The organism is Nitrospirillum iridis (assembly GCF_014205765.1).
GTDB lineage: Bacteria > Pseudomonadota > Alphaproteobacteria > Azospirillales > Azospirillaceae > Nitrospirillum > Nitrospirillum iridis.
This window is the reverse complement of sequence record NZ_JACIIZ010000016.1, coordinates 57,672-170,526: the sequence shown is the minus strand read 5'-3', so window position 1 is coordinate 170,526 and position 112,855 is coordinate 57,672. Positions and strand designations below refer to the sequence as shown.

The 112,855-nt window shown below is 68.5% G+C and carries 108 protein-coding genes (2 of these 108 only partly in view); 40 read left to right on the top strand and 68 right to left on the bottom strand.

Going from position 1 to position 112,855, the window contains the following annotated elements:
- From FHS74_RS24440 to FHS74_RS24420, 5 genes are all read right to left on the bottom strand, one after another.
- On the bottom strand, positions 1-234 hold the 5' end (the start) of the coding sequence (locus tag FHS74_RS24440) for a tetratricopeptide repeat protein (protein ID WP_184806593.1). It extends 351 nt beyond the left edge of the window; only the first 234 of its 585 coding nucleotides appear in the window; it begins with the start codon at positions 232-234; its stop codon lies beyond the left edge, outside the window.
- 72 nt (positions 235-306) lie between these two features.
- A complete protein-coding gene (gene mfd, locus FHS74_RS24435; RefSeq protein WP_246463335.1) occupies positions 307-3,990 on the bottom strand; it encodes a transcription-repair coupling factor in 3,684 nt (1,227 codons plus the stop codon).
- Between the two features lie 31 nt (positions 3,991-4,021).
- Positions 4,022-4,300, bottom strand: coding sequence for a succinate dehydrogenase assembly factor 2 (locus tag FHS74_RS24430; RefSeq protein ID WP_184806591.1), 279 nt, complete (start codon positions 4,298-4,300; stop codon positions 4,022-4,024).
- A gap of 41 nt (positions 4,301-4,341) precedes the next feature.
- Positions 4,342-4,629 (bottom strand): type II toxin-antitoxin system RelE/ParE family toxin, encoded by a 288-nt coding sequence (locus FHS74_RS31355; RefSeq protein WP_184806589.1) that lies wholly within the window; start codon positions 4,627-4,629, stop codon positions 4,342-4,344.
- An 8-nt stretch (positions 4,630-4,637) separates the two neighbouring features.
- The gene (locus FHS74_RS24420) at positions 4,638-4,907 is read right to left on the bottom strand and encodes a CopG family ribbon-helix-helix protein (protein ID WP_184806587.1); all 270 of its coding nucleotides are present in this window, start codon (positions 4,905-4,907) and stop codon (positions 4,638-4,640) included.
- A 159-nt stretch (positions 4,908-5,066) separates the two neighbouring features.
- Here FHS74_RS24420 and recG point away from each other — a divergent pair, with 159 nt between their 5' ends.
- From recG to FHS74_RS24390, 6 genes are all read left to right on the top strand, one after another.
- Positions 5,067-7,148 (top strand): ATP-dependent DNA helicase RecG, encoded by a 2,082-nt coding sequence (gene recG, locus FHS74_RS24415; RefSeq protein WP_184806585.1) that lies wholly within the window; start codon positions 5,067-5,069, stop codon positions 7,146-7,148.
- Positions 7,149-7,245: 97 nt separating this feature from the next.
- Positions 7,246-7,554 (top strand): hypothetical protein, encoded by a 309-nt coding sequence (locus FHS74_RS24410; protein WP_184806583.1) that lies wholly within the window; start codon positions 7,246-7,248, stop codon positions 7,552-7,554.
- 212 nt (positions 7,555-7,766) lie between these two features.
- A complete protein-coding gene (locus FHS74_RS24405) occupies positions 7,767-8,846 on the top strand; it encodes a type III polyketide synthase (RefSeq protein ID WP_184806581.1) in 1,080 nt (359 codons plus the stop codon).
- A gap of 27 nt (positions 8,847-8,873) precedes the next feature.
- Positions 8,874-9,404: an isoprenylcysteine carboxyl methyltransferase family protein gene (locus FHS74_RS24400; RefSeq protein ID WP_184806580.1), complete on the top strand. Its 531-nt coding sequence runs from the start codon at positions 8,874-8,876 to the stop codon at positions 9,402-9,404.
- A gap of 162 nt (positions 9,405-9,566) precedes the next feature.
- Positions 9,567-10,259 (top strand): Crp/Fnr family transcriptional regulator, encoded by a 693-nt coding sequence (locus FHS74_RS24395; protein WP_343067025.1) that lies wholly within the window; start codon positions 9,567-9,569, stop codon positions 10,257-10,259.
- Positions 10,260-10,803: 544 nt separating this feature from the next.
- Complete coding sequence (locus FHS74_RS24390) at positions 10,804-17,493, top strand: hypothetical protein (protein WP_184806576.1); 6,690 nt, start codon at positions 10,804-10,806, stop codon at positions 17,491-17,493.
- 43 nt (positions 17,494-17,536) lie between these two features.
- On the opposite strand, the gene FHS74_RS24385 is transcribed toward FHS74_RS24390, so the two are convergent.
- The 13 genes from FHS74_RS24385 to ccoN form a co-directional block, all read right to left on the bottom strand.
- Positions 17,537-17,977, bottom strand: coding sequence for a PaaI family thioesterase (locus FHS74_RS24385; RefSeq protein WP_184806574.1), 441 nt, complete (start codon positions 17,975-17,977; stop codon positions 17,537-17,539).
- A gap of 38 nt (positions 17,978-18,015) precedes the next feature.
- On the bottom strand, positions 18,016-18,318 hold the full coding sequence (fliN, locus tag FHS74_RS24380; protein ID WP_246463334.1) for a flagellar motor switch protein FliN: 303 nt from the start codon (positions 18,316-18,318) through the stop codon (positions 18,016-18,018).
- A gap of 106 nt (positions 18,319-18,424) precedes the next feature.
- Positions 18,425-19,519, bottom strand: a complete 1,095-nt coding sequence (locus tag FHS74_RS24375; protein ID WP_184806572.1) for a GGDEF domain-containing protein — start codon at positions 19,517-19,519, stop codon at positions 18,425-18,427.
- Positions 19,520-19,900: 381 nt separating this feature from the next.
- Complete coding sequence (locus tag FHS74_RS24370) at positions 19,901-20,422, bottom strand: mismatch-specific DNA-glycosylase (protein WP_184806570.1); 522 nt, start codon at positions 20,420-20,422, stop codon at positions 19,901-19,903.
- Positions 20,423-20,478: 56 nt separating this feature from the next.
- Entirely contained in the window at positions 20,479-20,700 is a 222-nt protein-coding gene (locus FHS74_RS24365; protein ID WP_184806568.1) for a hypothetical protein, read from the bottom strand.
- Between the two features lie 26 nt (positions 20,701-20,726).
- Positions 20,727-20,891: a cbb3-type cytochrome oxidase assembly protein CcoS gene (gene ccoS / locus FHS74_RS24360; protein ID WP_184806566.1), complete on the bottom strand. Its 165-nt coding sequence runs from the start codon at positions 20,889-20,891 to the stop codon at positions 20,727-20,729.
- Positions 20,888-23,290 (bottom strand): heavy metal translocating P-type ATPase, encoded by a 2,403-nt coding sequence (locus FHS74_RS24355; RefSeq protein WP_184806564.1) that lies wholly within the window; start codon positions 23,288-23,290, stop codon positions 20,888-20,890. Before FHS74_RS24355 ends, ccoS begins: the two co-directional genes overlap by 4 nt.
- A 16-nt stretch (positions 23,291-23,306) precedes the next feature.
- Positions 23,307-23,813, bottom strand: a complete 507-nt coding sequence (locus FHS74_RS24350) for a FixH family protein (RefSeq protein ID WP_184806562.1) — start codon at positions 23,811-23,813, stop codon at positions 23,307-23,309.
- Between the two features lie 19 nt (positions 23,814-23,832).
- Positions 23,833-25,383, bottom strand: a complete 1,551-nt coding sequence (gene ccoG, locus FHS74_RS24345) for a cytochrome c oxidase accessory protein CcoG (protein WP_184806560.1) — start codon at positions 25,381-25,383, stop codon at positions 23,833-23,835.
- Between the two features lie 284 nt (positions 25,384-25,667).
- Positions 25,668-26,537: a cytochrome-c oxidase, cbb3-type subunit III gene (gene ccoP, locus FHS74_RS24340; RefSeq protein WP_184806558.1), complete on the bottom strand. Its 870-nt coding sequence runs from the start codon at positions 26,535-26,537 to the stop codon at positions 25,668-25,670.
- A gap of 12 nt (positions 26,538-26,549) precedes the next feature.
- Complete coding sequence (locus FHS74_RS31350; protein WP_184806556.1) at positions 26,550-26,741, bottom strand: cbb3-type cytochrome oxidase subunit 3; 192 nt, start codon at positions 26,739-26,741, stop codon at positions 26,550-26,552.
- A 7-nt stretch (positions 26,742-26,748) separates the two neighbouring features.
- A complete protein-coding gene (gene ccoO, locus FHS74_RS24330; protein ID WP_184806554.1) occupies positions 26,749-27,474 on the bottom strand; it encodes a cytochrome-c oxidase, cbb3-type subunit II in 726 nt (241 codons plus the stop codon).
- A gap of 15 nt (positions 27,475-27,489) precedes the next feature.
- Positions 27,490-28,971, bottom strand: a complete 1,482-nt coding sequence (gene ccoN, locus FHS74_RS24325) for a cytochrome-c oxidase, cbb3-type subunit I (RefSeq protein ID WP_184806552.1) — start codon at positions 28,969-28,971, stop codon at positions 27,490-27,492.
- Positions 28,972-29,327: 356 nt separating this feature from the next.
- On the opposite strand from ccoN, the gene FHS74_RS24320 reads away from it, so the two are divergent.
- The gene (locus FHS74_RS24320; RefSeq protein WP_184806550.1) at positions 29,328-30,152 is read left to right on the top strand and encodes a DUF2189 domain-containing protein; all 825 of its coding nucleotides are present in this window, start codon (positions 29,328-29,330) and stop codon (positions 30,150-30,152) included.
- Here FHS74_RS24320 and FHS74_RS24315 read toward each other — a convergent pair.
- From FHS74_RS24315 to FHS74_RS24305, 3 genes are all read right to left on the bottom strand, one after another.
- Positions 30,145-30,648: a hypothetical protein gene (locus FHS74_RS24315; protein WP_184806548.1), complete on the bottom strand. Its 504-nt coding sequence runs from the start codon at positions 30,646-30,648 to the stop codon at positions 30,145-30,147. The two genes, FHS74_RS24320 and FHS74_RS24315, sit on opposite strands and share 8 nt — an antisense overlap.
- Before the next feature lie 118 nt (positions 30,649-30,766).
- The gene (locus FHS74_RS24310; protein ID WP_211106523.1) at positions 30,767-31,288 is read right to left on the bottom strand and encodes a hypothetical protein; all 522 of its coding nucleotides are present in this window, start codon (positions 31,286-31,288) and stop codon (positions 30,767-30,769) included.
- A complete protein-coding gene (locus FHS74_RS24305; protein ID WP_184806544.1) occupies positions 31,272-31,829 on the bottom strand; it encodes a DUF5655 domain-containing protein in 558 nt (185 codons plus the stop codon). Before FHS74_RS24305 ends, FHS74_RS24310 begins: the two co-directional genes overlap by 17 nt.
- Before the next feature lie 103 nt (positions 31,830-31,932).
- On the opposite strand from FHS74_RS24305, the gene FHS74_RS24300 reads away from it, so the two are divergent.
- A complete protein-coding gene (locus tag FHS74_RS24300) occupies positions 31,933-32,652 on the top strand; it encodes a helix-turn-helix transcriptional regulator (protein ID WP_184806542.1) in 720 nt (239 codons plus the stop codon).
- Here FHS74_RS24300 and FHS74_RS24295 read toward each other — a convergent pair.
- Complete coding sequence (locus FHS74_RS24295; protein ID WP_184806540.1) at positions 32,649-33,878, bottom strand: FAD-dependent monooxygenase; 1,230 nt, start codon at positions 33,876-33,878, stop codon at positions 32,649-32,651. The two genes, FHS74_RS24300 and FHS74_RS24295, sit on opposite strands and share 4 nt — an antisense overlap.
- 246 nt (positions 33,879-34,124) lie before the next feature.
- Here FHS74_RS24295 and FHS74_RS24290 point away from each other — a divergent pair, with 246 nt between their 5' ends.
- Positions 34,125-34,589 (top strand): hypothetical protein, encoded by a 465-nt coding sequence (locus FHS74_RS24290; RefSeq protein WP_184806538.1) that lies wholly within the window; start codon positions 34,125-34,127, stop codon positions 34,587-34,589.
- Between the two features lie 15 nt (positions 34,590-34,604).
- On the opposite strand, the gene FHS74_RS24285 is transcribed toward FHS74_RS24290, so the two are convergent.
- From FHS74_RS24285 to FHS74_RS24270, 4 genes are all read right to left on the bottom strand, one after another.
- Positions 34,605-35,408, bottom strand: coding sequence for a class I SAM-dependent methyltransferase (locus tag FHS74_RS24285; protein ID WP_184806536.1), 804 nt, complete (start codon positions 35,406-35,408; stop codon positions 34,605-34,607).
- A complete protein-coding gene (locus tag FHS74_RS24280) occupies positions 35,405-36,400 on the bottom strand; it encodes an Ig-like domain-containing protein (protein ID WP_184806534.1) in 996 nt (331 codons plus the stop codon). The genes FHS74_RS24285 and FHS74_RS24280 overlap by 4 nt, the downstream gene beginning before the upstream one ends.
- 150 nt (positions 36,401-36,550) lie before the next feature.
- Entirely contained in the window at positions 36,551-37,261 is a 711-nt protein-coding gene (locus FHS74_RS24275) for a cytochrome b/b6 domain-containing protein (protein ID WP_184806532.1), read from the bottom strand.
- Positions 37,262-37,268: 7 nt separating this feature from the next.
- Complete coding sequence (locus FHS74_RS24270) at positions 37,269-37,772, bottom strand: c-type cytochrome (protein WP_184806530.1); 504 nt, start codon at positions 37,770-37,772, stop codon at positions 37,269-37,271.
- A 241-nt stretch (positions 37,773-38,013) separates the two neighbouring features.
- On the opposite strand from FHS74_RS24270, the gene FHS74_RS24265 reads away from it, so the two are divergent.
- A complete protein-coding gene (locus FHS74_RS24265; protein ID WP_184806528.1) occupies positions 38,014-38,598 on the top strand; it encodes an LOG family protein in 585 nt (194 codons plus the stop codon).
- Between the two features lie 215 nt (positions 38,599-38,813).
- Positions 38,814-40,037 carry an NADP-dependent isocitrate dehydrogenase gene (locus tag FHS74_RS24260; RefSeq protein ID WP_184806526.1) on the top strand — a complete coding sequence of 408 codons (1,224 nt, stop codon included), beginning with the start codon at positions 38,814-38,816 and terminating at the stop codon, positions 40,035-40,037.
- Positions 40,038-40,226: 189 nt separating this feature from the next.
- On the opposite strand, the gene FHS74_RS24255 is transcribed toward FHS74_RS24260, so the two are convergent.
- The 9 genes from FHS74_RS24255 to FHS74_RS24215 form a co-directional block, all read right to left on the bottom strand.
- On the bottom strand, positions 40,227-40,586 hold the full coding sequence (locus FHS74_RS24255; RefSeq protein WP_184806524.1) for a GcrA family cell cycle regulator: 360 nt from the start codon (positions 40,584-40,586) through the stop codon (positions 40,227-40,229).
- A gap of 409 nt (positions 40,587-40,995) precedes the next feature.
- On the bottom strand, positions 40,996-42,447 hold the full coding sequence (locus FHS74_RS24250; RefSeq protein WP_184806522.1) for an NADP-dependent isocitrate dehydrogenase: 1,452 nt from the start codon (positions 42,445-42,447) through the stop codon (positions 40,996-40,998).
- A 244-nt stretch (positions 42,448-42,691) separates the two neighbouring features.
- Positions 42,692-43,885, bottom strand: a complete 1,194-nt coding sequence (locus FHS74_RS24245; protein ID WP_184806521.1) for a vWA domain-containing protein — start codon at positions 43,883-43,885, stop codon at positions 42,692-42,694.
- A gap of 105 nt (positions 43,886-43,990) precedes the next feature.
- Positions 43,991-45,337 (bottom strand): carbohydrate porin, encoded by a 1,347-nt coding sequence (locus FHS74_RS24240; protein ID WP_184806518.1) that lies wholly within the window; start codon positions 45,335-45,337, stop codon positions 43,991-43,993.
- Positions 45,338-45,443: 106 nt separating this feature from the next.
- The gene (locus tag FHS74_RS24235) at positions 45,444-47,135 is read right to left on the bottom strand and encodes a methyl-accepting chemotaxis protein (protein ID WP_184806516.1); all 1,692 of its coding nucleotides are present in this window, start codon (positions 47,133-47,135) and stop codon (positions 45,444-45,446) included.
- Positions 47,136-47,317: 182 nt separating this feature from the next.
- A complete protein-coding gene (locus FHS74_RS24230; protein ID WP_184806514.1) occupies positions 47,318-47,896 on the bottom strand; it encodes a hypothetical protein in 579 nt (192 codons plus the stop codon).
- A 236-nt stretch (positions 47,897-48,132) separates the two neighbouring features.
- Positions 48,133-48,978: an AAA family ATPase gene (locus FHS74_RS24225; RefSeq protein WP_184806512.1), complete on the bottom strand. Its 846-nt coding sequence runs from the start codon at positions 48,976-48,978 to the stop codon at positions 48,133-48,135.
- 155 nt (positions 48,979-49,133) lie between these two features.
- Complete coding sequence (alaS, locus tag FHS74_RS24220; protein WP_184806510.1) at positions 49,134-51,821, bottom strand: alanine--tRNA ligase; 2,688 nt, start codon at positions 51,819-51,821, stop codon at positions 49,134-49,136.
- Between the two features lie 226 nt (positions 51,822-52,047).
- Positions 52,048-53,094, bottom strand: coding sequence for a hypothetical protein (locus FHS74_RS24215; protein ID WP_184806508.1), 1,047 nt, complete (start codon positions 53,092-53,094; stop codon positions 52,048-52,050).
- A gap of 196 nt (positions 53,095-53,290) precedes the next feature.
- Between FHS74_RS24215 and FHS74_RS24210 the strand changes: the two genes are divergently transcribed.
- On the top strand, positions 53,291-53,791 hold the full coding sequence (locus tag FHS74_RS24210; protein WP_184806506.1) for a DUF2867 domain-containing protein: 501 nt from the start codon (positions 53,291-53,293) through the stop codon (positions 53,789-53,791).
- A gap of 60 nt (positions 53,792-53,851) precedes the next feature.
- On the opposite strand, the gene FHS74_RS24205 is transcribed toward FHS74_RS24210, so the two are convergent.
- From FHS74_RS24205 to flgB, 9 genes are all read right to left on the bottom strand, one after another.
- The gene (locus FHS74_RS24205; protein ID WP_184806504.1) at positions 53,852-54,358 is read right to left on the bottom strand and encodes a DUF2380 domain-containing protein; all 507 of its coding nucleotides are present in this window, start codon (positions 54,356-54,358) and stop codon (positions 53,852-53,854) included.
- Between the two features lie 224 nt (positions 54,359-54,582).
- Complete coding sequence (gene recA / locus FHS74_RS24200; protein ID WP_211106522.1) at positions 54,583-55,626, bottom strand: recombinase RecA; 1,044 nt, start codon at positions 55,624-55,626, stop codon at positions 54,583-54,585.
- Positions 55,627-55,922: 296 nt separating this feature from the next.
- The gene (locus FHS74_RS24195; protein WP_184806500.1) at positions 55,923-58,193 is read right to left on the bottom strand and encodes a hybrid sensor histidine kinase/response regulator; all 2,271 of its coding nucleotides are present in this window, start codon (positions 58,191-58,193) and stop codon (positions 55,923-55,925) included.
- 349 nt (positions 58,194-58,542) lie between these two features.
- Positions 58,543-59,625 carry a flagellar biosynthesis protein FlhB gene (flhB, locus tag FHS74_RS24190; protein ID WP_184806497.1) on the bottom strand — a complete coding sequence of 361 codons (1,083 nt, stop codon included), beginning with the start codon at positions 59,623-59,625 and terminating at the stop codon, positions 58,543-58,545.
- Between the two features lie 18 nt (positions 59,626-59,643).
- The gene (gene fliR, locus FHS74_RS24185) at positions 59,644-60,405 is read right to left on the bottom strand and encodes a flagellar biosynthetic protein FliR (RefSeq protein ID WP_184806495.1); all 762 of its coding nucleotides are present in this window, start codon (positions 60,403-60,405) and stop codon (positions 59,644-59,646) included.
- On the bottom strand, positions 60,405-60,683 hold the full coding sequence (fliQ, locus tag FHS74_RS24180) for a flagellar biosynthesis protein FliQ (RefSeq protein WP_184806493.1): 279 nt from the start codon (positions 60,681-60,683) through the stop codon (positions 60,405-60,407). The genes fliR and fliQ overlap by 1 nt, the downstream gene beginning before the upstream one ends.
- Positions 60,684-60,843: 160 nt before the next feature.
- The gene (gene fliE / locus FHS74_RS24175) at positions 60,844-61,149 is read right to left on the bottom strand and encodes a flagellar hook-basal body complex protein FliE (protein WP_184806491.1); all 306 of its coding nucleotides are present in this window, start codon (positions 61,147-61,149) and stop codon (positions 60,844-60,846) included.
- Between the two features lie 35 nt (positions 61,150-61,184).
- On the bottom strand, positions 61,185-61,595 hold the full coding sequence (gene flgC, locus FHS74_RS24170) for a flagellar basal body rod protein FlgC (RefSeq protein ID WP_184806489.1): 411 nt from the start codon (positions 61,593-61,595) through the stop codon (positions 61,185-61,187).
- A 95-nt stretch (positions 61,596-61,690) separates the two neighbouring features.
- Positions 61,691-62,098 (bottom strand): flagellar basal body rod protein FlgB, encoded by a 408-nt coding sequence (flgB, locus tag FHS74_RS24165; protein WP_184806487.1) that lies wholly within the window; start codon positions 62,096-62,098, stop codon positions 61,691-61,693.
- A gap of 381 nt (positions 62,099-62,479) precedes the next feature.
- On the opposite strand from flgB, the gene FHS74_RS24160 reads away from it, so the two are divergent.
- From FHS74_RS24160 to FHS74_RS24140, 5 genes are all read left to right on the top strand, one after another.
- Complete coding sequence (locus FHS74_RS24160; protein WP_343067024.1) at positions 62,480-62,872, top strand: EscU/YscU/HrcU family type III secretion system export apparatus switch protein; 393 nt, start codon at positions 62,480-62,482, stop codon at positions 62,870-62,872.
- Entirely contained in the window at positions 62,869-63,204 is a 336-nt protein-coding gene (locus FHS74_RS24155) for a hypothetical protein (RefSeq protein ID WP_184806485.1), read from the top strand. Before FHS74_RS24160 ends, FHS74_RS24155 begins: the two co-directional genes overlap by 4 nt.
- Before the next feature lie 3 nt (positions 63,205-63,207).
- Positions 63,208-63,582 carry a FliO/MopB family protein gene (locus FHS74_RS24150; protein WP_246463333.1) on the top strand — a complete coding sequence of 125 codons (375 nt, stop codon included), beginning with the start codon at positions 63,208-63,210 and terminating at the stop codon, positions 63,580-63,582.
- Between the two features lie 11 nt (positions 63,583-63,593).
- Entirely contained in the window at positions 63,594-64,391 is a 798-nt protein-coding gene (gene fliP, locus FHS74_RS24145) for a flagellar type III secretion system pore protein FliP (protein WP_246463332.1), read from the top strand.
- Between the two features lie 110 nt (positions 64,392-64,501).
- Entirely contained in the window at positions 64,502-64,948 is a 447-nt protein-coding gene (locus FHS74_RS24140) for an STY0301 family protein (RefSeq protein ID WP_343067027.1), read from the top strand.
- Positions 64,949-64,979: 31 nt separating this feature from the next.
- Here FHS74_RS24140 and FHS74_RS24135 read toward each other — a convergent pair whose 3' ends face one another.
- The 12 genes from FHS74_RS24135 to FHS74_RS24080 form a co-directional block, all read right to left on the bottom strand.
- Positions 64,980-68,441: a hypothetical protein gene (locus FHS74_RS24135; protein WP_184806481.1), complete on the bottom strand. Its 3,462-nt coding sequence runs from the start codon at positions 68,439-68,441 to the stop codon at positions 64,980-64,982.
- Complete coding sequence (locus tag FHS74_RS24130; RefSeq protein ID WP_184806479.1) at positions 68,438-69,181, bottom strand: OmpA/MotB family protein; 744 nt, start codon at positions 69,179-69,181, stop codon at positions 68,438-68,440. Before FHS74_RS24130 ends, FHS74_RS24135 begins: the two co-directional genes overlap by 4 nt.
- The gene (locus FHS74_RS24125; protein ID WP_184806477.1) at positions 69,178-69,891 is read right to left on the bottom strand and encodes a flagellar motor protein MotB; all 714 of its coding nucleotides are present in this window, start codon (positions 69,889-69,891) and stop codon (positions 69,178-69,180) included. The genes FHS74_RS24130 and FHS74_RS24125 overlap by 4 nt, the downstream gene beginning before the upstream one ends.
- 19 nt (positions 69,892-69,910) lie before the next feature.
- Positions 69,911-70,567, bottom strand: coding sequence for a protein phosphatase CheZ (locus FHS74_RS24120; protein ID WP_184806475.1), 657 nt, complete (start codon positions 70,565-70,567; stop codon positions 69,911-69,913).
- A 93-nt stretch (positions 70,568-70,660) separates the two neighbouring features.
- Positions 70,661-71,428, bottom strand: coding sequence for a magnesium transporter MgtE N-terminal domain-containing protein (locus tag FHS74_RS31205; protein WP_184806473.1), 768 nt, complete (start codon positions 71,426-71,428; stop codon positions 70,661-70,663).
- A 116-nt stretch (positions 71,429-71,544) separates the two neighbouring features.
- Complete coding sequence (locus FHS74_RS24110; RefSeq protein ID WP_184806471.1) at positions 71,545-72,387, bottom strand: DUF6468 domain-containing protein; 843 nt, start codon at positions 72,385-72,387, stop codon at positions 71,545-71,547.
- Positions 72,384-73,463, bottom strand: a complete 1,080-nt coding sequence (gene fliM / locus FHS74_RS24105; protein ID WP_184806469.1) for a flagellar motor switch protein FliM — start codon at positions 73,461-73,463, stop codon at positions 72,384-72,386. Before fliM ends, FHS74_RS24110 begins: the two co-directional genes overlap by 4 nt.
- 198 nt (positions 73,464-73,661) lie before the next feature.
- Positions 73,662-74,243, bottom strand: a complete 582-nt coding sequence (locus FHS74_RS24100) for a flagellar basal body-associated FliL family protein (protein ID WP_343067023.1) — start codon at positions 74,241-74,243, stop codon at positions 73,662-73,664.
- A 198-nt stretch (positions 74,244-74,441) separates the two neighbouring features.
- Entirely contained in the window at positions 74,442-75,836 is a 1,395-nt protein-coding gene (locus FHS74_RS24095; RefSeq protein ID WP_184806467.1) for a flavin monoamine oxidase family protein, read from the bottom strand.
- 116 nt (positions 75,837-75,952) lie between these two features.
- Positions 75,953-77,566: a peptide chain release factor 3 gene (locus FHS74_RS24090; protein ID WP_184806465.1), complete on the bottom strand. Its 1,614-nt coding sequence runs from the start codon at positions 77,564-77,566 to the stop codon at positions 75,953-75,955.
- Between the two features lie 80 nt (positions 77,567-77,646).
- Positions 77,647-79,299 carry a DEAD/DEAH box helicase gene (locus tag FHS74_RS24085; RefSeq protein ID WP_246463331.1) on the bottom strand — a complete coding sequence of 551 codons (1,653 nt, stop codon included), beginning with the start codon at positions 79,297-79,299 and terminating at the stop codon, positions 77,647-77,649.
- A gap of 391 nt (positions 79,300-79,690) precedes the next feature.
- On the bottom strand, positions 79,691-80,842 hold the full coding sequence (locus tag FHS74_RS24080; protein ID WP_184806461.1) for a serine hydrolase domain-containing protein: 1,152 nt from the start codon (positions 80,840-80,842) through the stop codon (positions 79,691-79,693).
- A gap of 90 nt (positions 80,843-80,932) precedes the next feature.
- Here FHS74_RS24080 and FHS74_RS24075 point away from each other — a divergent pair, with 90 nt between their 5' ends.
- The 4 genes from FHS74_RS24075 to FHS74_RS24060 all read left to right on the top strand — a co-directional run bounded on the left by FHS74_RS24075 (position 80,933) and on the right by FHS74_RS24060 (position 84,028).
- Positions 80,933-81,442, top strand: a complete 510-nt coding sequence (locus tag FHS74_RS24075) for a MarR family transcriptional regulator (RefSeq protein WP_211106521.1) — start codon at positions 80,933-80,935, stop codon at positions 81,440-81,442.
- Positions 81,443-81,503: 61 nt separating this feature from the next.
- The gene (locus FHS74_RS24070; protein ID WP_184806459.1) at positions 81,504-82,685 is read left to right on the top strand and encodes a hypothetical protein; all 1,182 of its coding nucleotides are present in this window, start codon (positions 81,504-81,506) and stop codon (positions 82,683-82,685) included.
- Between the two features lie 153 nt (positions 82,686-82,838).
- Entirely contained in the window at positions 82,839-83,294 is a 456-nt protein-coding gene (locus tag FHS74_RS24065) for a CidA/LrgA family protein (protein WP_211106520.1), read from the top strand.
- Positions 83,294-84,028: an LrgB family protein gene (locus FHS74_RS24060; protein ID WP_246463330.1), complete on the top strand. Its 735-nt coding sequence runs from the start codon at positions 83,294-83,296 to the stop codon at positions 84,026-84,028. The genes FHS74_RS24065 and FHS74_RS24060 overlap by 1 nt, the downstream gene beginning before the upstream one ends.
- Before the next feature lie 5 nt (positions 84,029-84,033).
- Here FHS74_RS24060 and FHS74_RS24055 read toward each other — a convergent pair whose 3' ends face one another.
- Entirely contained in the window at positions 84,034-85,362 is a 1,329-nt protein-coding gene (locus FHS74_RS24055) for a methyltransferase (RefSeq protein WP_184806457.1), read from the bottom strand.
- Between the two features lie 468 nt (positions 85,363-85,830).
- Here FHS74_RS24055 and FHS74_RS24050 point away from each other — a divergent pair, with 468 nt between their 5' ends.
- From FHS74_RS24050 to FHS74_RS24040, 3 genes are all read left to right on the top strand, one after another.
- Positions 85,831-86,532: a transglycosylase SLT domain-containing protein gene (locus FHS74_RS24050; protein ID WP_184806455.1), complete on the top strand. Its 702-nt coding sequence runs from the start codon at positions 85,831-85,833 to the stop codon at positions 86,530-86,532.
- A 114-nt stretch (positions 86,533-86,646) separates the two neighbouring features.
- Positions 86,647-87,531 carry a 23S rRNA (adenine(2030)-N(6))-methyltransferase RlmJ gene (locus FHS74_RS24045; protein ID WP_184806446.1) on the top strand — a complete coding sequence of 295 codons (885 nt, stop codon included), beginning with the start codon at positions 86,647-86,649 and terminating at the stop codon, positions 87,529-87,531.
- A gap of 72 nt (positions 87,532-87,603) precedes the next feature.
- Complete coding sequence (locus tag FHS74_RS24040; protein ID WP_184806444.1) at positions 87,604-88,353, top strand: protein phosphatase CheZ; 750 nt, start codon at positions 87,604-87,606, stop codon at positions 88,351-88,353.
- Between the two features lie 172 nt (positions 88,354-88,525).
- On the opposite strand, the gene FHS74_RS24035 is transcribed toward FHS74_RS24040, so the two are convergent.
- Complete coding sequence (locus FHS74_RS24035) at positions 88,526-89,248, bottom strand: LuxR C-terminal-related transcriptional regulator (protein ID WP_343067021.1); 723 nt, start codon at positions 89,246-89,248, stop codon at positions 88,526-88,528.
- Positions 89,249-89,866: 618 nt separating this feature from the next.
- Between FHS74_RS24035 and FHS74_RS24030 the strand changes: the two genes are divergently transcribed.
- Complete coding sequence (locus tag FHS74_RS24030) at positions 89,867-90,529, top strand: LuxR C-terminal-related transcriptional regulator (RefSeq protein ID WP_184806440.1); 663 nt, start codon at positions 89,867-89,869, stop codon at positions 90,527-90,529.
- Between the two features lie 226 nt (positions 90,530-90,755).
- On the opposite strand, the gene FHS74_RS24025 is transcribed toward FHS74_RS24030, so the two are convergent.
- The 3 genes from FHS74_RS24025 to FHS74_RS24015 form a co-directional block, all read right to left on the bottom strand.
- On the bottom strand, positions 90,756-91,829 hold the full coding sequence (locus FHS74_RS24025) for an outer membrane beta-barrel protein (RefSeq protein ID WP_184806438.1): 1,074 nt from the start codon (positions 91,827-91,829) through the stop codon (positions 90,756-90,758).
- Positions 91,830-92,157: 328 nt separating this feature from the next.
- Positions 92,158-92,427, bottom strand: coding sequence for a hypothetical protein (locus FHS74_RS24020; protein ID WP_184806436.1), 270 nt, complete (start codon positions 92,425-92,427; stop codon positions 92,158-92,160).
- A 501-nt stretch (positions 92,428-92,928) separates the two neighbouring features.
- Positions 92,929-93,645 carry a hypothetical protein gene (locus FHS74_RS24015; RefSeq protein ID WP_184806434.1) on the bottom strand — a complete coding sequence of 239 codons (717 nt, stop codon included), beginning with the start codon at positions 93,643-93,645 and terminating at the stop codon, positions 92,929-92,931.
- Between the two features lie 268 nt (positions 93,646-93,913).
- Here FHS74_RS24015 and FHS74_RS24010 point away from each other — a divergent pair, with 268 nt between their 5' ends.
- A complete protein-coding gene (locus FHS74_RS24010) occupies positions 93,914-94,846 on the top strand; it encodes an ROK family protein (RefSeq protein WP_184806432.1) in 933 nt (310 codons plus the stop codon).
- A 7-nt stretch (positions 94,847-94,853) separates the two neighbouring features.
- Here the strand turns inward: FHS74_RS24010 and FHS74_RS24005 are convergent, their stop codons facing one another.
- Complete coding sequence (locus FHS74_RS24005) at positions 94,854-95,228, bottom strand: hypothetical protein (RefSeq protein ID WP_184806430.1); 375 nt, start codon at positions 95,226-95,228, stop codon at positions 94,854-94,856.
- 505 nt (positions 95,229-95,733) lie between these two features.
- Here FHS74_RS24005 and FHS74_RS24000 point away from each other — a divergent pair.
- Positions 95,734-96,894 (top strand): hypothetical protein, encoded by a 1,161-nt coding sequence (locus FHS74_RS24000; RefSeq protein WP_184806428.1) that lies wholly within the window; start codon positions 95,734-95,736, stop codon positions 96,892-96,894.
- Positions 96,895-97,008: 114 nt separating this feature from the next.
- Here FHS74_RS24000 and FHS74_RS23995 read toward each other — a convergent pair whose 3' ends face one another.
- The 4 genes from FHS74_RS23995 to FHS74_RS23980 form a co-directional block, all read right to left on the bottom strand.
- Complete coding sequence (locus FHS74_RS23995) at positions 97,009-97,203, bottom strand: hypothetical protein (RefSeq protein ID WP_184806426.1); 195 nt, start codon at positions 97,201-97,203, stop codon at positions 97,009-97,011.
- A 199-nt stretch (positions 97,204-97,402) separates the two neighbouring features.
- A complete protein-coding gene (locus FHS74_RS23990; protein ID WP_184806424.1) occupies positions 97,403-97,762 on the bottom strand; it encodes an ArsC family reductase in 360 nt (119 codons plus the stop codon).
- Positions 97,763-97,804: 42 nt separating this feature from the next.
- The gene (locus FHS74_RS23985) at positions 97,805-98,206 is read right to left on the bottom strand and encodes a nuclear transport factor 2 family protein (RefSeq protein ID WP_184806422.1); all 402 of its coding nucleotides are present in this window, start codon (positions 98,204-98,206) and stop codon (positions 97,805-97,807) included.
- A gap of 34 nt (positions 98,207-98,240) precedes the next feature.
- Positions 98,241-99,029, bottom strand: coding sequence for a LytTR family transcriptional regulator DNA-binding domain-containing protein (locus FHS74_RS23980; RefSeq protein WP_184806420.1), 789 nt, complete (start codon positions 99,027-99,029; stop codon positions 98,241-98,243).
- A gap of 227 nt (positions 99,030-99,256) precedes the next feature.
- Between FHS74_RS23980 and FHS74_RS23975 the strand changes: the two genes are divergently transcribed.
- From FHS74_RS23975 to FHS74_RS23930, 10 genes are all read left to right on the top strand, one after another.
- Positions 99,257-100,273, top strand: coding sequence for an alpha/beta hydrolase family protein (locus tag FHS74_RS23975; RefSeq protein ID WP_184806418.1), 1,017 nt, complete (start codon positions 99,257-99,259; stop codon positions 100,271-100,273).
- A gap of 155 nt (positions 100,274-100,428) precedes the next feature.
- Positions 100,429-101,883 (top strand): F0F1 ATP synthase subunit beta, encoded by a 1,455-nt coding sequence (atpD, locus tag FHS74_RS23970; RefSeq protein WP_184806415.1) that lies wholly within the window; start codon positions 100,429-100,431, stop codon positions 101,881-101,883.
- A complete protein-coding gene (locus FHS74_RS23965) occupies positions 101,880-102,302 on the top strand; it encodes a F0F1 ATP synthase subunit epsilon (protein ID WP_184806412.1) in 423 nt (140 codons plus the stop codon). The genes atpD and FHS74_RS23965 overlap by 4 nt, the downstream gene beginning before the upstream one ends.
- Positions 102,299-102,604, top strand: a complete 306-nt coding sequence (locus FHS74_RS23960; protein WP_184806409.1) for an AtpZ/AtpI family protein — start codon at positions 102,299-102,301, stop codon at positions 102,602-102,604. The genes FHS74_RS23965 and FHS74_RS23960 overlap by 4 nt, the downstream gene beginning before the upstream one ends.
- Positions 102,604-102,927, top strand: a complete 324-nt coding sequence (locus FHS74_RS23955) for an N-ATPase subunit AtpR (protein WP_184806406.1) — start codon at positions 102,604-102,606, stop codon at positions 102,925-102,927. The genes FHS74_RS23960 and FHS74_RS23955 overlap by 1 nt, the downstream gene beginning before the upstream one ends.
- Positions 102,924-103,622 carry a F0F1 ATP synthase subunit A gene (locus tag FHS74_RS23950; protein WP_184806403.1) on the top strand — a complete coding sequence of 233 codons (699 nt, stop codon included), beginning with the start codon at positions 102,924-102,926 and terminating at the stop codon, positions 103,620-103,622. The genes FHS74_RS23955 and FHS74_RS23950 overlap by 4 nt, the downstream gene beginning before the upstream one ends.
- Positions 103,619-103,864: a F0F1 ATP synthase subunit C gene (locus tag FHS74_RS23945; protein WP_184806400.1), complete on the top strand. Its 246-nt coding sequence runs from the start codon at positions 103,619-103,621 to the stop codon at positions 103,862-103,864. The genes FHS74_RS23950 and FHS74_RS23945 overlap by 4 nt, the downstream gene beginning before the upstream one ends.
- 4 nt (positions 103,865-103,868) lie before the next feature.
- Positions 103,869-104,609, top strand: coding sequence for a F0F1 ATP synthase subunit B (locus FHS74_RS23940; RefSeq protein ID WP_184806397.1), 741 nt, complete (start codon positions 103,869-103,871; stop codon positions 104,607-104,609).
- Complete coding sequence (locus FHS74_RS23935) at positions 104,593-106,212, top strand: F0F1 ATP synthase subunit alpha (protein WP_246463329.1); 1,620 nt, start codon at positions 104,593-104,595, stop codon at positions 106,210-106,212. The genes FHS74_RS23940 and FHS74_RS23935 overlap by 17 nt, the downstream gene beginning before the upstream one ends.
- Positions 106,209-107,090 (top strand): F0F1 ATP synthase subunit gamma, encoded by an 882-nt coding sequence (locus FHS74_RS23930; protein ID WP_184806394.1) that lies wholly within the window; start codon positions 106,209-106,211, stop codon positions 107,088-107,090. Before FHS74_RS23935 ends, FHS74_RS23930 begins: the two co-directional genes overlap by 4 nt.
- 23 nt (positions 107,091-107,113) lie before the next feature.
- Here the strand turns inward: FHS74_RS23930 and FHS74_RS23925 are convergent, their stop codons facing one another.
- Positions 107,114-110,251 (bottom strand): VIT domain-containing protein, encoded by a 3,138-nt coding sequence (locus FHS74_RS23925; protein ID WP_184806391.1) that lies wholly within the window; start codon positions 110,249-110,251, stop codon positions 107,114-107,116.
- Positions 110,252-110,466: 215 nt separating this feature from the next.
- Between FHS74_RS23925 and FHS74_RS23920 the strand changes: the two genes are divergently transcribed.
- The 3 genes from FHS74_RS23920 to FHS74_RS23910 all read left to right on the top strand — a co-directional run bounded on the left by FHS74_RS23920 (position 110,467) and on the right by FHS74_RS23910 (position 112,534).
- On the top strand, positions 110,467-110,817 hold the full coding sequence (locus FHS74_RS23920; RefSeq protein ID WP_184806388.1) for an ArsR/SmtB family transcription factor: 351 nt from the start codon (positions 110,467-110,469) through the stop codon (positions 110,815-110,817).
- Positions 110,814-111,260: an SRPBCC family protein gene (locus FHS74_RS23915; RefSeq protein WP_184806385.1), complete on the top strand. Its 447-nt coding sequence runs from the start codon at positions 110,814-110,816 to the stop codon at positions 111,258-111,260. The genes FHS74_RS23920 and FHS74_RS23915 overlap by 4 nt, the downstream gene beginning before the upstream one ends.
- Positions 111,261-111,340: 80 nt before the next feature.
- Complete coding sequence (locus FHS74_RS23910) at positions 111,341-112,534, top strand: hypothetical protein (protein ID WP_184806382.1); 1,194 nt, start codon at positions 111,341-111,343, stop codon at positions 112,532-112,534.
- Positions 112,535-112,591: 57 nt separating this feature from the next.
- On the opposite strand, the gene FHS74_RS23905 is transcribed toward FHS74_RS23910, so the two are convergent.
- A protein-coding gene (locus FHS74_RS23905) for a S10 family peptidase (RefSeq protein WP_184806379.1) crosses the window boundary here: on the bottom strand, positions 112,592-112,855 show its end. The gene runs 1,242 nt beyond the window's last position; 264 of the gene's 1,506 nt are visible here — the last part of the coding sequence; its start codon lies off the right edge, out of view — the gene reads right to left on this strand; its stop codon occupies positions 112,592-112,594.

Here is a 112,855-nt window from a genome sequence, read left to right as displayed (position 1 = left end):
GCGGAGGATGTGGACCGCTTCTTCCTGAAGGGGCAGCGCCTCCCCCGCTCTCCGCAGGTCACGCAACGCCTGCGCCAACCGCGTCAGGGCGTGGGCAAGGCCGCTCCCCTCGCCCTCCGCCCGCAACAGCGCAACCGCCCGGCAGAACGCATCCAGCGCCTCTTGAGGTCGCCCCGCGCGACGAGCGGCCTCTCCTTGTCCCAGGGCTTCTTGCGCTTCATCCATGGCGGTCATGAGCAGCCTCGCCGACCGGTAGTGGTCCAGGAGTTGGAGTTTAGTCCGTTTCCATTGCTCCAGCCAGCGCCCCTACCGCCGACTGCGCGGGGGGGTGGAGAATCCCGGCCGGCCCAGTTTGCTGGCCGGCAGCGGTGGTTTGTGGCCCCAGGCGGAGACGGGCTTGCCCTGGGGCTTGGGCGGCGGCGGGGGCGGCGGTGGCGGGGGCGGATCGGTCTTCACCGTTTCGCCGGCGGCCATCTTCGCCAGGTCGCCGATCAGCTTGCGCACCCCGTCCAGACGGGTCTCGGCGCTGTCCCAGGGGCGCAGCAGCACCAGCTTGTGGTCGGGGCGGATCTTGGCCGTGCCCGCCTGTTGCTGGATGAATCCCACCAGGGTGGCCGGGTTCTTGAACTCATTGTTGCGGAAGCCGATGACGGCACCCTTGGGCCCGGCGTCCAGGTTCTGCACCCCGGCGTCGCGGCACAGGCGTTTGATCTCCACCAGGCGCAGCAGGTTCTCCACCTCCCCCGGCAGGGTGCCGAAGCGGTCCACCAGTTCGGCGGCGAAGGCGTCGATCTCCGCCCGGTCCACCAGATCGGCCACGCGGCGGTAGAGCGACAGGCGGATGCCCAGATCGGCGACGTAGCTTTCGGGGATCAGGACGGGCATGCCCAGCTGGATCTGGGGCGTCCACTGCTCCTCCGCCGCCTGGGCCTCCGACAGCCCGCCCCGGGCGGCGGCCACAGCCTCTTCCAGCATCTGCTGGTACAGTTCCACGCCCACTTCGCGGATCTGGCCGGACTGCTCCTCGCCCAGCAGGTTGCCGGCACCCCGGATGTCCATGTCGTGGCTGGCCAGCTGGAAGCCGGCGCCCAGGCTGTCCAGGGTCTCGATGACGTGCAGGCGCTGCTGCGCGGTCTGCGACAGCACCGTCTTGGGCTGATAGGTCAGGTAGGCGTAGCCCCGCACCTTGGCCCGGCCCACGCGGCCACGCACCTGGTACAGCTGCGCCAGGCCGAACATGTCGGCGCGGTGGACGATCAGGGTGTTGGCGCTGGGGATGTCCAGGCCGCTTTCGATGATGTTGGTGGCCAGCAGCAGGTCATACTTGCCCTCGTCGAAGGCGGTCATGACCTCCTCCAGCTGGGCGGCCGGCATCTGGCCGTGGGCGGTGATCATCTTCACTTCCGGCACCAGTTCGGCCAGCCGCTCCTGCAGCTTGGGCAGATCCTCGATGCGCGGGCAGACGTAGAAGCTTTGCCCGCCCCGGTAATGCTCGCGCAGGATGGCCTCGCGGATCACCACCGGGTCGTAGGGCAGCACGAAGGTGCGCACGGCCAGGCGGTCCACCGGCGGGGTGGCGATCAGCGACAGCTCGCGCACGCCGCTGAGCGCCAGTTGCAGGGTGCGGGGGATGGGCGTGGCGGTCAGGGTCAGGACGTGCACATCGGTGCGCAGTTCCTTCAGCCGTTCCTTCTGCTTCACGCCGAAATGCTGTTCCTCGTCGACGATGACCAGGCCCAGGCGCTTGAACTGGATGCTCTTGGCCAGCAGGGCATGGGTGCCGACGACGATGTCGATGGTGCCGTCGGCCAGGCCGGCCTTGGTCTGATTGGCCTCCTTGGCCGTCACCAGGCGGGACAGCTGGCCCAGGCGCACCGGCAAGCCGGCGAAGCGCTTCTCAAAGGTGCGGCTGTGCTGGCGGGCCAGCAGGGTGGTGGGCACCACCACCGCCACCTGCAGGCCGCTCATCGCCGCGACGAAGGCCGCGCGCAACGCCACCTCCGTCTTGCCGAAGCCGACGTCGCCACAGACCAGGCGGTCCATGGGCTGGCCGGAATTCAAATCCTCCAGCACGTCCTCGATGGCGCGCTGCTGGTCGTCCGTCTCGGCATAGGGGAAGCGGGCCGCGAACTCGTCATACACGCCCTCCGGCACCTCCACCGGCGGGGCCTTGCGCAGGGCGCGCTCGGCGGCGATGCGCAGCAGGGCGTCGGCCATGTCCTTCAGGCGCTTCTTGACCCGGGCCTTGCGCGACTGCCAGCCGACGCCGCCCAGCTTGTCCAGCTGCGCGCCCGATTCCTCGGAGCCGAAGCGCGACAACACCTCGATGTTCTCGACCGGCACGTACAGCTTGTCGCCGCCGTCATAGATGATGCGCAGGCAATCGTGCGGCGCGCCGGTGACGGTCAGCGTCTCCAACCCGTCATAGCGGCCGATGCCGTGGTCGACGTGGACCACCAGATCGCCCGTCGCCAGGCTGGCGGCCTCGGCGATGAAGTTGGCGGCACGGCGCTTCTTCTGCGAGGGTCGCGCCAGCCGGTCGCCCAGGATGTCCTGCTCGGTGATGACGGCCAGGGTGTCGGTGACGAAGCCGTTGTCGATGCCCAGCACGACGACGGCGGTGGCCTTAGCCGCCAGCGCCCCCACCTCGGCCCAACTGTCGGCGGTGGGCGCCGGATCGATGCCGTGTTCCTTCAGCATCTTGGCCAGGCGGTCGCGGGCACCCTGGCTGTAGCCCGCCACAACCACGCGGCGGCCGTCAGCGCGCAGCTGGTCGATATGCTGGCCCAGGGCCGTGAAGACGTTCACGTCCGGGTTGGCGCGGGCGTCGGCGAAGTCGCGCCCCCGGCGGCCGGCGGCGTCCACCAGGTTGGGGTTGGCCCCACCCTCCCCGTCTTCCCTGGCCACCGCCGCGAAGGTCGACAGCTGGGCGACACAGCGCAGGGCCAGATGCCGGTCCCAAGCGTCGCCGTCCAGGAACATCGCGGATGTGGGCACCGGCTTGTAGATGGGCGTGCCCGACTTCTTCTCCACCTCCTGGAAGGTACGGCGGGCCTCATAGAAGTCCGCCACCTGGGACAGGCGGCTGTCGCGCGCCTCCTCCGCCTGCGCGTCCAGGCTGACCATGGCGGCGGGCACATAGTCGAACAGGGTGTCGAGGCCGGCATGGAACAGGGGCAGCCAATGTTCCATGCCCGGCATCTTGCGCCCGGCGCTGATGCCCTCATACAGCGGGTCGCTGTCGGTGACGGCGCCGAACAGCTCCCGGTACCGGGTGCGGAAGCGCTGGACGGAGGGTTCGTCCAGGAAAATCTCCGACATGGGCTTCAGGTCCACGCCTGAGCGCTTTTCCGTGGTCAGCTGGGTCATGGGGTCGAAGGCGCGCACGCCTTCCAGATCATCCCCGAACAGGTCCAGGCGCAGCGGCTCCGCCGTCGCCGGCGGGAACAGGTCGATGATGCCGCCGCGCACGGCGTATTCGCCCGGCTCGCGCACCGTCTGGGCGCGGGTGTAGCCGTTGTTGGCCAGGAAGCGCTGCAACTCATCGACGTTGAGACGGCCGCCAACCTTGGCCTGGAAGGTGGCGTTGCGGAAGGCCAGGCGCGGCGGCACCTTCTGCAAGGCAGCGTTCAGCGTGGTCAGGACGATGAAGGCGCCTTTTGGCCGGGCGCCCAGCAGGGTCGTCAGCGTCTCGATCCGCCGGGCGACGATGTCGCCGTTGGGCGAGACGCGGTCATAGGGCAGGCAGTCCCAGGCCGGAAAGGGCAGCAACGTGACGTCGGGCGCGAAGAAGGCCAGCGCCTCCTGCACCCGGGCCATGCGCGCGTCGTCCAGCGTCACATGCAGCAGGCCGGACGGCCCCGCCCGCCGCGCCAGATCGGCCAGCACGCGCGCGTCATGTCCCTCCGGCGCGCCCGCCACCAACAGGCGGCGCGGCGTGTCGGGGGCCAGGCTGGACAGGACGGCGGGCGGCAGCACGGTGTCGGACATGGGAGTAGCCAAGCGGTAAGCGGGTGGGCGATCAGGCGACGCGGTGGGCCTGCAGCAGGGCCATCAGCTCCGCATCCACATCATCGGGAAAGGGAGTGCGGCCCAGCAGCCAATCGAAGACGTCCGGATCGTTCAGATCCAGCAGATGCTCGTAGCGGTCCAGCTGTTCCGAGGAGAAGCCGGCCAGATGCTTTTCCGCGAAGGTGCCCATCAGCAGGTCCATCTCCTTCATCCCGCGATGCCAGCTGCGGAAGGTCAGGCGCTTGATGCGCACGGTCAGCGCATCTTCGGGAAGGGTGTCGGTGGGCATGATTGGAAGCCTTGATAATAGGAACGCGCGAGCGGCCGAACTTACTTGAAGGCATCCGGCCAAAGCTGCCGGCCATGAAGTACGCGCAGAATGTCGATCCTGTCACCCCGTATCCTGTAAGCGATCAGATAAGGAGTTCGGGTAACGACAAGCTCTCGCGTGCCGGGGCGCCGTCCCGGCCTTCCCATGTCCGGAAACCGGACCAGCCCCTTGGCCGCCATGACAACTTGCCGAAGCTGACTTTCCGCAGCCTGCGGATCATGCTGGGCGATATGGATTTGCAAGGACACCACGTCCCTCAAGGACGAGGGGGACCAATGAAGGCGCATACCAGACCTTATTTCGGCCTGGGCATGGGCAATTCGCCAGGTGTGCCCAGCGACTCAATCCACGCGGCAACCTCTTCATGGGGAATCAGCAAACCCGCGTCAGCCTCCCGCAGCCCCTGGTCAATGGCCGCCAGGTGCCCTTCCTGGACTGCGAGATAATCCCGGACGGCTTGTTCAATCACCCAGGACGGCGACCGGTCCAAAGCTTCCGCCAGCGCGGTCACCTGGTCGTTAAGCTCAGGCTCCAGCCTTATGCTGTCAGACATCATCTTGGTCATGTCGGCTCCGCCGCTTGGAATGGTCCCACCATACCCCAACAAGAACACATCGTAAACACGCCTCGCCGCGCAAGAGCCCCCACGACGGTAGCCGGTCGACAACCCGGCCCGATAACATATAGGCATATGCCTACGGTTTTGCGTCCTGGAGCCTGCCCTTTGCGTCCGCCCGTCCTCTATCCCCTGTTCGCGCCCATCACCAGCCTGCCGGGCCTGGGACCCCGCCTGGGCAAGCTGGCGGAGCGGCTGACCGGCCCGCACGTGGCGGATATCCTGTGGCACCTGCCCACGGGCGTGCTGGACCGCGCCAACGCGCCCAGCATCAATGAGGCGCCGGAGGGCCGCATCGTCACCCTGACGGTGCGGGTGGACGGGCACATGCCGCCGGTGCAGCGCCACCGCCCCTACCGTGTGCGCTGCACCGACCACACCGGCGAGATGGAGCTGGTGTTCTTCCACATCAAGGGCGACTGGCTGGAGAAGCGCCTGCCCCAGGGCAAGATGGTGGTGATCAGCGGCAAGGTCGAACGCTACAACGGCCTGCTGCAGATGCCCCACCCCGACCACTTCGCCCCGGTCGAGGAAGGCGTCCCGCCGCAGGAGGTGGAGGCGGTCTATCCCCTGACCGGCGGCCTGAATCCCAAGCCGCTGCGCACCGCCATCCATGCCGCGCTGGAGCGAACGCCGGACCTGGAGGAATGGCAGGACCCCGCCTGGCTGGAACGCCAGGGCTGGCCCGGCTGGAAGGCGGCGCTGGCGGCGGCGCACGATCCCAAGGGGGAGGAGGACGTCAACCCGCTGTCCCCCATTCGCCAGCGCCTGGCCTATGATGAGCTTCTGGCCAACCAGCTGGCCCTGGCCCTGGTGCGCTGGCACCAGCGGCGCCTGGCCGGCCGCGCCACGGTGGGCACGGGCGCCTTGCGCGCCCGCATCCAGCAGGCCCTGCCCTATCAGCTGACGGGCGCGCAGGTGGGCGCCCTGGCCGAGATCGACGCCGACATGGGCAAGCCGGAGCGCATGCTGCGCCTGTTGCAGGGCGACGTCGGCAGCGGCAAGACCATCGTGGCGCTGATGGCCATGGCCACGGCGGTGGAAGCGGGGGCCCAGGCGGCCCTGATGGCGCCCACGGAAATCCTGGCCCGCCAGCATGCCGAAAGCCTGGCCGATCTGGCCGACGCCGCCGGCATCCGCCTAGCGCTGCTGACCGGTCGCGACAAGGGCAAGGCACGCCAGCAGGTGCTGGACCGCCTGGTGACGGGGGAGATCGACATCCTGATCGGGACCCACGCCCTGTTCCAGGAGGACGTCGGCTTCCGCGACCTGGCGCTGGCCATCATCGATGAGCAGCACAAGTTCGGGGTGCACCAGCGCCTGGCCCTGGCGGCCAAGGGGCGCGGCGTCGACACGCTGGTCATGACCGCCACCCCCATCCCCCGTACCCTGACCCTGACCGCCTACGGCGACATGGACGTCAGCCGCCTGATGGAAAAGCCGCCAGGGCGCAAGCCGGTGGTGACCCGCGCCGCCCCCGCCGACCGCATCGAGGAGGTGGTGGCGCGGGTGGCCGCCGCCATCCAGACCGGCCAGCGGGTCTATTGGGTCTGCCCCCTGGTGGACGAGTCGGAAACGGTGGATCTCGCCAACGCCACCCTGCGCCACGCCACCCTGATGGAGCGGCTGGGCGACAGCGTGGGCCTGGTCCACGGCAAGATGAAGGGCACGGAGAAGGACGCCGTCATGGCCCGCTTCGCCGCCGGCGAGCTGTCCGTCCTGGTCGCCACCACCGTCATCGAGGTGGGGGTGAACGTGCCGGAGGCCACCATCATGGTGGTGGAGCATGCCGAGCGCTTCGGCCTGGCCCAACTGCACCAGTTGCGCGGCCGGGTGGGGCGCGGCGACCGCCCCTCCGCCTGCCTGTTGCTCTACGCCGCGCCGCTGGGTGAGACGGCCCGCGCCCGCCTGGACGTGATGACGGCGACGGAGGACGGCTTCGTCATCGCCGAGAAGGACCTGGAATTGCGCGGCGCCGGCGAGGTGCTGGGCACGCGCCAGTCGGGCCTGCCGGAGTTCCGCATGGCCGACATCACCGTGCACGCCGACCTGCTGGCCACCGCCCGCGACGACGCCAGCCTGATGGTGGCCCGCGACCCCGACCTGGAAACCCCGCGCGGCCAGGCGCTGCGCGTGCTGCTCTATCTCTTCCAGCGGGACGAGGCGGTGCGGACGCTGCGCTCAGGCTGAGTTTATTCGCGCGGGCTATTCCCTCCGCATAGTGGCGGACCGGCCGGGCCATCATATCTCGCATGAGGTTCCATCCCTCCGCATCCGAGGTCGCCCCATGGCCGCGAAAGTCAGCCTGCGTACCCTGACCGTGTTCAAGCACGCGATGATCGGCTTCGGCCTGGGCCTGGTGCCCGCCGTCATCAGCGTCATGCCGCCCGCCCATGTCACCAGCCGGGGCGCCCTGATCGGCACCATCATCGGCGGGGCCCTGGGCGGGGCGCTGGCCCTGGGCATGATCGGCGCCTACCGCGCCCGCGCCATCCCGGCGGATCAGCCCAGCCCCATCGGCCCTGTCCGCCTGACGCTGGGTTGCGCGCCGCTGGTGGGCATCATCATCGGCCTGGGTGTCCTGGCCGTCCTTTAGGGCGACGCCGACGAAGCGGCCTAGGCATTTATTCCAACACCTGGCAGCGCGGCCCACCCACCAAGGTAGCGGATGTGCCCCCCGGGGACACGGGCATAGGATGATGGCCAGGGACTGATAGCCGGCCGACGACATCGCCCTCTGTCCCCGCCGACGCGACATACGGGCGCGATCGGGCGGCCGCGCTCTTCCGGGGGTTAGAAACACCATCCATGGCCCGTGACCCGCATGCGTCCCCATCACCCACCGCCCGGCTTCTCTCCCTGGCCACGGCCCTGCCGCCCTATCGGCTGACGCAGGACCAGGCGCTGGCCGGCGCCCGCCAGGTTTTCGCCCACCGTCTGCGCGATTTCGACCGGATGGCGCCGGTCTTCACCCATGCCGGCATCGAGGGCCGCGCCTCCTGCGTACCGCTGGAATGGTACCTGGAACCGCACGGCTGGGCGGAGCGCAACGCATTGTACCTGGAGCACGCGGTGGACGTGCTGGCCCGCGCCGCCACCCAGGCGTTGGAACGGGCGGGCCTCAAGCCCACCGACGTGGACGCCATCGTCGCCGTCTCCTCCACCGGCATCGCCACGCCCAGCCTGGACGCGCTGGTCATGCAGCGCCTGGGTATGCGCCCGGATGTTGAGCGCATGCCGCTGTTCGGACTGGGATGCGCCGGCGGCGTCCTGGGCCTGGCGCGGGCCGCCACGTGGGCCACCGCGCGGCCCGGGGCCAACGTGCTGTTGCTGGTGGTGGAACTGTGCGCCCTCAGCTTCCGCCGGGGCGACCTGTCCAAGGCCAACATCATCGCCGCCGCCCTGTTCGGTGATGGCGGGGCGGCCGCCGTCCTGCGCGCCGATCCGGCCGGCCAGGATGACGGCCCGGCCTTCCTGGCGTCGGCGGAGCATCGCTGGCCCGACAGCCTGGGCATCATGGGCTGGCAGGTGGAGGATGACGGCCTGGGCGTCATCTTCGCCCAGAGCATCCCCACCCTGGTGCGCGAGAAGCTGCCGGCGGTGGTGGGCGGTTTCCTGGACCGGCAGCGCCTGACCCTGTCGGATCTCGCCGGCGTCATTTGCCATCCCGGCGGCACCAAGGTGCTGGAAGCCCTGGCCGAGGTGCTGGCCCCCGCCACGGATGGCCTGGAGGACGCCCGCCTAGTGCTGCGCGACCATGGCAACATGTCGGCCGTCACCGTCCTGTTCGTGCTGGAGCGCCGTCTGCGCCAGCACGCCCGGGGTCTGCATCTTTTGTCCTCCCTCGGGCCCGGCTTCGTCGGCGCCCTGGGCCTGATGCGGCTATAGGGAAAGGGACGAGGGAAAGGAACGGAAATGGATCTCAGCCTTCCGATGGGGCCGCCGCAGGGCGTCGTGGCGCTGCTGGCCATCCAGCGGCTGGCGGAGTTGCGGGTGGCCAACCGCAACACCCGGCGCTTGCTGGACCAGGGCGGACAAGAGGTGGGGCGGGCCCACTATCCCCTGTTCATCGTGCTGCACAGCGCCTGGCTGGCGGCGCTGTTCCTGCTGATCCCCGCCGACGCGCCCATCGTCTGGCCGCTGGTGGCCCTGCTGATCCCGCTGCAACTGATGCGCTATTGGGTCATCCGCACCCTGGGTCCCTACTGGACCACCCGGATCATCACCCTGCCGCGGGCGCCGCTGGTCCAGGGGGGGCCGTTCCGCTTTCTGCGCCATCCCAATTATTGCGTGGTGGTGGCGGAAATCGCGGCGGTGCCGCTGGCCTTCGGCGCGTGGCGGCTGGCGCTGGTCTTTTCACTGGCGAACGCCCTGCTGCTGGCCCACCGCATCCGGGTGGAGGAATCGGCCCTGGCGTCCCGGCGGGGGGTCGTTCCTCAGACATAGGGCAGCTCCACCAAAAGGCGGGGGGCCGTTTACGGCGGGCGCGCGGGCCGTTATTGTCCGCCCAGCCCCTGTTAAATCGGCCTTTTGGCACAATGTTAGGGGCCCGGCGCGCACGCCATGACAGGTGCCGCGCCGCGACGACCCTATCCGGAGCCTACCCCCGTGATCGAAGCCGCGTCCCTCGACAGTATCGACCTGCTGGCCCCCCTGACGGCGGACCAGCGCGCCAATTTGGCCAAGCAATGCAGCTGGCGCCATTTCCACCCCCAGGAGCAGGTGATCGACCGCGCGTCGGACAGCCGCGACGTCTGTTTCATCGTCGAGGGCCGGGTGCGGGTGGTGAACTACTCCCTTTCCGGCCGCGAGGTCACCTTCGACGACGTCGAGGCCGGCGGTTATCTGGGCGAACTGTCGGCGATCGATGGCGAGGCGCGGTCGGCCAGCATCGTGGCGCTGACGGAGGTGATGGTCGCCTTCATGTCGCCCCGCCTGTTCCAGCAGGTGGTGACCCAGAACCCCGACATCGCCTGGGGCGTGATGACACGCCTGGCCAGCATCGTCCGTTCCGCCACCGGAAGGATCATGGATCTGTCGACGCTGGGCGCCAACAACCGGGTCCACGCCGAGCTGCTGCGCCTGGCCAAGCCCACGTTGAAGACGGACAACACCGCCGCCATCTCCCCCATCCCCATCCATAGCGACATCGCCGCCCGGGTCAGCACCACCCGTGAGACCGTCGCCCGGGTGCTGGGCGACCTGTCCCGCGACAAGCTGGTCATCCGCCAGGACAACTCCCTCCTCGTCCGCGATTTCGCCCGTTTGGAGGAAATGGTGGAGGAAGTGCGGGGCGACTGACCTTTAGGGTTAACCACGAGGTCAGTTTTTTCGAGTGTGACACGCTTGCCACGGTTTTTTAACTTTTCACCAATCCGCGACCGGGCTATATAAGAGGGGCTTGACCGTGACGGATTTGACACTCTCAAGCCTTCAACCTCCTTATGAGGCTCCCTTCATCTTCGCCGGCTGTCCCTCGACAGCCGGCGTTTTTTTTGGCGCGCCGGCTTCGCCCCGCATCGGGCCGTAAACGGGTGCTTTCCCCACCCTTTGCACCTCTTGCGCGCCCGGAAATCCTCCCTTGCATTCCCAGGTGCGCAGTACCACGAAAACGGCTAATCTCGCCTTGAGTATGCAATCGACGGATTGGCATTGCGGCATCCGTTCATGGCGATCCCAAAGGGACGTCCGGATGTTGTTTGTCTGGATGCCTTGCCCGCGCACCCAATAGGGGGACGCAAGGCGGGGATGATTTCATCGCCACGGGGGCAGTGGCGACACCCAGAAGGGGTGTTTTTTTGCGCCGAGAACGAAGCATCTCAAAGAGATGCGGTCGGAGGTGAGTATGGTTTCGCGGATTGGTCTTCTGACCCCGTCGCAGATCGCGTCGATTTCGACGGCGAACATCCAGCGGCTGAGCACGCAGGATGTCGCGGCCCTTACGACCGCCCAGATCAAGTCACTGACGACCACCCAGGTGGCGGCCTTCCAGCTCAGCCAGATGGTGTTCAGCGCGACTCAGCTGCAGGTGTTCAGCGACAGCGACATCGCGGCCTTGGGCACCGACGACTTCAAGAGCCTGAAGTCGACGCAGATCTCGCTGCTGTCCTCCAGCCAGATCCAGGCGCTGACCACAGACCAGCTGGCGGCCCTGGGCACCGCCGATATCCAGGAATTCACCAAGGCGCAGATCGGGGCCCTGACCACCGACCAGCTGGCGACGTTGTCCACCGCCGACATCCGGGCGCTGACCACGGCGCAGGTGAGCGGCCTGTCGACAGCACAGATCGCGGGCCTGGCTTCCGACAACCTGTCGGCATTGAGCAGCGCCCAGGTGGCCAGCCTGTCGACCGTGCAGGTCAAGGCGCTGACCACCGACCAGCTGAACGCGCTGACCACCACCGACATCCGCGAGTTCACCAACGCCCAGGTGGCCAGCCTGACGACGGCCCAGGTCAGCGGCCTGGCGACGGGCGCCGTATCGGCGCTGGGCACGGCCCAGGTGGCCGCCTTGACGACGGCCCAGGTCCGCAGCTTGAGTTCGGACCAGTTGGGCGCCCTGACCACGGCGGACGCGCGCGCCCTGTCGGCGACCCAGCTGGCGGCGTTGACGACCACCCAGGTCTCAAGCCTCAACAGCGACGTCCTGTCGGCGCTGAGCGGCACCCAGGTGGCGAACCTGTCGGCGGCCCAGGTCAAGTCCCTGGGCTCCGACCAGTTGAACGCCCTGTCGACAGCCGACATTCGCGAATTCACCACCAGCCAGATCGGCGCGCTGCGCACCGACCAGTTGTCCGCCCTCAGCACCGGCAACCTGGCGGCGCTGACCACCGCCCAGTTGGCCAGCCTCGGCACCGGCCAGGTGTCCACGCTGACCACCGACCAGGTCGCGGGCCTGGGCACAGCCCAGGTGGCCAGCCTGTCCGTCACCCAGGTCAAGGCCCTGGACACCGACCAGTTGGCGGCCCTGTCGACGGCGACGGTGCAGCGCCTGACCACCGCCCAGGTCGCCGCACTCACCACCGCGCAGGTCGCGGGGCTCACGTCCGACAACCTGTCGGCGCTGGGCAGCGCGCAGGTGACCAAGCTGTCCACCGCGCAGGTCCGGGCGCTGTCCACCGACCAGTTGAACGCGCTGACCACCGCCGACATCCGCGAATTCGCCGCCGGCCAGCTCACCGCCCTGTCCACGTCCCAGCTGTCCACGCTGGACACCGGAAACCTGTCGGCCCTGACGACCGCCCAGCTGACGGGCCTTACCAGCACGCAGCTGTCCTCGCTCACCACCGACCAGGTGTCCAACCTGACGACGGCCCAGGTCGCCAGCCTGTCCACCATCCAGATCAAAGGCTTCAGTTCCGACCAGTTCAACGCCCTGGGCGCGTCCGCCATCCAGCGCCTGTCGACGGCGCAAGTATCCCAGCTGACCACCGCGCAGATCGCGGGCATGGGCACGGACAAGCTGTCGGCCCTGAACAGCGCGCAGGTGGCCAGCCTGTCGGCGGCCCAGGTCAAGGCGCTGACCACCGATCAGTTGAACGCGCTGACCACGGCCGACATCCGCGAATTCACCGCCACCCAGGTGAGCAACCTCACCACGGCCCAGCTGGCGACGCTGGGCACGGGCAATCTGGCGGCCTTGAACACCGCCCAGCTATCGGCCCTCACCACCACCCAGGTGCGGGCACTCACCTCCGATCAGCTGGACGCCCTGCCAACCGCCAGCGTGCGGGTGCTGAACAGCGCCCAGGTCACCGCGCTGACCACCGCCCAGGTCTCCACCCTCGGCAGCGACGCCCTGTCCGCGCTCAGCAGCGCCCAGGTCACCAAGCTGACGAACGCGCAGGTCCAGGCGCTCACCACCACCCAGCTGAACGCCCTGGCCACAGCGGATCTGCGCGAATTCGCCGCCAGCCAGATCGCAGTGCTGGGCACCAATCAGGTGGCCGGCCTGGAAACCGCCACCCTGTCAGCGCTCAGCACCAATCAGGTGGCCAGCCTGACCACCACCCAGGTGCGGGCGCTCACCTCCGACCAGTTGGGCGCCCTGCCGACAGCGGACGCCCAGGCGCTGACCGCCGCCCAGGTGGCGGCCTTGAGCACCAATCAGGTGGCCAGCCTGAACACCGGCGCCCTGTCCGCCCTGAGCGCCACCCAGGTGGCCAATCTGTCCGCCACCCAGGTCAAGGCCCTGACCACCGATCAGGTGACGGCGCTGACCACCGCCGACGTGCGTGAGTTCAGCGCAGCCCAGGTCGGCGCGCTGACCACGGACCAGCTGACGGCACTGGCCACCAACCAGGTGACGGCGCTGACCGTGTCCCAGCTGACCGGCCTGAGCACCAGCCAGGTGTCCACGCTGACCACGGCGCAAATCTTCTCGCTGACCACCGCCCAGGCGGCCAGCCTGTCCGCCGCCCAGGTCAAGGTATTGACCTCCGACCAGCTGAACGTCCTGCCGACCGCCACCGTGCGGGCGCTGACCACCGCCCAGGTCGCCAGCCTGACCACCGCCCAGGTCGCCACGCTCAGCAGCGACGCCCTGTCGGCACTCAACAGCGCCCAGGTGACCTCGCTGGCGAACGCCCAGGTCCAGGCGCTCACCACCACCCAGCTGAACGCCCTGGCCACGGCGGACCTGCGCGAATTCGCCGCCAGCCAAGTCGCGGCGCTCACCACCGCGCAGGTGTCCAGCCTGGAAACCGCCACCCTGTCAGCGCTCAGCACCAATCAGGTGGCCAGCCTGACCACCGTCCAGGTGCGGGCGCTCACCTCCGACCAGTTGGGCGCCCTGCCCACGGCGGACGCCCAGGCGCTGACCGCCGCCCAGGTGGCGGCCTTGACCACCAACCAGGTGGCCAGCCTGAACACCGGCGCCTTGTCGGCCCTGAGTGGCACCCAGGTGGCCAACCTCTCCGCCGCCCAGGTCAAGGCGCTGACCACCGATCAGCTGAACGCGCTGACGACGTCCGACATCCGTGAATTCACCGCCACCCAGGTGGCCAGTCTGGCGACGGACCAGATCGCGACGCTGGGCAGCGACCAGTTGTCGGCCCTGAGCAGCGCACAGGTGGCCAGCCTGGCCAGCAGCCAAATCCAGGCGCTGACCACCGCCCAGCTGAACGCGCTGACAACATCCGACATCCGCGAATTCACCGCCGGCCAGGTGGCCAACCTGACATCGGGCCAGCTGAACGCCCTGGACAGCAACCATTTGACGGCGCTGAGCACCACGCAGCTGGGTGGTCTGACCAGCGGCCAGGTGGGCGCGCTCAGCACCGACCAGGTCTCCACCCTGACCACCGCCCAGGTGGTCAGCCTGACGGCGGCGCAGATCAAGGCGCTCAGCACCAGCCAGCTGGACGCCCTGGCGACCGGCACCGTGCAGCGCCTGACGGCGACGCAGGTGTCCAGCCTGACGACCGACCAGATCACCGGCCTGAGTTCCAGCGCCCTGTCGGCCCTGACCACCACCCAGGTCGCCAGCCTGACCACCGCCCAGGTCCGTACCCTCGGCACCGACCAGTTGAACGCCCTGTCGACCGAGGACGCACGCGCCCTGACCGCCACCCAGTTGGCGGCGCTCTCCACCAGCCAGGTCGCCCAGCTCAGTTCCACCTTCCTGACCGCGCTGAGCACCGCCCAGGTGACCAGCCTGTCGGCGGCACAGATCAAGGCGCTCAGTTCCGCGCAGCTGGGCACGCTGTCAACGGCGGACGCCCGGGCCCTGACCACGGCCCAGGTGGCGGCGCTGACCACCGACCAGATCTCCGTCCTGGGCACCAATGCCCTGTCGGCGTTGAGCGCCACCCAGGTGGCCACCCTGACCAGCACCCAGGTGCGCGCGCTGACCACCCAGCAGTTGAACACCCTGACCACGGCGGACGTGACGGAATTCACCGCCACCCAAGTGGCCAGCCTGACGACGGACCAGCTGTCGACCCTGGGGACGGACCAGCTGACAGCGCTGAGCACCAGTCAGGTGTCAGGCCTGACCACCGCCCAGGTGTCGACGCTGGGAACCAGCCAGGTCGCCACCCTGACGACCAGCCAGGTGACCAGCCTGACGGCCACCCAGGTCAAGGCCCTGACCACCGACCAGCTGGGTTCGCTGTCAAGCGACACGGTGCAGCGCCTGACCGCCGCCCAAGTCGCAGCACTGACCACCAGCCAGATTTCCGGCCTGGGCACCACCCTGCTGTCCAACCTGACCACCGCCCAGGTGACCAGCCTGACCACGACGCAGTTGCGCGCCCTGGACACCAATCAGCTGAACACCCTGTCGACAACCGACGCCCGCGCCCTGACCGCCGCCCAGCTGTCCGGGCTGACGACCGACCAGGTGAGAGGCCTGGACACCGATTTCCTGACGGCGCTGACCACGGCGCAGGTGGCCGGCCTGTCGGCGGCGCAGGTCAAGGTGCTGGGCACCGGCCAGCTGAACGCCCTGTCCACCGCCGATGCCCGCGCCCTGACCACGGCCCAGGTCGCGGCCCTGACCACCACCCAGCTGTCCGGCCTGAACACGGACAACCTGTCGGCCCTGAGCGCCACGCAGGTGGCCAGCCTGACCACCAACCAGGTCCAGGCGCTGGCCTCCAGCCAGCTGAACGCCCTGACCACGGCGGACGTGACGGAATTCACCGCCACCCAGGTGGCCAGCCTCACGACCGACCAGCTGACCAGCCTGGACACGACCCACCTGGCGGCGCTGAGCACCAATCAGGTCGCGGGCCTGACCACCGCCCAGGTGTCGACCTTGGGGACCAGCCAGGTGGCCACCCTGACGACCACCCAGGTGACCAGCCTGACGGCCACCCAGGTCAAGGCCCTGACCACCGACCAATTGGATGCGCTGTCGAGCGACACGGTGCAGCGCCTGACCGCCACCCAAGTCGCGGCACTGACCACCAGCCAGATTTCCGGCCTGGGCACCACCCTGCTGTCCAACCTGACCACCGCCCAGGTGGCCAGCCTGACCACGACGCAGTTGCGCGTCCTGGACACCGATCAGCTGAACACCCTGTCGACCACCGACGCCCGCGCCCTGACCGCCGCCCAGCTGTCCGGGCTGACGACCGACCAGGTGAGCGGCCTGGACACCGATTTCCTGACGGCGCTGACCACGGCGCAGGTGGCCAGCCTGTCCGCGGCACAGGTCCAGGTGCTGGGCACCAACCAGCTGAACGCCCTGTCCACCGCCGACGCCCAAGCCCTGACCACGGCCCAGGTCGCGGCCTTGACCACCACCCAGCTGTCGGGCCTGAGCACGGACAACCTGTCGGCCCTGAGCGCCACGCAGGTGGCGGCGTTGACCACCACCCAGGTCCAGGCGCTGGCGTCCACCCAGCTCAACGCCCTGAGCACGACGGATGTGACACAGTTCACCGCCACCCAGGTGGCCAGCCTCACGACCGACCAGCTGACCAGCCTGGACACGACCCACCTGGCGGCACTGACCACCAATCAGGTCGCGGGTCTGACCACCACCCAGGTGGTCGTCCTGGGAACCAACCAGGTGGGCGCCCTGACGACAAGCCAGGTGGCCGGGCTGTCAGCGGCGCAGGTCAAGGCCCTGACCACCGACCAGCTGAACGCCCTGTCCACGGCCGACGCCCGCGCCCTGACGGCGACGCAACTGCAATCGCTGGTCACGTCACAGTTGACGGGCCTCAGCACCACGGTCCTGACGGCGCTGAGCAACACACAGCTGGGCAACTTGTCGGCGACGCAAATCCAGTCCCTCGGCACGGATCAGCTGAACGCGCTCAGCACGTCACAGACGCGCGGCCTCTCAGCCAGCCAGGTGGCGGCGCTGACCACGGCGCAAATATCCGGGCTGAGTTCCGACAACCTGTCGGCGTTGAGTGGCCCGCAGGTCGCCAGCCTGACCACGGCCCAGATCCGCGCCATCGGCACCAGCCAGTTGAACGCGCTGACCACCGCCGACGTGCGCGAGTTCACCGCCACCCAGGTGGGCGTGCTGACCACCGACCAGATTTCAGCCCTGAGCACCATCGATGTTTCGGCCCTGACGGCGGCCCAGTTGACGGTGTTCAGCACCGCCCAAGTCCAAGCGCTGCTCACCAATCAGGTGGCGGCGCTGACCACATCCCAGGTCGCGGGCCTGTCGGTCACCCAGGTCAAGGCCCTGACCACCGATCAGCTGGACGCGCTGGCGACCGACACCATGCGCGACCTGACGCCGGCGCAGGTGGCATCGCTGTCCAGCGCCCAGATCGCGGGCCTCAGCACCGACAACTTGTCGGCGTTGAGCGGCACCCAGGTGGCGCTGCTGTCCAGCGTGCAGATCGGGGCGCTGACCACACAGCAGATCAGCGCGTTGACCACCGCCGATATCGGCGAATTCAGCGTCAGCCAGATCCCGATGTTCACCACCAACCAGATCCCTGGCCTGAGCACGGACCAGATCGAGGCAATGACCTCGGACCAAGCCAACGCGTTCACCGGCGACCAGCTGGGTGTGTTCACCTCGGATCAGACGAATGCCTGGGTGGCCGCCAAGTCGTCATGACGACCGTCCAGGGAAGCCCGCGCCGAAGCCTGGGCTGGTGGTGTCATCCGCCGGCCAGGTTCCATAGGGCCGTGCCCGCGACCAGGGGGCGGTCGCCGTCCTGGACCCGCACCTCGGTCACCAGTTGCGACCAGTTGCGGCGGATAAGCCGGGCCTCGCCCTGAACCAGGGTACCGCGCGAACAGCTGCCGAGGTGGTTCAGCGCCAAGTTCAACAGAACCGCGTCCCCCTCCGGCACGCCTTCATCGCCGACGGCGCGCAGGCAGACGAACTCGGCGAAGGCCGCGAGAACGGAGGTGTGGATCTGGCCGTTGCCCGCCAGATGGCGCTCGTCCGCGACAAAGGCGCGGACCCAGCCGCCCTCACCGCCACCCCGGGTGGGGCGGCCCTCCCAAAAGGGGCCGATATGGGCGATGAAGCCGGGCGTCACCGGGCAGAGCGCCCAGCCCTCCGCGCCCGTGTCCGTGTTGCTGTCCGCCATCATGCGCCTGGCATCTGATTCCGTGCTGGGGTTAAATTCGGCTAGCCGTTCACCCGGGTGAACTCGCGGAAGGTGACGGCGATCTTGTCCTCGACGATCGTCACCTCGCCCCGGCCCACGGTGCGGCCGGAAACGATGATGTCGGATAGGTCGTCGATCTTGCGGTCCAGTTCCACGATGGCGCCGCGGCCCAGCTTCAGCAGGTCACGCACGCGGATGGTGGACGTGCCGAGCACCACGGAAACCTCCACCACCGTGTCGTAAATCGCCGACAACTCGGTGGTGGTGGACGTGGTCGAGCCGCCACCGCCGAACATCGCGTCGATATCGTCCTGGTTGCTCATGCTCTCGGCCCTGTAGTCGCCAATCCCGCCCATGGGACGCCAAGTGACGTTACCATGACCCGGCCTTGGAGCGGGAGGCGATTCAGGTACCGGCGGGCGCGGTCCCTCAGGCGGACCGGACAGCCGCCCTTGCCATGGGAACCGGGGCCGCGCCCATCCGACATTCCGCCTCGTCGCCCAGCACGAAGGACTCGACGCGGTCGCGCCCCGCCGCCTTGGCGCGATAGAGCGCCTGGTCGGCGGCATTGACCAAGGTGTTCCAGCCGACGCCGTCCACCCATTCGGCGCATCCAATGCTGATGGTGCAGCCTATGGGACCCAACGGCCCCCCGACCGCCGATTCCGCCACCGCCTGGCGGATACGCTCCGCCACCGCCAGGGCGGTCGCCGCATCTGCGTCGGGCAACAGGATGGCGAATTCCTCACCACCGATCCTGCCGACGATATCGGAGGCGCGGATTGTTGCCGCGAGGGTGCCCGCCACCTGGACGATCAGCCGGTCGCCCACCCCGTGCCCCCACCGGTCGTTGACAGCCTTGAAATGGTCGATATCGACCAGCAGCACGGCCAAGGCGCCCCCCTGGTACTGCGCGCGGGCGACCAGGCGTTCCCCCTTCTCCCACAGCACCCGGCGGTTGGCGATCCCCGTCAACGGATCGCTTTCCGCCAAACGGGTCAGCCGGGCCTGCAACCGGCGTCCAACCATCCACAGATAGCCGATAGTCAGGGTGAAGGTGATGCATACCCGAAGCAACAGGCCGGCGTTCGTGGTGGGATCGCGCAGATCGCCCACCACCATGGGGCTCGACGGCAGGATGCGCAGGACCTCCCAGCCGACCCGCGTCAGCAGGACCGCCCCCCAGGCCAGGTAAAATCCCGCCGAGGGCCATGCGGCGATACGCAGCTCCGGTTCGGAATGCCGAACCAGCAGCCAAGCGCACCCCCCGGCCAGCAGGGCGCGGAGGGAGCAGCCGAGCACGACGTTGATCGGCATATGGAGGCCAAAGCCGGCGAACGTGCCGATCTTGGCACAGGACAGGACGGCGGCGGGAAGCAGAAGCCAGAGTGCCGGGCGCGGGGCATTCAGAAAACGATGGACCCCGACGAAGGCGATCATCGTGCCCCAGTCCAACATCAGGTTGCCGACGAGGCTGTAGAAGGGCGACGGCCGCGCGGGATACGGCGAAATCAACGTCGCCATGCCAAAGGCGTAGAGGAGGTTGGACGCGGCCCATAACCATATCGCCGGAGCCGGTCGCAATGACCGGCCGACCAAGGCCAGGCAAAGTCCCGCGACCAGGTGAACCAATATGTTGACGATAAAAAGTGTCAGCGTATTCATGACGGCCACACGGCTGGCGACGGCGGCGGAATACGGACAATACCCGGCCTCTGATCCCCCCGGGAAGATCAATGCCGATCACCAGCCGAACATGGCCACCTGGACATGGTGGGCCATGCTACCACAAGACGTATTAACTGGACGTTACGGGCGGCACACCGTTCGGAAACGCAGCGTTGCAAGTTTTGAAGACTTATAGCCGGGTCATCTGGCCGTCACCGCTCCCCACGAACGCGGGCGTCAACGGGTCGTCGCCCGACGCGCCGCCACGAAGGCCGCCGCTTCCCGCCAGGGTTCCAGGGTGAAAAAGCGCCGCGCCTGGCCGGAGGGCGACGGCAACACGAACAGGGCGGCGCCCTCGAAATCCCGGACCTGCCGGCCATAGACCGGGCTGCCGGCCAGCCCGAAATGCCCGGCCAGGAAGACGGCCGCGGCATTCTTGCTGGTGAAGGCGATACCACCCGGGCGGCACCGGCGCATCTTGTCAACAAAGCCCGCCACGTCATACGCGGCCGGGTCGAGGTCGACATCGTTGCCGAATTCCGTCTTGTTCAGGTCCGTCAGGCCCAAGCCCAACGATGGCAAGGTGGCGAAATCCTGTGGATGCAGCCGCGTCGGCGTCAGCCCGGCGGCATGCAGGCTGGGCCAGAAGGCGTTGCCGGGCTTCGCATAATAGGCGCCGGCCCGCATGGAGGCACGGCTGGGCGCCGTGCCGCAGAAGACGAGGTCAAGGCCGGGGGGCAGAACGTCGGGAAGGATCATGGGGGCAAGAATCATGGGGGCGGAGGATAATTCGCCGCCCCCGCCCTATCCAGCCCTTACTCCGCCGCCGGCACCTCATCAGCCAGGGAATCCCCGTGCCCGCCAACCGTGCGGGCGATGGTGAAAAAATTGATCAGCACGCCGAAGGCCACGAACAAAAGGCCGTCGATATATCCTGGCAGGTTGGTCGACCCGGCGGCGAAGAACAGGCCCAGCACGGCCACGACGATGCCGGCGCCATGCACCAGGATGGCCGGCAGGGTATTGGACACGCTCATTATAGTCACTCCATCAGGATCAAGGGTCACAGAGGCCGCCGGGGCAGCGGATCATCGTCCTCGTACAGGATGCGGGTGGCGGATCCTTCGAGGTCTTCGAACTGGCCGTCGCGCACCGCCCAGAGGAAGGCGCCGAGGCCCAGGCCGCCCAGCAGCAGGGCGGCGGGAATGAGGAAAAGCAGGCTGTTCATCGCGGGCCTCCATCGTTCGATTTTCCACCGCCGAGGCGGAGCGCATTGGCCATGACCACCAACGACGACCCCGACATGGCCGCCGCCGCCACGAAGGGCGTGGCGAAGCCGGCCATGGCCACCGGCACGGCGCACAGATTGTACAGCAGGGTGAAGCCCAGGTTCTGACGCACCAGGGTGCGCGCCCGCCGGGCCACGGCCAGCGTCTCCGCCACCGCCCCCAGGCCATCCCCCTGGAAGACCACGTCGGCCGCGGTCTGGGTCACGTCCACGGCGCTGGCGGGGCTGAGCGAAACGTCGGCGGCGGCCAGCGCCGCGGCGTCATTCAGCCCGTCCCCCACCATCAGCACGCGCCGGCCCCGCGCCCGCAGCGCCGCCAGGTGGGCGCACTTGTCGGCCGGCCGGGCGTCGGCCCGCACGGTGTCGATGCCAACCTCCGCCGCCAGGGCCTGGGCGGTGACGGCCCTATCGCCCGACAGCAGTTCCACCCGATAGCCCCGGGCCTTGAGGGCGGCCACCACGGCGGCGGCGTCCCGGCGGGGACGGTCCGCGAACAGGAAGCGGCGCGGCGGCTGGCCGCAACGGGTCAACCACAACTCCGGCCCGGCCTCGCCACCGGCCTCATCGGACACGCCGCAGAAGGTGCGGGAGCCCAGGCGCACGAAGCCCTGAGGGCCCAGCCACCGCAGGCCACCGCCCGGCACCTCCACCACGCCCTCGGCAACCAGGCCGGGACCGGCGGCGCGCGCCAGCGCCCGCGACAGCGGATGGCGCGAGGCGCGGGCCAGGCTGGCGGCCAGTTCCAACTCCGCCACCGGCAAGGTGGCATCATGCAGCAGGTCCGGCCGCCCTAGGGTCAGCGTGCCGGTCTTGTCGAACACCACGGTGTCGACCGGCGCCAGCCGTTCCAGTGCCGTGGCGGATTTCAACAGGATGCCCTGGCGCATCAGCCGGCCGCTGGCCGTCACCTGCACCGCCGGCACGGCCAGCGCCAGGGCGCAGGGGCAGGTGATGATCAGGACGGACACCGCGATCAGCAGCGCCTGGTACCAGGGGGCTGCCCCCAAGAACACCCAGGCCAGAAAGGTGACCAGCGCCGTCAGGTGCACGACCGGCGTGTAGGCGCGGGCGATGCGGTCCGCCAGCAGGACGTGACGGGCCCGCCCCTGTTCCGCCGCCTCCAGCAGGCGCACCATCTCCGCCAGCAGCGTGCCCTCGCCGCTGGCCGTGGCCGTCAGGCGCAAAGGCGCGGTGCGGTTGATCATGCCGGCGAAGACTTGGGCGCCCGGCGCCACGGCCACGGGCAGCGTCTCGCCCGTCACCAGGCTGGAATCCAGGTCGGACACGCCGTCCGCCACGGTGCCGTCCACGCCGATGCGTTCCCCCGCCGCGACCAGCACGGTGGCGCCCAGGGGCACGCGGGCGGGCGGCAGCACGAGGGCGCGGCCGTCCTCCCCCAGCACCGTGACCGGCGCCTGGTTCAACGCCAGCAGGTGGGCGGCGGCCGAGCGCGCCCGGCCCCGGGCACGGCTGTCCAGGTAACGGCCCACCAGCAGGAAGAACAGCAGCATGACCGCGCCGTCGAAATAGGCGTGCTCGCCATGGTTCACGGTCATCACCAGGCTCATGCCGGTGGCCAGCAGCACGCCCACGGAAATGGGCACGTCCATATTGGTGCGCCCGGCCCTCAGGGCCGCCAGCGCGGAGCGGAAAAAGGGCTGTCCGGCGATCGCCACCGTGGGCAGGGCGATCAGGGCCGATACCCAATGCAGCATCGTGCGGGTGGCATCGCCCATGGCGCCGGCCCCCGACCAGACGGACACCGACAGCAGCATGACATTGGCGGCGGCGAAACCCGCCAGCGCCATGCGGCGCAGCAGCATACGCTCGTGCGCCGCCGCCGGGTCGGCCCCAGCCGCCGTGCCGCCAGCGCCGAAGGGCGCCACGCGATAACCCAGGCGCGTCACCAGCCGGGCATAGTCCACCGCCTGGGCGGGCGTGCCCGTCCAACGCAGGGTCAGGCTGCGGGTGGTCAGGTTGGCGCGGGCGGCCTGCACCTCCGGATGGTTGCGGGTCAGCGCCGCCTCGATCAGCCACAGGCAGGCGCCGCAATGCAGTCCGTCGACACTGAGACGCAACAGGCAGCTGCCGTCCGGCGCCACCGTCACGGCCTCCGGCAGGCCCAGCAGCGGGTCGGCGCCGTCGCCGGCATCGGTCGCCGCCGCCGGTGCCGCCGCGTCGGCCGGGCGACGGTCATAGTAGGCGTCCAATCCCAGATCATGGATCAGGGTGTAGGCTCCAGCGCAGCCCTGGCAGCAGAAGGCGCCCCGCTCCGTCGCCGCCCCGATCAAGGGCTGGCCGCAATGCCGGCAGGGCGTGTTGGGGAAGTCCAGGGGCATGGCCGCCGTTCCCGCCCTACTTCACGAACAGGCGGCGGGTCAGGTGGTACCAATCGGCCCCCGTCTCCGCCTTCAGCTTCAGGTCCCATTGCCCATGCTTGGGCAGGGTGACCGTGGCGGTGTAGCGCCCGTTGCCCACCGGGGTGAAGAGCAGCGGCACGTCCGGCATGACGTCGATGGGGCGCACCAGGCGGCCCGTCAGGGTCATGCCGTCCAGAGGCGCGCCATCGCGATCGGCGACGCGCACCGTCAGCACGCTGTCGTGGCCGGCCACCGGCTCGATATCGGCGTCGAAGGCCCAGCCCAGGGCGTCCTGTTGGGCCTGGGCTTGCAGCACCTTGTTGTACTCGATGCCGCGCTCATAGGGCTTGGCGGTGACGATGCCGGTCCAGCTGTGCAGGGCGAAGTAGATCAGGATGCCGTTCACCACGATCACCACGGCCATGCCGCCCACGAAGATCCAGGGGATCAGGGAGCGCTTGACCTTGGGGCGGGCACGGCCGGGCAATTCGATGACGGTCATGACGGTCCTCTTTTTCAAATCAGGGCTTGGCGCCGGGGCCCATGAACACGCCCTCGTAGAAGGTGGTGTGGGCGGGGGCCGCCCCCTCCTCCGTCAGGCTGAACACCAGGGGGATGGAGGCCTTGGGACCACCGTCCCGCACCAGGGCCGTCCGCGGCAGGCTGATGAAGACGCGGAAGGTCGCCACGGCGTCGCCATGCACCGGCAGGGCAACGCCATCCGTGCCATGGGCCTCGCCCACATCCTGCACCGCCAGGGTGGCGCCGGGCTGGCCCAGGATGGCCAGATCATAGGCCCCCTCGCCCCGCCGCTTGTTGATCACCTTGACCGTGTAGCCGTTGCGCACGCTGCCGTCCGACAGGGTGACGAATAGCGGCGCCCGGTCGCGCAGCACACTGATCGCCATGGTGGAACGCGTCTCCAGCGCCGTCAACATGACCCCGGCGACGGCCACCAGCACCAGGGCGTAGATCACGACGCGGGGGCGCAGCAGGCGGTAGCGGTGATCCGATCCGGTGGACTTGGCCTCCTGGTTGGCCAGGGTGTCGAAGCGGATGAGGTTGGGGGGACGCCCCACCTTGGCCATGATGTCGTTGCAGCTGTCGATGCACAGGCCGCAGCCAATGCATTCCAGCTGCTGGCCGTCGCGGATGTCGATGCCGGTGGGACAGACGGCGATGCACTGGCCGCAGTCGATGCAGTCGCCCCGGCCTTCCCAGCTGGTGCCGGCCTTGTGCGGGCCCCGCCGCTCGCCCCGCCAAGCCTCATAGGTGACGACCAAGGAGTGGACGTCCAGCATGGCGCTCTGGAAACGCGGCCACGGGCACATATAGGTGCAGACCTGCTCACGCGCCCAGCCGGCCAGGATGTAGGTGGTGGCGGTGAACAGACCGACGAAGAAGTACTCGCGCGTGGTGGCGTGGCCGGTCACCAGCGCCTTGAACGCCGTGGGCGCATCGTCGAAGTACAGGACCCAGGCGCCGCCGGTGGCCAGCGCGATCGCCAGCCAGGCGGCATGCTTGGCCGTCTTGCGCAGCACCTTCTCCTGGGTCAACGGCTGCCGATCCAGGCGGATGCGGGCGCCGCGGTCACCCTCGATCCAGCGCTCCACCGCCATGAAGAGGTCGGTCCACACCGTCTGCGGGCAGGCGTAACCGCACCAAACGCGGCCAGCCAGCGAGGTCACCAGGAAAAGCCCCACCGCGCCCAGCACCAGCAGCCCGGTGATGTAGTAGACCTCCTGCGGCCAGATCTCGATGCCGAGGAAGTAGGCGCGCGGCGCCGCCAGATCGATCAGCACCGCCTGGTTGGGCGCCCCGGGTCCGCGGTCCCAGCGTAGCCAAGGCACGGTGTAGTAGACGGCCAGGCACAGGGCCAGCACGACCCACTTGATGGTGCGGAAGGGCCCGGAGATCGCCTTCGGATAGACCTTGAAGTGCTCCGCATATAGCCCGCCCTGCTGGCTGTCGCGGCTGGTCTTGATCGATTGCGGCCGGCCGTCGCGAACGGCGGCCTTACGATCTTCGGCCGGACGTTCCAGCACGCCGCCGTCCTGGGGATTGGTATCCATGGGGACCATCCTAAAAACGCTACGCGGATCAGCCCTAATGGTTGGGCCACCAACGCGGATATGGACGGACCCTATGCCCCGTCCGACCCCACCGCCTTGCGCTAGATCAAGTGTCCGCAGGGGCCCAACACCCCGCGACAGCAAGTCACGGGCGTGAAAACAACCGCTTGCCAATGGGCGAAATCCTGGATCGAGACAAAAGAAAACCCCCGCCGGATGAGGCCTCGGCGGGGGTTCCTTCGTGCAAGACCTGGATGGGTCCTTGGGCGAACAGGGGGAAGGTCCTATTTACCCCCACCCAGGCTGTGCACGTAGGCAGCCAGCAGTTTCACCGTGGCCGGATCCAGGCGCTCGCTCCACGCCGGCATGCTGCCACGCCGGGCGTACGTGATGGTCTGGACAACCGTGGCCTTGTCCCCGCCATAGAGCCAGATGGCGTCGTTCAGGCGGGGGGCGCCCACGTCGGGATTGCCCTCGCCCTTCTCGCCATGGCAGGCGGCGCAGTTGTCGGCGAAGATCGCCGTGCCACGCCCGGCGGCGGCCTTGTCCGTGCCGGTGCCCGACAGGCTCAGCACGTATTCCGCCACGTCGTTGATCTGCTCCTTGGTCAGCAGGCCATCGGCGCCGAAGCGCGGCATGTCCGACACGCGGGAGTTCTCATTGGCGTTGCGGACGCCGTAGGTGACGGTTTGCAGGATCTGCTCCGGCGTGCCGCCCCACAGCCAGTCGTCGTCGGCCAGGTTGGGGAAGCCCTTGCCCCCGGCCCCACCGGCGCCATGGCACGCGGCGCAGTTCTCGGCGAAGGCGATATGGCCGGCGGCCTGCACATAGCTGCGCAGTTCCGGATCCTTTTCGACGTCGCCGATGGGCGTGGCCAACAGCTTGGCCTTGACGGGGGCCAGCGTCTGCTCCCGCGCGTCCAGGGCCGACTTCACCGTGTCGCGCTGGGTCCAGCCCAGCACGCCCTTGGTGTGGGAATGCAGGGACGGCCAGGCGGGGTAGAGGACGGTGTAGCCCAGGGCGAAGGCGATGCAGGCATAGAAGGTGTACAGCCACCATTTGGGCAGCGGCGTGTTCAGTTCCTTGATGCCATCCCACTCATGGCCGGTGGTCTCCCGGCCCGTGTGGGCGTCTTTCTCGATGTTAGTCGACATGATGGGGAGACCTCAGCCTTTCTTCTTCGGCGCGTGCCTTGCCCCGAGGGGCAAGGGTTCCGCGTCATCCAACAGCGGGATCCGGGCGCAGGCGTCCAGGCGGCGCCGACGGGAGGGCCAGTAGGCCCAAATCGCGATTCCGCTGAACAAGGCCACGAACCACAACAGCCATACCTGGGAGATCAGGGCGTGGAGTTCTTGCATGGCCGCCTCACTGATGCAGGTCTTCGGGCTGCAGCTTGCTGAACTCGACCAGCGTGCCCAGCATCTGCAGGTAGGCCACCAGGGCGTCCATCTCCGTCAGTTCCGCACTTTCGGTGTTGAACTTGCTCACCACCGCCTTCGGATACCGCTTCAGCAGGCCGCTGGTATCGGCATCCGGGTTGGCCTGGGCCTTCAGGTCGGCCGCAGCGTTGGCGATCATGTCGTCGGTGTAGGGGACGCCGACGGTGCGCAGGGTCTTCAGGTGATCCTGGATGTTGGGCACCGACAGCGGCCGGCTGGCCAGGAAGGCGTAGGTCGGCATGATCGATTCCGGCACCACGGCGCGGGGGTCCTTCAGATGGGCCACCTGCCAGTCGTTGGAATACTTGCCGCCGACGCGGGCCAAATCCGGACCGATGCGCTTGGACCCCCACTGGAAGGGATGGTCGTACATGCTTTCGGCCGCCAGGCTGTAGGGGCCATACCGCTCCACCTCATCCCGGAAGGTGCGGATCTGCTGGCTATGGCAGACGTAGCAGCCCTCGCGGATGTAGATGTTGCGGCCCATCTGCTCCAGCGGGGTGTAGGGGCGGACGCCGCCCACCCGCTCAATGGTGGTTTCGATGGAGAACAGCGGCACGATCTGCACCAGGCCGCCGATGGACACGGTGATCAAGGTCAAGAGCGCCAGGATGACGACGTTCTTTTCGACGATGGCGTGAGAGAATTTCATCTGTCGTCCCTCCGCTCACTCGGCCGCGACCAGGCCCGCGGGCCGGTCTTCCGCCAGGGGCTGGCCACTCTTGACCGTGCGGATCAGGTTGTAGGCCATGATGATGGCGCCGGTCAGGAACAGGATGCCGCCCGTGCCGCGAATGATGTAGTAGGGGTGCATGGCGGCCACCGTCTCGACGAACGAGTACTGCAGGAAGCCCATGTCGTCGTAGGCGCGCCACATCAGGCCCTGCATGATGCCCGACACCCACATCGAGGTGATGTAGAGGACGATGCCCAGGGTGGCGGTCCAGAAGTGCCACTCGACCAGCGCCTGGCTCCACAGCCCCTTACGCTTCCACAGCACCGGCACCAGGTAGTAGACGGCGCCGAAGGTGACGAAGGCGACCCAGCCCAAGGCACCGGAGTGCACGTGGCCGATGGTCCAGTCGGTGTAGTGGCTGAGCGCGTTCACCGGCTTGATCGACATGACCGGGCCTTCGAAGGTGCTCATGCCGTAGAAGGCGACGGCGGTGACGGTGAAGCGCAGCGACGGGTCGGTGCGCAGTTTGTCCCAGGCGCCCGACAGGGTCATGATGCCGTTGATCATGCCGCCCCACGAGGGCATCCACAGCATGATGGAGAACACCATACCCAGGGTCTGCGTCCAGTCCGGCAGCGCCGTGTAGTGCAGGTGATGGGGGCCGGCCCAGATGTAGAGGAAGATCAGCGCCCAGAAGTGGATGATGGACAGCCGGTAGGAATAGACCGGCCGGCCCGCCGCCTTGGGGATGAAGTAGTACATCATGCCCAGGAAGCCCGCGGTCAGGAAGAAGCCCACCGCGTTGTGGCCGTACCACCACTGGATCATCGCGTCCTGCACGCCGGCGAAGGCGCCGTAGCTCTTCGTGCCGGTGAAGCTGACAGGCACCGCCAGGTTGTTGACGATGTGCAGCATGGCGATGGTGATGATGAAGGCCAGGTAGAACCAGTTGGCCACGTAGATGTGGGGCTCACGCCGCTTGATCAGCGTGCCGGCGAACACCAGCAGGTACGCGACCCAGACGATGGTCAGCCACAGATCCACATACCATTCCGGCTCGGCGTATTCCTTGCCCTGGGTGATGCCCATCAGATAGCCGGTGCCGGCCATGACGATGAACAGCTGATACCCCCAGAAGATGAACCACGCCGGCAGCGCGCCACCGAACAGCGGGGCGCGGCAGGTGCGCTGGACCACGAAGAAGGAGGTGCCCAGCAGCGCGTTGCCGCCGAAAGCGAAGATGGCCGCGGACGTATGCAGCGGCCGCACGCGGCCGAAGCTGGTCCATTCCAAACCGAAGTTCAGCGCGGGAAACGCCAGCTGAAAGGCAATCAGGACGCCAACCGTGAAGGCGGCGATGCCCCAGAACATGGTCGCGATGGTGAACGCGCGGACCACATCCTCCACATAGGCTTCCCGGCTGGCGGGTCGGGCCGCCGTGATGGGCACCCCCCCGGAAACCGCTACACTCATGACACCCCCCGAATATGGGCTCAAGCGGCTCTCGGCCCGGGTGCGACCCCGGACCTAAAGGCTCTCAAGACAACGATTGCGGGCATCGGTGATGCCTGGGTTCCCCCCCGGGGGCCTCCCCGGCAGCTTTCCCAGGCGTTATCCGTCGGGCGACGGCGCCGATGCTCCTACAGTGTTGGCACTGTGATAGCGGGCACACCCAACCGCATTGACCTGCGTCAAGCCGCCATCCATCCGCTTGGCGTATGGTTGGGTGAGTGACGGAAAGCGGAGGGCCCGGCGACAAGGGCGCTTGATAACCGCTTCACACGGTGGTTGGCTTGCAACCTGTGGCGGCTTTGGGCGGAAGGACGACCATGACGGCGACGACGGAAGAATCCCTGGTTCCGGTTTTCAGCACCCCCTCTCCCGCCGTGCGGCGGGTCCCGGTCGACCGGCCGTGGCTATGGCTGCAACGGGGGGCGGCCGATCTGGCGGCCACGCCGTCCATCAGCCTGGGCTACGGCCTCGCGCTGGCGGGGGTGGGCTTCCTGGCCACGGCCCTGGCGCTCCTGAACGGCTGGCTGGCGTTGCTGCTGCCGCTCACCGGCGGCTTCATGCTGCTGGCGCCCCTGCTGGCCGTGACCTTCTACGAATCATCCCGCCGCCAGGAACAGGGGCTACCGCCCGACGCCCATGCCTGCCTGGTCGCCTGGCGGGGCAACCTGCCCTCCATCGCCGCCTTTGGAATCGTGCTGCTGCTGGTGCACCTGTTCTGGGTTCGGCTGGCAACCCTGCTTTACGCCCTGCTGCTGGGCGGGGCGCACGCCGGTCCGGAGGGGGTGGCCGCCGTCCTGCTGACGCCGGCGGCCCTGCCCTTCCTGGTGGTGGGCACGGTGCTGGGGGCGGCGTTGGCGCTGGCCACATTCACCATCAGCGTGGTCACCTTGCCCATGCTGCTGGACCGCGACGTCGGTGTCTTCATGGCCGTCGCCACCAGCGTGACGGCGGTGCGCGCCAGCCCGGGTGCCATGCTGTTGTGGGCGGGGCTGATCTCCGGCGCCGTGGCGGTGGGCATGGCCACGCTGTTCGTCGGCCTGATCCCGCTGCTGCCCCTGATCGGGCACGCCAGCTGGCACGCCTATCGCGACGTGGTGCGCCTGCCCGCCGCGACGGGCGCGGCCGGCGGCGCCCTCAGCTGAACTGCAGCATGGACGGCGCCTTGTCGATGATCTCTTCCAGGATCATCTCCGCCGTCTCCAGCTCGCCGCGGATCGATTCGTTCAGGCGGTTGGCGTATTCCGGCTTGCGCAGCTTCTCACTGGCGTCATAGAGGCTGCGCAGCTCGGTCACGAAGATTTCGCGGGCGCCCAGCGGCAGCACCGTCTTGGCCGACAGCACGAAGAAAAAGCGCATGCTGGCCCGCACCAGCAGGCTCAGCATCAGGGTGTCCAGCTGGGCGTAGCGTTCGCGCATATCATCGACGTTACCCTCCATGCTGCGCAGGCGGCCCTCCACCAGGATGCACAGGGCGCGGAACTCCCCGACCTTATTGCGGAAGGCGTTGTAGGCCTCGAAGCTGTCGCGCGCGGCCGCAGCCTCCGCTTGCTTGGCGAGCTGGGTCGATTCCCGCGACTGGCGCTCGAGCGCCTCCAGCAGGCCCACCACTTCCTTGCGGGTGTAAACGCGTCTGACCACGGGTTGCCATCCTGCTGAAGGACTGTTCAGGCCCTGTATACCGGCGCCCCCGCCCCGAACATAGCCCCTACAGGCGGGCACCCGGCATGCACGAAAAAGAATGCGGGCGCAGCCCCCATTACGGGCGGCGTGACAAGGTTCCCTCGGCAAAGACCGCGAAGGTCGGCCGCGGGCCCGGCGGGGCGATCTCAAATCGAACCGACAAGTGGGCGGCGTCCGCCTCCGTATAGGTCAGCCGGAAACCCGGCGCCTCTGGCACCGGGTCATTGACGAACTGGACGCGCCGGCCCGGTGTCAACTCTGACACATGATAGTGGATCACATGTCCCGCCGAATCGAAGAAATCGGCGCGCAGGCGTCCGTCCTCAACATAGACGGTCATCATCATGTCCAGGTCGCCGCCATCGGGCATATGCGTCCTGTCCCGGCGCACCAGGATGGCACCGTTCAGATCCGGCCCGATGTCAGAGGTGCCACCCCGGTTAGGGGCGGTGACCGGCCCCCGCTCCGCATCCCAGTGCCCGGTCAAGAAGGACAGCGACGCCAGGGCTTCCACCGCGCACGCCCTGTCGGCCATGACGGTCAGCGCCAACGCCAGCAGGGCCGCGCCAATCCGTTGCCGGTCAAACCGCCTCATCATACGCCTCCCGTAGCCAGCCCAGCACCTCGGCATCCAGATCGGCCGGCGTGGACAGCTTCACCCGGTGGGTGAACATGGCGTTGAAGCTGCCCGAGGCTTCCAGCCGCCCGGCCGGCGCCTGCGTCTTCAAGATCAGGCCCAGATCGACGCGGGTGCGCGTCGTGGGTTGAATCAGGGCGAACTGCTTGCGTCGGCGCAGGCTGACATTGGCTTTCTTCGGCGCGACCTCGACATCGGCCCCAAAACGGGCGGCGGCGGCCACCAAGGCGTCATAGAGGGGACGCAGTTCCAGCTTGCCCTCGAACAGGTGCGCCACCGGGTCGTCAGCCGAGCGGGGCACGGCGGCGGTGAGCGCGCACTTGGCCACATGATTGGCGTAGCCATGGCCGAACCCATGGTCCGCCTTCAGCCACGCCACCATTTCCCCGTGCTTGACCAAACCGCGCGCCCGGATGCGCTCCACCCAGACGGCGACAGGCTGGCCCGACGCCGCCTCGATGTTTCGTTCCAATGTCGCGACCGCGTCTTCCACCGACGCCATGGCTGCGCCCTCCCGGTTGTCTTTGGTCCACACCCCCGGATGTTTCCGGGGGCCACCGCTATCGTGCATTCTAGGATCAGGCTGTTGACAGCATGGTGGCAAGATGGCGCGTCGGGCGGAGAGGGTGTTGATGCTGCTGGACCTGCTGCGGGGCCGCCCGGTGGTGACCGCCGCCATACTGGCCGAGGCGCTGGAGGTTTCCACCCGCACCGTCTATCGCGATATCGAGGCGCTGCTGGCCGCCGGCGTTCCCATTCGGGGGGAGGCCGGCGTGGGCTTCAGCCTGGGCCAGGGCTATTTCCTGCCGCCCCTCACACTGACGGAGGATGAAGCGGAGATCCTGGCGTTCGGCGCCCGCGTGTTGAGCATCTGGAGCGACGGCGCCCTGGCGGCACAAGCGGAGATGGCGCTCACCAAGATCCGCGCGGTGTTGCCCAAGGCCGCCCGCGACAGCGCCCAGCGCGAGATCCTATGGGCACCGCCCTGGGTGACCCGCCAGCCGCCGGCCATCGACCTGCTGCAACTGAAGCGGGCCGCGCAGCAGCGCCGCTACCTGCGCATCACCTATGAGACCCTGAACGGCACGATGAGCGACCGAACGGTGAGGCCCCTGTCGCTCAGCTTCTTCGGACCCGTCTGGTTGCTGATCGCCTGGTGTGAGGACAAGGCGGACTTCCGCTGTTTCCGCCTGGATCGGCTGCGGCGATCGGCGGTGCTGGACGACACCTTCCGGGATGAGCCCGGCAAGCGCCTGGCGGACTTCCGCCGCGCCAAGGGTGAAGCCGTGGCACGGGAGATCGCTGGCGGCGTCGAACACGGCTAGCGCATGGCCCCCAGCCGCACCGGCCGTTCCCGCCGTGAGACCGGCAGTTGCGACAGCCCCAGGGCGATGCGTCGCTGCAGGGCGCGGTTGCCGATCACCCAGGGCAGGAGGTGGCGGCGCAGCAGTCGCCCCCACCAGCCGTCCGCCATCAGCCCCACGCGCGAGATCAGGTCCGTGCCGCGCAACACCCGGCGCGCCACCGGCAGCCGGTCCTGGGCATAGCGATCCAGGACATCGTCGCTCCCGCCCCGGCGCAGCACCTCGGTCAGCCGTGCCCCCAGGTTCAAGGCGTCCTGGATGCCGGTGTTCATGCCCTGGCCGCCGGCCGGGCTGTGGATATGGGCGGCGTCGCCCGCCAGGAAGACCCGGCCATGGCGCAACCGTTCCACCATGCGGTGGTGGATGGTGAAGCGGGTCAGCCACGTCGCCTCCCCCAGCACCAGGGGCAGGCCGGTGACGGTGCGGGCCAGGGCGGCGAAGTCGACCAGGTCGATGTCGGCATCGGCCGCCGGCACGTCACCCTTGGGGATCACCACCAGGCGGCACAGGCCCGGCCGGTCCGGATCGCGCAGGGGGAAAAAGGCCATGGCCCCCGCCTCCGTGCTGAAGAAGCGCACGGAGTCGCGGCCCAACTCCCAGTCCAGGACCACGTCAGCCAGCAGGAAGGTGCCGGGGTAGGAGCCGCCGGCGAAGGTCGCGCCCACCTGATGGCGCACGGCGCTATGGGCGCCGTCGCAGCCGACGACATAGGCCGCACGCACCGTCTCATGGGTGCCGTCCGGGTGACGGATGGCACAGCGCACACCGTCCCGGTCCTGCGCCAGGCCGGTCAGTTCCTGCCGCCAGCCCACGGTCACGCCCTGGGCCGCCGCCTGTTCCGCCAGCAGTCGCTCCGTTTCCCCCTGCGGCAGCACCAGGACGAAGTTATAGGGGCTGGGCAGCGCGCCCAGATCCACCGCGATAGGCGGCCGGGCATCCAGATGGAAGCGGACGGTGCGCACCGGTTGGCCCGTTGCCACCATGCGGGCCGGCAGGCCGGCACCGAACACGTCCGACAGGGCCTCAAGCGTGCCGGCATGCACGCCCAGCGCCTTGGATTTGCGCGAGCGGCCCGCCGCCTTGTCGATCACCCGGACGGCGACGCCGACGCGCCCCAGCATGGCCGCCAGCACCAGGCCCGTGGGACCCGCGCCCACCACCAGCACCTCCGCATCCGTCCCGCCCATCTTCAGCACCTCCCAAATCGGCCACCAGGACCGTCTCAGTTACTTCTTGTTAGTCCTTCTGCCGATATGCTCCCGTCCAGCGCGCCAGACGACGCGCCTTGGCGATAGGGCGCGCGCCATCCCATTTGGGGGATTGGTGTGGACGGCCGGTGGCACCAGAGGTTAAGCATGACGGCGATTGGTTTGGCTGTTGAACTGCAAGGTGGTTCATCCCGCCGCCAGACCGCGTGGGTTGAGAGGGCGTTCATGGAACAGGCGATCGTCACAGTCCAGAACCTTGCGGGCTTGGCGCAAAGCACCCAGGCGGGAATGCCGCTGGGCAAGGACGCCCTGCTGTTCGGCGAGGATGGCACGGTCCAGCTGAACCGTCAGCGCTCCCCCTCCCGGCACCATTTCTATCTGGACGGCCTGATGTTCCACGTGTCCATCACGCCGCAGGAGGACAGCACCCTGTTCCAGATCTGGGCCGAGGTGGGGTTCATGCCTTACACCATCGAAGCGCCGGAAAAACGCGCCAAGCTGCAGGCCATCCTGCGGGCGACATCCAACCTGCGCGCCGCCCGCTTCATCGTCGATGAGCAGCAGAAGGTCCTGGTGCTGGGCCAGCAGGAGGTGCCGGGCCACGTCAACCTGACCGACCTGATGTATGAGACGGTGCAGTTCATCCAGGAGGCGCGACCCTATCTGCGCGTCTTCGGCAGCTATTTGTAAGCCACCAAAAGCAGATCAGAAATAAAGGAAATCCGGGAACGATGGCCCCGCCGGTCCGGACTTCTCGCACAGGACGAACATATCGTCGCCTCGCAGGTCCCGCGAATAGCCCCGCTCATCCAATAGACGGTCGATTTCCGGCCTGTCGCCGGACCAGAACACCTCCGTCCATAACCGATTGACCGTGAAGCCACCATGCTCCACGAGTTGGCGCAGCAACTTGGGGCTGTATTCCAGGTTGTGGCGATCGTTGGACAGGTCCTTGCGGTAAAAATAAAACCACGTCGGCACGTCGTGCGTCAGAATCCGGAAGATGTGCTCCGTGCTGCAAACGTTGGGCGTGGTGATCAGAAACTTGCCGCCGGGCTTCAGGATGCGATTGACCTCGCGGATGCAAAAATACGGGTCGGCCGCGAAGTGTTCCAGCACTTCGGCCAGCACCACCAGATCATAACTTTCATCGGCCACCGGCAAACGGGTGCGCTCCGCATCCAGGTCGAAAGTACGATACGCATACTCCTCGCCATCAAAGGGATAGCGGCGATGGTCGACGAGCGGCACATCCCCTTTGGTCTCGTAGACCACACCGTCGGCATCGGCATAGCCAAGCATCTGGCGCATGGCCACGGGAAACAGGCCGTAAGTCCCGATCTCCAGCCCACGGGCACCAGGGCCGCCGGCGGGCGGCAGCGCCCGCAGGGTTGCCAGGAAACGCTTGCGGTGATCACGGACATACTGTTTCAGGAATTCGGGCGCAAGCTCACCGTAGGTCGTCATGTAGGCGTCAAACACGTCGCCGGTCAATTCGGGCTGTGTCATGGCTGAGCTTTCGCTGGGCTGGCTCCACCCGTCGTGGGCAGGATGAAGATCTGGCCGGGATAGATCAGGTTGGCATCGCGGATCTGGTCCTGGTTGGCCTCGAAGATGGTGGTGTACTGGATTCCTTCGCCGTAGAGGTGGCGGGCCAGGGTCCACAGATTGTTGCCCGGCACCACCACCACGGCGCGGCTGTCACTGTCGGCGATGGGCTGGCGTTCGAAGGTCACCTCGGCGCGGGCCGCCACCTTGCCGTCCGTGCCCACCTGATCGACACGCAGGGTGTAGCGGCCGGGATCGAGCAGGCGTTCCGGGGTGATGGACCAGCGGCCCGCCAGGTCGGCGGTGGCGCGGCCCACCAGGGTGTTGTCCACGTACAGCTGCACCTCCGCCTTCGGCGGCGCGTCGCCGCCCACGGTGACGGCGCCGGCGCGGTTGTAGTCCACCGTGTCGATGGCGACCGTCAGCGACTTGTCGCCCTTGCCCGGCGCCTGCAGCACGCGGCTGCCGCCCCGGCGGGGGGTGACGACGGCCAGGGCGGCGCCCGTCTCGTTCTGCTTGCGGCCGGCGACATCGCGCTTGGCGTCGGGCACCACCAGGGTCACCGCCTCATCCGCCGCGACTTCCGTACCGTCGGCCATCTTCATCTTCAAGGACAGGGTGCGGGAGCCCGCCGTCAACGGCTGGGTCGGGGTCAGCACCCATTCGCCATGCTTGTCCGCCGTGACCGTGCCCAGCACCGTGTCGCCATCGGCGACGGTGACGACGGCGCCCGGCATGGCGCGGCCGGCGATGACCACAGTGCCGTCGGGGCTGACGCGCACGACATCAAAGGTGGGAACGGCGCTGGGGCCGGTGGGGGCCTCGGCTGTTGCCGGGGCCGACTTCTGCGCGGGGTTCGCGGCGCGCTCGGCCTGCATATGGGACAAGCCCCAGACCAGCAGCGCCAAAGCGCCCACGCCGACGACGGCGGCAATGACCTTGTTTTGCGTCACAGTCGGTTCCTTTTGCCATTCTCCCGGCGGCAGGCCCCCGGCCACCGGTTTTTTGAGCCCCCCGATCGACACCAGGTGCCGCCCGAAACTGGGTACCGGCCCGGAATAGCCCGGTGGCGCCCACGCGATCAAGCACCGATCGTCCCGGTTTCAGGCGAAGGCGACCAATCCGGCCACCAATGCCATCGCCAGCGCCGCCGCCAGCGCCGCCCGCCGCAGCGGCACCCAGCCGTGGGCGCGACCCCTCGGCGCCGGAGCCTCCCCCGGCAGGGAGGTAAGGCGTTTCCAGCCGGTGACCATGGGGCGCACCAGGTTCTCACGCTTGACCAGCAGATAGAGCAGCACCGCCCCGATGTGGACCGCCACCAGCACCTGGATCAGGCTGAAATTGGCGTGGTGCAGGCGGCGCGCCAATTTGGACAAGAAGCCGCTGACCCGGTGGGCCAGCGGTCCCTCCTCCATCCCGTCATCGTCGACGGCGAACAGGCCGGTGGCCACCTGGGCCAACAGCACCGCCAGCAGGGCGACCACGGCCCAGCCGCCCAACGCGTTGTGCCCCCGCTCCGGCGGCAGCGGGCCGGGCATGGCCATGTGCCGCAGATGGCGCAGCACCACCGCCGGCCCCTTGAGGAAGCGGGCGAAGCGCGCCTGGTCGCTGCCCGCCACGCCCCAGAACAGGCGGAACAGCAGCAGCGCCAGGGCGGCGTAGCCCAGCTTGAAGTGCAGGGCCAGATCATCGTGGGTAGCCGTCCACCACAGGCCAGCGAGATCGGCCACCAGCAGCCAGTGGAACAGCCGGATGGGCAGGTCCCAGACGGGAACACGGTTCCCGGGAATCCTGCCCTTTTCCGTGGACGCCATACCCGGCTTACTTCTTCTGGCGGTAGGTCTCGTGGCACTGCTTGCAGGTGCCGCCCACGGCCTGCACCGCCTGGCCGATGGCGGCCTTGTCGGCACCGACCGGCAGGTCCAGGATCTTGTCCAGCGCCTGGGCCATGTCGGTGAAGCCCTGGCGGAACTTGGCCTGTTCCTGCCAGATGACGGGCAACGCCTCGCTCTCGCCCACGCCGACGGCGGTGCCCTCGGTGAACTGGTCGGGCAGCCCCTTGGTCACGGCGGCCATGGCGGCGGCGGCGGCGGCCACGTCCTGGGACGTGCCCTTGTCATCCTTCAGGTAGCCCTGGAAGATCTTCATGCCACCGCCCAGCTTCTTCATGTCCTGCTGGCGGGCCTTGACGATTTCCGTGGGGTCCAGCGCCGCGGACGCGGTGGCGCTGCCCAGCAGGGCCATGGCTAAACCGAAGACGGCGGTGGCCTGTGCCAAGCGGGCTTTGCTGTGGGTATGCGGGACATCACGAAAAGCATGCGGCATTCTTCTCTCCTGCCTTGATTGCAACCACTTATTCTATGGCCTTGCCCGCCATCCATCCGGAGCGCCTACTGCCATCCTGCGCCCTGCACGGCCGGCTGGACGGGCTTGCGGTCGGCCCCCAGGGATGGTGTAACGGGCCGTCACCTGTCCGGCAAGTCCCGCTGGCCATTTCCGGGGGGCGGTTTCCGGACGGCGGCATCCCGGGTCCGCGGCGGCGGCCCGTTCCAAAAGGATGAAAGGAATGTCCAAGGTGCGTAGCGTCTGTGTCTATTGCGGGTCTTCGGGCCAGGTGTCCGCGGAATACAAGAAGGCCGCCCACGATCTGGGCACCCTGATCGGCCAGGCCGGCCTGCGGCTGGTCTATGGCGGCGGCCGGGTGGGCCTGATGGGCATCACCGCCGACGCCACGCTGGCGGCGGGCGGCGAAGTGGTGGGCATCATCCCCGACCACATCCAGTCGCGTGAGGTCGACCATGGCGGCCTGACCGAGTTGCACGTCGTCGACAGCATGCACACCCGCAAGCGCATGATGGTAGAGCGTTCCGACGCCTTCGTCATCCTGCCCGGCGGCCTGGGCACGCTGGACGAGGCGTTCGAGATCATCACCTGGCGCCAGCTGCAGCTGCATGACAAGCCAGTGGTGATCGCCAACATCTGTGGCTATTGGAACCCGCTGCGCGACCTGCTGACCCACATCCGCGCCACCGGCTTCGGCCGGGGCGAGATCGAAAGCTATTACACCTTCGTCGACACGGTGGACGCCATCATGCCCGCCCTGCGGCGGGCGCCCGATTCCGTGCGGCAGACCCAGGTGCAACAGCTGTGACCATGCGCGGCACAGGACGCGGGGGGCACCGTTGCGGGGACCGCACGGCCGCCGCCGTCCCGCTTGCTTGATCGCGGCGCCTGAATGGGCTCTTATACCGGCCGTCCGATAAAACCGGTCGTTTCTTACCCTGGAAGCGGCCTTGGCATATCGAGGCGCACGGGATCGCGCGCCGGTTGGTCATAAAAATTACCTATACGCAGAAGGCATTGAGAATGCAGAAGATCAAGGTTGCCAATCCCGTCGTCGAGCTTGATGGCGATGAGATGACCCGCATCATTTGGCAGTTCATCAAAGACAAGCTGATCCTGCCCTACCTGGATATCGACCTGAAGTACTTCGATCTGGGCATCGAACATCGCGACGCCACCAACGACCAGGTGACCGTGGACGCGGCCGAGGCCATCAAGAAGTACGGCGTGGGCGTGAAGTGCGCCACCATCACCCCGGACGAGGCCCGCGTGGCCGAATTCAGCCTGAAGAAGATGTGGAAGTCGCCCAACGGCACCATCCGCAACATCCTGGGCGGCACCGTCTTCCGTGAGCCCATCATCTGCACCAACGTGCCGCGCCTGGTGCCGGGCTGGACCAAGCCCATCGTCATCGGCCGCCATGCCTTCGGCGACCAGTACCGCGCCACCGATTTCAAGGTGCCCGGCGCCGGCAAGCTGACCATGACCTTCACGCCGGACGACGGCGGCGAGGCGGTCAGCTACGACGTGTTCCACTTCCCCGAGGCCGGCGTGGCCATGGGCATGTACAACCTGGACGAATCGATCGCCGGCTTCGCCCGCGCCTGCTTCAACTACGGCCTGCAGCGCGGCTATCCGGTGTACCTGTCGACGAAGAACACCATCCTCAAGGCCTATGACGGCCGCTTCAAGGACATCTTCCAGGAAATCTTCGACGCCGAGTTCGCCGAGCGCTTCAAGGCCAAGGGCATCGTCTACGAGCACCGCCTGATCGACGACATGGTCGCCTCCGCCCTGAAGTGGGATGGCGCCTTCGTCTGGGCCTGCAAGAACTACGACGGCGACGTGCAGTCCGACACCGTGGCGCAGGGCTTCGGCTCGCTGGGCCTGATGACCTCCGTGCTGCTGACCCCCGACGGCAAGACCGTCGAGGCCGAAGCCGCCCATGGCACGGTGACCCGCCACTACCGGGAACACCAGAAGGGCCGCCCCACCTCCACCAACCCCATCGCCTCCATCTTCGCCTGGACGCAAGGGCTGTCCTACCGCGGCCAGTTCGACGGCACGCCGGAGGTCACCAACTTCGCCAAGACGCTGGAGAAGGTGTGCGTGGAAACGGTCGAGTCCGGCTTCATGACCAAGGACCTGGCCATCCTGATCGGCCCGGACCAGCCCTGGCTGACCACCCAGGACTTCCTGGCCAAGCTGGACGAGAACCTGCGCACCGCCATGGGCTACGCCGCCTGAGGCTACGCGTCAGTTCGAAAAAGGAACGCCGGGCGGAACACCTCCGCCCGGCGTTTTTGTAACGACGTCCGCTTGCCGGCGGAGCCGTTGGGCCAAACGCAGTGCCTTTTGGACCAACACCGCACATACGAAAGCCCCCGCCGTCACCAGCGGGGGCTTTCTCAATTTCAAGCGTCGTGAAAGGCGGCCTCAGGCCATGACCAGCTTGCGCTCGTCATCCCGCTTCTTGGCGGGCTGGTAGGCCATCTGGGCGTGCTCACGGCAATAAGGCATGCCGGGCAGCGAGGGGCAGCCGCAGAAATGGAAGTCGGCGTGCTTGGGGTCGCCCACCGGCCATTTGCACATGCGCTCGTTCAGCGACAGGATGGTGGCGCCACGGGTGGGCTTCTTCTTGATCGGCGACGGCCGGCCCGACAGGCCCAGCCGGTGCGCCTTGCCGATCACCGCGTTGCGGGTCACATTGCCCAGCAGCTCGGCGATCTCGCTGGCGCTCATGCCCTGGCCCCAAAGCTGGCGCAGGCGATCAATCCGCTCGTCAGTCCAACTCATTGACGCTTTTTCTTCTTCCATCGAAGCCCTCGCTCCATCAGCCCCCATTTATCGGCGGGCGCAAAGTTCTGCTGTCACCGCCGAGCGCCCCGCTCCAGCAGTCGATACCGGGAAATTCCCACAACAAGATTTGGTATCGAGATGACGTGGAGACTACCAAACTTGCCAAAGCCTGAACAGGTGATTCGACTCGTTTTTTTGACCGCGGATACAGAATCCAAGACCAAAAACGGCGGACCGCCTAGGGAAAACATCGCACCCCCTCCTTAGGGATATGCCGCCCGAGTAAACACAACCCCTGGGGCGGAAATCGTCATTTACCCCCCATTAAAGGGGGTGGGGAGGTGGGGCGCGTCCAGGACGGGGCCCGCCGACAGGGGACCACGCCCCCATCCACGGGCCCATCCCATCACTGGCCGGCGGCGGCGGAGAAGCCGTTGGCGCCGTCAAAAGTGTAGAGGCTGGAGCTCTGGACGAAATCCAGGCCTTCCTTGGCGACCCGGGCCAGCAGCTCGACCACCTGGCCGTGCTTCAGCTCCTCGGCGCCATCGGCCATGACGCGGCAGCGCCAATGGTCGGTGCAGAAGGTTTCCGGCGCGCCGTCCGGCCACACCTTCTGGCCACGGTTGGACACCATGACCAGCTTCAGGCCCGGCGGGATCAGGGGCTGGAACAGCGCGGCCATGTCGTCACCGGTGCCGCCCTTGCGTTCCAGGAACACGTCGACGCCCACCAGCTTCTTGGCCTGGGCCGGCGCGCCCTTCAGCGCGATGCCGCTGAAGCTGCTGGCCACACCGGCCGGATAGCTGGCGGGGACCAGCGTGGCCGGACGCTCGCCCAGGCGGTCGACCAGGTTGGCGGCGAAGTCGCGCGTGCCGATGCGGGCCTTGCTGACGCCGCGCTTGAAGATGTCGACGGTGTGGATGCCGTCCTCGATCATCTTCAGCCAGGCGTTATGGATGCGCTCGGCCGCTTCCGACTGGCCGATGTGGACCAGCATCATGACCGAGGCCAGCAGCAGGCCCGACGGGTTGGCGATGCCCTTGCCGGCGATGGTGGGGGCGGAACCGTGGATGGCCTCGAACATGGCGCACTGGTCACCGATGTTGGAGGAGCCGGCCAGGCCGACCGAGCCGGTGATCTGGGCGGCGATGTCGGAGATGATGTCGCCGTACAGGTTCAGGGTGACGATGACGTCGAAATGCTCCGGCGTGTCGGCCAGGCGGGCGGCGCCGATGTCGACGATCATGCTCTCCGCCTCGATGTCCGGGTACTCGGCGGCGATCTCGTCGAAGACCCGATGGAACAGGCCATCGGAGATCTTCATGATGTTGTCCTTCACGAAGGCCGTCACCTTGCGGCGATGGTTGGCCCGCGCGTATTCGAAGGCGTAGCGGATGATCTTTTCCGACCCGGGGCGGGAGATCAGCTTCACCGCCTGCGTCACTTCCTGCGTCTGGCGGTATTCGATGCCGGCGTACAGGTCCTCCTCGTTCTCACGCACGATCACCACGTCCATGGCCGGGTGCTTGGTGGCGACGAAGGGGGAATAGGAGACGCAGGGGCGGATGTTGGCGTAGAGGCCCAGCGCGCCACGGATGGTCACGTTCAGGGACTTGTAGCCTCCCCCCTGGGGGGTGGTGATCGGGGCCTTCAGGAACACCTTGGTGCGGCGCAGGCTGTCCCAGGCGCCCGGCTCCATGCCGTTCATGATGCCGCGGCGGTACACGCTCTCGCCGATCTGGATTTCCTCATACTCGAGGTTGGCGCCGCTGGCGGCCAGCACCTCAAGCGTGGCGTCCATGATCTCAGGCCCGATGCCGTCACCACGCGCGATCGTGATCTTGGTCGGAGAATTCATCTTCTCTGTCATCCTTGGCACTAGCGCCTTTCCCCAACCATCGGGGGACATGGCGCGGTTTGGGGGGCGCGGCTAAGGGGGGACCACCGCGACCGGGTCAAAAATTTTGAGCCCGCGCGACACTATGCTTCCAACCACATCCGGGCAACTGTGCTTTGGACGCCCCTGCCCCATTCGGCATGCGGGGGCCTAACCCTTGTTCCGTCAACAAACTGCCAGATTGGGCCGCGTCGCCATCCCCCCCTCAGTAACTCAACTCCCTCATCCCCGCCTCCAGCCCTTGCAGGGTCAGCGGGTACATGCGCCCCTCCATCAACTGGCGGATCAGGCCGATGCTGTGGGTGTAGGGCCAGTGGGCCTCATTGACCGGGTTCAGCCAGATGGACCGGCGGTAGACGTCGAGCAGGCGCCGCAGCCACACCTGCCCCGCCTCCGCGTTCCAATGCTCCACCGCCCCACCGGGGTGGGTGATCTCGTAGGGGCTCATGCTGGCGTCGCCCACGAAGATCAGCTTGTAGTCGGCGGGATAGGTGCGCAGCACGTCGAAGGTCGACATCTGCTCCGTCCGCCGGCGACGGTTGTCCTTCCACACGCCCTCATAGACGCAGTTGTGGAAGTAGAAATACTCCAGGTGCTTGAATTCCCCCTTGGCGGCGGAGAACAGCTCCTCGCACAGGCGGATGTGGTCGTCCATCGACCCGCCGATATCCAGGAACAGCAGCACCTTGACGGCGTTGTGCCGCTCCGGCCGCAGCTTCAGGTCCAGATGGCCGGCGTTGGCGGCCGTGGCGCGGATGGTGTCGGGCAGGTCCAGCACCTCCGCCGCCCCGGTGCGGGCGAACTTGCGCAGGCGGCGCAGCGCCACCTTGATGTTGCGGGTGCCGAGTTCCACCGTGTCGTCCAGATTGCGGAATTCCCGGCGGTCCCAGACCTTCACGGCGCGGCGGTGGCGGCTGCCCTCCTGGCCGATGCGCACACCCTCAGGATTGTAGCCATAGGCGCCGAAAGGGGAGGTGCCGGCCGTGCCTATCCATTTCGACCCGCCCTGGTGGCGGCCCTGCTGTTCCTTCAGACGCTGGGCCAGCGTCTCCATCAGCTTGTCCCAGCCGCCCAGCGCCTGGATCTGCGCCTTCTCCTCCGCGCTCAGATGGCGCTCGGCGAGCTTGCGCAGCCACTCCTCGGGCAATTCCCGCGCCGCCACGTCAGCCTCGCCATCGCCGGCCGCCCCTTCCAGCCCCTTGAAGACATGGCCGAAGACGACATCGAAGCGGTCCAGGTTGCGCTCGTCCTTCACCAGGATGGTGCGCGACAGGTGGTAGAAGTCGTCCACGCTGTAGCCGGCGACATGGGCCGCCATGGCCTCCATCAAGGCCAGGTACTCCCGCAGGGTCACGGGAATGCGGGCCTGGCGCAGCTCGAAGAAGAAGTTGGTGAACATGGGGCTTGGGCAAATCCGGGGAACGCGTCCGCCCGCGCAGTGTACGCGAGCGGCTGCGGGCCGGCCAGGGGAACGGGCGCCGAGGAGCCGGCGCCCGTGTGGCGCTCACCTGCGGCCCCGCGGGGCCAAGCCCAGAACATCGGCGATATCCACCGTGAACTTCAGCCCCACGACCAGGGCGTCGCGCGGATTGTCACGGGTGAAAGGCCGATTGGTGACATCGGGATTGATGATGTATTGCAGATTGGGTGAAACGCGGACGTCGGGCGTGATCTGGACGCCATAGGCCAGTTCCATCATGATCTCGCGGCGGGCCGCCGCCACGCCGCTACCGACGCTGGCGCGCGCCGCCGCGATGCGGGCCAGCGTCAGGTCACTGAACTCCTGGTCGGTGATCACGAAGCCCAGGGTGTCGTGCTCCCGCCCCTCGAACAGGCCGGTCTGCACGAGGCCCAAGGCGAAATAGCGATCCTCGACCGCGCGGCCCGACAGCTTGGTCATGGCCACGCCGAAGACGGAAAGCGTCCGCTCCGGCGCGGTCGCGGACCGCCAGACCACCTGATCGAACCGGCCGAACGCCCCCCAGCGTCCCTTTTCGGTCACGCCTGGCTGGCCGGTCAGCACCGACGGCCGCCCCGACGCATCGTTCAAGGGGTCGGCGTAAGTGGAGCTGTCGTACCAGCCACCGACCTGGTAATGCCCCGGATGGTCCGATCCCCGGCCGCCGGGCGCGTATCCCAGTTCAAAAGGCACCACCGCGCCGGTGGCGCCGGCGGTGCTGAAATGCAGTCCGTGGCCATTGGCGGCCTGATCCCGGGGATTCACCTCGTAAGCGCCGACATGCGCATAGACGGCGTCGGTCAGGTCAGCCTTGACCCGGCCCGCCCAGCTGCTGCCCGGCGCCGAGGTGTAGTTGCTGACATGGTTGACGAAAACCGGGTTGCCACAAATGGCGTTGTTCTGGAAATGACAGTATAGGGAGCCATTGAGGAAGGCGGCATTGGCCACCATCCGGCCAGCCTCGACATCCACCCGCCCATCCGCCAGCTTCTTTTCCAGCGTCAGGGCCAGCAGATGCAAATTCTGCAAGCCATAGACCTCTTGCACCGAGGTGTTGTTGCCGATGGCATCGGCGGCAAGGTTGCGGCCATGCCTTTGCGTCAGCGCGGCGTGCAGTAGGGTGTTGTCCAGACCCAGGACCCTGTCGAGGTCGACATCGACGCCGGCATGAAGCTGCCCGGCATAGGCACTGCCTTGTCGCAGGCCCCCGCTGGGATTCGCCGCCGCCTCCCCGGTGTAGTCCAGCGCCAACGACAGCCCCGCGCGGGCGAGGCGGTCGCCGAGGGCCGGTGCCGCCGGGTCGGGGCTTTCGGCGGCGTTTCCCCAGAGGGGCAGGAACAGGCCGACGGTCAAAAACAGGCCGGCGATCTGCGGCATGGGGGGTTTGCGCATGGGGAAAGCTCCACCGTCCACGAGACGTGGTGGGGGCGTGGGCGCGCCCTTGAAGGACGCGCCAGCACCAAGAATAGAGGGGAAGGGAAAGGGTGCGCGGCCGCGGTTAGGCGGTGCGGATTTCCCGCAGGAAGGTGTCGACCTGCTGCTTCAGCAGTTCGCCATTCTTGCTGAGATCGTTGGCGGCCGTGTGCACCTCGCTTGCGGCGCTTCCCGTCTCCTGCGCGGCGTCGCTGACCCGCGAGATGGTGTGGGAAACGTCGTTGGTGCCTTGGGCCGCCTGCTGGACGTTCCGCGTGATCTCGTTGGTGGTAGCCGCCTGTTCCTCAACGGCGGAGGCGATGGTGGTCGAGGCCTGACTGACCTGATTGATGATCTCGGTGATCCCCTGGATGGATTTCGCCGACGCCTCCGTCGCCGCCTGCATGCCCGTGATCTGGGCCCGGATCTCTTCCGTGGCCTGCGCCGTCTGATTGGCCAGGGACTTGACCTCCGAGGCGACGATGGCGAAGCCCTTGCCGGCATCCCCAGCGCGGGCCGCCTCGATGGTGGCGTTCAGGGCCAGCAGGTTGGTGCGGCTGGCGATGTCGTTGATCAGCGTCACCACTTCACCGATGCGCTGGGCCGACTGCATCAGGCCTTGAACCTCGCCATTGGTGCGGTCGGCCTGGGTGACGGCGTTGGCGATCATCCCGGTGGAGCGGGAAACCTGCGCCGTGATCTCCTGGATGGAGGCGGACAGTTCTTCCGTGGCCGCCGCCACCGTCTGCACATTCTGCGTCGCCTGCATGGAGGCGGCGGCCACCGTGCCCGCCTGACGTGCCACATTGTCGGAGGAGGAACTCAGGGTCTGCGATGTCGCCAGCAACTCCGTGGCCTGCGCCGTCACCCCGTTGACGATGCCGCCAACCCGGCTTTCAAAAGCGCCGGCCAAGTCCAGCATCGCCTGGCGGCGTTCCTTTTCCGCCCGCTGCTTCAGGGCCTCCTGCTCGGAGCGCAGGCGGTCGGCCTCGATCATGTTGTCCTTGAAAACCGCCACGGCCTGGGCCATGGCGCCAACCTCGTCCTGCCGGTCCCGGGCCGGAATCTCAACCAGGGTGTCGCCCTCCGCCAGGCGCTGCATCGCCTTGGTCATGTGCACGATGGGGGTGGCAACGACACGGGTGAGGCTCCACGCCATGATCACCGCGAACAGGACGGACAGGCCGCTGCTGACCAGCGCCACGGCGGTGGCCGTGTCCAGCGCGTCTGTCTGAAGCACGGCCCGCTGCACCAGCAAATCGCGTTCGACCTTATCCATTTCGGCCACTTTGGCGCGGATCGCATCCATGGAGGCCTTGCCCGCGCCGCCGGATTCCAGCTTGCGCGCCTGCTCCATCGTCTCCGGCTTGGCCATCAGCCCGATTTCCTTTTCGGCCACGTCCCGACGCCACGTCTGTTCGAAGCGGCGTATGTCATCAAGGCGCGCCTGCTGTGCTGGATTGTCCGCCGTCAGGGACTTCACCTCCGAGAACGCCGCGTCGAAGGTCGCCTGGCCCTTGTGATAAGGCTCCAGGAACTGGGTATCGGCGCTGACCAGATAGCCGCGCACCCCCGTCTCGCCATCCACCATGGCGGCCATGGCGGTGCTGAGCCCCCCAAGAACCTTGTAGGTGTGTTCCGTCCATCCCGTCGTCTGCCGGATGGTGGACAGCGCCCGATAATTGATGACCGAGGCAATCAACGTGACGGCGACGATGATCGTGAACGCGGCCGCAAGTTTGCGCCCGACCCTCATGGAGGACAGAAAGTTCAGCATTTGACGCGACCCAAAGAGTTAATCCAGAGGTCGCATCCTGACGCCTAGAAGTTAAAAATGACCTAAATCAAAAAAGCAGCTGGATCATACTTATTATATACTAAAGAGTATAATTCATTGCTTGGTTAAGCGTCGCTAACTCCGGAGTTCCGTCGGCTGCGGAGCAATGGCGCCGGAATAGTTCAGGGACTCTGCGCCTCCGTGTCCGGCCGCAGCAAATGGGCGACGCGGACGGGTGCGAGCGCCGACGGGTCACGGAAGGGGCGCTGCAAGATGGCGATGGGGCGGTGGGCACCCGCCGCCAGACCCTGGCCGATAAGCCTCAGGCGCGTCAGGGCGGCGGCGCCGACCTCCTCCCGCCGGATGGCGATATCGGCGGGCAACCCCGACAGCAGGGCACCGGTGTAACGGGTGTAGACGCCCAGCGCCCGCCGCCCGTCATCCCGGCCATCGATGGCCAACGGCGCCGATGCGGCCGGGGGCGCCGGCGCCTTGGCCACCTCATCGGCGGATTTCGGCGCCCATAGCGACCGGTATCCCGCCAGGCAGACCAACGCGGGCACAGGCTCCGGATGCGCCGGCAACAGACCCAACAAGCGGGCGAAGGGGGGAACGCGGTCGGCGGGCGGGGCGGCGTTGACCGCGTCGGCGCACACCATCTCCAGCCCCAGTCCGGCGCTGGCCCAGGCGGCCTGGGGCAGCGCCACCAGCCCACCCAGCATGATCACCACACCCCACCGCCGCACGACCCCGGAACCCATGACCACACCCTCTGCCCACTGTTGAGACGTCAACAGTGTTAGCGCAAACAGGGCGGGATGGGCTGTGATTTATGTTGCAGTGCACACGGGATCGCCCACAAACGGCCGATGGACACAACGGTCAATGGCTTGACTTGGCGTCACATTCCCTTTTCAACCGCCCCTGGCGCCGGGGAGGTTTGCAGCGAATTCAGATGTCGCGGCGCAGCATCGCGGTAGGGCACAACGGCCCCGCCCTACTCCCGCTCCCGCCGCGCCAGGAAGGCCAGGCGCTCGAACAGGTGCACGTCCTGCTCGTTCTTCAGCAGGGCGCCGTGCAGGGGCGGGATGGTCTTCCTGGGCTCGCGCTGGCGCAGCACCGCCGGGTCGATGTCCTCGATCATCAGCAGCTTGATCCAGTCCAGCAGTTCTGAGGTCGAGGGCTTCTTCTTCAGGCCCGGCACCTCGCGCACCTCATAGAACAGGGTCAGGGCGTCGCGCAGCAGGTCCTGCTTCAGCTTGGGGAAGTGCACATCGACGATGCGGGCCATGGTCTGGGCATCGGGGAAACGGATGTAGTGGAAGAAGCAGCGGCGCAGGAAGGCGTCCGGCAGTTCCTTCTCATTGTTGGAGGTGATGATGACCACCGGGCGCTGCTTGGCCTTGATGGTCTGCCCCGTCTCGTAGACGAAGAATTCCATGCGGTCGAGTTCCTGCAACAGGTCGTTGGGGAATTCGATGTCCGCCTTGTCGATCTCATCGATCAGCAGCACCGGGGCGGGGTCGGCCTCGAACGCCTCCCACAGCTTGCCCTTGCGGATGTAGTTGGCGATGTCGTTGACGCGGGCGTCACCCAACTGGCCGTCGCGCAGGCGGCTGACGGCGTCGTACTCGTACAGGCCCTGCTGCGCCTTGGTGGTGGACTTCACATGCCACTGCAGCAGCGGCCGGCCCAGGGCGTTCGCCACCTCCTGCGCCAGCACGGTCTTGCCGGTGCCGGGTTCCCCCTTCACCAGCAGGGGGCGCTGCAAGGTGACGGCGGCGTTGACGGCGACCCGCAGGTCGTCGGTGGCGACATAGGTGTCCGTCCCTTGGAATTTCATGTTTGTGTTCCCTCAGGCGCCGGGGCGGGCGCATCCGCGCCCTGGGCCTATCCTCACTTTTCAGTCCGCTGACGCTCCCCGAAAAGCTCCGGCGGACGCGGTCGCGTCCTACGACGGCATAAGACCATTCCCATGCCGTCGCTTAAGGATGGCGATCAGCCGGCGATGGCGGCTTCGACCGCCGCCACGGCGGCGTCGGCCTTGTCGGGCTCGCTGCCGCCGGCCTGGGCCATGTCGGGGCGGCCACCGCCGCCCTTGCCGCCCACCGCCGCCGCCGCGACCTTCACCAGATCGACGGCGTTGAAGCGGCCCGTCAGGTCGGCGGTGACGGCGGCGACCAGGGTCACCTTACCTTCACCCTTGGCCACCAGCAGGACGATGCCGCTGCCGATCTGGCCCTTGATCTCATCGGCCAGGGGCTTCAGGTCCTTGGCCTCGATGCCGTCCAGCACCCGGGCCGACAGCTTCACGCCGTTGATCACCTTCTCCGGCGTGGCGGCGGCACCACCACCCCCGCCCAGCGCCAGCTGGCGCTTCAGGTCGGCCACTTCCTTTTCCAGGCGGCGGCGATCCTCCATCAGGGTGGCGACGCGGGCCGGCACCTCGGCGGCGGACACCTTCAGGGCGCCGGCGGCGGCCAGCAGGCGACCCTCCTGCCCTTCCAGGTAGTCGAAGGCGCCGCGACCGGTCAGGGCCTCGATACGGCGCACGCCAGAGGAGACGGCCCCTTCGGAGACGATCTTGAACAGGCCGATATCGCCGGTGCGGCGCACATGGGTGCCACCGCACAGCTCCACGGAGTACTGGCGGCTGGCGCCCTCCGCTTCACCGCCCCCATTTGGCCCGCCCATACTGACGACGCGGACTTCCTCGCCATACTTCTCGCCGAACAGCGCCATGGCGCCCTGTTCGATGGCCTCCGCCGGGGTCATCAGGCGGGTGACGACCTCGCTGTTGCCCAGGATGCGGGCGTTGACCTCGGCCTCGACCACGCGCACGTCGTCATCGCTGAGCGGCGTCGGCTGGCTGATGTCGAAGCGCAGGCGTTCCGCCGACACCAGCGAGCCCTTCTGCGAGACATGCTCGCCCAGGCGCTGGCGCAGGGCCTCGTGCAGCAGATGAGTGGCGGAATGGTTGGCGCGGATGGCCGAGCGGCGGCGGCCGTTGACGCGCAGTTCCACCACCTGTCCAGGCTCCAGCGTGCCATGGGTGACGGTGCCGATATGGGCGAACAGGGCGCCCAGCTTCTTCTGCACGTCGCTGACGGTCACTTCCAGACCGCCGGCATTGCCCGCACCCGGGGCGAAGAGGGCGCCGCTGTCGCCCACCTGGCCGCCAGACTCGCCATAGAACGGTGTCTGGTTCACCAGGATGATGACGTCCTGGCCAGCCCCGGCCTTGTCCAGCTTGTTACCCTGGCGGTCCAGCACGGCGGTGACCTTGCCCTCGGCGGTCTCGGTGTCGTAGCCCAGGAACTCGGTGGCGCCCAGTTCCTCCTTCAGCTCGTACCACACACGCTCGGTCGCGGCCTCGCCGGAGCCGGCCCAGGCCTTGCGCGCCTCGGCCCGCTGGTGGGCCATGGCGGCGTTGAAGCCCTCGATCTCCACGGCGCGGTTGCGGCCGCGCAGCACGTCCTGCGTCAGATCCAGGGGGAAGCCGTAGGTGTCGTACAGCTTGAACGCCACCTCGCCCGGCAGCGCCTGACCGGAGCCCAGCTTGCCCTCTTCCTCATCCAACAGCTTCAGGCCCCGGTCCAGCGTCTGCTTGAACCGGCTTTCCTCCAGCCGCAGGGTCTCGGTGATCAGGGCCTGGGCGCGCTGCAGCTCGGTGTAGTGGCCGCCCATCTCGCGCACCAGGGCGGGCACCAGCTTGTGCATCACCGGATCACGGGCGCCGATCATGTGGGCGTGGCGCATGGCGCGGCGCATGATGCGGCGCAGGACATAGCCGCGGCCCTCGTTGGCCGGCAGCACGCCGTCGGCGATGAGGAAGGAGGAGGCGCGCAGGTGGTCGGCGATCACCCGGTGCGACACGGCGTGCGGGCCGCTGGGGTCGGAACTGGTGGCCTCGGCCGACGCGGCGATCAGCGCCCGCATCAGGTCGGTGTCGTAATTGTCGTGCACGCCCTGCAGCACGGCCGCCAGGCGCTCCAGCCCCATGCCGGTGTCGATGGAGGGCCGGGGCAAGGACACCCGCTCCTCCTTCGTCACCTGCTCATACTGCATGAACACCAGATTCCAGATCTCGATAAAGCGGTCGCCGTCCTGCTCCGGGCTGCCGGGGGGGCCGCCGGGGATGCCCTCGCCATGGTCATAGAAAATCTCGGAGCACGGGCCGCAGGGACCGGTGTCGCCCATGGCCCAGAAATTGTCGGCCGTGGGAATGCGGATGATGCGGTCGTCCGACAGGCCGGCCACCTTCTTCCACAGGCCGTGGGCCTCGTCATCGGTGTGGTAGACCGTGACCAGCAGCTTGTCCTTCGGTAGGGCGAAGGTCTTGGTGATCAGGTTCCAGGCGAGCTCAATGGCGTCGGCCTTGAAATAGTCGCCAAAGGAGAAGTTGCCCAGCATCTCGAAGAAGGTGTGGTGCCGGGCGGTGTAGCCCACATTCTCCAGATCATTGTGCTTGCCGCCGGCGCGCACGCACTTCTGCGAAGTGGTGGCGCGGGTGTAGGGGCGCACCTCGTTGCCGGTGAAGACGTTCTTGAACTGCACCATGCCGGCGTTGGTGAACATCAACGTCGGATCGTTGCGCGGCACCAGCGGGCTGGACTCGACCTCCGTGTGGCCGTTCTTCACGAAGTAGTCCAGGAAAGCGGAGCGGATCTCGTTGGCGGTCTTCATCGGGCAACAGCCTTAAGCATGCGAAGGAACACCCCGGGGCGCGAAACACCGGGACAGGGTTTGTAGCGTGCGGATACGGGGGCTGTCCATGGGATGGGGGCGATGAAACACCCCGGGGGCACGGCTTTTCACCGCTTTTCCCTGTCAACCAGGCGCGGATACCGGCCGGGTGGAGACCGTCCCGGCCCCTATCCCCTGCAAGGGCGGGGGCGACGGAAGCCCCCCATCACACCAGCAGCAAGGTGTTGTTGGGTGTCGCGATGACCGTGGGCGTGGCGGACACGGCCGGCGCCTCACCGGCGGCCAGGTTCTGGTCGGCGGCGTCCACCTGCTTGGCCGCGTCGGCGATGTCGCGGCCGCTGTGGTCGGCGTCCGAAGCCTCGCCCGGCTTGCGCTTGCGGTCGAGGACGTTCTTGGCCTGGTTGTAGACGCTGCGCGCTTGGTCCATCAGGGCGCGGACATTGCCCATGAACTCCATGCGTTCCTTGCGCGCCGCCGTCGCCTCCTCGGAGCTGGAGACGGAGATGGTTCCCGGCTTGTCGGCTTTGGCGTCGGCACCCGCCGCCTGGGCGTCGCCGGCTTGCACGGTGGCATCGGCGCCGGCGGTGGTGGTGGCCTGGGTGGATCCGGTCTGGGTCGACGCGCCCTGGGTGGGTGTAGCCTGGACGGGTGCGGCCTGGGTGACGCCGGCGGCGGTGGCCTGGATGGCGGCGGCGTCGCTGCCCACGGCGGCCACGTCCGTGGCGGCCCCGCCGGTGCCGGACGCGCCGGTAGCGACGGAACTGGCGCCGCTGGCGCCACCCACCGCGGCGCCGTTCTGCACGGCACCGGCATATTCCTGCGCGGCGGAGCCTAGGGACTTGGCCACGTCCGCCGCCTCGCGCGCGATGCGGGCGGCCGCCTGCTTGTCACCCATGGCGGCGGCCAGCTGGGCGCGCAGGCGCAGGGCCTTCAGCTGGCGCTTGGCGTTGTCCACCTTGTCCTGGGCGGTCTTCTTGTCGTTGTCGGCGGCCTTCTGCTTGATCTGCTTGTCCAGCGTCTTGGCATCGGACTGCAGCTTGGTCAGCTTCTTCAGCGTCTTCTCATCGACGAAGGCGCCGATGGCGCCGGCGGTGTCGCCCTTGCGCAGGGCGTCGGCGACCTTTTGCGCGCTGATCTGGGAGGTGGCCTGGGAGGGCTGGCTGAACAGCGACGTCTGTTGCGCCGCCGTTGAGGCGAAGTTCTGCGCCTGATAGGAACCTGAGGCGTATCCGCCGGTGGTCGACACCATCATCCATTCCCCTTTTGGGTCTGACGATTTTCGCATTCATGCGATGGGCGGATGATACGCTTTTGATGTCAGTTTTGCAACTAACAGCCCCCTCCCCCTTTGGGGGTGGACATGACAGCCGTGGTGTCGCCGGCCGTCGCGCGCGCCCTGGGCCCAGGCTATGGTGCGGCCAGCCTTCAGCCCTTGATCAGGTGCGCCCATGACCATTCAGGAAGTCACCCCCGAGGCCGGGACCTGGACCCTGTTGCCCGGCGCCCAGTTCGCCGACGCCTTCCGCCTGGCGCTGCCGCCATCGGCAGGCATGGACGCCCCCACGGCGGCGCGGCGCATGATGGCGACCTCCCCCGCCTGGGTCAGCGGGCTGGTTGCCCTGCGCAACGCCCTCGTGGCGCCGCTGGGCCTGAAGGCGCCCCAGCCGGCCGACGACGACGACGACGACGCGGACCGCATCGGCATCTTCCCCGTCATCAGCAGCGGGCCGGACCGGGTGGTGCTGGGCATGGCGGACAAGCATCTGGACTTCCGCGCCGTGGTCGACGTCCGCCAGGACAGCGCCAGCTGGCAGGTCACCGCCACCACGGTGGTGCGCACCCACAATTGGCTGGGCCGCTTCTATCTGGCCGTGATCATGCCCTTCCACCGGCTGGTGGTGCGGGCGATGCTGGCGCAGGTCCGCCAGCCGCAATCCAACGGCATTTGATCCCCACGGCTCAAATGCCGTTTCACGCCCAAGGGCGATTCAGCCTTCGGGCGATCTGCGCTACAGCGGCAGTTCCTCCAATTCGCGGGCGACGAAGAGGGCCATGCGCCGCCAGGCCTCGTCATTGTCACCCCGGAAGGACAGGAAGCGGTCCAGCACCAGCGTGTTGCTCCCGATATCCAGGACCTGGACCTTGGCGCTCAGCAGCAGGGTGCTGGTTTTGTGCACGCCCCCCAGCAGCAGCAACCGGGCACCGGCCCGGCGGGCGGCATCCACCAGCGTGGCCGGGTCGGCACCCCGGCAGGCCGACCGGCCGCAGTCCAGGGACACCACGCGGTACCGTCCGCCCTTGTCCAGGCCGGCACGGATGCTGTCGTCCAGGCCCCGCAGCCGGCCCTCATGCTCCGCGTTCTGATCCTTGGCCTCCCCCGACGTGTCGACGAAGTCGAAATCGGCGACGGCGATGGGGGCCGGCGCGCCAGCGGCACGGGCGCCGCTCGGCGGCGGCGCCACCAGCAGGCCGGCCAGCAGCGTGGTGAACCACATCGCCCTCAGGACACCCGCCATTCCCCCCTCCCCTCACCGCCATCCCCCGCCGGGGCGACCAGGCCCCGGGGCCTGGCCCGGATCATGGGCGACAGTGTAATCCGCCGCTTGGGACAATGCGCCGCGCCGCTGGCGACCCAGGCCTAAAGGAGGAGGGCGGTCACGGAAAAGGGCGAGCCGTCGCCAGCCCGCCCTTTCCTGAAATCACATCGGTCATGGGGGGCCGGATCACACCGGCCCCACCATCACTCGGGGGTCTCGGCGTCGCCATCAGCCTCGGGCGAGCCCACCATCATGGCGCCGGCGACCAGGCCGGCGTTGGCGCGGACCTTGTCTTCAATGGCCTTGGCGATGCCCGGGTTGGTGCGCAGGAACTGCTTGGCGTTCTCACGGCCCTGGCCGACGCGCTGGCCGTCATAGGAGAACCAGGCGCCCGACTTCTCCACCACACCGGCCTGGATGCCGAGGTCGATCAGCTCGCCCACCTTGGACACGCCCTCACCGTACATGATGTCGAACTCGACCACGCGGAAGGGCGGGGCCAGCTTGTTCTTCACCACCTTCACCCGGGTCTGGTTGCCGACGATGTTGTCGCGGTCCTTGATGGCGCCGATGCGGCGGATGTCCAGGCGGATGGAGGCGTAGAACTTCAGCGCGTTGCCGCCGGTCGTCGTCTCCGGGTTGCCGAACATCACGCCGATCTTCAGGCGGATCTGGTTGATGAAGATGACCAGGCAATTGGACTTGGAGATGGACGAGGTCAGCTTGCGCAGCGCCTGGCTCATCAGGCGGGCCTGCAGGCCGACATGGCTGTCGCCCATCTCGCCTTCCAGTTCGGCGCGCGGCACCAAGGCCGCCACCGAGTCCACCACCAGCACGTCGATGGCGCCGGAGCGCACCAGCGTGTCGGTGATTTCCAGGGCCTGTTCACCGGCGTCCGGCTGGGAGACCAGCAGCTCTTCCACATTCACGCCCAGCTTGCGGGCGTAGGAGGGGTCCAGCGCGTGCTCCGCGTCAACGAAGGCGCAGGTGCCGCCGCTCTTCTGGGCTTCGGCGATGGCGTGCAGGGCCAGCGTCGTCTTGCCCGAGCTTTCCGGCCCGTAGATCTCGACGATGCGGCCACGCGGCAAGCCACCGATGCCCAACGCGATGTCCAGCCCCAACGAGCCGGTGGAGATGGCATCCACCTCCATCGACGCCTCTTTGGCGCCGAGCTTCATGATCGAACCCTTGCCGAACGCGCGTTCGATCTGGCCGAGAGCGGCGTCGAGGGCCTTTTGCTTATCCATGGGTGTTTCTACCAGACGAAGTGGTGCCGACATCTTGCTGTCCCCCTCCTTGTCGCATACGGCCAACGGGCGTTCAACGGCTGTGGTGAGGCAGACCGTACATGGTCTGTTCCCCTGTGGGAAGGGGTTTTGTTTTTCGTTTGTTCTTTTTTGTTCTCGTTATGATGCCCCTCGACACCGGTTCCCGGCATCGCCCCTTCCGGCGTCCCCGGTTTTACCCCGGGGGGCGGCCGACCCGCCCGGAGTCGCCCCCCGAAAGGGGACCATCCTGCCATGGACTCGGGGGAGGGAGCGGCTCATCCCACCGTGCGCGGCGGGCCCTCCATCACTTCCTTCACCTTGGTCGCCAACTGCTTCAGGCTGAAGGGCTTGGGCAGGAAGTCGACCACGGCGCCGTCCTTCAGGGAATGGCGGAAACGGTCCTCGGCATAGCCGGAAATGAAGATGACCTTCACGTCGGGACGGAAGCGGCGCACCTGCTCGATCATGGTGGGGCCGTCCATCTGGGGCATGACCACGTCGCTGACGATGAGGTCCACGTCGCCGCCCCGCTCGCCCTGCAGCAGGTCCAGCGCCTCTTCCCCGCTGCGGGCCTCCAGCACGGTGTAGCCCTTGTTCCGCAGCGCGCGGGCGCCGAAGACGCGCACGGCGTCCTCATCCTCCACCAGCAGCACGATGCCCATGCCGGTGAGGTCGGCCGCCCCCTTGTCCTTGGACTCTTCCGCCGGTGCCGCCTGGGCCAGCGCCTTCTCATCCAGGCGGGGCAGGTGGATGGAGAACTTGGCCCCTTCCCCCGGCTTGCTTTCCACGAAGACGAAGCCGCCGGTCTGGCGCACGATGCCGTAGACGGTGGACAGGCCCAGGCCGGTGCCCGACCCCACCTCCTTGGTGGAAAAGAAGGGTTCGAAGATGCGTTGCAGGTTTTCCGGCGGGATGCCGATGCCGGTGTCGATCACCTCCACCACCACATAGTCGCCGGGCGGCATCTCCTCCGTCTCATGGCGGATGGGTTCGGTGGTGTGCAGGTTGCCGGTGACGATGGTCAGCCGCCCGCCCTTGGGCATGGCGTCGCGGGCGTTGACCGCCAGGTTGATGATCACCTGTTCCAGCTGGCCCTGGTCCACCCGCACCAGGCCGGTGTCGCGGCCGTGCAGCATGCGCAGCTCGATGTTCTCGCCGATCAGCCGGCGCAGCAGGTTGGACAGCTCCGCCAGCACGTCGGTGATGCTCAGCACCCGGGGCTGCAAGGTCTGCTGGCGGGAGAAGGCCAGCAGCTGGCGCACGAGGTTGGCGGCGCGGTTGGCGTTCTGCTTGATCTGCATGATGTCGCTGAACGACTGGTCGCCCGGCTTGTGCCGCAGCAGCAGCAGGTCGCAGAAGCCGATCATGGCGGTCAGCAGGTTGTTGAAGTCGTGCGCCACGCCGCCGGCCAGCTGGCCGATGGCCTGCATCTTCTGCGACTGGACGAACTGCGCCTCCAGGTTCTTCTGCGCCGTCATGTCCACCAGATGCAGGATCAGGCCGCGATCGCCGTCGTCATCGCCGTCGAAGCGGCGGGAATAGACATGCACCACGGGGCCCGCCCCGCCGCCCAGCCGCGCCTCCACCGGCGTGCCGGCCTGGCTGCGTCCGTCCAGCACGTCGCCCAGGCGCGCCAGCAGGTTGGCGCGGTGCTCCTGCTGGAACAGGGTGGCGATCGACTCGCCCTGCACATCGCCCAAGCGCACGTTGGCCATGGCGAGGAAGGTGGGGTTGCACTCAGCCAGGCGGAACTCGCCGTCCAGGAAGGCGAAGCCGGTGGGCGCGAACTCGAAAAAGCGCTGGAAGCGCTGCTCCGCGCGGCGCAACTCCTCCTCCCGCGCCGTCTCGCGCGTGAGGTCGCCCAGGAAGATCAGGCTGCCCCCGGATGAGGGGGCCACGTGCTGCACGCTGGCGCGCAAGGGGGCGGCGCGGGCCGCCGCCAGCTCCACCTCCGCCATGCCGGCCAGGCGCTCCGGAAACAACTCGCCCAGGGGGGGCGTGGACAGCAGGTCCCGCAGGTGGCGGCTGCCATCCTCCAGCATCTCGCGGGTATGGCCCAGCCAATCCGCCAGGGTCAGGTTCACCCGCAGCAGGGTGCCGGCCCCGTCCACGAGCATGACGCCCAGGGGCGCCAGGTCCCACAGGTCCCGCCAGGGATGGTGGCCGGGCACGGGAATGGCGCCGCCGCTGCGCACCCGCCATTCGACCATCCCCCGGAGACCGCCCCCCCCGGGAAAGGGCCGCGCCACCACCACACGCGATACGGGCCGCGTCCCGCCGACGGTGGGCGAACCAGCGGCGTCATTGACCAGGGCGACGAGGATCTCCCCGGCCTCCCCCCGCCGCGCCGCTTCATCCAGGTCACGCAGGCGCATGCCATCGGCGCCGTCGCGGCTCTGCCGGGCCAGGATTTCCACCACCTCGGTATCATCCGCGCCGCCAGCCAGCGCGGCGAAAGCGCCGTTGGCCATTAGCAGGCGACCGTCCGCCCCCGCCACGGCCAAGGCGTCGGGCACCGCCTCGACCACCGCGCGCAACACGGCCATCCTGCGCCGCCCGCGCCACCCGACCAGCGCCAAAACGAGAAAGAGCACCGCGGCACTTAAACCAACCAAAGCGGAGAGGATATGGTCAAATACCGCCCATGCCAAGGCAGCCGCCAGATACATCGCCGCCGCCAGCAGTGGCACACCCACAAGCAGCGCCGGACCGACGGCGGGCCCGCCGCCTGGACTTGGCGGCGGCGTTACGGAGGGGGCGGAAGACAGGCGGGAGGGGGAAGCGGCCACCGGCAGGCACCTCGGGAAACAGGGGCTCCGATCCTAACAGCCCCGGCCCCAATGGACGAGATGGCAAGGGGGAAACAAAACGGGGGCGGGTGCGCCCGCTTACATCTCAGCGCTTAGGGAATGTTTTCTTCTTCAACTTGAAGACATAGGAAATGACCTGTGCCACGGCCTTGTAATGGTCGGCCGGGATTTCCTCGTCCACCTCGGCACTGGCATAGAGCGCGCGGGCCAGGGGCGGATTGGGCACCAGGGGGATGCCGTGCTCCTCCGCCAGTTCGCGGATGCGGGCGGCGATGAAATCCACCCCCTTGGCCACCACCATGGGCGCCGTCATGGACAGGGGGTCGTATTTCAGGGCGATGGCGTAGTGCGTGGGGTTGGTCACCACCACGTCGGCCTTGGGCACGTTCTCCATCATGCGGCCACGGGCGCGCTGCATGCGCAGCGCGCGGATCTTGCCCTTGATCAGGGGATCGCCTTCGCTCTGCTTGTGCTCGTCCTTCACTTCCTGTTTGGTCATACGCATGTCGCGCATGAACTTCCAACGCTGGTACCACCAGTCGGCGCCGGCCAGCAGGCCCAGCGCGACGATGACGCGGAAGATCAGGCCCACCGCCTGGCTTTTGGTTTCATACACCAGGCCCATCAGCGGCATGCCGATGAAATGCTCCACGGCGTGACCCAGCGGGATCAGGCCGGGCAGCACGATGGCGGAGACCACCACCAGCTTGGCGACGGACTTGGCGAACTCGATCAGGTTGCTGACCTTGAACTTGTTCAGCAGGTTGGTGACGATGTTGAAGCGGTTGAGGTCGAAGCTGAACACCCGCTCGGCGCTGAAGACGAAGCCGACCTGCAGGACGGAGGCAAGGAAAGCCGCCAGCATCAGCAGGGCGAAGGGCACCGACATCGCCACCGCCACCTCGGTCAGCAAGGTGGTCAGCAGATGCCCCAGGCCGCCGCGGTCGACCGGCATGGTTTCCGGCCGTTCGATGAAGGGGATCAGCACGGCGTGGATGCGCCCGAAGGTCCAGGGCAGCACCGCCACCACCAGCACCAGGATCGCCCCCACCATGAACAGGTGCGGCACCTCCTGCGATTTGGGGATGTTGCCCTTGCCCCGGGCCTCGGACAGCCGTTTGCCTGTCGGCTCTTCCGTTTTGGAATCCGGATCCTGGTCTTCAGACATGCCCGTCCCCCCCGGTCATCATGACGACAGGAAGGGCATCATCTGCCCCTGGAAAGCGCGCAGCCAATAAATCATGAGGCCCGACAGGCTGCTGCCCAGCAACAGCAGGCCCAGGGCGATCTGCAACGGCTGGGTCAGGAAGAAGATCTGAAGCGACGGCACCAGGCGCGCCACCAGGCCCATGCCCAGGAAGAACAGCAGGCCGATGACGACGAAGGGCGCCGACATCTGCAGCCCGATGGAAAAGCTTTCCGAGAATATCCGGGTCAGGTGCTCGGTGAAGTCGCCCAGCGGGATGGCCCCGCCGGGCGGAAACAGGCCATAGCTGCGCACGGCGGCCAGGATCAGCATGTGGTGCATGTCGGTGGCGAACAGCAACAGGATGCCCAGGATGCCCAGGATGGAATTCACCACCGTCGTCTGCTGCGACATGGCCGGGTTGAAGGCCTGGGCGGAGGCGAGGCCCACCTGGTTGGCGATCAGGCTGCCCGCCGTTTCCAGGGCACCCATCAGCGTGCGGGCGATGGTGCCGATGAACAGGCCGATCAGCACCTCGCCGATGATCAGCACGGCCAGGTCGGCGGGCTGCGCCGGCTCCGGCGGCAGCGTCGCCCCGACGGCCGGGGTCACGGCCACGGCGACGATCAGGCCGAACAGCAGGCGGATGCGGGAGGAGACGAAGGTCTCCCCCACCGTGGGCATGATCAGGAAGGCCGCCCCCAGCCGCACGAACACCAGCAGATAGGTGTAGAACTGGCTGACGAGGACGGTCTGCAACATCACTCGGCGCCCGTTCCGACCCCGACGATCTTGTCCATGACGCTCTCGGTGAAGGTGACCATGTGATGCAGCATGAAGGGGGCGAAAAACACCAGCGCCACGAACATGGCGATGATCTTGGGCACAAAGGTCAGGGTTTGCTCCTGGATCTGCGTCAGCGCCTGGAACAGCGAGATGGCCAGCCCCACCACCATGGACACCGCCATGATGGGGCCGCTGACGATGATGACCGTCAGCAGCGACTGACGCACGATCTCGATGATTTCCTGCTCGTTCATCGCGGAGACGACCCATCGGGCCCGGTGGCGGGCCCCATAAACGGAAAAGGGGCGCCCTCGCCCCGAGGGGGCAAGCTTGCCCCAGAAACATCATCCAACGCCAGAAGCTTTCCCGGCGAACACCCGCCCCCGCGACGGCGGGAAATGCCCGCCAGCGGCGTCACATCGGCATGCGCATGATTTCCTGATACGCGCTGATCACCTTGTCACGCACGGCGGTCACCGCCTGCAGGGTGACTTCGGCGTTGCTGACGGCGTTGACCACGTCGGTCAGGTCGGCCTTGCCCACCACCCCGGCGGCCGTCATCCGCTCGCCCTGGTGCATGGTGTCGATGGCGTCCACCGCCGCCTGCTTCATCAACTCGCCGAAGCTGGGGCCGCTGGTCGGCGCCGCCATGCCGGGGCCGGAGCCCTGGCGGGCGGCGTTGGCGTAGGCGGCGACCGCGCTGGGAATGGGAATGGCCATCTTCTTGCTCTAACTCCGGTAAGCCTGGGCGCCGATCAGTTGCGCAGCAGGTCGATGGTCTTGGTCAGCATGGTGCGGGTGGCGTCGATGACGCCCAGATTGGCCTCGTAGGACCGCTGCGCCTCGCGCATGTCCATCGATTCCACCAGGCCGTTGACGTTGGGCATCAGCACATAGCCCTCGGTGTCGGCGCTGGGGTGGCCGGGATCGAACTTGCGCTGGAAATCGCTGCGGTCGACATCGACCTTCTTGACGTTGACGGTGTCGATGCCCAGGGCCTTGTTCAGCGTGTTGGCGAACAGCACCACCTTGCGCCGGTAAGGCAGGTCACCGGGCATGGCGGCCGTGCTGTCGGTATTGGCCAGGTTCTCGGCGATGACGCGCAGGCGGGTGCCCTGCGCCTTCATGCCGGCGGTGGACAAATTCAGGGCATTCATCAAATCCATAGCGACCCTCGCCCAACCAACCGTGGTGATCCAGATACCACGCGAACCATCAAAAAGACGTTAAGCAAATCAGGGCGTGTCCAATAGCCCCCTTGTCAACTGGACCCCTTGCCCAGCGCCATCTTCAGCATGCCGATCTGCTTGCGGTAAAGGTTGGTCAGCGCCTGGAAGTCGATGGCGTTCTGGCCAATCTTGGTCATCTGGTCCTCAAGCACGACACCGTTGCCGGTGGGCGAGGTCTCATAGGCCGTGCGGTCCTTGGCCGAGCGGAAGCCGCCCTGGCCGGTGCTGCTGGCCGACAGGTGGGCCGGATCGGTCGACACCAGGTCCAGATGGCCGGCCGCGCGCAACTGCGTCTTGAAATCGAAGGGCACCAGATCCTGGGCCTGGTAGTTAGGCGTGTCGGAATTGGAGACGTTCTGCGCCAGGACCTCCTGGCGCTGGTTGTCCCAGGCCATCTTGTCCGACATCAGCTTGAAGATACCCAGCCTGTTCAGGTCCATGATCGCGCTCGCCTACCCCGGAAGAGGGGATACAAGGGGCCCCCAAAAGAAAACCAGGCACTCAATCGCCACAGATCGGCCACCTATGGTTTAGGTCATATGCAATCTGCAAGCCATCGCTTGGAGAATCGCTCTAAACCGAATGGGATTCCAGCATTTTTTGCCAGCGTCCGCATGGCGGCCACCGCGCCCGGCGCCGGCGCTGACGTACCGGCCCCCGGTTTCGCCGCATTTTCCAACGGTCGCTGGCCATTTGCGTCTGGGAACGGACAGCGATACCCTGGCCCCACCCCTGCATGGATACCCTGCCGGGACGCCGATGGCCCTCAGATGGGTCACCGGACACCTGATTTCAATCGACCTTCGAGGATGCCCCCGCCCTTGGCCCCCACGGACGACAGCGACAAGCCCCGCCGCCAGGTGGCCGTGGCCTTGCAGCACATGGCCGAAGGGTTGCCCCGCATCGTCGCCACCGGCCAGGGCGCCGTGGCCGAGCAGATCCTGGAACTGGCCTTCGCCCATGGCGTCAAGGTGCGGCAGGACGCGGACCTGGCGGAAATCCTGTCGGTCATCGATATCGACAGCGAAATCCCCGTCGAGGCGCTGGCCGCGGTGGCGGAAATCCTGGCCCACGTTTACCGTGCCAACGGCCAGCTCAGCAGCGGCGTGCCGCTGGGCGCCGCCGCCCCGGGGCCCGTCCCGCCCCCCAACCCCTATGCCCCGGCCCCCGCCCCCCCGGCGGGGCCAGGCCCCGGAACACCGTCCCTGCGATGACCACGCCCCCCCTCTCCCCCGCCGCGGAAGCCTTGGCCGAGGCCATGGACGGCCTGCTGGCCATCCTCAACCGCACCGCCGACCTGGTGACCGCCGGCGACACGGTGGATTTTGCCGGACTGGAGGATGAAGCCACTGCATTATGCAATGCAGTTGTCCACTTACCCCCACCCGAGGCGCGACTCTTCCTGCCCCGGCTGGAGACGGTGCTGGCGGCGCTGGAGCGGCTGGAGACGGCGGTGAAGAAGGCCAACGAACTGACGCAGGGCAAGGCCACCGTCGGCCGGGCCGCCGCCGCCTATCGCCGGGCCGAAGATCCGGAAATCGGCTGAGCCATGGTCACCTCCGCCGCCTATTACGTATACGCCGCCCTCATGCTGGGGCTGGTCATCGGGTTCATCCTGGTGGCCGGCTGGCTGGTCCGCCGCTTCGGCGGTGGCGCGCTGCTGCGCCTGCCCGGCCGCGCCGACCGCCGCCTGGGCGTGGTGGAGGCCATGGCCCTGGACCCGCGCCGCCGGCTGGTGCTTATCCGGCGCGATGGGGTGGAACATCTGCTGCTGCTGGGCGGCACCCAGGATCTGCACCTGGAAGGCCCCATCACGCGCCCTGGCCCTCCCCTTGGCCCGCCCCATGCCCCGCGGCGCGCTTTCGACGCCATCCTCCAGGAAACCGCCGCCCCGCCGGCAACCGCCCCCGGGCAGGACCCATGATGCCCGACGCCATGACCGCCGCCACCCAACGCCTTTCCGGCCAACACCTTGCCCGATCGCGCCTGTTGCGCTGGGGGGTGCCCCTGCTGGCCATCCTGCTGACGGTCGCCGCCTCGCTGCTGGTCGGCGGCGCCCACGCGCAGAGCCTCAACCTGGATTTGGGCTCCCAGGGGGGCAGCTCGACCAACCGCATCATCCAGCTGGTGGTGATGATCACCGTGCTGTCGGTGGCGCCCAGCATCCTGGTGATGATGACGTGCTTCGTGCGCATCATCATCGTCCTGGGTTTCCTGCGCTCCGCCATGGGCACGCAGCAGGTGCCGCCCAACCAGGTGATGCTGAGCCTGGCCCTGTTCCTCACCTTCTTCATCATGGCCCCCACCTTCCAGGCCTCCTACGACGCCGGGATAAAGCCCATGATCGACGAACAGGTGGATGAGCTGACGGGCCTGAAGGCCGCCGTGGTGCCGTTCCACGACTTCATGCTGAAGCACACGCGGGAACGCGACCTTCAGCTGTTCACCGACATCGCCAAGATCGATAAGGTCACCACGGCCAAGGACCTGCCCATCCAGGTGGTCATTCCCGCCTTCATGATCTCCGAACTCAAGCGCGCGTTCGAGATCGGCTTCCTGGTGTTCGTGCCCTTCCTGGTCATCGACATGGTGGTGTCGTCGGTGCTGCAGTCCATGGGCATGATGATGCTGCCCCCGGCCATGATCTCCCTGCCATTCAAGATCATCTTCTTCGTGCTGGTGGACGGCTGGTACCTGATCGTCGGCAGCCTGGTGAAAAGTTTCGGGCCCTAGGCAGACTTTCGCCGCTGGGCGGCCGGCGCCGCCCACCTAGTTTTCCTGGCTGCACCCGTATAAACGCACGGCCCCCAGACCCCGAATGAGGAACCAGCCCCGTGAAGCCCATGAAAGCCGTCCTGTTCAGCAGCCTGCTTGCCCTCATCGCCAGCCAGACCATCGCCGCCCAGGCGGTGGCCGCCGAGGGTGGCCCGCAGTGCCCCAAGGCCCTGCCGGTCACCCAGACCGTCCAGGACCTGCCATCCGGGTTCAAGGCCTATCAGGAAGGGAACCCGCCCAAGGCGGCGGACGGCACCGCCATCCCCCTGCCCCTGGTCGCCATCCTGTTCTGGAACGGCGAGCCCAGCGCCCAGCCGCCCCTGCCGCCAGCCGCGCAGTCCAAGACGGCGCTGACCTGGAAGTTCACCCCGGCGCAGGCCCAGAACCTGTGGATGGCCTGCGCCTACGACGCCACCGCCCTCATCGTCGCGACCAAGCTGCCGGCCACCCTGTCCTCCTGCACCGTCACGCTGTCGCCGGACGGCCAGATGGCGGCCGGGCTCGCCTGCCAGTAAGCCGCCGGGCCAATAAGCCGCCGAGCAGCGCTCATCGCTGGCCGGTGGCCGGGGCCGGCGGGGCGGCGGGCGCGCTGGACACGCTCGGCGCCCCTTCCCCGCCGGGGGCCGCCGCCCCCGCCGCCGGCACCTCGTCGGGCACGGCCGCACCCTGGGTCTGCCGGGTGCGATAGCTGTCCAGGAAGCTCTTGAACAGGTCGATCTCCTTGACCTGCGCCTGGATGGTCGCGGCGTCCAGCAGGCCGTTGGCCTCGGTGGGGCGGGTCATCACCTGGAACATGTTGGCGTCCGGCCCCTTTTCCATCGTGGGGCCGAAATCGGCGCGCAATTTCTGCAGGCCGGTCAGGTCCTGGGCCAGCGACAGGGCCACCGCCCGGTTCACCACCAGGCGTGAAACGGTGGGGTCGATGGGCTGGCCCGCCGCCGGTGGCGGGCCGATGACGTCGGCCAGCGCCTGGGCCGCCAGCGGCCATTGCTTGGCATGCCAGGCGATGTCGATGCGCATCAGGTTGGCGGGGCGCGACTTGTCCGGCTGCAGCAAGGCCACCGCCTCCGGCCCCTTGCCGGTGCGCGACAGCGCCCGGGCGCGCAGCAGGCGCCGTTCCGCCGCCATGGCGTCGGGCATGCCGGCCACCTCGGACTGGTCCAGGGCGGTCAAGGCCTTGTCCGGCTGGTTGTTCAGCAGGCGGATGGCGGCCTCGCGCGTGCCGACCTGGGCCTTCTGTTCCCCTTGCAGGCGATACTGCACCTGGCGGTCCAGCAGTTCCGCCGCCCGGTCCAGCAGGTCCACGTCCACCAGCCGTTCCGCCAGCACGCGGATGACGGTGTCGCCATCCGGGCCCGGCGGCGTCAGTTCCTTGTACTGCTCATACAGCGACAGGGCCTCCAAGGGCGGCATCTTGTCGGCGCCGTTGCGCACGAACAGGCCAGTGAAGGTGTCCGTCATCTGTTTGGTGATCTGGGGCGCCTCGGGACTGTTGGGGAACAGCGTGATCGCCCGCTTCATGGTGTCGAAAGCCTGCGGGAAGTTGCCCGCCTTGATGTGCAGGTCGGCCAGTTTGCGCAGGATGTGCAATTCCAGATCGTCGCCCGTCCAGGCGAAGCGCATCTTCTCCATCTGCTCCGCCGCCTTGGCCGGCGTCAGCTTGTCGGCGGCCAGTTCCTCATCCACCAGGGCCATGCGCGCCTTGGTGCGATAGAAACGGTCCGTCCCCTCCGTCGCCGCGCGGTAGGCCTCGATGGCCTTGTCATGCTCGCCCGCCAGGCGTGCCGCCTCGCCCCGCAGGTAGTTGACGGCGGTCTCGGCCGGGCCCTTGGTGGCGCCGCGCTTCACCAGGCGGTCCAGGATGCCGGTGGCCGTCTCCACGTCACCCTTGGACAGGGCGGCCTCCGCCGCCGCCAGGCCGAACCGGGTGTTGAACGGCTCCGGATATGTCCGCAGCAGTTCCTTGCGGCTCTGGAACAGGCGATAGGCGGTGTCATCATCGCCGGTGGTGTGGGCGGCGTAGGCGCGCCACAGCGCCACATCGGGCTCCCCCTGCAAGGCGGGCGCCGACAGGTCGTCCAGGCCCCCCTTGGCGTCACCCGTCAGGATGCGGGCGGTGCCGCGCACGGCGGCGAACTCCGCCCGCTTTTCCAGGTCCGGCTGGTCCTTGCGCGCCATCTCCAACAGGCCCAGCGCCTCCTGCCCGAAGCCATTGCCGGCGTAGAACCGCGCCACGTCCAGCCGCAGCTTGGGGCGGTCATCGGCCGGCGCCTTGATGACCTCGTTCATCAAGCGCTCGCGCCCGGCAATGAAGCCGTTGGGGTCGACCTTGGCCCAACGCTGGAAATCGAAGAAGCGATCCGGCTCCGCCTCCAGCGTGGGCGGGGTGACCACGGCCACGTCGGAGGCGGGTGAGAGGCGCAGGCCCCCCGGCACGGTCAGTTCCGCCCCCTCCTTCGCCGGCTGCACCAGCAGGCGTTCATCAATGGGCCGGATGACGACACCCTGCGCCGTGGGCAGGAACTGCGCCTCGGCGTAGCGGAGCGGCGCCGGCGTCAGCTGCGCCGCCGGGCTCATGGGAATGACCTTCAGCGTGTCGCCCACCACCGGATCGGTGAAGGTGAAGACCTTCACCGGCTTCGGCGTCCTCACCACCAGGCGGGGGCCCAGGGCGAAATCGGGATCGGTCACCACCTGGACCTCCCGCGGCGGCGCGCTTTGGGCGGGAGCCTTCGGGGCCGGCGCGCCATGGGCGCCCTCGGCGGGCTTGCCCTCGCCCGCCTTCCCTTCCGCCGGCTTGCCATCGGCAGGCGTGGCGGGCGCGGCGCTGGCCTGATCCCCCGCATGCTCGAAGGTGATGCGATAGCCCGTCGCCCCTTCGCTGCTCACCCGGGGCTCCAGCACCGTCGGCGCCGGCAGGCGGAAGCCACCGCCGCCCGGAAAGGCCACCGGCTCCACCTCGCCCAGGACGGCCGGCTGGTTGGCGGGGGCGCTGGGCGCGGTGGTGGCCGGCACCGCTCGGTCGAACAGCACGTACAGCCAGCCGGCCCGGGCGTACACCGCCACCGCCGCCGGCTGCCCCGGATCGAACAGCAGGCTGGGCGCCGCCGGGGGCGGGGCATTGTCCGCGCCCCCCGCCTCGGGAGCGGTGTGTGCTTCAGCCGCCGCCGTGGCCGAAGGCGGCCGGGCGGCGGCAGCGGGCGAACCATGGGCGGACCTGGCCTCGGCGGTCTTGCCTTCCGCAGTCTTGGTCTCGGGGGGCTTGGTCTCGGGGACCTTGGCTTCGGGCAGCTTCGCCGGCTCCGGCGCCTTCGCCGTCTGGGTTGTGGCCGGGGTCGGGGCAAGCGCAGTTGCCTTGGGGGCCGGCTGTTGCTGGATCAGGTACAGCGGCTGGCCTTCCTTGGCCGCGCGGGGATCCCCCGGCGCTGGTGACGGCACGGACGACGGGGCGCCATTGGCCACTGATGCGGCCGGGGGCGCCTTGGCGGGAGCGGCCGGCGCGCCCTTTTCCACCGCCGCCGGTGGGGGGGCGGACGCGGCGCTGGACGCCGCCACCGGGGCGCCGGGCTTGCCATCGCCCACATCGATGACGACCTTGTCGCCGGCGCGGGACTGTTCCACCACCGCGGTGGCGGGGATGGTCAGGGCCACGGTCAGCCCAGGACCGCCCGCCACCTCCGCCAGACCGGAAACTCGGGGCGAGCCGGCCTTGCGGGCGCCGGTCAGGTCGGCCTTGGCCGGCCGGTCGAAATGGATCAGCAGCCGGCCGCCGTCACGGTCCAGCGTCGCCTTGACCGGGCCGGTCCAATCGAACACCAGGCGGCTGCGCCCGGGATGTTCGCCCGCGCGCACGGCGACGGTGGGAACGGGGACGGAAGCGGCCGGTTGCGCGGCCGCCGCCGGCGCCTCCTTCTCCTGGGCGGCGAACCCAGGCGTGACCAGCAGCAGGGGCATGGCCAGCGACAGGGCCAAGGCGACGGTACGCGGAGTCGGGACGAAAGCGGTCATGAGGGGGCCTTGCCGTCCCGGGCGGCGTAATCGCGAATGACGATGTCGACACGGCGCTGGAAACGCGCCTCATCCCCGCCGGAAACCACGTCCGGCGTCGGCGCCGCCCGCCCGTCGGGCACGGCCTGGCCGCGCACGGTGATGGGCTCGGCATAGCCGGCCCGGGTCAGGGCCAGGGCGATGGTGCGGCCGCGCGCCAGCGACAGCTCCCAATTGGAGGGATAGGCGGCGTTGGCGATGGGGCTGGGGTCGGTATGGCCCACCACCTCCACCGCGTTGGCCACGTTGCTGACCACCCCACCCAACGCGAACAGGACGGCCGACCCGGCCGACGACAGGGTGATGGAGCCGGGGGCGAACAGCATCTCCTCCGGCAGGGCGGCCACCAGCCGGTCGCCCGACAAGGTGACGCGGATGGCCGCCAGGGCCGGGTCGCTGGACAGCTGGCTTTCCATCACCCGGCCGAGATAGCCCAGGTCCGTGGCCTTGGTGCGATCCAAATTGCCGTTGCCACGCTGCTCGGTGGGCGACCCGCCGAAGAGCGCCTGCAATACCCGGTCGCGCCGGGCATCCGGCGCCGTCATGCCATACAGCATGACAAAGAAGGACAGCATCAGACAGACGAAGTCCGTGAAGGAAATCAGCCAGATGCGCTTGGGCGCGGCCGCCTTGGGCGCCAGGGAGGGCAACAGGCCCGGAACGGGAGGCGGCAGAAGGTCGATATCGGAGGGCGCGGTCATCGCCGGGGGGGCTCCTCGCCTCGGGGGGCCAACGGCGCCGGGTGCGGCAGCCGGGCGCGGAACAGGAAACGCGCCGTGTCCGCCGTCCCTTTCTCCACCCCCACGGTCATGGCGCGGGGGACCACACCGGCGGCGGCCAGGGTACGCGCCATGGCGCCCGCCTCGAACACCGGCAGGCTGGCGCCGGGATTGCCGCCATCGCCCACCAGGAACTCCAGCTCGATCTCCAGGCCAAGCTCCTCATCGGGGCGCACGGCATCCGCCATCTGGTGCCATACCCCTTCCCGGCCCGGCAGGACGGTGACGACCGTGCCGCCCCCATCGGCCGTGGCCACGGCGAAGAGGCTGGCGACCGGCATGGTAACGGCCAGCGTGCCGCCCTTGCCGCCTTTATCGATCACGGCATCCGGCATCACCGCCACCAGGCGGCGGCCCACGGCCCCCAGACGCTCATCCGCGCGGGCCAGGGCGGCCTGCGTCGCCGGCCCCTCGGTCAGGGTGACGCCGAACGCGTCCTGCACACCTTGCAGCACGGCGTCGAACTTGCGGTTCTCGAAGGTGGAAAGCGAGGTCAGCAGGATGAAGAACGCCAGCAGCAGAAAGAAAACCGACAGATAGAGGACGAAAACCCCGCCCTCTTCCTGAACGATCCCCTTGCCCCCCCACACCAGCCCCGCCATGGACCGGTTTCTGGACGCCCCCGTGCTCATGCCCGTCGCCTTGAAGACGTTAGTCGAAGCTCGCCAGCAGGCGGTCGATCTCATCCTGGTCGATGGCCCGGCCGGGCAGCTGGGGCCCGTGCAGCAGGAAGTCGTCATCGGCGCTGGCGGGGCCGTCGGCGGCCGGCGGGCCGTCGGGGTGGCGGCGCTGCACGTCCTCGCCGAAGGCGACCAGCATGGCCTCCACCTTGGCCTCGATGTGCTTCAGCGCCTTCACCACCTTGCTGATGCGCTGGCCGGTGATGTCCTGGAAGTTGCAGGCCTCATAAATGCCGGTGGTGATGTCCATCATCTTGGACGAGACCTCGGGCGTGACGTCGCCGGCCATGCCCATCAGCTGGTCGCAGGCGTCCATGATGCGGTTGGTGGCGTCCTCCGTGGCGCCCACCACGGCGTCCAGTTCATCCGTCGCGCGGGGAATATGCTCGGCATGGATGTCGCTGGGCTGCAGCGCCGCGATTTCCCGCTTGGCGTTGTGGATGAAGCGGGCCAGGCCCTCCAGCTCGCCATACAGCTTGATGTCGTGATGGGTGACGTCGCCGCCCATGGAGGCGACGACGGTGGAGACGATCTGGGCGACCTCCTCCCGCGACAGCGGCTGGCGGGCTTGGGAGCGGGCGGCATCCAGCCGGTCCTGAAGGATCGGGTCTGCGGCGTGGCGGATCATGGCGGCTCTCATCTCGTCAAAAGATCCCGGGAAAAGGTCCCGGGGGGCGGGGCTGGACAGGGTTCATCGCGGGCGAGGCCCGCACGGCTCAAATCATTGCGGTACGCTGGGCAATTTCTTGCGGTCGGCCAGCATGGTGGTCACCTGCTCCGCCCGCTTGGGCGTCATGGCGGCCAGCACGGGCGCCGCCTTGGCTTCCTTCATGCGGCTGATGACGTTCAACAGCACCTTGTCGTCCATGGCCTCGAAAATGCGGGCGGCCTCGGGCGGCTTCATCGTCTCGTAAATCTTGACCAGACTGTCCAGCTGCTGCGCCTGGTCGGCGTTCACCTGGTTGACCAGGCCATCCAGCTGCTTCCTCAGTGCCTGCATCTCCGTCAGCTTCTGGTCCAGCCGCTGGGTCGCCACTTGCAACAGGGCCTCGCGCTGGTCCAGGTCGCGCTCCCGCGAATCCAGGGCCTCGCGCCGCTCCGCCAGGCGTTGCAGCAGCTCCACGTCCTTGGGGGTGAAGCTCTGGCCGTCCGTCGGGCTGCCCGAGGGTTCGGGCTTGCCGCCCTCGACTTCGGCGGCCTTGCCCTTGGCCTCACCCGCCGGCGCCTTGGCCCCCTCCGCCGGCTTGGGTGCCGGGGTGTCCGCCGGTTTGGCCCCGGAAGCGGGCGCCGCCTGGGCCGGGGCTTGAGCCTTCGCCGCCGGCACCTCGGGCGGGGCCGCCCCCACGGTCAATGTCCACCACACGTCGGTGACCCGGGCCCCCAGCAACAGCACGGCGGCGAATATGGTGGCGGGCAGCAGGCGCACGCGCAGGCGGCGCGGCTTGGGCCCCTCCTCCTTCTTGGCGCCACGCCCGGCTTTGGCGGTCACCGCGCGCGCGCCGGTCGGCGCCGGGCGTTGCGTCCGGCCCCCCGGAGGTATCGGGGCGGCGGCCTTGGGAACGGCCGCGGCGGGCCGGCCCTGCCGGGGAAGCGTGGGCTCGGCCGTCATTGACGCATATTCTCCAAGGCCTGCAGCAGTTCACGCTCGGCGCGCGAGCGGGCTTCCGGCTGCGCCCCGGTCGGCGCGTCGCCGCCCACAGGGGCCCCGCCGCCGGGTGCCGGCAGGCGGGCGGGCACGGCGCGGGGCGCGGGACGGCCGTCATCCAACCCCGCATCGGCGCCAAAACGATCCGGCGCGCGGTCCGGCCGGGGGGCCCGTTCCGGCCCGCGCTCCCCCCCGCGCTCCCCATTGAAATACTCAGCCGCCATACGCTCGACCGCCTGGCGGTCCACCATCTGGCGCTCGGCTACCGGACGCTCGGTGGCGGACCGGTCTGGCCCCCCCCTTTCCCCTTCCAGCCGAGCCGGCATGGGCCGCGGATCGGGGCGTATGGCGCCGGTGCGCGCCGGTTCGGGCCGATGACCGGCACCAGCGGCGCTGCCGCGCAAGGCTTCGGCGCGGGGGATCTCACGGGGTTCGGGCCGGGTATCGCGCGGCGTCTCGGCGCCGTTGGCGCGGGCGCGACCGGCGGCGGACTCCAGCCGGCCGGCCAAGGCGTCGGCCGCCTGCACGATCTGATCCAGCTCTTCCCGCATCTTGTCGGCGCGACCGATCAGGTACTGCAACGCCTCGCCGGATTCGGCGGCGGCCTTGCGCATGCCCTTCACGCCGGCGTCGGCCTGGGCGGTGGCCTCGCTGAACTCCCGCACCAGGGATTCCATCTCCCCCCGGCTGTCACGCAGCTGGGCGATCTGGCGGTTCAGGCGCAAGGCGTAAATGATGGTGGCGACCAGCAGGCCGCCCACCACCACGTCCAATGCCAGGGAAAGCAGGATGGTCAGGCTCATGTCGGCGCGCTCTCCGGCTTGGGCGCCTCACGGTCGATGCGGACGGCGATGTTGCCGCCCTTGCGCCCCATGCGGCCCAGGAACATGGGCACGTCGCCACAGCGCAGCTCGATGGTGTCGTCGGGCGCCACGTTCAACAGCACGCGCGACCCAACCTTCCAGTTCAGCACGTCGTAGAGCGACAGCGTGATCTCATCCAGCACCGCCGACAGATGCACATCGGTCATCCACAGCTCGCTGGCCAAGTGGGTTTCCCAGATGCTGTCCCGGCCAAACTTTTCACCCATGAACATCTGCAGCAGCAGTTCGCGCACGGGTTCCAGGGTGGCGTAGGGGATCAGCAGTTCCAGCCGGCCGCCGCGATCCTCCATATCAATGCGCAGCTTGACCAGCACGGCGGCGTTGGCCTGGCGGGCGATGGTGGCGAAACGCGGGTTGGTTTCCAGCCGGTCGAAACGGAAGGTGACGGGCGACAGCGGGTCGAAGGCCGCCGACAGGTCGGACAGCACCACGTGCACCATGCGCTCCACCAGGTTGCGCTCGATGGTGGTGTAGGGCCGGCCCTCGATGCGCATGGCCGCCGTGCCGCGCCGGCCGCCCAGCAGCACGTCGACGATGGAATAGATCAGCGCCGAATCGATGACCATCAGGCCATAATTGTCCCACTCCTCCGCCTTGCAGACGGCCAGCATGGCGGGCAGCGGAATGGAGTTCAGATAGTCGCCGAAGCGGACCGAGGAGATCTGGTCCAGGCTGACTTCCACGTTGTCGGAGGTGAAGTTGCGCAGGGAGGTCGACATCATGCGGACCAGGCGGTCGAAGACCACCTCCAGCATGGGCAGGCGTTCGTAGTTCACCAGCGCCGAGTTGACCAGCGCCATGATGCCGGAATTGTCGCCGTCGCCGGCGCCATCCTTGTCGAAGCCCAGCAGGCTGTCGATTTCGTCCTGGTTCAGGACGCGGGTCGCCCCGCCGCCCATGTCGCCGAAACCGCTGTCGCCGGCGCCCTCGTCCGCCAAGGCCGCCCATTCGGCGGCCATGCGTTCCTCTTCACTCAGCTCCTGCGGATCCGGCATCGGTCAGCGCTCCAGCGTCCAAATCTCGTCGCATGCGGGGGACCGATTCCCCCTAAACCCCCAGGGGGACCGATGGTTCAGACGCATGCACGTACCAGGCCATTCTACGATTATCGCGGCGGCAATATCCATGCCAGCGCACACCCGACTCCCACCGCAGCCAACGTCGCGTCCACCGTCCGGACGACACGACGCATGTCACTGGGATTGTACCAGAATTTCCTCAAACAACACGTCCCTCACCCGCACCGGCGCGGCAGCCGCGTTCACCCGCTGCAGCAATTCCTCGCGCAGGCGGTAGATGCCGGCCGAGCCCTTCAGATCGTCCAGGCGCAGTTCGCGCAGATAGGTCTGGAAGGTGTCGACAATGCGCGGCGTCGCCAGGGTCAGCTTGGCCTTGTCCTCCTCCTTGTAGATTTCCAGCTGGATCTTCAGCTTGAGGAAGGCCGGCCGCCGCTCGTTGGTCTGCAGGTTGATCAACAACTCGCCCAAGGGGAAGAACACCGGGGGCGCCTTCGGGTCGTACGCCTCCTCCGCGGCGGCGGGTTTTTCCTCCACCTCCTCCGCCTTCTTCTTGCCCAGCAGGCCATCCAGCAGGCCACTGAAGATCAGGCCGCCGGCGATGAGCGCGATGAGCAGCAGCGGCACCACCACGAACATGACGATCTTCTTGCCGCTGAACTTCTTTCGCGGCAGTTCCTGCTCGCCCCCACCATCCGTCTCGATGGCCGTCATGCTACCCCGCAACGCTTGCCAACCGGGCCCGGTTCGAACGTCCATCCCCAAAACATCCGCCTGGGAACATTCGTTCGGGTAAGGCCCACAGTCCCGCCCCGATCCGGGGCAGGCTCATATAATCATGAAGACGTTAACCCTTCCTTTCAACAAAATCGGCGGGCACCGCCCCATCCGGGGACCGATCTAATCTTTATCGTTTCGCAAAAGCGATGAAACGGCCCGCCGCCGAACGGTCCAGGGTCAGGATGGCAGGGTCAGCACCCGGGCGGCGGCGGCCACGCCCGTCTCATACGCCCCCGGCAGCCAGCCGGGCCAGTTCAGCGAACAGGCCTCGCCGGCGAAGCACAGCCGGTCGCCCACCGGCTCCGCCAGCACCCGCCGCGCCTCGGCATGGCCGGGCTTGGCCGCGGTCATCGAGCCCAGGGAATAGGGATCGGCGCCCCAGCGGCTGACGTGCCAGGCGGTGACCTGCCGGCGGGTCAGCGAGCCGAAGACGTCAGCCACCGCGTCGCGCACCAGGTCCACCGCCTCGTGGTCCTTGGCCTGTTCCAACTGGCGAGCCAGGTCGCCGCCGACGGTGGCGAAGGCCAGGTCCCGGCCGAAGGGGCGCAGGCACAAATCCAGCACCCGGCCGTCGCCCCGCACCTGGTCCAGGGCGGTGAAGGGATCGCAGTCCAGGCTGTCGGGCTTGTAGCCCAGCGCGATGCGGTTGACCAAGCCGGTGGCCAAACCATCGAAGGCCGCGCGCACGGTGTCCGGCAGGGGCGGATCGAAGGCGACACCGCCGGCGGCCAGCACGGCGATCGGCACGGTGATGATGGCGGCGTCGGCGCTGACCACGCCCTTGGGCGTGGTGACGCGCACACCGGCACCCGACCAGTCGATGCGGCTGACGGGGCAGGACAGGGTGATCTTGACGTCGCGCGCCATTTCCTTGGCCAGCGACGCCACCGCCGTGCCGATGCCGCGCGGGAACCACAGCGCCGCCTCCGCGTCCGGGCGGCGGGCGGCGTCCAGGCTGGAAAGGTCCTTGAGCTCCACACCGAAATCCAGCGGCCCCACCAGTCCCACCGCCAATTGCCCCAGGGGCCCCAGATCGGGCAGCAGTTCGGCGGCCGAGCGGTCGACCTGGCCGCGGCCGGCGTCCTTCACCGCCCGTTCCAGCCGGTCGATGGCGTCACCGGCGGCACTGGCCGTGCTGGCGTCGGCCTCCTTCGCGTCGAAGAACAGCAGATCGTCGGCGCCGTCGTCCGGCACGGTTTCCATGCCGTGCTCATCCAGCAGCCGGCGCAGCGGATTGTCCTCCGTCGCTTCCAGCGAGGCGCAGCCGATGTCATAGGGAAAGCCGAACGGCTTGGATTCGGTCCAGGCCCGGCCGCCCAGACGGGGACGGGCCTCCAGGATCGTCACCTCGGCCCCGGCGGTGCGCAGCGCCCGCGCCGCCGCCAGGCCGGCCAAGCCCGCCCCGATGACCACCACCGACCGTCCCGGCCGGATGGGGCCGGGACGACTGGCCACGGCCCCGGCCACGCCGGTCAAGCCGGCCGTCAGCCAGGGCGCCAACGCCAGACCACCGACCAGACCGCGACGCGTCAGGCCGAAGCCGCGACCGTTTGAACGGGAAGCACCCGCCATCTCAACGCCTTCCGACAGTACCGTTCCGCTGCGGATGATACCGCCCGGCCCCCGACCATGTCACCGCGCCATCCGGCCGATGCGCCATTTCGTCCTTTCCGGATAATGGCTTCGCCTCAGCCCAGGGCGGAGGTGGTGACGGCGCGGTTCTGTTCCCGCGTCTTTTGGAAGCGGATCTTGGGGTAATCCACCTGTGCGCGGTTCAGCTGCCAGCCGTTGCGCGCCAGGTAGACCAAGGCGCCATCATGATCCTCGGCCAGGGCCGAGCGGTTGCTGTCCAGGAAGGATTTCAGCACCACCGGGTCGTCGCACTCGATCCAGCGGGCCGAATCGTAGCCGCAGGATTCGAACTTGGCCTTGATGTCGTATTCGGCGTCGATGCGGGCGGCCAGCACCTCGAACTGCAGGGGTCCGACGACCCCCACCACCCAGTCGGCACCGATCAGCGGCTTGAACACCTGGCTGGCGCCTTCCTCCGCGAAGTGCTCCAGCGCCTTGCGCAGGTGCTTCATCTTCATGGGGTCGTCCAGCTTCACCCGCTGCAGCAGTTCGGGCGCGAAGCTGGGCACGCCGGTGTAGCGCAGCTCCTCCCCCTCGGTCAGCGTGTCGCCAATGCGCAGCGTGCCGTGGTTGGGGATGCCGATGATGTCGCCGGGGTAGGCGTCCTCCGCCAGTTCCCGGTCGCGGGCCAGGAACAGCACGGCGTTGTTCACCGCCAACAGCTTGCCCGAGCGCATGTGCTTCAGCTTCACGCCCCGGCGGAAATGGCCGGAGCAGAGGCGGAAGAAGGCGATGCGGTCGCGGTGGTTGGGGTCCATGTTGGCCTGGACCTTGAAGACGAAGCCCGTGACCTTGGCTTCCTCCGGCTGCACCGTGCGGGTGTCGGCGTGCTGCGGCCGGGGCGATGGCGCATAGGCCGCCAGGCTCAGCAACAGCTCGCGCACGCCGAAATTATTGATGGCGCTGCCGAAGAACACCGGGGTCTGGTGGCCTTCGCGGTAGGTTTCCAGGTCGAAGGGCGGGCACAGTTCCCGCACCATGGCCACGTCCTCGCGCAGCTTGGCCACCTGGTCGGCGGGCAGCAGCTGGTCCAGCTTGGGATCGTCCAGGCCATCGCACTGGATACCCTCGCTGGCGACGTCGCCTTGGCGGCGGTCCAGCAGCACCAGCCGGTCGCGGATCAGGTCGTAGCAGCCGCGGAAATCCGGGCCGGAACCAATGGGCCAGGAGCCGGGGGTGACCTCCAGCTGCAGGTCGCGCTCCACCTCGTCCATCAGGTCGAAGGGGTCGCGGGCCTCGCGGTCCATCTTGTTGATGAAGGTGATGATGGGCACGTTGCGCAGGCGGCAGACCTCGAACAACTTGCGGGTCTGCGCCTCGATGCCCTTGGCGGCGTCGATGACCATGACCGCGCTGTCGACGGCCGTCAGCGTGCGGTAGGTGTCTTCCGAGAAGTCCTCGTGGCCTGGCGTGTCCACCAGGTTGAAGGTGCGGTCGGCATAGTCGAAGTTCATCACCGAGGCGGTGACGGAGATGCCGCGTTCCCGCTCCACCTTCATCCAGTCCGACCGGGCGCGCCGCTGCTCGCCACGCGCCTTCACCGCACCGGCCATCTGGATGGCCCCGCCGAACAGCAGCAGCTTTTCCGTCAGCGTGGTCTTGCCGGCGTCGGGGTGGGCGATGATCGCGAACGTCCGACGGTTATGAACTTCCTGGGGGAGCGCGCTCATGGAACCTGGAACTTGGCTGTAAGGCTTGAAGGCGAAAACGGGGCCACCCGCGAAGGTGGCCCCGTGATCAGACGCGGGAATTAATTGGCGGAAGAACGCGGGCGGCGCAAGCCCCCCGTCCCGCCTTCACCCTGGACCCGCGCGGGGCGCGGACCGCTGTGGGTGCGGGCCCCGTCACGGGCCGGCTTGGCGCCGTCCAGCGGATGGAAGCCACCACCATGGCCGGCGGGCGCGCGGGCCGGACGGTCCTGGCGATGCGGACCATCGGCGCGGGGGCCACCGAACTTCTTGAAGCCGCCCTCGCTGCGCTCGCCACGGGGGGCGTCGCCACGCGGGCCTTCACCCCGGGGGCCGTCAGCGCGGAAACCGTCGGGCTTGCCGGCGCCGTGCTTGAAACCACCCGGCTTGTAGCCGCCGCCCGGACCGCCGAAGCCCGGCTTGCGCGGACGGCCACCCGGCGCGCCGCCGGGGCCGCCGGCCGGACGCTTGGGCATCTCACGCGGCTCCAGGCCGGGGATGACGTGTTCCACGGCGCGGGTCTGGGTGTAGCCCTCGATGCCACGCACCAGGCCCCATTCATGCCGCGTGTACAGGCTGTAGGCGTTGCCGGTGTTGCCGGCGCGACCGGTGCGGCCGATGCGGTGCACATAGTCCTCGGCCTGGCGCGGCAGGTCGAAGTTGATGACATGGGTCACGTCCGGCACGTCGATGCCGCGGGCGGCCACATCGGTGGCCACCAGCAGACGGACGCGGCCGGAGCGCAGGGCCTGGACCGTGCGGTTACGCTCCTGCTGGCGCATGTCGCCATGCAGCGGCGCGGCGGCGTAGCCGGCCTCCGACAGGCTTTCGGCCAGACGATCGGCGTCGCGCTTGGTGGCGGCGAAGACGATGCCCTTGTTCAGGGTCGGGTCGGACACCAGGTGGGCCAGCAGCTTTTCCTTGTGCTCCAGGCCATCGGCCCGCAGGAAACGCTGTTCGATGGCGCTGACGTTGACGCTGCCGCCGGCGACGTCAATGCGCTGCGGGTTCTTCAGCAGGTTGCCGGCCAGGCGCACCATGGCCTTGTCCACCGTAGCGGTGAACAGCAGGGTCTGCCGGTTGGCCGGGCAGGCGTTGGCGATCATCTCCACGGGCTCCAGGAAGCCCATGTCCAGCATGCGGTCGGCCTCGTCCAGCACCAGCATCTCGACGGTGGACAGGTCCAGGCGGCCACGCTCCAGATGGTCGATCAGGCGGCCGGGGGTGGCCACCACCAGGTCGACCCGGCGGCGCAGCATTTCCAGCTGCTGGCGGTAGGGCATGCCGCCCAGGATGGCCAGGGTGTGGACGCGGCTGTATTTGGAATAGGCGCGGACGGCCTCCATCACCTGGGTCGCCAGCTCGCGGGTGGGGGTCAGCACCAGCAGGCGGGGCCCGAAGGTCTGCAGGCCCTCGGCGCTCAGCGGCCGCGGCGTGGTCGCCATGCGGTGCAGGGCCGGCAGCACGAAGGCGGCGGTCTTGCCGGTGCCGGTGTTGGCGGACGCGATCAGGTCGCGGCCTTCCAGGGCGACCGGAATGGCCTGCTCCTGAATGGGGGTGGGGTATTCGTAGCCGACCTCTTCCAGCGCCTTGATCAGGGCGGAGGCGAGGCCAAGGTCGGCGAAGCTGGTGCGGCCATCATCAACGACGGCGGCAACCTCGGCGAGGATTTCGGTTTCGATGACTTCGTTTTCAGCGGAAACGGGCAAATCCAAGGGACTTTCCTTCACGGTATAAAATAGCGCCGCGCCCTTCCCGCCCGGGAATGGCACGCGAACAGACAAGCCGACACGCGCCCCGGCCGAACAAGCGGCGAGCGGCATCAGCCAACGAAAGAGCGGCGCGACGTCGGAACGTGTGGAAAGCCGGACCCATCCGGCAGACACAACCCCGAAAGAAGCGGGGCTATGGAAGCGGCGCAGACCTAATCTTCGACTTGGACGCCGAAGACAAACGGTATCATGCGCCAGGGGGCCCCTCGGCCACTCAGGCAAGGCGGACCATACGGGGATGAGACGCAAAAGCCAAGGTTCGCGTGAATGCCGCAACGCAACGCAGCGTGGCGCCAGACGCGGGGGCGTTTGGCAAGCCATTGAAGGGCGGCCCTTACACGCCGTCCCGCAGCAGACGCGCCGCGACCTGCTTCACCGCCACCTTGGTGACATCGGTGGCGGTGGCATTGGTCAATATGGTGACGCCCTGGCGCCGATCCGGATCCAGATACGCCACGGTGAAGATGCCCTCCGCCCCGCCCCAATGTTCCCACCGGTCGGCACCGTCCAGGGGCCCCGCCATCCAGCCCAAGCCCTGGCCCGTCAGCCAGGTGGGCAGGTTGGGAGCCGGCTGGCGCGTCAGCATCCGGGCCATCGTCCCCGCCGGCAGGATGCGCACGCCGTCCACCACCCCGTCGTTGGCGCAAGCCCCGACGTAGCGGGTGAAATCAGCGACGGAGGATTGCAGCATCCCCGCCCCCCAATCGGGGAAACCCATGGTGGCAACGGGCCGGGGCCCGCCCTCCACCCAATCGTAAGGCGTGGCGGCGAGGGCGGCCGGCGCCTCCGCCAGGGTCCAATAGCTGTGGCGCATGCCCAGCGGAGCCATCAGGAACTGGCGCACCGCCATGCGCGCGTCGAAGCCGCCGATGCGGCCGGCCAAGTAGCCCAGCAGGCCGAAGCCGACATTGCAATAGTCCCAGACGCCGCCGGGCGCGGCCGCGGCGTAGCAGCCATCCGCATCATAGTAGGCACCGCCCGGCACCAGATAGCCCACCAACATGTCGCGCAACGCCATCGGCGTGTCGCCGCCCCGGCGCAGAAACCCACCCACCGCGTAGTATTTCTCATCCGAAATGCCGGAGGTGTGGGTCAGCAGGTGGCGGAAGGTGATGGCCGTGTCCGACTGGTGCGGGTTGACCAGGGGGAAATCCAGATAGGGCGCCACCGGATCGTCCAGCCGCACGGCCCCCTGCCCCGCCAGCCGCAGGATGGCCGCCGCCGTCACCGTCTTGGTGATGGAGGCGATGGGGAACACCGTATCAGCCGTGACCGGCCGGCGGGTGGCGAGATCGGCGTGGCCGTGCGCCAACACGAACCGCACCTGGCCATCGCGGGCATAGCCCACCGCCGCCCCGGGGATGCCAGCCCGCGCCAACACCTGGTGGATATCCCGGCCCAGGGCGGTGGCGGCGCCAGCCGGAGCCGCATGGGCCAACAGGGCCCCCGCGCCAGCGGCGATCACATGACGACGCGTCAATTCCATAACATACCCCTGGCCTAATTCCTGGACGTCCGATCCTCGTTAGTCCATAATCCGTAGGTACCTACATATATGTCAAGAGGACTTATGGACGTGACGTCAGCCGATCACACCGCGATGCCGGAGGATTATTCCCGCCGCCTGGGTGGGGCGGCCCTGGGCGCCCGGCTGCGCCGCCTGTCAGAAACCATCGACGGCGACGCCACCCGCACCTATGGCGCCCTGGGCATCGCCTTCGAACAGCGTTGGTTCGGGGTGCTGAACCAGTTGGCCCTGAACGGCCCGCTGACGGTGGGGGAATTGGCGGCGCGGCTGCGCATCACCCACGTCTCGGTCAGCCAAACCCGGACATCGCTGGAAAAGGCCGGGCTGGCGCACAGCGCGGCCGATCCGGCGGACGCGCGGCGCCGGCGCCTGGCCCTGACACCGGCGGGCGATGCCCTGGTGGCGCGCCTGCGCCCGCTGTGGCGGGCGCTGGAAGCGGCGGCCCTGGAACTGGACGCCGAGGCGGAGGCGGTCACCGCCGCCCTGGACCGGCTGGAGGACGCGTTGGCCCGCCGGTCCCTGTACCAGCGGGTCATGGCCCTGTTGGAGACTGCATAAGATATAGAGCGCGCCCTTGCCCCTTGCGCCGGTGCGCCCCCCTCGTCCATGGTCCGCCGCCATGACGCGCGCCCCCTCCTCCCGCCGGCCCTCCTCGCAGCGCCCCTCCTCCCACCGGCCCTCCTCCCACCAACGGCCGGCCCAGCCGGCCCTGCTGCTGGGCCCCCTGCTGCTGGCCCGGGGCAGCCAGGGCGACCGCTGGCGCATCAGTGCCGTCATCGTCACGCCCCGGCACGCGTCCGGCGGTGAGGTCGAGCCGCCGGACCTGTCGGTGACCGGGGTGGGCCTGCCGGTCCCGCCGCGCTGGCTGGGGGCCCTGCCCCAGGGCGAGGGAATCGCCTGGCGCTATGACTTCGCCGTCCCCCGGGGCGCGCAGGACGGCCGGGCCGACTACGGCTTCCTGGACCTGGGCACGCCCTGGTCCTTCGCCGTGCCGGGCATGGCGGTGCCGCCCCGCCTGGTCCTGGCCGACGCCGCCGGCGACGCCCCGCCCGGCCCCTCACCCTGGTCGGCGCTCCTGTCCCGCCACCGGGTCCAACCCTTCCATCTGTTCGCCGTCAGCGGCCTGGTCCCCCACGGCCTGGCACCGGACGGCACGCTGGCCGGCCCCGCCCAGGCGGAACGCCGCGCCCTGATGGCCAGCGTGCCCCATCTGGCCGCCTGGACCGGGCCGGCCAAGGCCACGGCGGCCCGCGCCCTGCACCGCCTGCTGGCGATGGGCCTGGGGCCGAACGAGGTGGCGGAGAATGCCTGGGCCGGCCCCGGCGACCTGGTGCAGGGCCTGACGCTGAACCGCCTGGGCGTGCTGGCGCTCGATGCCGCCACCGATCCCGCGACCGCCCCCGCGACCTTGGCCGGACGGCTGGACCGGCTGCGCGGCTGCCGCGCGACCCTGGTGCTGGCAGGGGGGGCCAGTGGCGCCATGACCGGCTGGCGCGCCCATCTGGCGCGCCTGCGGCCCGGCGGCGGCGCGCCCATCGACACCGTGACGCCCGCCCTGGCCCGCTTCCGGCGCGAAAGCGGGGTCGAGGGGGTGATGCTGCGGCCCGGCGCCCAGCCATCCGGCACCGAGCCGTCCGGTAACGGGGACGCCCCGGTCCGCGCATTGCCCGCGCTGGCGACGGAAGGGCAATGGCTGGAGGCGCGCCTGGGTGCCACCGGGGGCGCCGGCGGCCTGGACCTCACGGCGCAGGGAGCCCGTCCCACACCGGCCGTTCCCGATACCGACGACGACGCCCTCTGACCGGAGCCCCGGATGCGGGAGGGACAGGCCACCCCCGCGCCGCGCGCCCGTTGACCCCGGTGGCATAATCGGGTCAGCCTGCGCCTCAACAACCCCCATCCACCAAACCCACCGCGTCAGGCGCCTTTGGTTTCAAGCCGAAGACCGTCTCACATGCCGGAGTTCGCTATGGTCGGCGCCCTTGCCCTGCTGGTGGTCTGCCAGCTTATCGGGGAAATCGTGGTGCACGGGCTGCACCTGCCGGTGCCTGGTCCCGTCCTGGGCCTCCTGTTGCTGGTCGGCTGGTTCGCGCTGCGCGGCGGCCCCGGCAAGGAAATGGCCGGCACGGCCGACGGCATCCTCAGCAACCTGTCGCTGCTGTTCGTGCCGGCCGCCGTGGGCATCGTCCAGCATGGCCAGCGCTTCCTGACGCAGGGGCCGGCCATCGTGCTGGCGCTGTTCGGCAGTTCCGTGCTGACCATCATCGTCACCGCCTATGCCTTCCTATGGGCCGACCGACGCTTCGGCGCCAAGGCGGCGGGGCCGGCGGCCGAAAGCGCCGGGCACGATCCTTTCGATACCGATACCGGCGCCGGCGGGGCGGCGGACAAGGGCGGGGGGCCGGCGTGATGGGCAAGGGACTCATGGAAAAGGGGCTGGGCGACATCTGGGTCTATCTGTCGGCCAGCCCGCTGCTGTGGCTGGGCGCCACGCTGGTGGCCTATCTGGCGGGCCTGTGGATATACACCCGCACCCACCGCAACCCCTTCGCCAACCCGGTGGCACTGGCGACACTGTGCCTCGTCACCCTGTTGCTGGCGACCGACACGCCCTACGCCACCTATTTCAATGGCGCCCAGTTCATCCATTTCCTGCTGGGGCCGGCCACCGTGGCGCTGGCGGTGCCCCTATGGCGTCACCGCGCCGACGTGCGGCGGGGCGCCCTGCCCCTGGCCATCGCCATGCTAGCGGGATCGGCCACGGCGGTGGTGGCGGCGGTGTTCATCGCCAACACCCTGGGCGCCGACAGGCAGACGGTGCTGTCGCTGGCGCCCAAGTCGGTCACCACCCCCATCGCCATGGGCATTTCCGAGCGCATCGGCGGCATCCCGTCGCTGACGGCCGCCATGGTCATGGTGACGGGCATGCTGGGCGCCATCTTCGGGCCGCTGCTGCTGCGCTGGCTGAAAATCGGCGACGACCGGGCCAAGGGCCTGTCCATGGGCATGGCCGCCCACGGCGTCGGCACCGCCATCTCCTATACCATGAGCCCGCTGGCCGGCAGCTTCGCCGGCATCGCCATGGCGCTGAACGGCCTGATCACCGCGCTGCTGGTGCCGCTGCTGCTGACCTGGCTGATGTAAGGGCGTCAGCCTTTCCTGAGGATGAACAGCAATCCGTCCACCGGGCGGCCCTTCTCCCAGCGGGGGGCCGCCGGCGCTAGGTGAGCCACCGTGACGCCCGCCGCCGCGGCCGCCGCCAGAAGATGGGGCTGGGCGTGGGCGTAGCGGCGGCTTTCACGGAGCGCGTAGGCGCCCTCGCCGGTCCAGCGCTCCACCGTGGCGGCGAACAGCCCGCCGGGCCTCAGCGCCAGCGCCACCGCCTGGAAGACAGGCGCCAGGTCGCCAAGGTAGACCAGGACGTCGGCCGCCAGCACCAAATCCCAGGCGCCCTCCGCCTCCGCCAGCGCGCCCATCAGGTCGGCATCCCACAGGCGGTCGTACAGCCCCCGGGCGCGGGCGTGCTCCACCATGCGGGGGGACAGGTCGACGCCCGCCAGATGGCGGGCCAGCGGCTTGACCTCCACGCCCCCCAGGCCGGTGCCGCAGCCGATGTCCAGAATGTCCAGGCCGGTCCCCACGCCCAGCGCCTCCAGCGCCTGGCGCAGCAGCTGCGGCGCTTGGTACCGCAGCTTGCCGGTCAGATCGGCATCAAAACGATCGGCATAGCGGTCGAACAGCGCCTTGACGTAGGTGGGCGTCAGGTCGTCGCCCGCCCCGGTGGCGGTGGCCGCCTCCAGCGCCGCCAGCAGGCGGGCGGCCCCGCCGACATCATCAGGATCGGCCTCAAGCGCCCGGCGCCAGCACCGCGCCGCCCTGTCCCCTTCCGCCAAAGCGGCCCAGGCCCGGCCCTGCAGCACCAGGGCCGGCGCCAGGGCGGGGTCCGCCGGGTGGGCATGGGCCAGCAGCGGCTCCAGCATCTGGACAGCACCGAGCGGATCACCGGCCTCCACCAGCACCTGTCCCACCGCCGCGGCCCCCTCCAAATCGTGGGGCGCCAGGAAGGACGCTTCGCGCGCGTGGGCCAAGGCCGCCTCCCTGTCCCCCCGCAGCAGCTGCAGCCGCGCCGCCAGACGCTGGGCGGCGGCATCGTCCGCCCGCCGCGCCAGCACGACGGAAACCAGGGCCCAGGCACCGCCGACATCGCCCGTCTCCAGCAGACAGGCGGCCTGGTCCAGCGTCCAGGCCGCCCGGTCCGGCTCGGCCGTGGCGGCGGCGGCGAATTGATCGGCGGCCTCCGCCGGCCGGCCCTGCCGACGCAGTAATGCGCCGAACGCGCCGCGCGCCTCCGCCATGTGCGGCCAGCCGGCCACGGCGGCGGCCAGGGCGACGCCCGCCGCCGCCTCCTCGCCGGCCGCCAGGGCGTCATAGGCCCGGGTCATCAGCAACGCGCAGTCGGGGGAAGGGTCGGACGGCATGGTGGGGATTCGGTTCCAGGGAGGGAGGGTCGCGGCCCCGTTATCGCCCGTCCACCCCTGGGGGGCAACCCGCCCCGTCGCGCTATTTGTAGTCCCCTCACAGTTCATACGTGGGCAACATGACGCACGCTAAAGGCTTGGAATCCGGGGCCGCATGAGGCAAGGTGCCCCCGCTGACGAGGGCGCGGCGTGGCAGTCCTGCCACAGTCCGGTCATATTTTTTGTTGACCCGCTGCGTTTTGTCTGCAATTGGTATGCGGTCGTTGCATGGATATAGGCCTTACGGACACCTCGCAACGGCAGCTTGGCCCATTCGGTTAGGGAGCGGTCACCGCACTGAAGTATCGGTGGCCTGAAGGACTACCCCGCCCGCGAGCGGGGATTGTGCCTGGGGAACCAGCACAACGACGCCAAATGGACATCGCGACGCGGGGTCGTCGATGCCAGTGACGATGATGGAGGACTCTCATGCAGATCGCGCGCCGCCACAGCGACGCCCTTCTAGGCCGGGAGTCAGAATCCGCGTCGAAGAACGGCATCCACTCCGCCACCCGCCTCATCAAGAACACGGTCGCCGGCCTGCTGGTCGGCCTTGGCCTGATGGCCGCCGCCCCCGCCCACGCCGCTTGCCTGGATCATATCCTGCAGGCCGAGAAGGAAGCGGGCGTCCCCTCCGGTCTGCTGCTGGCCGTGGCCCTGGTGGAAAGCGGCCAGTCGATTTCCTCCGAAGCCTACGCCGTGAACGTGAAGGGCACCGTGCACTTCGCCTCCACCCCCAACGCCGCCGCCAAGTATCTGCGCGATCCCAAGGGCAACCTGCGCCAGGACGCCACCGTCGGCTGCATGCAGCTGTCGCTGTCGGACCACAAGGCCGCGTTCCGCCCGGTGGAAAAGATCGTCGACCCCAAGGAAAACGTCCAGTACGCGGCCCGCATGCTGGCCCGCCTGCGCGCCACCGCCGGCAGCTGGGCCGCCGCCGTCGCCCGCTACAACGGTGGCAGCGGCAAGACCGCCCATGCCTATGCCTGCAAGGTGCGCAGCAACCTGGTCAGCCTCAATTCCGTCAACGCGTCGCTGATCGACGGCAACGGCTGCAACGATGACGAAAGCACGGCCGTGACGCCGCGCACCCGCCGCGTCTATCAGAGCGCCACGGTTCCGGTGGGCTGATCGCTTCCAAACATCCGGGATTTCGCTGAAGGGCCGCCCCGCCGGGCGGCCTTTCGCTTTTGGGCGACCTACAGCGATTGCCGCTGACGGGCCTTTGCGGCATGCTCCGCGCCCATGAACTACCGTCACGCTTTCCATGCCGGCAACCCGGCCGACGTCATGAAGCACGCCATCCTGGCGCTGCTGCTGACCCGCCTGACCGCCAAGACCGCCCCCTTCGCCGTGCTGGACACCCATGCCGGCATTGGCCGCTATGACCTGGGCGCGGACGAAGCCGTCCGCACGGGCGAAGCGGCACTGGGCATCCAGCGCCTGCTGCAGGCGGCCGAGGCCGGCCGGCTGCCCCCCGCCGCCGCCGAAGCGCTGGCCCCCTATCTCAACGCGGTCCGCACGAGCGGCGGCGAGCCGCTGGGGCCGATCAAGGGGCCGATCACCTCCTATCCCGGCTCCCCCTGCCTGACGCGCGCCTTCCTGCGCGACGACGACCGCCTGATCCTGGCCGAACTGCATCCAGAGGACGCGCAGACCCTGAAGGGCGTGTTCCGGGGCGACCGGCAGGTGGCCGTTCATCACATGGACGGCTGGACCGCCCTGAAGGCCCACCTGCCGCCCAAGGAGAAACGGGGCCTGGTGCTGATCGATCCGCCGTTCGAGGCGGCGGACGATTTCGACCGGCTGGTCGCCGGCTTGGCGCTGGCCCACAGTCGCTGGCCCACCGGAATCTACGCCCTGTGGTACCCCATCAAGGACCGGGCCGTCGGCTGGCGCCTGCACCAGCGGCTGGAAGACAGCGGCATACCGAAGATCCTGGCCGCGGAATTGACCTGGAACGACGATGGCCGGGTCGACCGCCTGAACGGATCCGGCATGATCCTGGTGAACCCGCCCTGGCAACTGGATGAAACTTTGGGGCAAATGTTGCCCGCCCTGCATGAGGCCCTTGGCTTCACCCAAGGTATCGCCCATGTTGAATGGGTCGCCGGCGAACGTATTCCCTAAGAGCATAATCTTTAGGTTAGGTCAGGCCGGGAGCGACAGCAGCGGGTGTGACGGGCAAAGAGGATTGAACGGATGGCGCAGAACGGTCAGCGGCCTTTCATGGCGGAAATTCAGCGGCAACGGCGGGCGCAGGACCAGTCCGGAACCATGGACGCGCTGTCGCTGTCATCGTCGCTGTCACCCGCCAGCCTGACCCCGGTGACCCCGGCGCAAGAGATTCGCCTGGACGCGTCCGAGGTGCTGGAAGCCATCAATCACCTGGGCCATAAGCTGGACCGCTTCCTCAGCACCGACCACAGTCAGATCGAAGCGATCCATGTGGAAATCGCCGACATCGCCGGCCGCATCAAGGCGACCAAGCTGGAAATGGCCGCCCTGCGCCACCCGTTGGCCAAGGACGACACCTTCATGGAGGCCAGCCAGCAGTTGACCGCCGTCGTCGCCTCCACCGAGGTTGCCACCAACAGCATCATCCAGGCGGCGGAAGAGATCGACGACATTGTCAACGAGGTCCGCGCCCAGTTGCCCGAAGGCTATCAGAACTCCCGCCTCAAGGACCTGAACGAGGTCACCCTGCGTATATTCGAGGCGTGCAACTTCCAGGATCTCACCGGTCAGCGGATCACCAAGGTGGTGCAGGCCTTGAGCTTCATCGAGGAGCGGGTCGAGGCGATGATGTCGGTGTGGAACACCAAGGAATTCGAGACCATGCCCCTGCCCCCGTCCATCCACAAGCACGACGAGGGACTGGAGTTGCACGGCCCCGTCAAGGATGGCGGCCACACCATTTCCCAGGCGGACATCGACGCCCTATTCGATTGACCGGGTTTGATTGACCCGGTTCGATTGAGGGTCGGTCAAACGCCAAGCGTCGCCATCTGGCGGCGCAGGATCCCGGGGCACCGGGCGTGCCCAAAAACGGCAACAGGGGCCCAAAGGGCCCCTGCGCTGTATCCTAATTCCCCAATCCCGTGAGGGACAACGCGGCCGCCGCTTAGTTGGTCAGCGTACCGGCCATGAAAGCCATGGTGCCGAAGCCGCTGCGGGCGGCGGCAACGGCCACCTGCGTGCGGTTCTTCGCGCCCAGTTTCTGCATCACGGCCCGGACATGGACCTTGACCGTGCCTTCCAGCACGCCCAGTTCGCGGGCGATTTCCTTGTTGGAGCAGCCGGCCAGGATCAGGCGGAAAATGTCCTGCTGCCGTTCCGTCAGGCGATCCGCCAGACCCGCCTCCCGGCTAGCCGGGACCTGGCCCATGGCCGGACCGGAAGCGCCACGGACACCCGCCAGGGCGGCGGTCAGCGCCTGACGCGGCATGGCCACGTAATTCTCACCCGACAGGATCAGCGTCAAGGTGCGCTCCAGCACCTCCGTCGGGCCGGTCTTCAGCACATAGGCACGCGCACCGGCCCGGATGGCGGAAATAACCTCATCTCCATCCTGGACCGCGGACACGACCACCACGGGCACGGCACCCAAGGCGGAGGTCAACTGGGCAATGGCCTCCACCCGGCTGCCGGAAAGGCTGTCCAGATCCAGCAGGACGAGGTCTATCCCTGGAGCGGACATGGCCTGCCCCAGCGCCTCTTCCACGGAACCTGCCTCCAAAGCCGACGCACCCGGGAACTGGGTGGTCAGCATCAGGGCGGCGCCGCGGCGCACGAGCGCCTGGCCATCCACGACAAGAAACGTACGATGGCGGGGCGAAGCGCCCACACCGGCAATTCCGTTTTCCAAACCATCCTCGGCTAGACTGCTGACAGTCCCGGGAAAACGCGCGGTCATGCTCATCATCTGAAACCCCACGTTTGAGTCCGGCCACTTCCGGCCCAGGCCATCCAAAACGCTTCATCCGGCATCGGGCCAGTGACGGCCCTCTACTGATCGCCATCCGGTTCCAGTGCCTTTGGCCGCTGGCCCCGACTTTCACGATGAACGCGTGACCCCGACTGGCTTAGCGACATCTCCGCCATTCTAGTCATGAGAACACGGCCAAAATGGGGCACGCCTAACCATTTTCCCCCAGGAACCCCATTTCCGCCGTGGTAACCCCACCAGCGGCTGATAATTTCCCCAGGTGGCCAAACGATCCACCTCACGATGTGACAGACTGTGACCCGTTTTCAGACATGCCGCAACAGAAACATAGCGTTCCGGGTCACTTTCCCATAGGATTGTCGCAATAGAACTGGCGATCTATTACCTGCCTCTAGGGCGAATAAGCCGTTAACAGGTTAGCGTCGACATTTCATGAGTATCCGCGACAATGTTAGTAAAATTTTTAATAAACAGTCTCCGGTGGGGGAGACCACAATCACGGTGGGGAAAATGGCAATGACGGGCCGCAGCGTTCTTCTGATCGACCAGGATCAGTTGTTCGGGGCGGCGCTGGGTACATTGCTGGGGGAAGATGCCTTCCAGCTGTTACCGCCCTTACCCTCGGTGGAGGAGGCCCTGAAGGTGCTGCGGGACATCCCGGCACCTGATTTGGTCATGGTCGATCCTTGGGGCATAGACCCGCCCAGAGTGGCCAGCGAACTGCGGCGGCTGCGCGCGGCGGCCCCCCAGGCCAAGATCGCGGTGCTGACCTCCGACACCAGCGACTCGGTCCTGAAGGCCAGCCTGTTCGCCGGCATGGACGGCCACCTGTCCAAATCCTCCGGGGTCGCCACCCTGCGCGACGCGCTGGAACTGATCCTGGCCGGCGACGCCGTGTTCCCGCCCCGGGCCGCCGCGCTGGTGGCGCAGGCGCAGCAGCCGCAAGGCCCCTCGCCCGCCGACCTGGTGGCGGCGACCGCCGACCTGTCGCGGCGCGAGATCCAGATCCTGGGCTGTCTGCTGGCCGGCCAATCCAACAAATCCATCGCCCGCCGGTTGGAAATCACCGAGTCCACGGTGAAGATGCACTTCAAGAACGTCATGCGCAAAATCGGCGCGCAGAACCGCACCCAGGCGGCCGTCTGGGCGATCCAGCGCGGTATCGGCCCGCTGACCTGACCGACCGGCCTTTCGCGCCCCCTCACCATCGCGGGAGGGGGATGGCGCGGGGTGGATGCGGCAAAGATACGAAAGGGGCGCCGCCCGGCCGGGTGGCGCCCCTTTCCTATTGTCCACCATCCGCAGACCCGCCGGAAGGCGGATCCGGCATGGCGCCCACATCATCGGGCCGATGAACCGGACCAGGGGGATCGCCCCGGGCCCGGCCACCGGTCCCCTGATCAGATCAGGGGAAAATGATGACGGCGCGACGGTTGGACGGCTCACGCACGCCGTCCGCGGTCGGGACCAGCGGATCGGACTCGCCCTTGCCGTCGGTGGCGATGGAGGCCGCGACGCCCTTGGACGTCAGGTAGACCTTCACAGCCTCGGCGCGGCGCATCGAGAGCTTCAGGTTGTAGGCGTCCGTGCCGGAGCGGTCGGTGTAGCCCGTCACGTTGATCTTCGTGATGTGGCCGGTACCGGCGTCCTTGGCGGCGTTGTCCAACACCGTCTTGGCGTCAGCCGACAGATCCGTCTTGTCCCAGTCGAAGAACACCGTGAAGTTCCGCGAAATGGACGGAGCCGGCGGCGGGGGCGGGGGCGGGGGGGGCGGCGGGGGCGGGGGAGCCGGCGGAGCCACGGCCGGGGCCGGCTTCGGGGCCTCCTGCGGCGCACCGAAGGTGTAGCGCAGGCCGACCAGGACCGAGTGGCTCTGATAGGCGGCCTTGAACTTCGGCGCGTTCGACGGCTCGTACGTCGTCTCCGGCGTCCCCATGAAGCGGTAGCCCAGGGTGAAGTCCAGGTTCGGGCTCAGCGCGTAGGCCACGCCAGCCGACAGCTGGTAGGTGAAGGCGGTGGTGGAGGTTTCCACCACGTTGCCCGGGGTGAACACGTCACCCACGCCATCGAACTTGTACCGGCCGAAACCGACACCGACGCCGACATACGGGCGCAGCGGGCTGTCGACCTTGAAGTCGTAGTAGGTGTTGGCCATGAACGTGAAGGCCGTCACCTCACCGGCACCGCCGGCACGGCCGGGGCCGCCACCGGTGATGTCGCCGACGGTGCTGCCACCGTAGCCGATCTCGGCGCCCACGCGGACGCCATTGCCGAACTTGTAACCACCCTCGACCAGACCGGTCGGGGACGTGGTGAAGTCGGCCTTGTCGGTGTAGGTGGAACCCTTCAGGTCGGTCTTGTTGGCCCAGTTCGCACCGGCCTGCGCACCAACATAGTAGCCCTCGTCAACCTGGGCCAGCGCGGTGGCCGGCAGGCCGAGCGCGAACACCGCGCACAGTAATGAATGACGGAGTTTCATTCGTCGTTTCTCCTCCTTCTGGCCGAGGGGGTTTCTCCCCGAAAGGAACCCTCGGTTGAATTTAAGACTACCCTTTGCGCCAGGACGTGGCGCTATTGCTTGTCCCGCCTGACGGCAGGGTTAGACAACGTCCTGAGTTAATTCAATCCTTCAACACCGAACGGGGAGCAACCCAGCCTTGTGAGCTACGCCGTTCGGCCGTCAGGACATGCCGTTGATCCGATGGAATTGAGGTTAAACTGAGGCATGGATTTTCAAGGGTTGCAAGTTCGGAAAGTACCTACCGCCCCATCCGCATACCGCTTATTGCACAGTCCTAGGGCTTTAGTTAGCCCTGCTGCGCCAAGCGGCCGTAAAAAACCATTTCCGCCGCGGCGCGGGCGGCCGCCATGTCCACGAAGACTTGCCCATCCAGGCTTTGGGCCCGCATGTCCACGGCGTGGAACGCCATGCCCTCGGGATGAGCCGTCACCAGGCCCACCGCCTCCTCGTCGATTTCAATGACATACCCGGCGGGATCGGGCAGGGCCGAGGCCGGCCGCCGCGCGGGGGAGCCAAGGCGATCGCCGGCATGAAATTCAATAGGCCGTTGGCCCATAGCCGAAATATCCGCGGCTCCGGTCAGGGCTATTCTATTGGGCATAACCCGCTCTCCTTTAATCGGGCGCGCCCCCAGGGGCAGGTGCCGATTTGCCGGCGGATTAAACAATCCCGAGCTTTACGATTTCTAGCACGCTAATGGGCATAGGGTTATTTTGCCCCCCGCGCCTTCGTCATCCCCCGGGCGGCATATACGCCTGCCCCACGCCCCTTTGGACAGGGGGCCGGTATCACCTGCGGCGAATGACATGTGAAGGCCCGGCCCCAGCGACATTTGGCCGCGACGATGCGAAGCCGCGACCTCGGGGTCTTCCGCCTGTCACGGGATCGCCGGAAAAAATCTCGGCTTTTGTTTCGTGGTGATCTGAACCGATCGCACCCTATAGCCGGCTGTGGTTCCGATTAAACACAGCCGGCTATAGGGGAGTCTGTCCGCCAGCATAGAGTCGACAGGCCTCTCCAGGCCGGGCCATGTATGGCCCGATCTGAAGGAAACTGCTTAGTGCGTGGCGCCGCTGGCGGCGCCCGCCGTCTCCTTGGAAGCCGCGGCGGTGGGGGCGACGACCGGCGCCGGGGCCGCCCCCGGGCCGCTGATGCGGTCCGTGGCGGTGGCGGCGGCCATGACCGGCATCGGCAAATCGCAGCGCGGCAGTTCGGACACGCGGATCACCGCGTCGTTGCTGATGGCCTTCACCACGTCGGGGTCGCTCATCAGTTCCGCCTGCGCCAGGCTGGCCGCGTGCTGGGCGCAATAGACGTCGGTGGAAACGGCGGCGATGTGCTGCGACATCTCATTGGCCAGATGGGTGCGCAGCGTGTCCAGCGCGCGGTTGGGGTTGCCCTTGGCCGTCTTGCGGTAATGGGCGATCAGCGCGTCTTCCCAGGCGATGATCTGCGTGCGGTGCGTCAGCGTGAACTTCTTGTAGCGCACATACAGGCCTTCGTAGTTGCCGCCCAGCTGCTGGCAGGTCAGGCCGATGACCATGAGGCGGGTGTGGAAGCGGATCGCCTGCTCGGCGTCGAACTCCGCCGGGGAATAGCAGGGGCCGGCCACCTTGGGCGCCTTCGACGCCTTGGTTTCAGGGGCGGCCTTCTTGGACGCGGCCGCCTTTTTCGCGGGTGTCGCCTTGTCGGCGGCGAAAGCGGGGGCGCCCACGGCCGCGACAGCCAGGGCAAGGGTCAGAAGCGGGGCGACGAGCAAACGGGCACGCGTCATGGCGCGGGGTTCCATCTTCATTGGAAGGACGGTCAGCATCGTGGCGGCGGCGCGGCACATCCCCATGAAGACATCCCCCGCCCCGCAAGGGCCGGAGGAACGCCCGCGATCAGGCCCCCGCATCCACCACATCTTGTACTTTTAGACCGGGGCGGCCACCATGAGCAAGAGTCGGGGCGCGATCTAGCCCATAAGGGCGAGTCGCGGCCGGCGGCCGGCGGGCCCGCGAAAGGGATACCGGCCCCAGGAGGGGGCGAAAGGGGTGGACATGGCCCGCATCGGCATCGACCTGGGCGGCACGAAGATCGAGGGACTGGTCCTGGGCGCGGACGGCGCCGAACTGGCCCGCCGCCGCATTCCCGCCCCGCGCGACGATTACCACGCCACCCTGGCCGCCGTCGCCGGACTGGTGAGCTGGCTCGACAACGCCGTGGGCGGCGCCGGAACGGCCAGCGTCGGCGTCGGCATCCCCGGTGTCGTCTCCCCGGTCACCGGGCTGGTGAAGAACGCCAACTCCACCTGGCTGATCGGGCATCCGCTGGACCGGGATCTGGCGGACGCGGTGGGCCGTCCCGTCCGGCTGGAGAACGACGCCAACTGCCTGGCCCTGTCGGAGGCCGCCGATGGTGCGGGCGCCGGCTGCCACACCGTCTTCGCCGCCATCCTGGGCACGGGCTGTGGCGGCGGCCTGGTCATCGACGGCCGCATCGTCACCGGCCGCCACGCCGCGGCCGGGGAATGGGGTCACAGCCCCCTGCCCTGGCCGCACGGCCCCGGCCCGATGATGCCGCAGGACGAACGGCCGGGCCCCGCCTGCTATTGCGGACGGCAGGGTTGCCTGGAAACCTGGGCCTCGGGGCCGGGCCTGGCGGACGATCATCGCCGCGCGACGGGACAGCGATTGACGGCGGTGGAGGTCGCCGCCTTGGCCGCGACCGGCGACGGCCCCGCGCAAGCCACCCTGGACCGGCATGTCGACCGGTTGGCGCGGGGCCTCGCCGGCGTGGTCAACCTGCTGGACCCGGACGTCATCGTGCTGGGCGGCGGCCTGTCCAATATGGCGCATCTCTATGACACGCTTCCCCGACGCCTGGCCGAGTGGTGTTTTTCCCCGGACGTGACCACGCCCATCCGGCCCGCCCGCCATGGTGATTCGAGCGGCGTGCGCGGGGCCGCCTGGCTCTGGCCGTCGCCCCCCTGAAGAACGATCACGCCTGCCGGCGGGCCCACACCAAGGTGCCCGCCGCCGCCAGGAACAGCAGCACGGCCCCGATCGCCGCCCACAACGCCGGGGACAGCAGGATCAGCGCCGCGCCGGCGATGACCAGGCCGGCCGCCGCCATGTGCAGGCGGGCCTTGGGTGTGAAGGGCGCCGATGCCGGCGCGCGGGCCGGCAGGCGCGCAGGGGCGCCCTTGCCGCGCTGGCGGATGGGGGCGGCCGTCCCGACGCGACGGACAGCGGCGGGGCGGGGCGGGGCTGTGAGGGTCGCTTGGCCATGCCCACGGCATACCAGCGGTTCCCGGCCCCCATAAGGGGCACCCGGCGCTGGAGTCGGGCACGCCCGCCACCCGAAGGAAACCACCGGCCTTTCCCCCCGGGCAAACGCCCCGCCAGGCTCCCCAGCGGCGGCCCCCACGCCCCTATCGGGCGAGTCGGGGAAGGGCTTTTTAAAAAATAGTGGCGGCGATGGAATCAGCGCTTGCAGTCCCGGGATTTTCTTTTAAATAAAGGTCTGGACTTGGGTGTCAACGGCCAGCCCCGGCGGACATTCGCGACGGCGACCCGGCACTTCAGTTCAAACGGATTTTCATAAATCTCACGCCACCGTCCTACGGGCGGCAGTCTGTTTGGTGTGGCGTACGTATTCTTGGTCTTTATATTATAAAGATACCTGAATACTGCGGGATTTTGAATATCGCCTATTAAAGATGTGGCCCGGTCGCCGTATAGGCGGCGGCGACATCGGGAACGTCGCTTCAGCGGGTTTCAACCCGTGAGGGCTGGCGGGCCTTCCATACACCCGTCCGTGACCGCCGGGTCAGCCCCCGTCGTTCGGCTGCCGGCCCTTTGAATGATGTGTGACAGACATGACCCAAGAGCCCCTGTGGCAGCCTAGCGACATTCAGACCCTGGACGGCGTCGAGAAGGAAGCCGACGGCGACGCCCCGAAGCGGCGGGGCCGCATTCCCCAGTCGGCCTGGCCGTCCATTCTGGAGCGCTATCGCGCCGGCGCCACCCTGTCGGCCATCGCCCGGGAGTTCGATTGCACGCCCAGCGCCATCTCCTACATCGTGCGCAAGGCCGAAACTGCGGCCCCGGCGGCCGAAGGTGGCGAGGCCCCCGCTCCGGCGGCCGAAGGCGCCGTGGCGCCCAAGGCGGCCAGGGCCCCCAAGGCGGACATCCCGCAGCCCAGCCCGGCCCTGCCACTGGAACAGCCGGTGGAGCAGCCCGCCGTGGCCGAGACGCCGGCCCCCGCCCCGGCTTCAGCACCCGCCCCGGCTCCGGTGGCCTCGGTCCAGGCGGCCCCGGTGCCGATGGCCATGGAAGCGGCCCAGCCCAGCCCGCAACCGGCGAGCCCGCAGCCAGCGCCCGTCCAACAGGCCCGCCACCCGCGTGGCGGTGATCGTCCCGCCCGGGGCGACCGGCCGCAGCGCGGCCAGGATGGCCGTGAAGGCCGCCAGGAGCGGGGGGAGCACCGCGCCGAGGGCGAGCAGCCCCGCAGTGACCGCTTTGGCGACCGCCCGGTCGGTGACCGGCCGCAGCGCGGCGAGCGTCGCACCCTGACCGGTGCCGCAGTGGCCAACGCCGCCCAGGAACGCAGCCAGCCGCCGGCTGTCAGCCAGGGGCAGCGCCCCTATGGCGACCGTCAGGCCCCGGCGCCCCGTGCCCCCTATGGTCAGGCCGAATCGGAAAGCATGGATCAGATGCTGGACCGCCCCTTCGGCGATCGGCCCGTGGGTACCGAGTATCCCTACCGCCAGCAGCAGCGCAACGCCGCCCGCATGGAGGCGGCGGAGACCCCGACGGAACCGGCGGACCAGCGCATGACCGTCGCCGCCCAGCGCAGCGCCGAGGCCTATACCGCCTGGAAGGCCAACCCCGAGGGCGGCATGCAGGGCCTGACCGACGCGCTGCATGAACTGCGCAAGGTCATCGCCCGCATGGAGATCGAGATGTCCGCCAGCCGCAAGGAAGAGAACGCGGCCCGCCCCATCCCCATCCCCTTCCACCGGGCCCAGCGCCGCTGAAGCGGAAGAGCGTAAAGCTCCTCCAAATAAAAGCGCTCAATACAAAACAACCCGCCGGTTCATTACCGGCGGGTTGTTTGCATTTGGGGAAATGATTGCGCAAGACGGAGGGCGTCAGTTGCCCATGGCGGCGCCCAGGATAAGCACGGCGCCGTAAAGGGTGGCGAACAAGCTGGCCAACGCCACAAAATCACGCAGCAGGCGGCCGCCATTGGCGCCGGCCCGGTTCAGCGCGCGACGGCGCAGCAAGGAGGATTGTGGAGCGAAGCCGACACCATGCATCGTGTCGTGGACTGCAATGTACGCCATTCACCCCTCCACCCGCTGTCTGTTCCGGGGCCGGCGCTTCTGTCGCCCGGCCGTTCATGACCCTAGAGTTGCCAGAACGTTCCCGGAACTTCAAGCGCAAATGTTCTCCTCATGTTCCTTTTTTCAGCGCTCGATGGGAACCCGCCACCCCTGGGGGGTGGGCCCCGCCCAGAGGCCCCAGGGGTGGAATCGGCGGGGCTCAGCGCCCCAGGGCGGCGAACGCCTCGTCATAGCGTTCCGGCTTGAATCCGGCGATGAACCGCCCCCCCAGGTCCAGAATCGGGCGTTTGATCATGGAGGGCTGCGCCGCCATCAGGGCCACCGCCTTGGGCGCGTCCAGGTTCTGCTTGTCGGCGTCAGGCAAGGCGCGAAACGTGGTGCCGGCGCGATTCAACACCGTTTCCCACCCCAGCGCGTCGCACCACGCCTCCAGCCGGGGCCGGTCGATGCCCACGGCCTTGTAGTCGTGGAAGGCATGGTCGACACCACGCGCCTCCAGCCACGCCCGGGCCTTCTTCATGGTGTCGCAGTTCTTGATGCCATAGATGGTGACGGCCACGGCGGGAACCCTTTCGGTAAAGATGTGCTGAAACGCGGCCCTTTATTCCAGAGCGGGTGCCGGCGGGTCCAGCACCGGTGTGCTCAGGGTGAACCAGGCGCGGCTGATGCGCCCCGCCACCACCTCGTAAATACCGATGACCTCAACCGTTCCCGGGCCGTCGGCGAAGGTGCGGGTCACGACCTCATGGTCCACCACCGTGGCGCCCACGGCCATGCGGTGCACCAGACGGCCGTGGAGGTTGGGTTCCTGGAACCGGACGATATGACGGGCGCGGATCTCCGCCGCCCCGCTGGCCAGCAGGGTATCGGGGTGCTGGTAGACGCGCGCGTCCTCCGCCCAATAGGCCATGAAGGCGTCGACGTCCTTGGCGTTGTAGGCGCGCAGCTGGCCGTCCACCACTTGCGCGGGCGTCAACGGGTCGGGGGTCAGGGTGGCGACCATTGGATTTGTCCTCGAAAAATTGATCCTTGGGCCCTCAATCCACCCCAACCAGCCAACCCGCCGCGCGTACGGCGGCGACGTTGGCCCGCGCCACCGGCGCCTCCAACCCCGTGGTGAGGCGTAGGCGGAGGTTGCGGCCATCGCGTACCGCCCCGGCCACGGCGGCCCGCGCCACCCACCAGGAGCGGTGCACCTTCAGCCCCGGCACCGCCCCCAGTTCGGCGATCGCCTGATGCAGGGGGGTCAACACCAGCGCCGAACCCACGAGGGTATGGGCGCGAACATAGTGATCCTCCATCTGCAGGGCGATCAGATCCCGGCCCAGGGCAGGCGGCAGACGGTCCAGGAAAGATCCCGAGGCCGGAGCTTTCAAGGGCTGTCCCGGATCAAGAACAAGAGCGGGTGGAACCGGCGCGCGGCGCAGGTAGCCACCCAGAACACCGTAGGCCAGGGCGCAGCACAGCGACATCAGCAGGGTCTGACCATACCACAAGGACCAGCCGATACGGGCGATGGGGCCAGGCCATAGCGCCAGGGCCACAACCCGGCAGACCACGGCCAGGGGCAGCGCCGACAGGGCGGACATCACCGTCACCAAGCCCAACGCGCGGGGCAGTGACCAGCCATTCGCGCGGGCCAAGGCCAGACGCAAGGTCACGCCCAACAGGCCCGTGCCCAACCACAGCGCGACCACCCAATAAGCCACCAGCACAGGCAGGGACTCATTGTAGAAGCTGCCGAAGGGCCCCACCAGCCCGAGGATCACGCCCGCCGCCGTGGCGGCGACAAAGGCGCGCGCCCAGGACCTGGAGTCCCCCAGCATGCTCTCCCTTGCCGCTATTCCATGCTTCAACCCGTCGCGCATGCCCGGCCCCATGCAACCGCCATATCCAGTGGCGCCTTCATACCATGGGCCGCGCCGGCGAACAGCCCGGCTACCCGTTCGCCCGGCACCGAACCCGTTCGCCCATTCACGCATTCCCCCCGGCTTTCCTCGACATCGCACGGCACAAAAGGACGTCCCAACCACCAGCGCCGGATCTGTTCCCGATGTTCAAACCCGCAGCAATCAAATCGACGTTTCCATCGTCCGCCGCCGCCCTGTTCGCCCTCGCCCTGTCCTGCCTGTCGTTGCTGCCCGCCCCCGCATCCGCCGCCGTTGGCTTCCGCTGGCTGTCCATGCCGGACGGCCAGGACGCCGCCGTGGAGGTGGCGATGTGGTACCCGACGGACGCTGCGGCCCAGCCCACCCAGGTGGGACCCCTGACCCGAACCGTGGCCCTGAACGCGCCGCTGAGAGGCGGACGTCTTCCCCTGATCGTCATCTCCCACGGCAACGGTGGCAACGCCGTTGGTCACGCCGACACGGCCGAAGCGCTGGCGGAGGCGGGGTTCGTGGTGGCGGCCCTGACCCACACCGGCGACAACGTGAAGGATCAGAGCCGCGCCGCCGATGTTGCCAACCGCCCGCGACAACTGAGCCTGCTGATCAGCTATATGATCGCCACCTGGGCCGACGCCGTCGATCCGGCCCGCATCGGCGCCTTCGGCTTTTCCGCCGGCGGTTACACCGTGCTGGCGGCGGCCGGCGGCCGGCCGGACCTGAACCGCATCGGCCCACACTGCGCGGCCCATCCGGAATTCTACGATTGCCGCCTGATCGCCGCCCATCTGCCAGATGGCGGCTTGCCCCGCGCCATCGCCCCACCCCGCATCACCCCGGATGCCCGCATCCGCGCCATCGTCGCCGCCGCGCCCGCCTTGGGCTTCGCGTTCGCCGATGACGGCCTGGCGGCGGTGCGGGTGCCGGTGCAGCTGTGGCGGGCGGAGGATGACGAGATCCTGCCCCATCCCTACTATGCCGAAGCCGTGCGCCTGGCCTTGCCCCAGCCGCCGGAAACCCATGTGGTGCCGCACGCCCGCCACTTCGACTTCCTGGTCCCCTGCTCCGCCATTCTGGAGAAGACGGCACCCCAGATCTGCCAAAGCGAAGAGGGCTTCGACCGCTCCACCTTCCACCAGCGGTTCGATGCCGAAATCGTGGCCTTCTTCCGAAAGACGCTGTGAAAGGGGGAGCGCCAGGCCCGCGATACGCCGGCCGGCAATCCATTCACCCGACCGATTGGTTCTCCTTGATCAATATCAATGCGTCCCGTCCCGTCCAGGGCCAACGATGACGGCATCGGGCACCGTCGGGGCGCCCGCCGGCAATGGATGAGGCCATGCGGGACGCAGACGCCGTAGGCGAGACGGGCGCGCGCGAGGTGGCGGCGGGCAAGGTCGTCGCGGTGCGGGGGGCGGTGGTGGACGTGGCCTTTCCGGAAGCGCATCTGCCCCCCTTGAACACCGCCCTGACCGTGGCCTGGGATCGGCCGGAAGCGCTGACCCTGGAGGTGCACAGCCACCTGGATGACGGCACGGTGCGCGCCATCGCCCTGCAGGCCACCGGCGGCTTGGCCCGGGGCGTGGCGGTGGTCGATACCGGCGCGCCCGTCCAGGTTCCGGTGGGCGACCCCGTCCTGGGTCGCCTGCTGGATGTGGTGGGGGACGTGCGCGACAACGGCCCGCCACTGCCGGCCGGCACCGTCCGGCGCGGCATCCACAACGCGCCGCCGCCCTTGTCCCAGACCCTGGCCGCTGATGCCATGTTCGAAACCGGCATCAAGGTCATCGACCTGCTGTCCCCCCTGGCCCGGGGCGGCAAAGCCGCCATGTTTGGCGGTGCCGGCGTGGGCAAGACCGTGCTGGTCATGGAACTGATCCAGGCCATGGTGCAGAAATACCAGGGCATTTCCGTCTTCGCCGGCGTGGGCGAACGCTCCCGCGAAGGCCACGAGCTGTGGACGGAGATGCGGGCCTCCGGCGTGCTGGAACGCACCGTGCTGGTCTATGGCCAGATGAATGAACCACCCGGCGCACGCTGGCGCGTGCCGCTGACCGCCCTGACCATGGCGGAACACTTCCGCGACCAGCAACACCGCAACGTCCTGTTGCTGATGGACAACATCTTCCGCTTTGTCCAGGCGGGGGCGGAGCTGTCCAGCCTGCTGGGCCGCCTGCCCTCCCGCGTCGGCTATCAGCCCACGCTGGCGACGGAAGTGGCCGGCCTGCAGGAACGCATCGCCTCCGTGGCGGGCGCGTCGGTGACCGCCATCCAGGCCGTCTACGTCCCGGCCGACGACTTCACCGACCCCGCCGTCACCGCCGTTTCCAGCCACACCGACAGCGTCATCATGCTGTCGCGGTCCCTGGCGGCGCAGGGCTTCTACCCCGCCATCGACCCGCTGTCCTCCTCCTCCGTGTTGCTGGACCCGCTGGTGGTGGGCGAGGCGCACTACCGCATCGCCGAACGGGCGCGGGAAACACTGGCCCGGTTCAAGGAACTGGAGGACATCATCGCCCTGCTGGGCGTCGAGGAGCTGGGCAGCGCCGATCGCCTGGTCGTGGCCCGGGCCCGGCGGCTGCAGCGCTTCCTCGCCCAGCCCTTCATGGTGACGGAGGCCTTCACCGGCACGCCGGGCCGGACCGTGCCGCTGGCCGAGACGCTGGCCGGCTGCCGCGCCATCCTGGATGGCGAGACCGACGACTGGGCGGAAAGCTCGCTTTACATGGTGGGCACCCTGGAAGAGGCGCGCGGCAAGGAGACCGCCGCCCGCGGCACGGCGGTGGCGGCATGAACCTGCGCATCGTCACGCCGCTGTCTACGATCGTTGAGGAGGATGACGTCCGCGCGCTGCGGGCGGAGGACGCCAGCGGCGGCTTCGGCATTCTGCCCGGCCATGCCGACCTGCTGACGCGGCTGGCGATTTCCATCGTGCAGTGGCGGCGCGCCGACGGCGGCCGCCGGTACTGCGCCGTCCGGGGCGGCGTGCTGACCGTCACCGGCGGCACCCAGGTCACCGTCGCGACGCGTGAGGCGATCGCGGGGGGCGACATCGAGACGCTGGACAAGACCGTGCTGGATCGCTTCCGGGTGGAACTTGACCAGGAACGCCTGGAAAGGACCGAAGACACCCGTCTGCAGCTGAACGCCATCCGGCAAATCATGCGCCACCTGCGTCCCGACCGGCGTCCGGGCGGGGGCGGCCTGTCATGACCCGCCCGCCGGCAGGACCGGATAGCCCGGATCAGTCGACCGACCCGCTGGTGTCGGCCGTCCGGCAACGCGGTGACCGGCACCGTCAGGCCCGCCTGCGGGGTGAACCCGGCGTGACTCGGCGGCTGGCCCAGATCGGCGTCCTGGGATGGATCATCGTCATGCCCATGCTGGCCGGCACCTTCCTGGGCCGCTGGCTGGACCGAACCCTCAACTCCGGACTGTTCTGGACAGCCCCGCTGCTGATGCTGGGGCTGGCGCTGGGATGCTGGTCCGCCTGGAAATGGATGGGACGCGCCTGATGCCCCGTTTCGACACGCTGCCGCCAGCGCTGGCCGGCCTGAGCCTGATCCTGCACCTGGCGCTGGGCTTCGGCCTGGGGTTGGCCTATTTCCGCGACCTGCGCCGGGGGGTGGACCGCCTGCTGGCGCCCGGGAACGACAGCCGTAGCCCGGCGGGCGCGGGGGTCGCGGCCCTGCTGTCGACGCTGGTCCGTTTCGGGCTGCTGGCCGGCGTCCTCACCCTGACCAGCCTGGAGGGCGCCCTGCCCTTGCTGCTGACGGCACTGGGCCTGATGGCGGCGCGGGCGGTGGCGACGCGGCGGATGCGGGCGACGGCGCCATGAACTCCCCCCTGGAAAGCACGGCCCTGTTCCACCTGGGTCCCGTGGCGGTGACGGCCGGCGTGGTGGTGACCTGGGTCATCATGGCCATCCTCACCCTGGGCGCCATCGCCGCCACCCGCCGCCTGTCGCTGACGCCGGGGCGGCTGCAATCCGTGCTGGAACTGGTGGTGGACGTCGTCGACAGCCAGATCCGCGACACCATGCGGGCGGAGCCCGGCCCCTTCCGCGCCTTCATCGGCACGCTGTTCCTGTTCATCCTGGTCGCCAACTGGTCATCCCTGGTGCCGGGGGTGGAACCGCCCACCGCGCATGTCGAGACGGATGCGGCGCTGGCCCTGCTGGTCTTCTTCGCCATCATTTATTTCGGCATCCAGGCCGGCGGCGTGCGCGGCTATCTCGCCACCTTCGCCGCGCCCAACGCGATCATGATCCCGCTGAACCTGGTGGAGAGTCTGACCCGCACCTTCTCCCTCATCGTGCGCCTGTTCGGCAACGTCATGAGCGGGGTCTTCGTCATCGGCATCGTCATGTCGCTGGCGGGACTGCTGGTTCCCATCCCCCTCATCGCCCTGGATCTGCTGACCGGCGCCGTCCAGGCCTACATCTTCGCCACGCTGGCCATGGTCTTCATCGCCGGCACCGCCGGCGAGGCGGGCGGCGAGGCGGCTTCGCCCACAGAAAGGACATCCCCATGAACTGGTTAGCCCTGGCCAGCATCATCTCCGCGGCCATCGCCGTCTCCTTCGGGGCCATCGGCCCGGCGCTGGCGGAGGGGCGGGCCGTGGCCGCCGCCATGGACGCCCTGGCCCGCCAGCCCGAGGCGTCCAACACCATCTCGCGCACCCTGTTCGTCGGTCTGGCGATGATAGAAACCATGGCCATCTACTGCCTGGTCATCGCGCTGCTGCTGTTGTTCGCCAACCCGCTGCTGAAGTGACGCCATGACCATCAACTGGTGGACGCTGGGCCTTCAGGCGGTCAACGTCCTGATCCTGATCTGGCTGCTGTCGCGGTTTTTCTGGCGTCCGATATCGGCCATCATCGACCAGCGCCGGACCGCGGCGGCCACGCTGCTGTCCGACGCCCAGGCCGCCCGCACCCAGGCCGCAGACGCCCTGGCAGACATCGAGCGCGTGCGCGCCGGGTTCGCGCAGGAACGCGCGGACATCCTGAAGGCCGCCCAGGAGGCGGCCGAGCAAGCCCGTGCCACGCTGCTGGCCCAGGCGGAAGCCGACGCGGAGGCGGTGCGCGCCGCCGCCCGCGACACCCTGGACCAGGAACGGCAGGCGGCGGCACGGACTTGGCGGGACCACGCCGGACGGCTGGCGGTGGACATCGCCGGCAAGCTGCTGGCGGGCATGGACGGGACGGGCATGGGGGACGCCTTCCTCACCCGTCTGGTGGGTGAGATCAGCGCCCTGCCGCCGGACGCGCGGGCGCAGGCGGCGAACGGCGCGGCCCTGACCGCCTGCACCGCCACCGCCCTTCCCACGGCGGAGCGGGAGCGCTATCGCCAGCGGATCGTCGAGGCCCTGGGCCGCCCCGCCACCATCGACTTCACGGTCGATCCCGCCCTGCTGGCGGGCCTGGAACTGCGCGGGCCCCACTTGGCCATAACCAATAGCTGGCGGGCGGACCTGGCCCGCATTCTCCAGGAAATCAGCCATGATGACCGCCCCTGAGGAGCACCCCGCCACCGGGTCCGCCGCCGACGCGGAAGCGGAAAGGGATGGCGCGGGCGGCGCCGGCGCCTGGCTTGACGCCGCCCGGTCACGCCTGGACGGGACGGTCCTGGGCCCCGCCACCGCCCAACTGGGGCGCGTGGAGGAGGTGGGCGACGGCATCGCCCTGCTGTCCGGACTGCCCGGCGTGCGTCTGGATGAATTGCTGCGTTTCGAGGGCGGCCAGTTCGGTTTCGCCCAGGTGCTGGACCGCGACCGCGTCGGCTGCGTGCTGCTGGACGCGGCGGACGGGGGACAAGGCGGGGTCGGGGCGGGCGACGCGGTGACGGGCACCGGCGATGTCGTCCGGGTGCCGGTCGGCCCCGGCCTGCTGGGCCGCATCGTCGATCCCCTGGGCCGGCCCCTGGATGGCCTGGGGCCCATCGTCGCCGAGGCGCTGGACACCATCGAGCGCCCCGCCCCGGCCATCGCTGACCGCGACCTGGTGACCCAGCCCGTGCAGACCGGCGTGATGGTGATCGACGCGCTGTTCGCCCTGGGACGCGGCCAGCGCGAGCTGATCGTGGGTGACCGCGCCATCGGCAAGACCGCCCTCGGCATCGACACCATCATCAACCAGCGCGACAGCGACATGATCTGCCTGTACGTCGCCATCGGGCAGAAGAACGCCAGCGTGCGCCGCGCCGTCGACGCCATCTTCCAACGCGGGGCGCGCGAGCGCTGCATCGTCGTCGTCGCCGAATCCGCCGGCGCGCCGGGCTTGCAGTGGATCGCCCCCTTCGCCGCCTTCACCATGGCGGAATACTTCCGCGACCGCGGCCGCCACGCCCTGATCGTCATCGACGATTTGAGCAAGCACGCCGCCAGCCACCGCGAAATCGCCCTGCTGACCCGGCAATCGCCCGGTCGCGAGGCCTATCCGGGCGACGTCTTCTATGTCCACGCCCGCCTGCTGGAGCGGGCGGCCAAACTGTCGGCGGAAAAGGGGGGCGGATCGCTAACGGCGCTGGCCATCGCCGAGACCGACGCCGGCAACCTCAGCGCCTACATCCCCACCAACCTCATCTCCATCACCGATGGCCAGATCGTGCTGGATGCCAAGCTGTTCCATGAGGGCCACAAGCCGGCGGTGGACGTGGGCACCAGCGTCAGCCGGGTGGGCGGCAAGACCCAGGCCCGGGCGTTGCGCGACGCGGCGGAATCCCTGCGCCTGGACTACGCCCAATTCCTGGAACTGGAGACCTTCACCCGCTTCGGCGGCATGCCGGATACGCGGGTGCGCGAACAGCTGACGCACGGCGCCCGCATCCGGGCCATCCTGGGCCAGCCCCTGCACGCCCCCTTGCGCCTGGCGGAGGAGGTGTCCCTGGTCCTGGCCCTGCAGACCGGCGTGCTGGACCCCTTGCCGGCGGAGGCCATCGCCGCCTTCCGCGCCGGCTTGCCGGCGGCGCTGGACAGCCAGGCGCCGGCCATCGTCCGCGCCCTGCAGAGCACGGGCAAACTGGACCCCGCCGACCGGGACGCCCTGCTGGACATCCTAATGCACCGTGCCAGGACGCTGACACCCGCCCCCGCACCGGCCGCGAAGGAGACGGCAGGGTGACCGACCGGCTGACGGACCTGAACGTCCGCGTCCAGGGCATCCGCCAACTGGGCGCCGTCGTGCGGGCCATGCGCGGCATGGCCGCCGCCCGGGCGCAGCAGGCGCGCGGGCAACTGGCCACCGTGGACCACTACGCCGCCGCCTTGGCAGCCGCCGCGGGGCAGGCGCTGGCCCTGACCGGCGAAGGGATGACCGGCGACGGCATGACCGGCCCATACGCCCCGACATCCCGGCGCGCGATGGTCATTTTTTGCGCCGAGCAGGGCTTCGCCGGGCCGTTCAGTGAACGCATCCTGGATGCCGCCCTGGACGCCACCAGTGCCGAGGCGGCGACCACGGACCTGTTCCTCGTCGGGACGCGTGGCCTGATGCTGGCACGGGAGCGTGGCCTGAAGGTGGCCTGGTCCCACGCCCTGCCGGCGCAACCGCAGGGCATCCCCAAGCTGGCGGACCGCATCTGCCAGGCCCTGTACGGCCAGCTGGCCACCGGCGACATCGGCAGCGCGCAGGCCATCCATGGCCAGACCCATCCGGGACAGCCCATGCGGGTGGAGCGGCTGCAGTTGTTTCCCCTGGACCCCGCCCCCTTTCCCCGGAAGCAGGGCGGCAGTCCGCCCTTGCTGAACCTGCCGGCCCGGACCCTGCTGGCGGAACTGACCGCCGACTATGTCCACGCCCAGCTCTGCCGCGCCGCCCTGCACGCCTTCGCCGCCGAGAACGAGGCGCGCATGGAGGCCATGGCCGCGGCCAGCAGCCAGATCGACCGTCAGCTGGATGGCCTGCAGGCGGCGCAACGCATCCTGCGCCAGGAGGAGATCACGGCGGAGATCATCGAACTGGCCGCCGGGGAGACCGCCGGCCGGGCCAGGCGCCGCTGACACCCCTCCCCCGTCTCTTGGCATCAATGATCGATGACCACGCGGCCCACCACGCGCGCGCCGTCCTCGCCGGGTTTCAGTTCGATCTGCATGACCTGCGCCTCTTCGGTCTGGCGCTGGTAGTTGCGGTATAGGTGGGCGCGCACGGTGATCGGGCCGTTGGGGTTCAGGCGGTCGGTGCGGTAGGTGTTGACGCGGATCGTGTATTCGCCCGATGGCGCCCGGCGCAGCAGGTACTCCTCGGGTCCATAGCCCTGGGTCATGTCGCGCGACAGCCGGCCACCGATGGTGGTGCGGGGATGGCTGTAGATGGCGCGTTCGCCCGATGGCTCATCCACCCACAAATCCATGTCGGTCGCGTCCACGTTCCATTCCAGGACGACGCGCACATCCACGTCCAGTTGGGCGCGCAGGCGGGGATCCAGCGGGATGTCGCGCACACCCAGCTTCTGCAGGCGCGGCACCAGGCGGTTGGCCTCCATCAGCGCCACCATCTCGATGCCGTTGTAGGCCGGCGCCCAGGTGCGGGTGACGATCTCGTTCAACAGGTCCAGGGCGCGGACATAGTCGGCTCGCGGCACCGCCGCCGGCGCCCCCCGCTGGGCCGCCCGCTCCGCCCGCGTCACCAGGGCCAGGGCCAGGCTGCGGCGCGGCTGGGGCCGGTCGCCCTCCAGGAACAGCACCTTCTCATACAACCAGATGGCCCGTGCCTCGTCGCCATAACGCATCAGGGCGTCGGCGACGATGATCAGCGTGCCGTTGTCGGCAGCGGGCAGGTCCAGCGCGTTCAGCACCATGGCCGCCGCCTCCAACGCCCGGCCGTTGCGGAACAGCAGCTCGGCGATGTCCAGGTAATAGGCGGGCACCTGCCCGTACTTGTCCGCCTGCCCCACCACCGTGGCGTGGAAGGCGTCCGGGTCGTCGAGATGCTCCTTCAAGGCGCGCAAGTAGGGCCGGTCAGGATTCCACGGCTCTACCGCGATGACCGCCGCGGCGCCCTGCCCATCGCCATGGCCGTCCGCCCGGGCGCCGGTGACGACAAAATCTTCCGTCCTTCCACGGGCCGGGCCCGCCGGCGCGGGACCGGCAGGCAAGGGGCCGGTGGGGACCGGGCGTCCACCCGACGGGGCGGCAACGATGGGCGCCCTCGGGCTGTCGATGGCGACCTCCACCGGCGGCACGAAAGGTGGAGGCTGTACCACCTGTGGCGGCGGCGGGGCTGGTACCGTCGCGGAGGAAACCGAGTCCCGCATGATGACGGGCGGCGGCGGGGAAGTGACACCCATCGTCACGCCGCTGGAAACGGCTGCCTGCTTCGCCGGCGCCGGCCGTGGCTTGGCGGCCCACCAGTCCTTTTCCTCCTGCCAGGCGTTGATGACCTGGACCAGACGGTTGTCCTGCGCCGTCCGCTTGGACTGGGCCATGCGCGCCACCAAGTCGGCGTACTGGTTCTGCATCTCCTTGCCCAGGCTGTCGGGCGGCGCGATCTCCGCATCGACATAGTCCTGCAGGCGTTCCAGCACCAGGAAGACGGCGCCGCCACCGGCGACGCCATAAGCGCGGGCAAAGCCCACGGCCCGCTTCTGGTCAGGACGGTCCGATGCCGTCATCTCCGCCAGCCGGTCGAAAGCCCACAGGGCGCCCAGGGCGTCATCCGCCGGCGCGGGCAGATCATCCAGATCGAACGCCAGGGCGCGGCCGTCGGCCAGGGTGACCTTGATCCCGCCCAGCGACGGCGGCGCCCGGCCGATCAGGCGCACGCGGCCGGCCGCCGCCGGCAACACGGTGAAATCCAGGGCCGCGCCGTCACGGGCCTTCACGTCAATGACACGGCCGGCGGGGGCGGTCAGGCGCGCCAGCACGGCGTCCAGGCCCCGGGCCTTGAGATCAAAATGCTCCCCGCCCGACTTGGCGGCCAGGGCCGCCAGGAAGCCATGGTCGGCGTCATCGCTGGCCGACAGGGTGAACAGGGGACAATTCACCCGCTCCGCCTGATAGGCGTCCACGGTGAATCGGCCGTTGGAGAAGAACAGACAGGCGTCAGCCGGCGCGCCGGCCGCCTTCAGCACCCCGGCAAGGGAGTTGGCGCCGCCATACTCGACCGCCTTCAACGCCGCCAGGACGCCGGCCACGGCATTGGGCTGGTCGAAGGTCAGCAGGACGCGGGTCGGACCGTCAGCGAAGGTGACGAGGTCGATCGCCCGGGGCTGCGCCGCGGTCAGGTAGCGTTCCAGCAACGCCAGCTCGGTCTCCCGGTCGGCCGAGCGCTGGCTCAGCGACCGGTCCCAGTAGACGCGGACCCGACCTGAACCGGCGGCGGCGGTCGCGGCGCCAGCCGGCGCCGGCGCATCCACCTCGAAAAAAGTGTCGCCGCCGTGGTGGCGGGTCAGCACCACCGGGGTGGCCGGCGGCACGCCGCCGATGGTGAGCGCGCCGCCCAGGACGATACCACTGGCCGTGGCTCGAGCCTCCAGCCCCGCCGGCCCCGGGTTCCAGCGCAGATCCAGCCCGTCCGGTCCCATCAGGGCGGGGGACGTGGCGGTATCGCCATCGATAATCAACAGGCTGACCTTGGCCACCGGGTCCAGGGTCACCAGCGGCAGGGTGTAGGGCTGGTCGACGCCGATGGGCGTGGCGAACTCCACCCGCACGATCCGGCCCCGGTTGGGAAAGATGGGGAAGACATGGGTGCGGAAGGCGTTGTCGCGCGTCACCTCCGCCAGCCCGGGATCGACGCCGCGCCGCACCTGCTTCTGGTAGGCCAGCGTGGCGGCGCGCTTGGCCACCAGCACGCCATCGGTCAGGGCACCGTTCACGTCCAGGGCGTAGCCGGTAACGACGGAGCCCGCCGGCAGATCCAGGGTGAAGTCCCCCTCCACCGCCGCCGTGGTGGGGTTGGCGAAGGTGGCCAGCAGCGTGGTGTGCGCCACGCCGCCGATGATCTTCACCGTGATGTCCAGGTTGCCGATGGTCAGCGCGTGGGTGGGCTGGGCCCCATTGGGCCCGAAGTAATTGCGGGCCACCAGCTCGGGGCTGAAGGTGCGCGCGGGCGCCGCCATGCCGCACCGCGCCCAGAACAGCAGGCCCAGGAAGCCCGCCACCGTGACAACCACCCAGAGCGTACGCCCCAAACCCCAGCGCACCAGCAGCCTGTCGCGCATTCCGTCCCCCCATTTTCGCACTACTGTAAGTTCCCCGCGCCCCATCGCGCAAGGTTGAGGTCCGCAGGCTGGGCGCCCTGGGCCGGTCACAGGATTGCAACAGCATGGCCGGCGGATTGTGGCGGCCTTAAGGCCTGTTCGCCCCATCGTTGAAAAACCACTCCGCCTTTGCGTCAGCCCTTGACAGGCAACCATTTGGTTGCGTATTAAGACCCATGACCGATGATGACGCCGTATTCCGGGCCCTGGCCGATGGCAGCCGCCGACTGCTGCTGGACCGCCTGCGGGCCAGGGACGGCCAGACCCTGGGACAGTTGTGCCTGGGCCTGGACATGAGCCGCCAGGCGGTGGCCAAGCACTTGGCCGTTCTGGAGGAAGCGAACCTGGTGGCCTGGCAGCGCCAGGGACGGGAGAAGCTGCACTTCATCAATCCCGTGCCCATCCACCAGATCGCCCGGCGGTGGATCACACAGTTCGACCTGCCGCGGCTGGATGCCCTCGCCGCCCTGAAGGATAGGCTGGAGGGCCCTGAAAACGATGAACAGGGAAAGGATAACGCACCATGAGCAACGCCTTCGTCTACGTCACCTATATCCGCACCACGCCCGACAAGCTGTGGCAGGCGCTGACCGACATCGACTTCATGCGCCTGTACTGGTTCGGCTTTCATGGGGAGAGCGACTGGCGGCCGGGTTCCCCCTGGCGCCTGGTCAAGCCCGACGGCACCATCGCCGACAATGGCGAGGTGCTGGAGGCGGCCCCACCCTTCCGCCTGGTGCTGAAATGGCGCAACGAGTTCAAGCCGGACCTGAAGGCGGAAGGCCATTCCCGCTGCACCTTCGAGATCGAGCCCGTGGGCGACAGTGGCGTGGTCAAGCTCAGCGTCACCCACGTCATGGAACAGCCTGGCGAGGGCAAGTTCATCCAGGCCGTTTCCGGCGGCTGGCCGCGCATCCTGTCCAACCTCAAGTCCCTGCTGGAAACCGGCGCGGCGGTGCTGACCGGGTAAGGCCATTCATCGCATGGCAAAATACAACCTTTTATTGCATATTGCTCCTGACCGACGACACCAGGGGGAAGGAGGGGCCGATGACACGTCCTTGCCGGCGCTTGCTGAACGGCCTGGTCATTGTGCTGGCCTTGGCGCTTCCGGCCGTGGCCGGCGCCCAATCCGACACCTGCCCAGCCCGCTTCGGCCGTACCCTGCCCGCCCCGGTCATGGTCACCGCCGACACCATCGAGGTCTATCGCGCCGCGCGCGGCGCGCGTGACCTGACCGTCCCCGCCTATACCGACAGCCCGTTCGGCTATTGCGGGCCCCTGGGGCCCTTCGGACCGCTGGGACCCAAAGGGCCCTTGGGCGCCTACGGCGGCAACACCACGTCCCCCGACAGCCCGCGCGCCGTGATCGGGGAGGCCTCCCGCCTATACGGTCCCTGGTTCCGGCAGATTTTCACCTGGAACAGCGGCGCCTCCCCCCTGGGCCCCGCCGGCCCGCTGGGAGCCTGGGGACCGTTGAGCGGCAGCGGCCGCCTGTCCATCCACGGCGATTTGTGGGAGGGCGGGCTGTGGGCGGTGCTGGGCCCCGTCGGCCCCCTGGGCCCCTTGGGACCATTGGGTCCCCTGGGACCGTTGGGCCCGGCGCCCAGCCTGTATGAGGTGGGCCGGGCCGGCGGCGGGCGGCTGGAGGGCGGCTACTATGCCCCTGGCACCCTGACGGCGGCGCGGACGCAGGCCGTACCGCTGGGCAATGGCGGCGCCCGCGCCTATGAGCTGATGGAACACTATTCGTGGGCGGCCGCCCAGTCGCTGAACACCGTCCCGCCGCCAGCGGGCAACGACACCTCCTTCACCGTGGACGGGTCACTGGCGGCGCCGCAAGCGGAGGACGGTTTCGTGCTGACCTCCCGCGTGGCGCAATATGTCACCCTGGTGGCGGTGCCGGGCAATCCCGGCGACGGCTTCGCCCTGGCGGCGCGGCTGCGCCATGGCGGCCTGGAGGCGGCGGTGGACTCACACGACGCCTGGTGGCGCTATATCAACATGATCCATGTCTTCGTGCCGGCGAATACGCGGCTGGACGTGCGCGTCATCTACACCGCCCACGCCACCGTCGCCCCACACCCGTGCGGCGGCGCCCTGCCGGAGATCGGGGATGAGGAGATGCGGGGCCGCTACCGCCTGGTCGTGGTGGGCTCGACAGCGGCCATGACCGCCACCGCGCGCCGCAGCGAGATCCTGCAAGGCCATCAGCGCTGCACGCCCTGGGTCGCCAGCCCCTGAAAAAGACGGCCGCCCGGCCGGGAAGTTTCCGGGGACGGGCGGCCGGCCGTACCGCTCTTACTTGGCGTCGTACATTCCCATGATGTCCTTGCGGAAGGACGCGCCGCTGTCGGGGCGGGAATAGAACATGTGCCCACCGGGGTACATGCGCAGCTTCACGCGCTCCTGGACACCGTAGGTCGGCATCTGGTCGATCAGCATGCGTGAACCGAAGTACGGGCACGACAGGTCGTTCCAGCCATGGACGATGGTCACCGCCATCTTGGGGTCGTTGGCGATGGCCTTGCGCAGGTCGGTGACCGGGTTGTCGCTGTCATCGCG

Bases quoted from the DNA above. Each gene is read 5' to 3' on its own strand.
- mfd (WP_246463335.1), bottom strand. From the start codon at position 3,990: ATGTCCGACACCGTGCTGCCGCCCGCCGTCCTGTCCAGCCTGGCCCCC.
- FHS74_RS24430 (WP_184806591.1), bottom strand. From the start codon at position 4,300: ATGCCCACCGACACCCTTCCCGAAGATGCGCTGACCGTGCGCATCAAG.
- FHS74_RS31355 (WP_184806589.1), bottom strand. From the start codon at position 4,629: ATGCGCCTTCATTGGTCCCCCTCGTCCTTGAGGGACGTGGTGTCCTTG.
- FHS74_RS24420 (WP_184806587.1), bottom strand. From the start codon at position 4,907: ATGACCAAGATGATGTCTGACAGCATAAGGCTGGAGCCTGAGCTTAAC.
- FHS74_RS24410 (WP_184806583.1), top strand. From the start codon at position 7,246: ATGGCCGCGAAAGTCAGCCTGCGTACCCTGACCGTGTTCAAGCACGCG.
- FHS74_RS24405 (WP_184806581.1), top strand. From the start codon at position 7,767: ATGGCCCGTGACCCGCATGCGTCCCCATCACCCACCGCCCGGCTTCTC.
- FHS74_RS24400 (WP_184806580.1), top strand. From the start codon at position 8,874: ATGGATCTCAGCCTTCCGATGGGGCCGCCGCAGGGCGTCGTGGCGCTG.
- FHS74_RS24390 (WP_184806576.1), top strand. From the start codon at position 10,804: ATGGTTTCGCGGATTGGTCTTCTGACCCCGTCGCAGATCGCGTCGATT.
- FHS74_RS24385 (WP_184806574.1), bottom strand. From the start codon at position 17,977: ATGATGGCGGACAGCAACACGGACACGGGCGCGGAGGGCTGGGCGCTC.
- fliN (WP_246463334.1), bottom strand. From the start codon at position 18,318: ATGAGCAACCAGGACGATATCGACGCGATGTTCGGCGGTGGCGGCTCG.
- FHS74_RS24375 (WP_184806572.1), bottom strand. From the start codon at position 19,519: ATGGCGACGTTGATTTCGCCGTATCCCGCGCGGCCGTCGCCCTTCTAC.
- FHS74_RS24370 (WP_184806570.1), bottom strand. From the start codon at position 20,422: ATGATCCTTCCCGACGTTCTGCCCCCCGGCCTTGACCTCGTCTTCTGC.
- FHS74_RS24365 (WP_184806568.1), bottom strand. From the start codon at position 20,700: ATGAGCGTGTCCAATACCCTGCCGGCCATCCTGGTGCATGGCGCCGGC.
- ccoS (WP_184806566.1), bottom strand. From the start codon at position 20,891: ATGAACAGCCTGCTTTTCCTCATTCCCGCCGCCCTGCTGCTGGGCGGC.
- FHS74_RS24355 (WP_184806564.1), bottom strand. From the start codon at position 23,290: ATGCCCCTGGACTTCCCCAACACGCCCTGCCGGCATTGCGGCCAGCCC.
- FHS74_RS24350 (WP_184806562.1), bottom strand. From the start codon at position 23,813: ATGACCGTCATCGAATTGCCCGGCCGTGCCCGCCCCAAGGTCAAGCGC.
- ccoG (WP_184806560.1), bottom strand. From the start codon at position 25,383: ATGGATACCAATCCCCAGGACGGCGGCGTGCTGGAACGTCCGGCCGAA.
- ccoP (WP_184806558.1), bottom strand. From the start codon at position 26,537: ATGTCGACTAACATCGAGAAAGACGCCCACACGGGCCGGGAGACCACC.
- FHS74_RS31350 (WP_184806556.1), bottom strand. From the start codon at position 26,741: ATGCAAGAACTCCACGCCCTGATCTCCCAGGTATGGCTGTTGTGGTTC.
- ccoO (WP_184806554.1), bottom strand. From the start codon at position 27,474: ATGAAATTCTCTCACGCCATCGTCGAAAAGAACGTCGTCATCCTGGCG.
- ccoN (WP_184806552.1), bottom strand. From the start codon at position 28,971: ATGAGTGTAGCGGTTTCCGGGGGGGTGCCCATCACGGCGGCCCGACCC.
- FHS74_RS24320 (WP_184806550.1), top strand. From the start codon at position 29,328: ATGACGGCGACGACGGAAGAATCCCTGGTTCCGGTTTTCAGCACCCCC.
- FHS74_RS24310 (WP_211106523.1), bottom strand. From the start codon at position 31,288: ATGATGAGGCGGTTTGACCGGCAACGGATTGGCGCGGCCCTGCTGGCG.
- FHS74_RS24305 (WP_184806544.1), bottom strand. From the start codon at position 31,829: ATGGCGTCGGTGGAAGACGCGGTCGCGACATTGGAACGAAACATCGAG.
- FHS74_RS24300 (WP_184806542.1), top strand. From the start codon at position 31,933: ATGGCGCGTCGGGCGGAGAGGGTGTTGATGCTGCTGGACCTGCTGCGG.
- FHS74_RS24295 (WP_184806540.1), bottom strand. From the start codon at position 33,878: ATGGGCGGGACGGATGCGGAGGTGCTGGTGGTGGGCGCGGGTCCCACG.
- FHS74_RS24290 (WP_184806538.1), top strand. From the start codon at position 34,125: ATGGAACAGGCGATCGTCACAGTCCAGAACCTTGCGGGCTTGGCGCAA.
- FHS74_RS24285 (WP_184806536.1), bottom strand. From the start codon at position 35,408: ATGACACAGCCCGAATTGACCGGCGACGTGTTTGACGCCTACATGACG.
- FHS74_RS24275 (WP_184806532.1), bottom strand. From the start codon at position 37,261: ATGGCGTCCACGGAAAAGGGCAGGATTCCCGGGAACCGTGTTCCCGTC.
- FHS74_RS24270 (WP_184806530.1), bottom strand. From the start codon at position 37,772: ATGCCGCATGCTTTTCGTGATGTCCCGCATACCCACAGCAAAGCCCGC.
- FHS74_RS24265 (WP_184806528.1), top strand. From the start codon at position 38,014: ATGTCCAAGGTGCGTAGCGTCTGTGTCTATTGCGGGTCTTCGGGCCAG.
- FHS74_RS24260 (WP_184806526.1), top strand. From the start codon at position 38,814: ATGCAGAAGATCAAGGTTGCCAATCCCGTCGTCGAGCTTGATGGCGAT.
- FHS74_RS24255 (WP_184806524.1), bottom strand. From the start codon at position 40,586: ATGAGTTGGACTGACGAGCGGATTGATCGCCTGCGCCAGCTTTGGGGC.
- FHS74_RS24250 (WP_184806522.1), bottom strand. From the start codon at position 42,447: ATGAATTCTCCGACCAAGATCACGATCGCGCGTGGTGACGGCATCGGG.
- FHS74_RS24245 (WP_184806521.1), bottom strand. From the start codon at position 43,885: ATGTTCACCAACTTCTTCTTCGAGCTGCGCCAGGCCCGCATTCCCGTG.
- FHS74_RS24240 (WP_184806518.1), bottom strand. From the start codon at position 45,337: ATGCGCAAACCCCCCATGCCGCAGATCGCCGGCCTGTTTTTGACCGTC.
- FHS74_RS24235 (WP_184806516.1), bottom strand. From the start codon at position 47,135: ATGCTGAACTTTCTGTCCTCCATGAGGGTCGGGCGCAAACTTGCGGCC.
- FHS74_RS24230 (WP_184806514.1), bottom strand. From the start codon at position 47,896: ATGGGTTCCGGGGTCGTGCGGCGGTGGGGTGTGGTGATCATGCTGGGT.
- FHS74_RS24225 (WP_184806512.1), bottom strand. From the start codon at position 48,978: ATGAAATTCCAAGGGACGGACACCTATGTCGCCACCGACGACCTGCGG.
- alaS (WP_184806510.1), bottom strand. From the start codon at position 51,821: ATGAAGACCGCCAACGAGATCCGCTCCGCTTTCCTGGACTACTTCGTG.
- FHS74_RS24215 (WP_184806508.1), bottom strand. From the start codon at position 53,094: ATGATGGTGTCGACCACCGGCGGATACGCCTCAGGTTCCTATCAGGCG.
- FHS74_RS24210 (WP_184806506.1), top strand. From the start codon at position 53,291: ATGACCATTCAGGAAGTCACCCCCGAGGCCGGGACCTGGACCCTGTTG.
- FHS74_RS24205 (WP_184806504.1), bottom strand. From the start codon at position 54,358: ATGGCGGGTGTCCTGAGGGCGATGTGGTTCACCACGCTGCTGGCCGGC.
- recA (WP_211106522.1), bottom strand. From the start codon at position 55,626: ATGGATAAGCAAAAGGCCCTCGACGCCGCTCTCGGCCAGATCGAACGC.
- FHS74_RS24195 (WP_184806500.1), bottom strand. From the start codon at position 58,193: ATGGCCGTGTTGCGCGCGGTGGTCGAGGCGGTGCCCGACGCCTTGGCC.
- flhB (WP_184806497.1), bottom strand. From the start codon at position 59,625: ATGTCTGAAGACCAGGATCCGGATTCCAAAACGGAAGAGCCGACAGGC.
- fliR (WP_184806495.1), bottom strand. From the start codon at position 60,405: ATGTTGCAGACCGTCCTCGTCAGCCAGTTCTACACCTATCTGCTGGTG.
- fliQ (WP_184806493.1), bottom strand. From the start codon at position 60,683: ATGAACGAGCAGGAAATCATCGAGATCGTGCGTCAGTCGCTGCTGACG.
- fliE (WP_184806491.1), bottom strand. From the start codon at position 61,149: ATGGCCATTCCCATTCCCAGCGCGGTCGCCGCCTACGCCAACGCCGCC.
- flgC (WP_184806489.1), bottom strand. From the start codon at position 61,595: ATGGATTTGATGAATGCCCTGAATTTGTCCACCGCCGGCATGAAGGCG.
- flgB (WP_184806487.1), bottom strand. From the start codon at position 62,098: ATGGACCTGAACAGGCTGGGTATCTTCAAGCTGATGTCGGACAAGATG.
- FHS74_RS24155 (WP_184806485.1), top strand. From the start codon at position 62,869: ATGACCACGCCCCCCCTCTCCCCCGCCGCGGAAGCCTTGGCCGAGGCC.
- FHS74_RS24150 (WP_246463333.1), top strand. From the start codon at position 63,208: ATGGTCACCTCCGCCGCCTATTACGTATACGCCGCCCTCATGCTGGGG.
- fliP (WP_246463332.1), top strand. From the start codon at position 63,594: ATGACCGCCGCCACCCAACGCCTTTCCGGCCAACACCTTGCCCGATCG.
- FHS74_RS24140 (WP_343067027.1), top strand. From the start codon at position 64,502: ATGAAAGCCGTCCTGTTCAGCAGCCTGCTTGCCCTCATCGCCAGCCAG.
- FHS74_RS24135 (WP_184806481.1), bottom strand. From the start codon at position 68,441: ATGACCGCTTTCGTCCCGACTCCGCGTACCGTCGCCTTGGCCCTGTCG.
- FHS74_RS24130 (WP_184806479.1), bottom strand. From the start codon at position 69,181: ATGACCGCGCCCTCCGATATCGACCTTCTGCCGCCTCCCGTTCCGGGC.
- FHS74_RS24125 (WP_184806477.1), bottom strand. From the start codon at position 69,891: ATGAGCACGGGGGCGTCCAGAAACCGGTCCATGGCGGGGCTGGTGTGG.
- FHS74_RS24120 (WP_184806475.1), bottom strand. From the start codon at position 70,567: ATGATCCGCCACGCCGCAGACCCGATCCTTCAGGACCGGCTGGATGCC.
- FHS74_RS24110 (WP_184806471.1), bottom strand. From the start codon at position 72,387: ATGAGCCTGACCATCCTGCTTTCCCTGGCATTGGACGTGGTGGTGGGC.
- fliM (WP_184806469.1), bottom strand. From the start codon at position 73,463: ATGCCGGATCCGCAGGAGCTGAGTGAAGAGGAACGCATGGCCGCCGAA.
- FHS74_RS24100 (WP_343067023.1), bottom strand. From the start codon at position 74,243: ATGGACGTTCGAACCGGGCCCGGTTGGCAAGCGTTGCGGGGTAGCATG.
- FHS74_RS24095 (WP_184806467.1), bottom strand. From the start codon at position 75,836: ATGGCGGGTGCTTCCCGTTCAAACGGTCGCGGCTTCGGCCTGACGCGT.
- FHS74_RS24090 (WP_184806465.1), bottom strand. From the start codon at position 77,566: ATGAGCGCGCTCCCCCAGGAAGTTCATAACCGTCGGACGTTCGCGATC.
- FHS74_RS24080 (WP_184806461.1), bottom strand. From the start codon at position 80,842: ATGGAATTGACGCGTCGTCATGTGATCGCCGCTGGCGCGGGGGCCCTG.
- FHS74_RS24070 (WP_184806459.1), top strand. From the start codon at position 81,504: ATGACGCGCGCCCCCTCCTCCCGCCGGCCCTCCTCGCAGCGCCCCTCC.
- FHS74_RS24065 (WP_211106520.1), top strand. From the start codon at position 82,839: ATGCCGGAGTTCGCTATGGTCGGCGCCCTTGCCCTGCTGGTGGTCTGC.
- FHS74_RS24060 (WP_246463330.1), top strand. From the start codon at position 83,294: ATGGGCAAGGGACTCATGGAAAAGGGGCTGGGCGACATCTGGGTCTAT.
- FHS74_RS24055 (WP_184806457.1), bottom strand. From the start codon at position 85,362: ATGCCGTCCGACCCTTCCCCCGACTGCGCGTTGCTGATGACCCGGGCC.
- FHS74_RS24050 (WP_184806455.1), top strand. From the start codon at position 85,831: ATGCAGATCGCGCGCCGCCACAGCGACGCCCTTCTAGGCCGGGAGTCA.
- FHS74_RS24045 (WP_184806446.1), top strand. From the start codon at position 86,647: ATGAACTACCGTCACGCTTTCCATGCCGGCAACCCGGCCGACGTCATG.
- FHS74_RS24040 (WP_184806444.1), top strand. From the start codon at position 87,604: ATGGCGCAGAACGGTCAGCGGCCTTTCATGGCGGAAATTCAGCGGCAA.
- FHS74_RS24030 (WP_184806440.1), top strand. From the start codon at position 89,867: ATGACGGGCCGCAGCGTTCTTCTGATCGACCAGGATCAGTTGTTCGGG.
- FHS74_RS24025 (WP_184806438.1), bottom strand. From the start codon at position 91,829: ATGAAACTCCGTCATTCATTACTGTGCGCGGTGTTCGCGCTCGGCCTG.
- FHS74_RS24020 (WP_184806436.1), bottom strand. From the start codon at position 92,427: ATGGGCCAACGGCCTATTGAATTTCATGCCGGCGATCGCCTTGGCTCC.
- FHS74_RS24015 (WP_184806434.1), bottom strand. From the start codon at position 93,645: ATGACGCGTGCCCGTTTGCTCGTCGCCCCGCTTCTGACCCTTGCCCTG.
- FHS74_RS24010 (WP_184806432.1), top strand. From the start codon at position 93,914: ATGGCCCGCATCGGCATCGACCTGGGCGGCACGAAGATCGAGGGACTG.
- FHS74_RS24000 (WP_184806428.1), top strand. From the start codon at position 95,734: ATGACCCAAGAGCCCCTGTGGCAGCCTAGCGACATTCAGACCCTGGAC.
- FHS74_RS23995 (WP_184806426.1), bottom strand. From the start codon at position 97,203: ATGGCGTACATTGCAGTCCACGACACGATGCATGGTGTCGGCTTCGCT.
- FHS74_RS23985 (WP_184806422.1), bottom strand. From the start codon at position 98,206: ATGGTCGCCACCCTGACCCCCGACCCGTTGACGCCCGCGCAAGTGGTG.
- FHS74_RS23980 (WP_184806420.1), bottom strand. From the start codon at position 99,029: ATGCTGGGGGACTCCAGGTCCTGGGCGCGCGCCTTTGTCGCCGCCACG.
- FHS74_RS23975 (WP_184806418.1), top strand. From the start codon at position 99,257: ATGTTCAAACCCGCAGCAATCAAATCGACGTTTCCATCGTCCGCCGCC.
- atpD (WP_184806415.1), top strand. From the start codon at position 100,429: ATGCGGGACGCAGACGCCGTAGGCGAGACGGGCGCGCGCGAGGTGGCG.
- FHS74_RS23965 (WP_184806412.1), top strand. From the start codon at position 101,880: ATGAACCTGCGCATCGTCACGCCGCTGTCTACGATCGTTGAGGAGGAT.
- FHS74_RS23960 (WP_184806409.1), top strand. From the start codon at position 102,299: ATGACCCGCCCGCCGGCAGGACCGGATAGCCCGGATCAGTCGACCGAC.
- FHS74_RS23955 (WP_184806406.1), top strand. From the start codon at position 102,604: ATGCCCCGTTTCGACACGCTGCCGCCAGCGCTGGCCGGCCTGAGCCTG.
- FHS74_RS23950 (WP_184806403.1), top strand. From the start codon at position 102,924: ATGAACTCCCCCCTGGAAAGCACGGCCCTGTTCCACCTGGGTCCCGTG.
- FHS74_RS23945 (WP_184806400.1), top strand. From the start codon at position 103,619: ATGAACTGGTTAGCCCTGGCCAGCATCATCTCCGCGGCCATCGCCGTC.
- FHS74_RS23940 (WP_184806397.1), top strand. From the start codon at position 103,869: ATGACCATCAACTGGTGGACGCTGGGCCTTCAGGCGGTCAACGTCCTG.
- FHS74_RS23935 (WP_246463329.1), top strand. From the start codon at position 104,593: ATGATGACCGCCCCTGAGGAGCACCCCGCCACCGGGTCCGCCGCCGAC.
- FHS74_RS23925 (WP_184806391.1), bottom strand. From the start codon at position 110,251: ATGCGCGACAGGCTGCTGGTGCGCTGGGGTTTGGGGCGTACGCTCTGG.
- FHS74_RS23920 (WP_184806388.1), top strand. From the start codon at position 110,467: ATGACCGATGATGACGCCGTATTCCGGGCCCTGGCCGATGGCAGCCGC.
- FHS74_RS23915 (WP_184806385.1), top strand. From the start codon at position 110,814: ATGAGCAACGCCTTCGTCTACGTCACCTATATCCGCACCACGCCCGAC.
- FHS74_RS23910 (WP_184806382.1), top strand. From the start codon at position 111,341: ATGACACGTCCTTGCCGGCGCTTGCTGAACGGCCTGGTCATTGTGCTG.